Source organism: Streptomyces endocoffeicus (assembly GCF_016741935.1).
Lineage (GTDB): Bacteria > Actinomycetota > Actinomycetes > Streptomycetales > Streptomycetaceae > Streptomyces > Streptomyces endocoffeicus.
The window spans coordinates 281359-396701 of sequence record NZ_JAERRG010000005.1 but is presented as its reverse complement, the minus strand read 5'-3'; the positions used below and the strand labels follow the sequence as shown (position 1 = coordinate 396701).

Genomic DNA, 115343 nt, shown 5'->3' with positions numbered 1-115343 from the left:
GGCAAAGCAGAACACGCGGCCTGCGGACAGCAGGGACATGTACGCGGTTCACACCATGTTCCGGCGTGAGTTCGGTGCGCTGCCGGCGCTGATCCGTCGTGTTACGGCGCATGATGGGGCGCGGGCACGGATCGTCGCCGATCACGTCGCTCTGCTGGTCGATCTCCTGCATGTGCACCACCGCAGTGAGGACGACCACTGCTGGCCCAAGTTGGCAGGCAGGGGGCCACAGGACGTGGCGCCCATCGTCGAATTGATGCGGTCACAACACCAGGTCGTCGATGCGGCGCTCCAGGCCACGGAACGGCGGACCGCCGTGTGGCGGGCGTCGGCGACAGCGGAGGACCGCGACGCGCTCGCCGATACGATCGACGGAATGCTTCCACCGCTCGGCGAGCACCTCGAAGCCGAGGAGGAGCGGATGCTCCCACTCATCGACCGGTATCTGACCGCCGATGAATGGGCCGATGTCGGCAACAAGGGACTGGGCAACGTTCCCCGCGCGAAGATTCCCGTGTTGTTCGGAATGCTGCTGCGGGATGCCTCCGCCGAGCAGCGCGCCCTGTTCAAGGAAGCCGTCCCCACTCCGGTATTCACGGTGATGTCGAGGGTCGGCCCGATCGCCTTGAAGCGTTACCAGCGCAAGGTATTCGCCGCTCGGTGACAGGTGCGCACCGAAATCCGCGGCCACGTTTTCTGACGCGCAGTAAGGAGTCATGGATATGAAAATTGGTATTGGACTGCCCAATCAGGTGCCCGACATGCGCCCGTCGATCATCCCCGCGTGGGCATCACAGGCCGAGCGGGCGGGATTCTCGTCGCTCGGATCCATCGGCCGCGTCTCGTACCCGGGCCTCATGGACACCGTCGCACTCGCCGCCGCGGCCGGCGCCACCAGCACGATTGGGCTGATCAGCCATATCATGATCGCGCCGGCGTGGCCGGCGGTGCTCCTGGCGAAGGAAGTGGCCGGTATCGACGCGGTGTCCGGCGACCGTCTCACTCTTGGCATCAGCGTCGGCGGCCGTTCCGACGACTTCCTCGTGGACGGGCTGGGGCCACGCGACAGGGGCAAGCGACTCGACCGCGACCTCGAGGTCTACCGGAGCGTCTGGCGCGGAGAAGTCGTTGACGGCGCGTCGAATCCCCTGGTCCCCACCGGCACACGGGACGTGCCCCTGATGTTCGGCGGCTCGTCTCCCGCCTCCTTCGAGCGCATGGCGCGCTGGGGTGAGGGATACATCGGCCCGTCGGTGCCCGTGGGAATGGCCGCCCAGATGTTCGACGCGGCCGGATCCGCGTGGAAGAAGGCAGGCCGCGAGGGATCCCCGCGGCTTGTCGCCATCGCGTACTACGTGTTCGGCGATGCCGAGCGGGGACGGGCCAACGTACGGCACTACTACGGCGCCTCGGGTGAACAGGTCGTGGACATCGTCGACAGTGGCATCTGCGCCGGGCCCGACGCGGTGCGTGACGCGGTGCGGGCCTACGCGGAACTCGAAGTCGACGAGCTCATCTTCATCCCGGCGCTCGCCGACATCCATGAGGTGGGACGGCTCGCCGAAGTCGTCCGCTGAGCTTCGCCCGGGTCCTCGGTCCCTGTGCGTCACGCCGCGGACGAGTGCCGCAGCGCGGGCCTGTCGACGGCCTCGTCCTCGGCGCGCTCGGTGACGCCCATGGCCAGCCGCAGGGCACGTACCGCGTGGTGCGTTCGCGACTTGACGGTCCCCGGCGGGATGCCGAGCAACTGGCCCGCCTCGCGGGTCGATCGGCCCGAGTAGTACGTCTCGTACAGCACCTCCCGGTGCTTGGTGGACAGTTGCTGGAAAGCCTCCTTGAGAAGCAACGAGGAGAGCAGCCGGTCCACGTCGTCGGGCCCCGTCAGCGCGTCGTCCAGCCAGGTCCCGGCGCTGACCTCCTGAGGACGGGTCATGCGCGACCGGTAGTCGTCGATGACGAGGTTGCGGGCCACTCTGAACAGCCACGGCCGCAGCGACTGGCCGACGTCCAGGTCCTGCCTGCGCCAGCAGCGCAGCAGCGTCTCCTGCACCACGTCCTCGGCCCTGTGCCGGTCACCCCCCAAAAGACGCACCACGTACGCGTACAGAACACCTGCCTGCTCGTCGTAGAGCGTGCGCAGCGCACGTTCCCGGGTGCCCACCGCTCCTGAGGAACCCATCCTGGTCCAGCTCACGTTCGCACTTCCTTGTTCCGTGACCCTGCGGGGGTACAGGTCTCGGGGCCGATCTCGGTGCTCCCGATTCGGGGGAAGTGTTACGAGCGGGGTTCCACATCGCTTTGACGCTCGATTGACAGGTGGGTCCGCGGATTCCGCCGCCCGGGAAGGTCGCGCGGAGGTTTCGGCCTCACCCTGAGGTTATGCCGAAGAGTCCGGCCCACGTTCGTCCAGGCGGCGGAGCCTCTCCTGGATCTCCTCGGTGCGGGGATGGTCGAACTCCTGGAAGACCGCCAGGGCCTGTCGCCATCTGGTGCGGGCCGCTTCCGGGTCGCCCGCGGCCAGGAGGGTGCCGCCGAGGTGGTCGAGGGTTTCGCCCTCGTTCCAGCGGTTGCCGATGTCCCGGAGCGCTCCGAGGGCCTGACGGTAGTGCTGGATCGCGTCGTCGTGGCGGTGGAGCCGGTGGTGGACGGTGCCGAGGATGTCGAGTGTGACGCCTTCGCCCCAGCGGTTGCCGCCGGCGCGCAGGATGGTCAGCGACCGCTCCAGATGGTCGATGGCCTCGTCGAAGCGGCCGAGCCGCTGGTAGATGTCGCCCAGTTTGGCCAGGGCGAGGCCCTCTCCCCAGGGGCTGCCGTGCGCCCGGTCGAGGACGAGTGAGCGGCGGATGTATTCGGCCGCCTTGTCGAGTCGGCCGAGCTGGAGATACGTGTTGCCCAGGTTGCCCATGGCCTGGGACCTGCCGGGGGTGTCCCCGAGCTCCCGGCAGAGGGTCATCGCCTGTTTCAGGTGGTCGATGGCCTCGTCGAAGCGGCGGGTCACGGTCAGTGCGACGGCCAGGTCGTTGAGGCTCCATGCCTCGCCCACGCGGTCGTGGGTGTCACGGGCGGTGTCGAGTGCGCTCTGGACGGTGTCGAGCCAGTCGTGCAGATGGGCACGCAGATAGAAGAATCCCCACAGGGCGGCGGCGAGTTGCCAGGCGAGGCGGGGCCGGGAGGACGCGGCGGCCTGGTGCACCGCGGCGACGAGGTTGGGGCGTTCGGCCTCGCACCAGGTGAGGGCTTCGTCGTGGCTGGTGAAGGTCAGGGGCCGGCAGCCGGGAGGCGGTGGCTGGAGGGGGATCCGGCGGCGGTGGGGGGCGAGGTGGGAGTAGGCGGCGCCGGCGGTGTGCAGGTACCAGCACAGGAGCCGTTCGGTGGCCCGGTCCCGTTCTTGTGGTGTCTCTTCGGTGGCGATGCGTTCGGCGGCGTAGGCACGCAGCAGGTCGTGCAGGGTGTAGCGGCCCGGTGAGTGTTCGGTGAGCAGATGGGCGCGAGTGAGTTCCGCGAGGAGACCGCGGGTCTCACGGAGGGGAAGCCCGGCGAGGGCGGCGGCGGCGGGTGCGGAGATGTCCGGGCCGGGGTGGAGGTCCAGCAGGTGGAACAGCCGGGCGACCGGAGCGGACAGAGCCTCGTACGACGAGGAGAAGACGGCTCGTACGTCCGTGGTGGGCTCGCCCCCGGCGAACGCGTCAAGGCTGCCCCGGCTGTCGCGCAGCTCCCCGGCGATGGCTTCGAGCGGGAATCCGGGGCGGGCGGTGGCGCGGGCGGCGATGATGGCGAGGGCCAGGGGCAGCCGGGCGCAGCGTGTGATGATCTCGTCCGTCGCTTCGGGTTCCGCCGCCAGGCGTGCGGCGCCGACCCGGCGCACCAGGAATTCATGAGCCTCGGCCCACGTCAGCGGGTTCAGCGTCAGCGGACGCGCCCCCTCGTTGACGATCAGGCCGGTGAGCTGGTTGCGGCTGGTGACGATGGCCAGGCAGCCGGGTGAGGCCGGGAGCAGGTGGCGGACCTGTTCGGTGTCGCGGGCGTTGTCGAGGAGGAGGAGCATCCGCCGGTTGGCGAGCAGGCTGCGGTACAGCGCCGCCTGGACGTCGCGGTGGGCGGGTATCCGCTGCGAAGGCACGCCGAGCGCGTCGAGGAAGACGCGGATGGCCTCCCCGCTTGGCATGGCCGAGCCGGTCGGGTCGAAGCCGCGCAGATTGATGTACAGCTGTCCGTCGGGGTAGCGGTGGGCGAGCCGGTGGGCCAGGTGCACGGCCAGGGTGGTCTTGCCGACGCCCGCCATACCGCCGATCGCGCTGATCAGCACCGTGGCCGGAGGCGTCCCGCCGCCCGGTAACAGGGCCTGGATCTGCCTCAGTTCGGCTTGCCGGCCGGTGAAGGTGGCCAGTTCGGCGGGTAGCTGTGCGGGGCGGACCATATGCCCGGCGGCCAGCGGCACCCACGGCTCGGCCTCCGTCTCCGGTGGGGTGGGGTCCAGTGTGGGGTCGGCGGTCAGGATGCGGCCGTGGAGCTCCTGCAGTGACGCACTGGGGTTGATGCCCAGTTCGGCCACCAGGGTGCCGCGCGTCCTGCGGTAGACCGCCAGCGCCTCGGCCTGCCGCCCGGACCGGTACAACGCCAGCATGAGAAGGCGGCACAGCCGCTCCCGCAGCGGATGCTCACCGGTCAGCGCGGCCAACTCGGCGATCACCTCACTGTGCCGCCCCAGCCGGACCTCGGTATCCAGCCGGGTCTCCAGCGTGGCCAGCCGCTCCTCGGCCAGCCGGGAACGCTCGGCCTCGGCCAGCGGACCGGGAAGACCGGCCAGCGGTGTCCCCGCCCACCCGTCGAGCGCGGCCCGCAGCAGATCCGCGGCGGCCGACATCGCACCCATCGCCCGTAGCTTCTTCGCCTCGGCGACCCGCTGCTCGAACACATCCAGATCCACCGAACCTTCCGGTACCCGCGCCAGATACCCGTCCGCGGCCGAGACCAGCACCCGCGGGGGCTCACCGGCGTCACGCCCCGGCTCCAGTACCTTGCGCAGCCGCGACGCATAGGTGCGCAGCACGGACACAGCCGCCGGCGGCGGCTCATCGCCCCACACGGCGTCCACCAGTTCGGCGACCGTAACCGGCCGCCCGGGCCGCAGCAGCAACGCGGCCAGCACCACGCGTTGCTGCGGCGAACCCAGATCCAGCTCATGTGCCCCACGCCACGCCCTGACCGGCCCCAGCACCGCGAAACACAAGGAATCCTCACGGTCCGCTTTCACGGCATGGGTCCGCGCGGCGGCCGAGGTGGTCGTCGGTGATATCGGTGGCATCGGTGGCATCGGTGGCATCGGTGACATCGGTGACATCGGTGACATGGATGGACACGCTCATCCGTGAGGTGATTCGGCGCATGCTTCGGCCAGTACGGCGCCTATCTCCGGGACGAGCCCGGCGACAGGATCGTGGGTGAGCTCTGTCATCCGCAGCCGCCCGCCGACCGTGACGACACCGAGAATGTGCTCGCCTCGCAGCTGGGTGATCTGTGCGGGGCCCCACAGAGCGGAGAGCCCGCTCGGGCTCTGCCGACTCGGGTTCTGCCGACCCGGGCTCTGCCCGCTCGGGTATGCCACTCCGAGGTTGGTGATCTGGATGTCGGCCGCGGTGGCGGCGGACATCATGGCCTCGGCGTCACCGGGGCTCGATGGGGCATGCTGTGCGAGAGCCGCGGCACCGGCCTGCAGCGCGGCCGGTGTGCGCTGAAGGGCAAGCGATGCGCGGGTACGGCGGGAGAACCCCCAGAAGTCTTTCGCGTCGTGCGCGGCGCTTCCCGTCCGGACGCCCGTGAACCGGTTCACCACCTCGTCGGGCAGTCCGACCGCACGGCGCAGGTCCACCGGGGTCAGCACCCGCACGAACTCGCGTCCTCGCCGGTGGAATACCACCGTGGCGGCGGCGCAGAGCGCGGCGTGCACGGACGTGCCCTCCTGGCGGCAGCGGCGGACCAGCCGCGTGGTCAGTCCCCGGTCCAGGGCGAGAGTGTCGACGTGCGGTGTACGCCCGGAGAACGGCGTGAGCTCGCCGACGGCGCCCATGCGCTCGTCATCGTCCAAGGGCGGGCCGGCCGTGGCGTCGCCGGCGTCCGCCGTTCGGCCGAGGTGGGCCGCTCCGTCGAGGTGGGCCGCTCCATCGAGGTGGGCGAGGAGGTCCTCCTGTACGTGTGGAACGTCGCCCGGCGGCGTCAACTCCTCCCCGTCCAGGGCCGCCACCAGGTCCAGCAGGGCCCGCAGACCGCCGACACCGTCGGTGATCTGGTGCGCGAAGGTGAGCACTATGGCGCAGCCCGGCTCTTGTGGGACGAGCACGGCGCGCGCCAGGGGCCCCGGTGCCGGGGGGATCGGCCGCGTCTGCTCGACGGCGACGACGGATTGCCACGGAGTGCCATCGGCGGCCACTTCGAGGGGGATCGCGCCTTCGGACACCCGGTACACGGCCTCGGGCGCGGCGCGGTCGACCGCGACCCCGAGCAAGGGATGCCGATCCTGGAGCGTGGCCAGCGCCGAAGCCAGCACGCCCGCCGGCACCGGGCGGTCCATCTCGGCGACCAGGGAGAACTGGAGCGGATTGCGGTGCATGTAGAAGTCAATGGTCCGTTCGCAGGCACCCAGCGGTCGAACGACGCGGCCTTGGCTCATGGTCACCCTCGTGGCTCTTTCGTGCTGTGGATGTGAGACGGCTCGGGTCACGGTGTGGGAGGCGCCTTCCCGCTCCGGCGTGTGGTCGGTGCTCATGTGCCCCAGCCGCCTCCGACGGCCCTGCTCGACAGGTACGAGTCGCGCAGCGCCTTGCGCAGACCGGGCACGGCGTCGTCGAAATGTGCGGCGAGGCCCTTGAGCGCCTGCCCGTGCTCCCGGCGTTCCTTGCCGGAGAACACACTGGTCACCTCCACCTCGGCCGCGAACACGGCCATGGTCAGCTCCTCCATCGGGACCGCCGCCGGATCGGGCCCGCGGAGCACGGCGTCGCGTACCCGCTCCTGAAGGGCGAGTACCGGCCGTGGATCGTTGACGGTGACCCGGTCGACGGCGACCAGCCCCAGCCGCCTCTCGCGCCGGATCGTGACCACACCCGCCGCGGCGAGCTGCTCGCGGATGGGCTTCTCCGCGGTGTGGGCCTTGTTGTGGACGAGCGAAAGCCAGCCCTTGGGCTTCTCCGCGGGTACGTCGCGCCATACCTCGGCCAAGAAGGGATCGCTCGGCGGCTCGGCGGGCAGCCGGACGGCCTTCTTTCCCTCGGCGCCGAGCAGCCCGTCGAGGGTCAGCACGGTCAGTGCCGCGGCGCGCAGCAACTGGCCGCGGCCCTGGAGATTGGTGAGTTCGAACTTTTCCTTGTCCACGGTGTAGCAGAGCAGGAACAGGCTCTGGGGCAGGGACTGGCTCTGGGGCAGGGACTGGCTCTGGGGCAGGGACTGGCCCATTTCTCTCCTCAGGGCTCCGAAAGGGGTCGTCGATCAGGCCGGTCGCGCGGGCCGCGGTCCGGCCAGGGCCTTGAGTCGCGTGCCCGAGCGGCGGCCCGCCCACAGCACGACCAGGAAGGCCAGAGCGAGCAGGGGGTAGCCCATCGCGATCTTGGCGAAGGCGAGCCAGCCGGTGGCGTCCTTGTCGTAGAGCCACTGCTGTACGGCGACCCGGAGGGCGAAGACGCCCACCAGAGTGAGGGTGGCAATGTCGTAGTAGTGGCGCGAGGGCTTGTCCTTGAGCCAGTCGGTGCCGGTGCCGTTGAGCGAGCCCCAGACGATTCCGGCCAGCGGCCGGCGTACGAGGACCGAGAGCAGGAAGAGCACGCCGAGTGCGAGGTTGCTCCAGATGCCCGTCAGGAAGAAGCCCTTGGCCGATCCCGTCTTCCAGGCGACGAACGAGGCGACGGCGACGCCGAACAGGCCGGAGAGCGCGGGCTGGATCGACTCCTTGCGCACCAGGCGCAGCACGGAGATGGCCAGGGAGACACCGAAGGCGGTGCAGATGGCGGCGGTCAGCCCGTAGGAGGCGTTGGCGAGCACGAAGGCCACGACCGGCAGCATCATGTACACCAGACCCGTGGTGCCGCCCATCTGCTCCAGCGGTGTCTGCTTCGCCTTGCGCCCCGGGGGCCTGCCCGGTCCGTGCGGGTCGGGCGCCGGGTCGGCGGAGCGTAGGGGCTGAGGTTCAGTCATGCGAAATCACTCATCAGGTAGGCGTTGGTCTGTAGGGCTGCGTCCGCGCCTGCTTACGGGGATGGTGTTCTTGGGACACCGGTTGCTTTCGTGCTCCCCCGACCGCCCGACCGCCCGGACACCCGGACGACGGACGAGGAAACGGCCGGCCGCGAGGTGAACGTCAGGCGACGGGGTCGCCGACGACTCCGCCGGTGGCCGTGCGGATCGCATGGGCGAAACGCCGGGAGACGGCCACCACGTCGGTGAACTCCGTGACGTCCGCGCCGGCGAGGACGGCGGCGCCGATGTGCTCTTCGAGGACCCGCACGGCCGCGGCGGCGGCCGCCGCGTGCTGCCGCACCTCCAGATCACCGGCCGGGCGCTCAAGACGGTCGGCGATGATCGCGCACAGCTCCCGTTCCTTCTGGTCGCAGGCCATCAGCCACGCCGTGCGGAGCGCCGGTTCGGTGTCGGCGAGCCGGATCATCTTCATCGCGAGAATGTCGTCGGCAAGATCGACGGGGAGCTTCTCTTTATCGTCCCGTAAGCCGGCCAGTTCCGTGGCCAGATGGTCTTCGAGGGAGCTCTGCCGGGGCCAGCTGCGCAGCACGCTCATCAGGGTGACGATGCCCTGCATGACGATCGGCTCGGCACAGCTCTCCTTACTGCGGAAGTGCCGCCAGATGGTGCGCGTGGACAGGCCCACGGCCTCCGCGATCTGATCGCCGCTCGTGGCGGCCACTCCCTGCTCCCAGAACAGACGCGCCGCCTCCCGCGAGATCTCCAGCCGCAGTCGCGTACGCCGCCGCTCACTCATCCCTCCTCCGTCGCGCTTCTGCGTCGTGGCCATGGCACCTCGTCTCCTCCGAGCGTCTCTGAACGACAGAATGTCACTAAGTGACGCGGAGGGCAAGTTGCGAGGGCCCAACCCCCTCGGTTCGGCCGTCGACTTGAGCTACTCGGGACCGCCGAGCAGGCCCGAATCATCGTCGCGACTGCCCCGAACGCTACGGATCCCGCGCCCCGGAGTCGTCCCCACACGGCGGTCACCCGCGCGTGGCTCGCAGGAGGGACAGCCTCCGCAAGGTCCCCCTGGCCAGCGACCCCCACAAGGTCCCTCTGGCCGGCGACCTCCACAAGACCCCTCTGACCGGCGACGATCCGTCAGGACCCGGGGCGCCGACAGCGAACGACGCCGCCGGGACTCACACCCCGGGCTGGGTGCGGCGGGCGTAGGCGCGGGCGGCGCGGGCGCGGTCGCCGCAGCGGGTGGAGCACCAGTGACGACGGCCGTGGCGGAGCAGGTAGCGATTACAGGGGGTGGAGCCGCATGCGGTGAGACGTTCGGCGTCCGGGCCGGTGAGGAGGTCGGCGGCGTCGGCGGCGACGGTCGCCAGGGCGTGGTCGACGATCGCGGTGGTGGGGTGGGGGGTTGTGCGGTAGGGGCCGGTCCGGTCATCCCATCGCAGGAGCGGGGCCGTGGGGACGCGGGTCATCGCGTCGTTGATGGCCGAGACAGCGGCGGGCAGAGCGGGGAGCCCCGCGGCGCGGGAGGCGAACAGCGACCTGATCTGCTCGCGGAGCGAGCGCACCTGCGTCGCACACATTTCCATCATGCCGGCGTCGACCGGGGCGAGGCCGCGCTCCGTCAGCCAGCGATTGACCTGCGCGGGAGCCGCCAGGAGATCGACCGTATACCCGCCGGCCATGGCAATGGCGCTGTTGGCGAGGGCAAGGGAGAGGTGCTCTTCCTCGCCCGTCGCGGGCGGCAGGGCCGGTTCTTCCATCACGGGCTCCTTCATGATTCTCATGGTACGGCTTGCATGTATCCGTGAGAAGTGCCTACAGTCACCTCACGGTTCAATCGGATCTATCCGTGAGGTGTTGTTTCCCGTGACCGCTCTCCACGCAACCGACCAGTTCCCGGTCCGGACCCTCGGCGGCCCGACCGCCCTTTTCGAGTACGGCGGCCTGCGGTTCCTGACCGACCCGACGTTCGACGGCCCCGGCGACTACGGGCGGCCCGGCCGCACCTTGACCAAGACCGCCCCCGCCACCGCCACCCCCGCCGACCTCGGCCCCATCGACGTCGTCCTGCTCTCGCACGACGAACACCCCGACAACCTCGACACCTCCGGCCGGGCCCTGCTCGCCGACGTCCCGCTCACCCTCACCACCCCCGATGGCGGACAACGCCTCGGGGAGAAGGCCAAGGGTCTGGCCGACTGGGAGTCCATCGAGCTGAAGCGTCCCGACGGTGGCACCGTGCCGGTGACCGGCGTGCCCGCCATCCATGGGCCCGGAAGGCACGAGGAGGTCGAACCGGTCACCGGCCAAGTCGTCGGCTTCATCCTCACCGGGGAGGGGCTGCCCACGGTCTACGTCAGCGGCGACAACGCCTCGCTCGACGCGGTCGAGCAGATCGCCCAGCGTTTCGCCCCGGTGGACACCGCCATCCTCTTCGCCGGAGCCCCCCGCTTCCCCATGCTCTTCGACGGCGCGCTGATCGTCCTGGACAGCGCCCAGGCCGCCGAGGCCACCCAGATCCTCGGCGCCCGCCGCGTCGTTCCGGTCCACTACGACAGCTGGGCCCACTTCACCGAGGGCCGTGACCAACTGAAAGCCGCCTTCACCACCGCCGGCCTGGCCGACCGCCTGGACTGGGGCCGGCAAGCCTGAGCCGTCCGGCATCGCGGAGGGCCTTGCGAGGACCGGACCCGTTTGGCGGCACACCAGGTGAGGGCCCGATCACGTGTAGTTAGAAAGAGAACGTCATCTTGCCATCCCGGTCGACCAGCATGGCCGCTGACCAGCATGGCCGCTGGGTGCCGGTGATGCACCGCTTCACTCCAGTGCTGAGGAAGGCGTAACGATGAGGTTCATTTCGCGGTCCGGCGCCATGACCGTCGCGGTCGGTGCGGGACTCTCCCTCGCGGTCCTGCCGACCGGACCGGCCAGCGCCGCCGACGACATCCAAGTGCGGTGCAACGACATCCCCGGCCTGGTGAACGCCATCAACCAGGCCAACACCAACGGCGCCCACATCACCCTCGCACCCCGCTGCACCTACACACTGACCACACCCGACAACCCCGACGACGGACTCCCCGAGATCACCGGGGACGTGACCATCTCCGGCAACGGCTCCACCATCCGACGCGACCCGGACGCCACGGAAAACTTCCGCATCTTCCACGTCGTATCCGGTGGCACCCTCACCCTGAAGTCACTCACGGTCAGCGGCGGCGACATCGCATCCACCGGAGGGGGCGCCCTGGTCGAGCAGGGCACACTGAACCTGAACGACACCGTCTTCAAGGACAATTCCGCAGCCACCGGTGGTGGCGTCTCCAACGACGGTGGGCAGCTCAACCTGGACCGCAGCATCGTCGAACGCAACACCGCAACCGGCTTCGGCGGCGGAGTCGCCAACGACGGTGGCGGCACGATGACGATGAAGCGCGGGTCCCTGCTCAAGAACCGGTCGGCCATCAACAACGGTGGCGGTTTGGAGAACATCGGGGGGACCGCGACCCTGGAGTCCGTATCGGTCAGGGGCAACACCGCCATGAGTGGTGGCGGCATCCGCAACCTGAACGGCTCCACCCTGAATCTGAAGTCGACCACCCTCAAGGACAACATCGCCGTGAGAGGTGGGGGCCTTTCAAACCTCGCCAGTCCCGCCACATTGGTCGACAGCCTGGTCACCCGCAACACGGCGATCACCGCCGGCGGCGGCATCGACAACCAGTCGAACGGCCAGGTCACCCTCACCAACACCAAGGTCATCGACAACACCCCGGACAACTGCGCCCCCGAAGGCAGCGTCCCCGGCTGCACCAACCCCACCACCACCGCCATCGACCCGCCCACCACACAGGAACTCCTGCCCGACGACGACATCAAAGACCCTAAGTAAGCCGCCCACCACGAAGACCAAGAGGGGCGGGACCCACATACCGGGTCCCGCCCCTCTGCGCGCCCCTCGCCAGAACCTCATCAGCGTGCTCGGCCGTCAGGCCGGTGATTGCGGATCGTCTCGGCGTGAAGGGTCACCCGCGGCCTCCAGTCGTGAGTTCGCTGACGAGGCCCTCAATGCGGGCCCGGATCTCGTCACGGATCGGCCGTACCGCGGCGACGCCCTGCCCGGCCGGATCGTCGAGCTTCCAGTCCAGGTAGGTCTTGCCGGGGAAGTAGGGGCAGGCGTCGCCGCAGCCCATGGTGATGACCACGTCCGAGGCTTGCACGGCCTCGGCGGTCAGCACCTTGGGGATCTCCGCGTCGATGTCGATGCCGACTTCCGCCATGGCTTCCACCACGGCGGGGTTGACGTGCTCGGCCGGTGCCGAACCGGCGGAGCGGACTTCGACGCGGTCGCCGGCGAGGTGGGTGAGGAAGGCGGCGGCCATCTGGGAGCGGCCCGCGTTGTGGACGCAGACGAACAGCACGGACGGCTTCTCGGGCTTCTCGGGGTTCTCGGGGTTCTGGGGGTTCTGGGGGTTCTGGGGGTCAGACACGGGCGGCACCTTCCTGGGCGGGCGCGTGCTCGGCGGTCATGGCGGTGGGCTGAGGGAAGTAGCGGCGGGCGGCCAAGGCCACGTGGACGAGGCCGATCAGTACGGGAACCTCGATGAGCGGGCCGACGACCCCGGCCAGCGCCTGCCCGGAGGAGGCGCCGAAGGTGGCGATGGCGACGGCGATGGCGAGTTCGAAGTTGTTGCCCGCGGCGGTGAACGCCAGCGTCGTGGAGCGCGGATAGTCCAGGCCCACGGCCTTCCCCAGTGCCATGGACCCGGCCCACATCACGGCGAAGTAGACCAGCAGCGGCAGTGCGATCCGCGCCACGTCCATCGGCTGTGAGGTGATCGCGTCGCCCTGGAGGGCGAACAGGACGACGATCGTGAACAGCAGCCCGTACAGGGCGAACGGGCCGATGCGCGGGATGAGCTTCGTCTCGTACCAGGCACGGCCCTTGGCCCTCTCGCCGAGGCGCCGGGTGAGGAAGCCTGCCACCAGGGGGATGCCGAGGAAGATCAGCACGCTGCGGGCGATCTCCCACACGCTGATATCGAGACCGGTCTGTTCCAGGCCGAGCCAGCCGGGCAGCACGGTGAGGTAGAACCAGCCGAGCGCGGAGAAGGCGATCACTTGGAAGACGGAGTTCAGGGCGACGAGGACGGCGGCGGCTTCGCGGTCGCCGCAGGCCAGGTCGTTCCAGATGATGACCATGGCGATACAGCGGGCCAGGCCGACGATGATCAGGCCCGTCCGGTACTCCGGCAGGTCCGGCAGGAGCAGCCAGGCGAGGGCGAACATGACCGCCGGGCCCAGGATCCAGTTCAGTACGAGCGAGGGGACCAGCAGGCGCCGGTCCCGGGTGACCGTGTCGAGGCGGTCATAGCGGACCTTGGCCAGGACCGGGTACATCATCACCAGCAGGCCCAGCGCGATGGGCAGCGAGACGCCGGTGACGGTCACCTTCGCCAGGGCGTCGCCCAGGCCGGGAACGAGCCGTCCCAGGCCGAGGCCGACCGCCATCGCCAGCAGGATCCACACCGCGAGGAAGCGGTCCACGAACGACAGGCGCGGGGCGGCGGGAGCGGCCGAGGACGCCGTCACGTGGGCGGCCATCAGGCGTCCCCCGCCGTCCCGGCAGGCTCGGGCAGAGGCTGTCCGGCGGGGCGGGTGAGGATCCCGGCGAGCCGGTCGGTCATCTCCGGCAGCAGCCAGTAGTAGACCCAGGTCCCACGGCGCTCGCAGTCGATCAGCCCGGCCTGCCGCAGCAGCTTCAGGTGATGCGAGATCGTCGGCTGCGACAGATCGAAGGCTGGGGTCAGGTCACACACGCACACCTCACCCCCGGCGCGGGAGGCGATCATCGACAGCAGTCGCAGCCGGATCGGGTCGCCCAGCGCCTTGAACACCTTCGCCAGCTCAACGGACTGCGCCTCGCCCAGGGGAGCGGTCAGCAGTCCCGGGCAGCAGCCGTCGACGCCGTCCTGGCCGGGCACCGCAAGCTCTTGTTTCGACATTCTTCTATGTTGACATTTTTCGATCCAAGGCGCAATGTTGAATCGAAGAACATCGATACAACCCGATGGGAGACCCTGTCATGTCCCGCGTGCAGCTTGCCCTGAACGTGCCCGACCTCGACGCTTCCGTGACGTTCTACTCCAAGCTCTTCGGCGTCGAGCCCGCCAAGCGCCGCCCCGGATACGCCAACTTCGCGATCACCGAGCCGCCGCTCAAGCTCGTCCTGATCGAAGGCGAAGCCGGACAGGAGACCCGGCTGGACCACCTCGGCGTCGAGGTCACCTCCACCGACCGGGTCACCGCCGCCACCGACCGCCTCAAGGAGGCGGGGCTCGCCACTTTCGAGGAGAACGACACTTCCTGCTGCTACGCCCTCCAGGACAAGGTCTGGGTCCACGGCCCCGGCAAGGAGCCCTGGGAGGTCTACGTCGTCAAGGGTGACGCCGACCAGATGGGCAAGAGCGCGGCACTCGACACCGCCGACGCCTGCTGCGCCGGCGAGCCCGCCCCGACGGAGGCCTCTTCGACGGAGGTCTCTTCGACGGAGGCCTGAGGACGGGACCCGTTTGGCGGCACACCGAGTGAGGATGCGAACACTTGTAGTTAGAAATGGAACGTCATCTTGCCATCCCGGTCGACCAGCAAGGCCGCTGGGACCGGTGATGCGCCGCTTCACTCCAGTGCTGAGGAAGGCGTAACGATGAGGTTCATTTCGCGGTCCGGCGCCATGACCGTCGCGGTCGGTGCGGGACTCTCCCTCGCGGTCCTGCCGGCCGGACCGGCCAGCGCCGCCGACGACATCCAAGTGCGGTGCAACGACATCCCCGGCCTGGTGAACGCCATCAACCAGGCCAACACCAACGGCGCCCGCATCACCCTCGCACCCCGCTGCACCTACACCCTGGCCACACCGGACAACCCGGACGACGGGCTCCCGGAGATCACCGGGGACGTGACCATCTCCGGCAACAACAGCACCATCCGACGCGACCCGGACGCCACGGAAAACTTCCGCATCTTCCACGTCGTATCCGGTGGCACCCTCACCCTGAAGTCACTCACCGTCAGTGGTGGCCTCAGCGGCGACTCTGGCGGCGGCGCCCTCAACGAGCAGGGCACACTGAATCTGAACGACACCGTCTTCAAGGACAATTCCGCAGCCACCGGTGGTGGCGTCTCCAACGACGGTGGACAGCTCAACCTCGACCGCACCACCGTCGAGCGCAACCGCGCGGCCAGCTTCGGTGGCGGAGTCGTCAACAGCGGTGACGGCACAATGACGATGAAGCGCGGATCCCTGCTCAAGAACCGGGCGGTCACCGACAATGGTGGCGGTTTGGAGAACATCCTGGGGACCGCGACTCTGGAGTCCGTATCAGTCAGGGGCAACAGCGCCATCAACGGTGGTGGCATCCGCAATGTGAACGCCTCCACCCTGAACCTGAAGTCGACCACCCTCAAGGACAACATCGCCGTGCGAGGCGCGGGCCTCTCGAACCTCTCCACCCCCGCCGGCACCGCCACCGCCACATTGGTCGACAGCCTGGTCACCCGCAACACGGCGATCACCGCCGGTGGCGGCATCGACAACCAGGCGGGTCAGGTGACGCTCACCAACACCAAGGTCATCGACAACGAGCCGGACAACTGCGCCCCCGAAGGCAGCGTCCCCGGCTGCACCAACCCCACCGCCGCCATTGACCCGCCCCCCACCCAAGGGCTCCAGTCCGACGACGACATCAAAGACCCCAAGTAAGCCGCCCACCACGAAGACCAAGAAGGGCGGGACCCACACACCGGGTCCCGCCCCTCTGCGCGCCGCTCTCCCGCTGGCCCGCCGGTCCGGCTACGCCCCCCGCGCCGCGAACACCGCCGCGCCCAGCAGTGCCTGGTCCTCGCCGTCGGCGTGTACCGACAGGGTGAGGCGGGCGAGCCGTGGGTCGTGGTGGGTGAGGCCGGCGGTGAGGGGTGGGCCTATCAGGGGCCAGGCGGCGGTGATGGAGCCGCCGAAGACGACCGTGTCGGCCTCGAAGGCGGTCAGCCACGGGGCGAGGGCGGCGCCGAGGGCGCGCAGGGCCGAGGTGATGACGTCGCGGGCGGTGATGTCGTCGACGGCGGCGAGGGCCGTCAGTTCGCGCAGCCCGTCGACGGGACGGCCGGTGCGGTCCGTGTAGTGGGCGGTCATCGCCCGGGTGGAGACCGTGTCCTCCAGCGGACGGCCGTCGACGGTGAGCAGGTCGACGCGGCCCTCGGGCGGCACGCGCGGGTCGTTCTCGACAATCGCCCCGCGGTCCAGGAACGCGGAGCCGACCCCCGTACCGAGGGTGACCGCGACGAGGCGGCGGCTCTCCGCGTGGGCCGTGTGCCGGGCGCCGAGCGCGAAGGCGGAGGCGTCGTTGAGGAACCGCAGCCGGGCCGGGCGCGGGTTCAGACGGGGGGTCAGGAGGTCGCCGACGGCGAGGCCGTCCAGCGCGGCGAACTTGCCGACGCCGTGGTAGCGGGCGATGCCGCGCGCGTAGTCGAACGGCCCCGGGACCGCGATGCCCCAGGTGCCGCGGACCCCGTGCGCGCCGAGGGCCGTCGCCGAGGACGCAGGGGACACAGAGGACGCAGCAAGCCCGGAAAGCACGCCGTTGGCGGTCTCGGCGAGCGCGGTGAGGAAGTCCTCGGGGCCAAGGCCGGGCGCCAGTGGCAGGCGGCGCCTGGTGCCGTCGACGATCCGGGCCCGGTCGAGGTCGACGGCCGCCGCGGTGACATGGGAACCGCCCACTTCGAGGACGGGCACGACGGAGGGCTCGTCAGCGCGTCGGTGCGGCACAGCAGGGCCTCCGGTGTCCGTCATCGGCGCCTACCGCGGTGCCGGATGGTCGACGAGTGTGGTCGCGATGGTCACGCGGCGCGGCGGCTGCGGGGCGGTGCTCGCCTGGCGCTCGAACAGCAGCGTCGCGGCGGCCCGGCCGAGTTCGACCGGGTCGTAGGAGACGACGGTGAGCGGCAGGTGCAGCATGTCGGCGAGTTCGATGTCGTCGAAGCCCGCGAGGGCGACCGGCTCCTCGTCCTGCGCACGGTCCCGCAGGGCACGCAGCGCGCCCACCGTGTTCCGGTTGTTGGCGGTCAGCAGCGCGGTCGGCGGGTCCGGCAGGGCGAGCATGGCACGCGCCGCCTCCTCCGCGAGCGCGCTGTCGCCCCGGTGCCGGCTGATGTACCGCTCGTCGAGCGCGATGCCCGCCTCCTCCAGCGCCACCGCGTAGCCCCGGAAGCGCTCGGAGCCCGTCCACAGCGACGGCGGCAGGCCGAGGAAGCCGATGCGCCGGTGGCCGCGGGACACGAGGCGGCGGCACGCGTCCCGGGTGCCGCCGTAGTCGTCCACCAGGACGCAGTCCACGTCGATGCCCATCGGCGGGCTGGCCGCGAGCACCACCGGGAGATCGCGCAGCCGTTCGGCGCCGAGGTGGCTGTGGTCGTGCCCGGCGGGGGCGACGACCAGGCCGTCCACGCCGCGGTCCACCAGGTCGGCCACCACCTCCCGTTCGGTGGCCGGGTCCTCCCCGGTGCTGCCGAGCATGACCCGTGCGCCGTAGCCCACACAGATCTGCTCGAGGCCCACGGCGAGTTGGGAGTAGAACGGGTTCGCCAGGTTGGTCACGACCAGGCCGATGAGCTCGCTGGGGCCGCCCGAACGCAGCTCTCGGGCCCGCTTGTTGGGGCGGTAGCCGAGGGCCGCCACCTCGGCGAGCACCCGCTGGCGGGTGGCCTCGCCGATGCCGCGCTGACCGCGCAGCGCGCGGGAGACCGTCATCGGGCTGACGCCGAGCCGCGCGGCCACGTCCCGCATGGTCAGGGCCGGTTCGGACTCCGAATGTGCGCTCATACCACCTGTGCCTTCACCAGACGGACCGGCTCCGGCCCCTGACTGTGCACGTGGTAGGCGGTGACGGACGCCGGGACTGCGAGAGTTTCCGCATAGTGTACGGAGTGCCGGTGCCCGGCGGCGGTGGTGATGACCGCGCCCTGCCCGTCGACGACGGTCAGCACGTGGAAGCGGCCGTCGGTGCGCTGCTCGGCGGCCCGGCCCGGTTCGACGGCGATCCGGTGCACCTGGAAGAACATCGCCGGCAGCGCGCCCAGCACCTCCTCCCGCCAGCCGTCCCCCGCGCGCAGCGGCCGGGGCCGCTGGATCAGCTCGCGGGCGACCGCGGCACCGGACCGCGCCGGGTCGAGGTTGCGGAAGGCGTGCTCCACGTGCACGGCACGCTGCCGGTCCGCCGCGTCCCGCCGCAGCCAGTCGTAGAACCGCAGTGAGTACAGATAGGGGGTGGCGCTGACTTCGAGGACGACATTGCCCTCGCCGCTGCCGTGCGGCGTACCGGCCGGGACCAGGTAGAGCTGCCCGGCCTCGGCGGGGAACACCCGCACATACCGCTCGATGTCGAACGGTGTGCCGTGCGCGTCGGCGGCGTGCGCGCTGTGGTGGAACTCCTCGACGTCGGCGTCCTCGCGCAGTCCGAGGAAGACCTTGCCGTGCTCCTCGGCGTGCATCAGGTAGTAGGTCTCGTGCTGGGTGTACGACCAGCCGAAGACGTCGCGCATGTCGTCGGGCCTGGGATGGCAGTGGACCGACAGATTGCCGCCGCGGACGGTGTCGAGGTAGTCGAAGCGGACCGGGAACGACGTGCCGAACATCTCGTGCACGGCCGGGCCGAGCACCTCCACCGGGGAGAGCGCGACGACGAGCTGGAACGGCACCTCCACACACCTGGAGGCGTCGTCGCCGAGCAGGACGCCGCTCTCCGGCGCGATCAATTCGTAGCCGAGAGCCGTGTTCTCCGCGTCCGGGTTGTGACCGAGCGTCTCCTGTGCCCAGTGCCCGCCCCACGGCGTCGAGTTGAAGGTCGGCCGGGTGCGGAAGGGGCGGGCGGCGAGCGACCGGCAGGTCTCGCGCAGCGCGTGCCCGCCGATCGACGTCGGGGCGACGGTATCGGTAACGTCGATCCATCGGTCGATCCGCTCCGCCATGTGGTCGCGGTGGCGGTCGAGCAGCGGCCAGTCGATGTAGAGCAGTCGGCGCAGGGTCGGCGGCTCGCCCTCGGGCGCCGCGAGGTTGCGGCCCCGGCCGTGCTTGACCGCCGCCTCCGCGTACCGCTTCGGCAGGTCGGCCCACCACAGGACGTCGGCGTCCGCGAGCGCGGCGCCGGGCCCGAGCAGGACGCGCAGCGTGCCGTCCCCGGCCGGACCGGATGCGCCCACGGCGCCCTCGGCCGGGCCGGAGCCCCCCGCGCCGGACGCGTCCACGCCGCCCGTACCGGATCCGCCCAGGTCAGCGAGCGCCGCCAGGGCCCGTGGGTCCATCAGGTCGGAGAGGTCGCCGTCGGCCAGCCGCGCGAAATCGGGGTCGTCCCGCAGCTCGTCGGAGTCCGTGAGGCCGCGCACCGTCTCCCAGTCGCGCACCGCCGTCCGGACGTCCGCGAACTCCACCCGGATGCCGCCGTCGCCGAACGCCGCGCCCAGCCCGGCGGCGACGGCGGCCCAGTCCAGCACCGCGGGGCCGTCCACGGCGAGGACCCGGGTCCCCTTCGGGAGCGTCCCCGCCGCGTCGGCCCAGCCGACGGCGACCGCGTCGGCGAGGACCGGATAGCACGGTGTCGGATCGTACTGTGGCGCCTTCACCTTGACCTGCGGACTCTCGCCCATGTCACCAATCCCGTGAGATACGTTAACGCGACTTCTTTTCAAACCACCTGCACGCCTGTACGTTACCGATAACTTACCAGGTCGGTGATTCCGTGACGAGGGGGTCAGATGGGGTCGGTCGACAAACCAATCGATATGCCGCAGGGGATGAGTCGGCGCCGAATGCTGGCCGCCTCCTCCGCGGGCATCGCCACTCTTGCCCTCACCTCGTGCGCACGAGGTTCGATGAGCCGGCCCGCGCCCACCGATGTGGTCTCGGTGTTCAACGACAACCCCACCTGGTCGCCGGGTTTCCGGGCGGCGGGCGGGAAGTTGCGGCCGCTGTCCGGCTTCCGGCTCGCGCCGCGGGCGGTTCCCAACGTCAGCAACTATCAGCAGATCGTGCGGATGTCGGCGCGGACCGACTCCACGGCGGATCTCCTCAAGTGGTGGAACGGGTACCGGCTGCGCGACATCGCCCGCGCCGGGATCCTCGCCGATGTCACCGACGCCTGGGACGAGGCGGCCCGGCGCGGCTGGAGCGACGACACCGCGTTGCGCGAGACCTTCAGCCATGAGGGAAGGCAGTACGGCGTTCCGCTCTACAAGTCGTACTACGTGGTCTTCCACAGCCGGACCGTCTTCAAGCGGCTCGGGGTGGACGTGCCGACGACATGGCAGCAGTTCCTCGACGTGGTGGACACCGCCCACGCCAAGGGGGTCACGCCGATCTCCTCCGCCGGCGCGACCACCTGGGAGTCGTCGATCTGGTTCCAGCAGCTCGTCAACGGGCTCGACCACCGCTTCTACCTCGATCTCACGGCGGGCAGGGCCTCGTACACCGACGATGTGTGCCGACGCGCGATGGCGCTGTGGAGCGATCTGTACCGGCGGGGCGCGTTCTCCTCGCCCGACGCCTCGGTCACGGACGTGCCGGGCCAGTTCGCGCAGGGCCGTACCGCCATGTGTCTCTACGGCACCTGGAACACCGGGGCGTTCCTCGACGCCGGGGTCAAGGACGCCGACCTCGGCGCGTTCCTGCTGCCCACGCCGCCCGGCGGCAACCGCTCGGTGCTCGTGGAGAGCGGTGTGCTGGCGGTGTCGGCCAACGCCCACAAGCGCGACGCCGCCCGCGCCGTGGCCCGCGCCTGGCTCGACCCGGCGGTCCAGACGGCGTGGACGGGATTCCTCCGGGACACCTCCGCCGACCCGCGCGTGGTGCCGGACGTGGGCACCGTGCGCCAGGTCGCCGCCCAGGTGCGGCGGGAGCGGCCGACGCAGGCCATCCGCTACTGGGAGGCATCGCCGCCCGTACTGATTGAGGGGAACGTCCAGGACCTGAGCGCCTTCATGATCGACCCCACCCCCGCGACGGCGACGCGGACCCTGACGAACATGCAGCACCGAGCCGACAAGGAGTGGAAGGTGTGGACGTCCTGACCACTGCCGACGAGGCAGCCAGCCGAACGGGGCCACACCGGCCCGAACCCCCCGTGCCCGATCCGCGCTCCGCCCGCTTCCGCGCCACCGCCTGGGTGGGCGCGTTCCTGGCGCCCGCCGTGGCGCTGGTCCTGCTGCTTCTGGTCGTGCCCTTCCTGAGCACCGCATGGCGCAGCCTCTTCGACGACAACGGCATCACCGCGCGCTTCGTCGGCCTGTCCAACTACACCGCGCTGTTCGCCGACCCCGACTTCGGCCGGTCGCTGCTGAACACCGTGCTCTGGGTGGTGGGCACGCTGGTCCTCCCCGTGCTGCTGGGCCTGCTCCTCGCGGTGCTGACCCACTCGATGCGCTGGGGCGCGGTGGCCCGCACCGCCGTGGTCATCCCGTACGCGCTCTCCGGTTCGGCGACGGCGCTGCTGTGGACGTACCTGCTGAGGAGCGACGGGGCGGTCAACCAGACGCTCGCCGCGGTCGGGCTCGGCGGCTGGCAGCAGGAGTGGCTGCTGCACTGGCCGTTGAACACCCTCGTCATGATCGTGGCGACGACATGGCAGGCGACCGGGGCCTCGCTGATCCTGTTCCTGATCGGGCTCCAGACCATTCCCACGGACACCATCGAGGCCGCCCGGCTCGACGGCGCGCGGGGTCTCCAGCTGTTCCTGCGCGTGATCGTGCCGCAGCTGCGGCCGATGACCGTCGTGGTGGTGGGCATGTCCATCGTCAACAGCCTCAAGACCTTCGACATCGTGTGGCTGCTCAGCCAGGGCGGCCCCGGAACGGCCTCCGAGACGCTCGCGCTGACGATGTACCGGCAGACCTTCACCCTCAACCGGTACGGCTACGGCGCGGCGGTCTCCGTCGTACTGACGGTCGTCGTCATCGCCGCCTCCTGGCTCTACCTGCGGCAACAGGTGCGGCAGCGGTCGGGCGATGCCGTATGACGGGCCGAACGGCGCGCGGCGTCCTGGTCACCCTGGTCTCCGTGCTGTGGCTGGTGCCGACCTGGCTGGTCGTCGTCAACGCCTTCACCCCGGCGAAGCAGTACACCGGATCCCCGCGGTGGTGGTTCGCCTCCGCCGGGCTGTTCGCGAACATCCGCACCGCGTTCGAGAGCGCCGACGTCGGACGGGGACTGCTCAACACCCTGCTCTACGCGGTGATCGGCGCGGCGGTGGCGGTGGTGATCGCGGCACTCGCCTCGTTCGCCGTCACCGTGATGCCGGTGCGGCGGCCCGGACTCTGGTTCTGGTTCATCTTCATCGGCACCGTGCTGCCCCTCCAGACCTTCCTGTCCCCGCTGTTCAGCGGGTACGCCACCACCGACCTCTACGACACCCAGTACGGCATGCTGCTGATCTACGTGGCGCTGACGATCCCCTTCGCGTTCTTCGTCAACCGCAACTTCATGCTCACCGTGCCACGGGAGATCTCCGAGGCGGCCCAGCTCGACGGCGTGAACTGGCTGTCGATGTTCCTGCGGATCCACCTGCCGCTGGCCAGGAACGCGCTGCTGGCCGCGTTCATCTTCCAGTTCACCTGGATCTGGAACGACCTGCTGTTCGGCATCACCCTGTCGCTCAGCCCGAACGTGCGGCCGGTGACGGCCACCCTCGCCGACCTCAACGGCAACTACGCCACGGTGGGGCCGCCCGTCGTGCTCGCCGGCGCGCTCGTCGCCTCGGTGCCGACCGTGGTCCTCTTCTTCGTGTTCCAGCGCTTCTTCGTCAACAGCCTGCGGCTCACGGCCTGAACTCGCGGCTCACGGCCCGAACCCGCAGCCCACGGCCCGAACCCGCGGCCCACGGCCTGAACCCGCGGCCCACGGCCTGATACGAACCACTGAACCACCCTGGGAGAGAAGACACACATGACGACGCGCGCCCTCGTACGCGACCGCCGCTGGTCCACCGACAAGGCCCGGACGAGCATGATCGGCCTCGCCGTCGCCGCCACCGCGCGGGCCGGCACCACGGAACTGCGGGCCCTGCCGGAACACCTCGTACGCCGCGACGACGCCGGTGCCCGGCGCGGGGTGCGCATCCTCATCTCCGGCGACGCGCCTGGCCATGACGAGTGGACCTTCGAGGCGGAGATCGCCGGCCGTGGCCGGGTGCCCGTGGAGGTGCTGCCCGCGCCCGGCGGACCACGCCTCATGCTCCCCCTGGAGCGCGACCGCCGCGACGTGCGCATCGAGGCCCGCAACGGCGACGCCTCGGCGGTGCTCGCCTTCGCGCTGGAACCGCCGCGGGACTGGACGATCCACCTGGTCCACCACTCGCACCTGGACATCGGCTACACCGATCCGCAGGGCACCGTCCTCGGCGAACACGTCGCCTTCCTCGACTCCTGCCTCGACCTGACGCGTACCACCGACGGCTGGCCCGACGACGCCAGGTTCCGGTGGGCCGTGGAGTCGCTGTGGTCGTTCGAGCAGTGGGCCGCCGTCCGGCCGCCGGAGCGGGTCGCGGAGTTCATCGAGCGGGTCCGCGCCGGTCAGATCGAGCTGACGGCCATGCCGTACAACCTCCACAGCGACACCTGCTCCACCGACGAACTCCACGAACTGCTGCGGCCGGCCCGCCGGGTGCGGGACACCTACGGGATCGACTTCCGCTCGGCCATGCAGACCGACGTGCCCGGCTCCGTCGCCGGGCTGCCGGACGCGCTGTCCCCCCTGGGCGTGCGCTACCTGTCGGTGGCGCACAACTGGGCCGGGCGCTCGGTGCCCACCACCAACGGCGGGGCACGGCTGCCGCGCCTGTTCCGGTGGCGCGCCCCGTCGGGCAAGGAGGTGCTGGTGTGGATGACCGACAGCCCCCACGGCCTGGCCTACATGGAGGGGCCCGTGCTGGGCTTCGACACCTCCTACGCCATGGTGGACGACCTGCTGCCCGCCTATCTGACGTCGCTCGCGACCAACCCCTACCCGTTCCCGCCCGAGCTCCTCGGCTCACCGGCCCCCGCGCCGGGCGAGCGCGAGCCCTACCCGTGGGACGTGCTGCACCTGAGGGTGCAGGGCCACTTCGGGGACAACGCGCCGCCGCGGCTGATCCTCGCCGAGACCGTACGCCGCTGGAACGAGACCTGGGACAGCCCCAGGCTGCGGCTGTCCACCAACACCGACTTCTTCACCGACGCCGAGGCCCGCCTCGGCGACGCCATCCCCGCCTTCGAGGGCGACTGGGGCGACTGGTGGGTCGAGGGCGTCGGCTCGGGCGCCCGGCCCCAGGCCATGGTGCGCCGCGCCCAGTCCACCGTCACCGACGCCGCCACGCTGTACGGCATCGCCGCCCTGGCCTCCCCCGCGGGGCCCACCGCCGACCTGGCCACCGCCGCCCGCGGCGGCGCGGACCAGGTGTACCGGTCGGTGTCCCTGTTCAACGAGCACACCTGGGGCGCCGCCGACCCGTGGACCCACGGTGACGCGGGCGGCGAGTCGGGCGAGCAGCAGTGGCACTGGAAGTACGGGTACGCGCTGCACGGCGACAACGACGCCGACACCTTCCTCGACCACGCCTCGGCCGCGCTGGGCGCCGTACTGCCCACCGCGGCCGACGCCGATGTGACGTACTGGGCCGTCAACACGACGGCGGCCGCGCGCACCTCGGTCGTGACGGTGTTCCTGCGCGAGAGCCGTGTCCCCCTCACGAGGGCGGTGTCGGTGACCGACGGCCGCACCGGCGCGGAACTGCCGCTGGTCCAGGAGGCGCAGACCAACCCGGTCCACCGGGACGCCGGGCGGTGGCTGCACATCCAGGTGCCCGACGTGCCGCCGTTCGGCCTCGTACGGCTGGACGTGACGGTGACCGGCGAGGACGGCGGCAAGGTGGTGGCCTCCCCCGCTCCGCTCCGCCTCGACGGGGACGAGAACGGCGAGGCGGACGGGGACCGCGAAGCCCGCGCCGTACCCCTGCCCACCGCCGACGACCTGATCCTGGAGAACGACCACCTGCGCGTCCGTATCGACCTGACCAGGGCCTGTGTGGCGAGCCTCGTCGAGAAGGCCACCGGCCGCGAACTCGTCGACCAGGACGCCGTCGTCGGCTTCAACGGCTACGTCTACGACACGTACACCACCGCGGGCGGCTACAACCACCAGGCCAACAAGACCACCGTGAGCGAGGAGCTGGAACTCCTCGGCTCCCGGACCCTGGCCCGCCCCGCCGTGCTCCTCGAACGCGTCGACGACGCCCTCGGCCAGCGCCTCACCTACGAGTACGCGGCGGACGGCGTCCGCCGGGCCCGCACCACGGTCGGCCTCGGCCGCGACGACGCCCACCTGGTGATCGACAACCGCTTCGACAAACCCGCCACCATGACGAAGGAGAGCGCGTACCTCGCGTTCCCGTTCGCGCTGTCGCGGCCCACGGTCCAGTACGAGATCACCGGCGCCCTGACCGGCACCGGCCTCGCGCACGTACCCGGCGCGCCCCAGCACATGCGTGCCGTCAGGTCGTTCGTCTCCCTGACCGACGACGGCGGCCCCGTCGCCTGGATCACCAGGGACGCGCCGCTGGTCGAACCGGAGACCATCGCCCTGCCCTACGCGCCCTTCCCCGACTCGACGTCACCGCGACAGCCCGGCACGGTCTACTCCTGGGTGCACAACAACCTGTGGGACACCAACTTCCCGTCCCAGCAGGCCTTCCACACCACCTTCCGCTACGCGGTGGGCGTCCGCCGGAGCGGCGAGACCATCGACGCCGAAGCCCTGGCACTGCGCACCGCCTACGAGGTCGACCACCCGCTGATCGGCGTCCCGGCGCACGGCGCCCCCGCCCCGGACCGGCCGGCCGAACTCGCGCTGCTCTCCGTGGACGACGCCCGCATCGCGGTCCGCGACGCCGCCCCGGTCCCGGGTGAGGACGGCGTCGACCTGCTGGTAAGGCTCCAGTCCTTCGCCCCGGAGCCGCGCACGGTCCGCCTCCACTGCGGCTTCCCCATCACAGCCGCGGAACGCGCCACCTACCTCGGCGACCCCGACGGCCCCACCACCCTCGACGGCAACGACATCCTCGTGGACATCCCCCGCCTGGGCACCACAGCGGTACGGGTGCGCCTGGCACCGCAGAGGTAGCGGGAAAGCGCCTCGCCCGCCACCGGCCGGGGGCCGGTGGCGGGCGGCGTCGGTCAGCAGCTCTACCGTGGCCCAGGTCAGTTTTAGAGCGAAGGACAGCCGGGCTGAGTTACAACCTCTCTACTGGTTCAAGCACCCCTCGTCGCTCCGCTCCCCCGGGCGGGCGCGGGCGGCCGCCCAAGAGGCAGGCACACAGAGATGAGGTCAGAACGCATCGTGGCTGGGGCGGTCGGCTCCACGACTTTAGCCAGCCACTTTGGCGCGAGCCTCGAAGATCATGGCCCCACATCGGGCACTACCGGGCAGGTACACAAGCCTGCCCGATCCGCGGGCCGGCGTAAGGGACCATGATCACTCGCGCCAAAGCAGCTCCCGGCCAAAGTACGCCGGCCTCACGCCGTCCCGCCCGAACCGCTCACATTCACCCAGAGCTAACTGGCATTCTCGTGTCCAAAGTACTTTCCGACCACTCAGGATGGGCAATGCCCCCGCGCAAGAGACTTCGCAATACGAAAGCCACCGAACGCGCAGGAGTTAATGCACTGCGGGATTTTCTAGAAGCTCGCGAATGCGTGGTGCAGGAGGTAGATACCGCAAATGACTTCGGAAAAGATCTACTCGTTGACCTGACAGAGGACCGCGAAATCACCGGGCACACAATCGCGATTCAAGTGAAAAGCGGCAGGAGCTTCCTCCATAACGGAATATGGGGTATCCCCGCCAAGTCTGTCGACTTGAATACATGGCTTGAGTCATCCATTCCGATGTTCGGGGTAGTATTCGACCCGGACTCTCAGCAACTTCACTGGATGAACCTGAGCGCTTACGTCCACGAGGAGATGGACGCACTACACGAGCATAAGAACATCGGCAAGGGTCAACCCATAGACAATGACCGGTTCAGAGGGCACTTCGTCCCCTTCCCTAGTACACAGGTCCTCAAGGCTGAAACATGGGATCATTTCACCGCCGCGGTGAATGACTACGGCCGCAGGTTCGGCGGGCACTCCCTACTGGACCTCGTGGCTCAAGACGTAGTGGCGCAAGTGTCGGCCATTACCGACTGTTTCGCACTTGGTAGGGGTGACGTGCGCGCCCTGCTCCTAATGCGTCACACCATCACTAAACTTTCCGGATGGGCTCTGATGGCAGCAATCACCGCTCTCTCGCACTGCGCACCGCATCCAGATATGGCCTGGAGCAAAAAAATTGGATTCCTCAGCGGATTCGGAATCAAGTAGTAGAAACTTTCGACTGGACGCCAGACGAGCTGCTTCACATGATTCAAGGCCTTGAGGAAGCCAGCAATGAAGGATACTCCGTCTGGGAACGCGGGGGTTGCGGTCAGAGCTTCGCAGTCATCCTCTGGGATGCGCCGAACCTATGTCATACATTGAGTGTGGCACTGTCTACAGCCTGTCGTAACTTCAATTCCGACACGGCTTTCCGCGCTTTAATCCTTTACCAGTACTTCTTGGGCATCAAGGAGAATGACGCGGATCTCGCATCTGTAGTCGGCAAATTGATGTCGAAATGGCCGAAGCTGGCCGCACACCCACTCTCGAAGGAATTGGTCGATATTCTTGAGGAATATGGTTGGGCAGACATCTTCTAACCGACTACACGCATGCACCGGGTCCAGCTAACAGCGAGCTTGTGGCAGAGGCCCACCAGGCCGTCTCGGGGCCGTCTGAGAGCGCTCAGCGGTGACCAACGCTCTGACAAACATCGACAGCTAACTCGCAGGTCGCAGCGTTGATCCACGGCAATCAGCCGTAAACCGAAACGAAATCAGCCCCAGACCACATTTGCTGGTCAGGGGCTGATTCCCACTACCGACAGAACTCAAGCCTCTCGCGAGAGCGAAGCTAGAACCGTCCGCGGATCTGCTTACCCGTGTCGCTCTCCGGGTGGTTCAGCGCGTCGTAGACCTTGTGGCCGGAGTCACGGGCGCCGCCAGCCCAAGAGACGGCACCCCGGTCGGTCAGCTTGGCCGCGATACCGCTCCAGTACTTCGCCTCGCGCTCCCACTGGATACCCTCCAACAGGCGCTCCAGAGTGAAGCCCTCGGGCAAGGGGTCCGCGCTCCAGGACATGGTGCGGTTCATGGTCGCGCCGAGGCCAGCCACGACGGCAGGGGCGGTGATGGCAGTCTTGGCATGGAAGAGCGCGGCGTTCTCCTGGAAAAACGCGCCCACCGTCTCCATGACCTCGCGCTGGACGACGACCTTGTCCGGACGGTCGCCGCTCTTGTTGGCGGGGATGTCCTCGTGCTCGATGCCGGTCGACGCGGCGTGGATACCGGCCTTGCCGAGCATGGCCGTGGCGACGAGGGTCCGCAGGACCGACATCGTCATCCACTCCGCGGCCTTGTCCGACACCTGGCGCTTGCCGGTGAGAATCAGGCTGGACAGCGGAACCGTGGTCTCGTCGAGCGGCACCTTCAGCGACTCCATCAGCTTGCGCGTCACGGTGGTGCCGAAGTCGCGGCCATCCATGGACATGGCCAAGGACTTATCGACCGGAACGCCCTTCAGATTGCGGTCGTGGAAGATCTGGCGGGCGGCCATAACGCTGATGCCGTGGAAGATCTCGAACGACAGCGGGATCGCGCCGAAGTCGAAGTCCGCCTCCAGGTCGTACGCTGCCGGATTCCTCTTGACCCGGTGCCAGGCGGTGACTTGAGTTTCGCTGTCGAGAGCGTAGAGGCCATCCTTGATCGGCAGGGCCGAGGAGCCATCCTCAGAGATGACCAACGGGCGCGGCGACCACAGGGTGATCTGCGGCAGCGACCAAGCGTTGTCGAAGTCCCCTCGCAGACCGGCCGCAATGTAGTCGGCGTACTCGCCGACGTTCTTGGCCTTCTTGCTGCTCGCAGTGCCGAGGAGCCGCTGGATCTCGGCGCGCGTGCGGGCGTAGTCGCTGATCGACTGTCCGGCCTTCTGGGCACGCTTGGCGGCGTCCTCAACCTCCTGAGGGTCGTTGACGATCGCCAGCAGGTTCTCGCAGTCGATGACGCCGTTCGCCATGACCCCCTTGCGGATCTCCCGGAGATCGACCGGCAGGCCAGTGGTCACCGGCTTCAAGGACGTGGTGATGCTCAAGATCCCTCCCCTTCACGGGCGTCTACCCTGACGCACCGTCACGTCCAGGACACTATCGGGCACTCCGTCAGAGCGTCAACTGAGGTGATCAGAATCTTTCATAGTCCATGCCGCAGTCGGTCATTTTTCAACTGCGGCAGAGTTGATAACCCTGAACGAGCGACTGCGGTGGGCCAACTTCAGTCAGCCCAGCTGTCCGCGGAAACTACGGAGGCCCCGTAGGAGCGAGCCTTGATCGGCTGAGGCCATAACGGTCGCGCTTGCGCGCCTAGCTGCGTGACAGCCGCACCGGGCGACGCCGGACCACCAGGGCTTTCCCGGTCTATTCGCCCAGTTCAGGCCAGCAGTAACCCCACGTACAGCAGCCGCCCGATTTGCGTCGGGACGAAGGGGCCGCCGTGCCACAGCCGTGCCAGAAGCAGGGGTCAGCAGCTGTCAACAAGGGTGGCTAGCGGGTGCATCCGTGCCCGCTAGCTCGACCAGTGAAGCCGCAGGTCACTTGCCGTACGGCCCAGCCTCTCTCCTAAAGCGGTGCTTGCTCGCTCGGCCTCCGTACGCCCGCGTAGGCCACCAGTGTGCCGCCGTCTTCGGTGAAGAAGAGCATGAAGGTCCATGTCCCATCAGCAACTGTGACCTGTCCAAGGCGGACCGGCTGGTCATGTCGGCGGAGGAGCCGCGCCGCTCGCTACAGCCCAAGCGTCTCGATGCCCTTCCACTGTGTGTGCGGAAGTGGGCGTGCATAGGTCTGGGCATGCCACTGGGCCGGAGAAGTCCCGTCCCACACAACGTAGGTAGCGCCGCTGAAGACGGCAGCCAGGGCAGCCACGGATGCCTCGTCGTCACGGCCCAGCAGCCGCACCAACAAGTGCCGTTCCATAGTCACCCCTGCCGGAATCCTGCTGTACGGGTATGGAAGCACCGCAACCGCGGATCTGACATCCACGACTGACATCAACAACGCCTGACGAGGAGGTCCACCAGTGACTCTCAACGGCCGTCGCACCAGTCGATGACAGCAGCCACAGGGGGCCTGGATCGAACTCCTAAAGCGGCTGTCGCAGATTCGAATCCTGCCGGGAGACCTCCTGCGCAACAGGTTGCAGAGTCGCAAGGCTTCTCGTTTAAAGGATCACGGCGTGCAGGCGTGTAACCCCGCTCAGGCCGTGGTGCGGACCAGCAGGGTGCCGATCTTGCGGGGGCCCGGCGGCGCGGGCAGCACTCGTGCCGTTGCTTCGGTGAACCCGTACTCGCGCAGGATCTGCGTCCAGCGCGGTGGTTCGTAGTCCCACCGCTTCACCACCAGCGGGTCCTCCTCCTCAGACCTCGTGATGTACGACGCCTGGCAGCCGTAGCAGCCCCCGACAGGTGGGCGCTGGGAGAAGGCGAGCACGCCGCCCGGACGCAGGCGCTCATGGATTGCCGGCAGTAGTCGGGCAGGGTCGGTGAACCACACAGCGCCGAAGACGGAGAACACCGCGTCGAAGGTGTCCGTGCAGCGGGTCAGGAAGTCGAGGGCGTCCGCCTGGTGCAGCTCCAACTCGACGGTGTCAGCCCATCGGGCGTCGGCGGCCCTGAGCTGGGCCGGGGAGAGGTCCACGCCTACGGCGCGCGCGCCGAGTGTTGCGATGTGCGCGAGGTTGCCGCCCTTCCCGCAACCGAGCTCCAGCACCGACGAGCCGTGGCCTGTACCGAGGATCTCGGCACCGGGGCCGTGATCGGGGTACTGCGTCCAGTTGAACCACGTCAGCTCCCCAGCGGCGTTCACGGGCCGCCGCTGGGGCTTCTGCTGGGCGTAGGTGTCCCAGGCGGTCTCCGTCATGCGCCCTCCGTTCCTGTGGGCCGACCGCCCGGCGGCGGTACCGGGCGGTCGGCAGGGTGCTTACGTCAACTCTTGCCGCTGTTGGGGCTGTCGGAGCAGCCTGCGTGGCACTGGCTGCAGTCGGCCGCTTCGGGCCAGAGGTCGACGTCCACCGCGTACCCGGCGGCCGCGATGGCGTCGAGGGTGCGCTGCCGCGCCGCCGCCGCTGTGCCGTGCTCGCCTTCCGCTGGATCCGTGGGGACGTGGTGGATGAAGTGTCCCGCAACGCGCTGGCAGAAGTCGGCGTAGTCGCGGGTGTGGAGGAGGAAGGTGTGCCAGCCGATGTCGATGGCCTTGCTGGGCGTTAACGGTCGGCCGGTGTTGTTGGCGCAGGCAGCGAGAAAGGCCGCGGTCTGGGCGGCGATCCGCTCGGCGAGTGGCGGCGCGACGTCGTGGTCCTTCACGATGCGTGTCGCCAGCAGGTCGAGGAGAGCGGCGCTGAGGAGTGCCTTGGGGTCGGTGGTGGTGCCGAGCGGCCATTCTGCGGTGACGGTCATATTGCCTCCTATGGCGGATGCTTGGTCTGGTCTTGCTGGAGTGGGGACCGGTCCGGTGGTCCGGGCTGCCGGGCCCCACTGCCCCTGCCTTCTCGGTGTCCGCGTCTCGGCATATCGACCGGCAGGGGGCTTGGGGGTGGGCCGCCAGCCGCGAAGTCCAGCCCGGGGCGGGGCCCCCGGGCCACCGACGGCCCGCCCGGTCTATGGGGTTGGGGTGCGTGCGAGGAAGGGGTGGACAGCGAGCGCCCGCAGCACGACGTTCGCGCTGAGCGGCGGGCCCGGGCAGGCGGCGCGGAAGACGATCAGCACTGCCCGTTCGGCGGGGGCCTGGCGTCGGTGCCTCATTCGCCCTCCTCTGACCGGGCCTGCCGCGCAGCCCGCTCGTAAGCGCCGAGCAGCCGCTCCCCGATCTCGCACCCGGCGCCGGGTGTCCGGCAGGCCGGGCAGCCCGCGGCGTGCTCCAGGGCTGCGCGCCACTCGTTCGCGGCGGCCGGGCCCAGCAGACTCGCGGTCACGCCGTCAGCTCTTCCAGGAGCGGATCCGACTCCGGGTCTTTGGCCAGCTGCTCAAAGCGTCGGCGCGCTATATCCAGCAGCACGGCGCTCGCCTCGGGATCCTCGGCGGCGGCGAGCCCGGCGGCCAGACGGTCGCGTGCCGGTTGGCTGTCCGGTCCGGTGGTGTAGAGCGCGCTCCAGGTCTCCTCGGCTAAGACCTCGTGCCCGTGGAGTTGGAAGCGGTGCAAGTTGCCCGGCGGCGGGATGACCCCGGCTTGGAAGGGCACCACCAAGATTCGGGGGCCGAATGGGGAGGTTCCCAGGCGCTGCAGGTGGGCCATCTGGGCCGCCATAGCCTGTGGGTTTCCGAAGGTGCGCAGGAGCGTCGCCCCGTCGAGGATGACGGTGGCGTCCTGCGGCTGGGTGGACGATGGCAGCAGGGGCAGTTGGGCCACGGGGTATTCGGTGGTCTGCACGATGCGCGGGATGGTGGCCGAGGCGTAGACGCAGATCGCGGATGCGTGTTGCTCGCAGGCAGGCATCCGGTCCGTCCAGCCTTCGGTGTTGTCGTGGATCGTGCCCGTCCTGCGCTTGGGATCTCTCGGCTGCTGGCCTGCCAACCGCAGTGCGCCGACGATGGTGGACCAGTCGGTCACCCCGTAGAACCTGGCCAGTGCGCACACGTCCTGCCATGGCTGTGCCACCTGGCCGGTCTCCATCCCGCTCAGCTTGGCCGCCGAGCTGCGGATGAACTCGGCCGCGTCACAGAGCTTGAGGCCCTTGGCCTGCCGAAGCGCTCGTAGGTACGCGCCCAGAACGAGCGGCGCGGGGCCCCGGTCGTAGGTGGTGGTCACCGGCCGACCTCCCGGTCAGGGCCAAGCTCGGCGGCGACCGCCTGGGCCAGGGCCCCACGTAACAGGGGGCTGTCCGTGAGGTAGCGGTCGGGCCCGGGCGGGACGCGCCAGTGCAGTACCGGCCCGGCGGTGTGGCCGATGGGGGGAACGCCGATATAGGAAGTCGGGGCCGCACCGAGTGTCTGCACCTGCGGGATGCGACGCCAGTACTGCGCGCTCCCCGCCACGATCAGCCAGTACATCTGCGCGTAGTCGGCGATGACGGCGCCGGTCGTCCCGCCGAGTAACTCCAGGGCCCGCTCACCGATCGCCACGGGAGCGCGCACGGCATCCCAATGGGAGCCGACCCGGACCATCTCTATGTCGGCGCCTTGCGGTGGCGTCCACGGCTCTGCTGTACGGCTGCTGGTTTGCACGGGGCCCCTCGGCGTCATCGGTGATCAGGTGCTGACCGACCGTAAGAGCGCCGAGGACGGAGGAGGGGCAGAGATTCTGCCCCTCGAACGCCGGTTCAGGCAGCCAATACCCCGATCTTCACCGCCAGTTCGGCAGCGCGGCGGCGATGCACCGGAGACTTCGACTCGGTCTCCTCCAAGATGATCCGGCGTGCGTAGCCGTTGTAGCGGATCGTCTCCGGCGCGGCCTCGTACGCCTTGTCCAGCGTCGCCAGGGCGGTCTCCGGCTGCCCATCCAGGTGGTAGCCGCGCGCCTCCTCGATCCGGTGCCGGGCTCGCCTCGGCCGTGACGGGATCGTCTTGGCGTCCGCCTTCGCGGCCTGCCGTACGGACTCCCCGCCCGCGTGCAGCTCGACCGCGACCGTGACCGCGTGCGCGCCCATGATGCCTCGGGAGAACGACGTCATGGGGTGGTAGTAGTCGGCAGGCAGCCGCTCGGCCATCTCGCGGGCGGTGTCCCAGTAGCCCCAGGCGGCGCCGGTGTCACCGCGGCGGGCCGCGGTGTATCCGGCCTCGAACCGCAGGGCGCCGGCGATCGCGCGTACGTTGTCCGGCGCGTCCGGCAGGAGTGGGGTGAGGTAACGCAGCGTCTCCTTGGTGACCGCGTCGGCCGCGTCGTAGTGGGCGGGGCCGCTGTCCCGGTGGGCCTGGGCGGTGAGCCATGCTGCCATGCCTATGGCGTGCGGGTCCTCGCTCTCCTGGGCCGCTACCATGCCGCGTTCGGCAACGCGCCAAAGAAGCGCGGAGTCGGGCTGGTAGGCGATGAAGAACTGACTGAGGCTGTAGACCTCGGCGAGGACCGCTTGAGCCGCCCGCCGTTCGGGGGCGCGGTCGGCCTGGCGTACGGCGAGTTGCGCATCCCGGATGAGGACCGGCAGGAGTCCGCCGATCACCTCGCGGTGGTTGGGTGCGGAGTGGCGGGCGGACCAGGCGCTTTGGAGACGTGCGCTCAGGTGCGCGGGCGAGGGCGCTTCGCGGTCGGCGGTGAAGGGGAACGCTTCGATCGCGGCTCGCACCGCGGGCAGCTTGGCGTGACCGGGGCCGATGAAGAGGTCGACGGGCATGGTCTGGTCGCCGGTGAGCTCGGAGAGGTCGCGGACGCGCAGCACCTCGGCGATGCGCAGGATCATGGGGAGTGCGGGGGTGTGGAGGGTGCCGTTCTCGACCTGCTTCACCCAACTCGGTGACTTGCCGAGGAGACCGGCGAGGACGGTACGGCTCATGCCCCGGCGGGTACGGAGGACTTGCATCCGCTGACCGAAGACCAGCGGATGGTCAAGCGGGTCCGGGGTAGCGTCAGATGACATGGCCTTGCCCCTCTCTGTCCAGCTTGTCACTGCCAGGGTATGGGCAGGGCCGTTGTCGTGTGCGGCGGTTCACTCCCAGGCAGTCGCTGCCGCGCGTAACTGGGCTGCCCCGGAACCAAGATCCGCCTGGAGGGGCCCATGCACATCAGCGAGCTGGTCGGCACGGACGAGTGGCACACGGTCGACGGGCGGCCGTACGTCGGCTACAAGTACGCGACCACACTGGACGGCCGGATCGCCGCGGCGGACAGCACCAGCCAGGCGGCCCTCGAGCGGTTCGGGCCCCGACACCGGCCGCCGCGACCGCTCTTGACCTGGAGCGCGCTCCAGATCCGAGCATGGGCGGCATGTACCCCACGGATCCCCAAATCGTCCTCGGGACGATGGACTTCGGTACCCGCGTCGACCCCGACCGGGCCTATCCTCGACTCCTTCGTCGCCGGCGGCGGTGTCTGGCTCGACACCGCGAACTGCTACTCCTTCTGGGCCGACCCCAGTGGGGTCGGCGGTGCCAGCGAGCGCGTCATCGGCGCGTGGCTCCGGGCCCGCCCCGGCGCGCGCGGCGCGGTGCGGATCGCGACGAAGGTCCGGCAGAACCCGCTCGTCCCGCACTCCTGGCCGCAAAGCGCCGAAGGACTCTCCGCCCGCGCCATCCACGCCGGTGTGGAGGAGAGCCTGGAGCGGCTGGGAGTCGATCACGTCGATCTGCTCTGGGCCCACGCCGAGGACCGCACCGTGCCGCTGGAGGAGACGGTCGGCGCCTTCGGTGAGCTGGTCGCGAAGGGAGTGGCCCTACGGGTCGGGGCGGCCAACCATGCCGCCTGGCGCGTCGAGCGCGCCCGGTCGCTCGCGCGGGAGCGGCGCGTCGAACCGTGGACGGCCCTGCAACTGCGCCACTCGCTCATCCAGCCGCGCCCGCTCACGCCCGTCGCGGAGGCCGGCCACCGCATGCTCACCGCCGATGACCTGGACCTCGCGCGGTCGGAGGGGCTCGCCGTGTGGGCGTACACCTCGCTGATGTGGGGTTCCTACGTACGCGCGGACAAGCCGCTGCCACCAACCTATGATCACCCCGGGACCACCCGGGTGCTCGCGGTCCTGGACGACGTCGCCGACGGACTCCCGGCCACGCGGAACCAGGTCGTCCTCGCATGGCTGATGCGGCAGGGGATCGATCCCATCGTCGGCGTGAGCCGGGTGGAACAGATCGAGGAGGCACTGGCCGCACGCCATGTGCGGCTCAGCGACGAGCACTTGGCCCGCTTCGCCGAAGCGCGCTAGCGACGGTCACAAGCGGTCACCAGCGGTCAAAAAGGGAGCTCCATGACCACCCTCACCCCGGCAGCGGCCGCCGGCCGCACCGGCGTCTCCATCGACACGCTGCGCTACTACGAACGCGAGGGGCTCATCGGCCCGATCCGGCGCTCCGCCGGCGGGCGCAGGGAGTACACCGAGAACGACGTCTTCTGGGTCGGCCTGGTCACCTGCTTCCGCGAGGCCGGCCTCGGCATCGCGGACCTGAAGGGGTTCGTCGCCATCCTGCGCGCCGAGCACTCTCCGCAGGAACGGGTCGCCTTCCTCCGCGAGCGCCGTGGAGCCCTGGAACAGCGGGTGGCGGCGCTGCACCGGGCCATGGAGGTCCTCGACGAGAAGATCGCCTACTACAGCTGAGCTCGATCCGGGTCCGACATCAGCGAGGTGTCGCCGTTCAGGTAGCGCCCCGGGGAGGTGCCGACGGTTCGCCGGAACGCCGCGAGGAACGCGCTCGGCGTGGCGTAGCCCACGGTGTGCGCGACCCGGGAGACGGGCCGGCCCTCCGCGAGGAGGGACAGAGCCGCGCGCAGTCGCGCATGGGTGCGCCAGCGGTCGAAGGTCATGCCGGTGTCGCGTATGAACAGCCGGGTGAGGGTGCGTCGGCTCACTCCCACGGCCCGTGCGTGCGCCTCCAGGCCGCGGGGGTCCGCGGGGTCGGCGAGCAGCGCGTCGGTGACGGCGCGCACACGGTCGTCGGCCGGGGTCGGCACATGGATGGGCGTGCTCGGCAACGGGCGCAGCAGATCCAGTACGACCCCCTCGGCCCGGAGCCGAGCGTCGTCGGGGAGGTCGGTCCGGCCGAGGTGGGCGATCAGGTGGGCCAGCAGCCCGTCGACGCCGACCGGTGTGGGGCCGGACCAGTCCAGAGGGCACCGGTCGGGTTCGAAGTAGAGGCTGCACAGCACCGCGTCGCGGGTCGCGCCGGTCCGGTGAACGATCCCCGCGGGCAGCCACAGCGCCCGTGTGGGGGGCAGAACCCAGTAGGCGTCGTCGACGGCGACGCCGAGTACACCGCGCCGCGTCCAGGCCAACTGGTGTTGCGGGTGGGAATGCCGGGCGAACCACTGCCCGGACGCCAGCGAAAAGTGTCCGACGACGATGGCGCCGACCCCGGGCGGGACGGGGCCCACGATGGCCTCGGTCATACAGATCCCACGATGGCCTCGGTCATGCCGCCCAGCGTATGTCCTCAAGTCCCCATGTCCCTGTGTTCCCGTGTCTCCAAGGCGATATGACGTGGCCTCGTAGCGCATCGCGGCCAGAACGGCCGGTGCATAGCGTCGCCGTATGCCGATCCCTCATTCGCGCCATGGGCGCCGCCGCGTTATGAACGGGTCGCCGGTTTCGGCGGCGGCCACCGCCACCGGCCGCCGTGGACCGGCCCTGGTGGTGCTGTGCCTGGTGCAGTTCATGCTCGTCCTGGACGACAACGTGGTGAGCGTGGCGCTCCCCAGCATCCGCGACGACCTCGGCTTCACCGCCGCCGGTCTGGCCTGGGTCGTCAACGCCTATTTCCTCGCCTTCGGCGGGCTGTTGTTGCTCTTCGGCCGCATGGCCGACCTGTGGGGCCGCAGACGCGTCTTCCTGACCGGGGTGGCGCTGTTCGGCGCGGCGAGCCTGCTCTGCGGGCTGGCGCGGGAACCGTGGCAGCTTGTGGGCGGGCGGTTCGTCCAGGGGGCGGGAGCGGCCATGGCCAGTCCGGCCTCGCTGGCCCTGATCACCCTCCTGTTCCCCGGTGACAAGGAGCGTGCCAGGGCGCTCAGTGTCTGGGGCGCCGTCGCGGCGTTGGGCGGCACCTCTGGCCTGGTGATATCCGGCGCGCTGACCGGTCTCGCATCCTGGCGCTGGATCTTCCTGATCAACCTGCCGGTGGCCCTGGTGGCCCTTGCCCTGCTCCCGCGCCTGGTCCCCGAGAGCCGGACCAGCCGCCCGGTACGCCTCGACGTACCCGGTGCGGTACTGGGCACCGGCGCCCTGGTGTCCCTGGTCTACGGTCTGCTCCGGACCGATTCGGGCTGGGGACGCCCGGCCGCCGCCGGACCCCTGGTGCTCGCCGCCGCCCTGGCCCTCGCGTTCGTCGCGGTCGAGGCACGCACCGTCGAGCCGCTGGTACCGCCGTCGTTCCTGTCCTTCCGCGTCCGCGCCGTAGCCAACGGGGCGACCCTGCTGTTCTCCGCCGCGTTCTACGCGATGGCCTTCCTGCTGATGGTGCACCTGCAGACCGTGCTGGGCTACCGCCCCCTCGCGGCCGGCGTCGCCTATCTGCCCTACGGTGCCGGGATCCTCGCGGGCATGTGGCTCTCCTCCCGGGCGGTGGCCGGGCTCGGGATGCGCTGGACGCTCATCATGTCGTTCCTGATCAGCGCGGCCGGGCTGGTGCTGCTGTCCGGAGTGGCACCGAGCGACGGGTACGCCTCCGGAGTGCTGCCCGGCATGCTCGTCACGAGCCTCGGATGCGGACTGAGCCTGCCCGCCCTGACCGTCGCCGCGCTCACGGGCACGACCGAGGAGAACGCCGGCCTCGGCTCGGCCTTCCTGAGCTCGGTCCAACAGGTCGGTGGCGCGGTGGGCGTGGCGGTCCTGGTCGCTCTGGCCACCCGCCGCGGCAACGCCCTGGCCGCGACGGACGGCCCACGGCGTGCCGCGGCGGAAGGCTTCTCCCACGCGCTCTCCGTCGCCGCCGCCCTCCTCGCGCTCGGCGCCGTCCTCATAGCCGCCCTGCTCGGGAAGGACCGCCACCCAGGACACCCAGGACACCCACTCGACACCGGAGAGGCTCCGGCCCGGCACGGAACCCGTACGTAGCCGCCGCTTCGGCCGCTCCCCATCCGGACCGCCGTTCAGGCCCGAGCGGTCCCGGGAGCGGCGGTAAACTGACGGCCGATGCCGGAAACCCGCCAGCCCTCCCCACCGCCCCCGGCGACGCCACGGAAGACGTCACCTGGTAGCGGAGGAGGCTGGCTTCCGCACGGCTACCGCCTCGGCCCCCACTCCCACCCCCAGGGTCAGCTGGTGTACGCGGCCGCCGGCGCCCTGGCCACCACGACCGAGCGCGGGACCTGGGTCGCCCCGGCCAACCGGGTGACGTGGACGCCGCCCGGGTTCGACCACTCCCATCGCTTCTACGGCAGGACCGACGCCCGCCTGGTCGTCATCCCGGCCGAGCTGTGCGACGCGCTCGTGGCACACCCCAGCGTGTTCGCGGTGAGCCCCCTGCTGCGAGAGGCGCTCCTGGCGCTGACCGATCGGCGGGAGGTCCGGCCCGGCGCCTACGAACGGCTGCGCGCGGTGGTGATCGACGAGCTCACCGCGGCCCCCGAGCAGTCCCTGCACCTGCCCGAACCGCGCGACGACCGGCTGCGTACGGTTACCGACCTCCTGCACGCCGACCCCGGCCGGACCATGACCCTGACCGAGCTGGGACGGGCCGTGGCGGCGAGCGACCGCACGCTGAGCCGTCTGTTCCACACCGAGCTGGGCATGAGCTTCCACCGCTGGCGCACCATCCTGCGCATCCACCACGCCTTGGTCCATCTCACCAACGGCCGGTCCGTCACCGACACCGCGACGGAGTGCGGATGGTCCAACCCCTCGAGCTTCATCGAGGCGTTCACCGAGGTCGTCGGACAGACCCCGGGCCGCTATCAGGCGGATCTGCGCGACGACGCACAGTAGTTGGCGGCTTTTCGGTATTCGGTGTCCATTCACCGGTGGGCGGCGGGCGCTGCCAGGTCCACAGTGGTGATCGGCACGCCGCGTCACCGCGTCACCGCATCACCGCATCATCCGGGCGACACAGCCATTCATGCCCCGGGTCATGCTCCGGCGTGTTCGACCGCCACTTTCTTCACGCTTCATGGAGGCTCGGAAACACATGTCCGAAACAGTCGAGGACACCGCCGTAGTCATCGTGGGGGCCGGAGTCGCCGGACTCACGCTCGGCAATTTCCTCTTGCGCAACGGAATCGGCTGCGTCGTTCTCGAAAAGCGCAGCCGAGAATATGTCGAGCGGCGACAGCGGGCCGGGACCATCGACAGCCGCGGGGTGCGCATGTTCCGCGCGTGGGGGCTCGAAGAGGTCGTGGAGAGCTTCGGCGCCCCGGAAGAGACGATAAGCTTCCGGATGGACGGAGAAGCGTTCACGAACGACCTCTTCGAGGACGAGGACGGCGACTTCGACGATATGGTGTTCTGCCCTCAGCAGATCCTCGTCCGGAACCTCACGGACGCTTTCCTGCGGGACGGCGGAGACCTTCGTTACGAATCCGTCGACATCTCCCTCGAAGACCTCGAAGACCTCGACGGCGCGTGTCCGCGAGTCCGCTACCGGGACACCACCGGCGCGACACGGGTCATCAACTGCGACTACATCGCCGGCTGCGACGGCTACCACGGGGTCAGCAGGGAATCCATCCCCGCCGACGCCCTTACTCGTTACTCCTACGACTACGGGTACGCCTGGCTGAGCGTCCTGGCCGACGTGACGCCGGACCCCGCCGCCATGGCGATCCATTCCCGCGGCCTGGCGGGAATCATCCCCCGGGGCACGACGGCCAGTCGTCTCTATCTCCAGTGCGCGCCCGACGACACCCTTGAGCAATGGCCGGACGAGCGCGTCTGGAGCGAACTGGAAGCTCGTTTCGGTGTCCCCGTGGCGACCGGCCCGGTCGTCCACAAGCAAATCCTGCCGCTCCGGAGTGTGGTGTACAGCCCCATGCACTACGGCGGGCTGTATCTGCTCGGAGACGCGGCGCACATTGTCCCCCCGATGAGCGCGAAGGGAATCAACCTCGCTCTCCACGACGCCGAAGTGTTCGCCCGCGCCCTCATCGCCCGGATCCAGAAGGACGATCCGGCCCCGCTCACCGACTACTCGGAGACCTGTCTGCGCCATGTCTGGAACTACCAGGCATACGCGACATGGATCACTGAGCTCATGCACAACGCCGGTGACGCCTCCCACGAAGGGGAGTTCCGCAAGCAGATCGCCCGAGCGGAGCTGGAACGCCAATTCAACTCGCCCACGGCGAACCGCCTTTTCGGTGAACTCGCCGCCGGGGTGAATTAGTGCACGGGATGAATGAGGGCACGGGATGAATGAGGGTTCCGGGCGCCGAAGCTCACCACCGGCTCCGTGGTCCGTGTGCGGTGACAGTGGCCGTCGCGAAACCGGGCCGCGGATGGGTCTGGAGCGGACGTTCCGGCTTCTGTTTGAATGCCTCCTGTACTGAGCCGGTCCAGGAGGGACGGACAAATGGTGTCCACGGAGAGCATTCTCGCGTTCGCGGCGATGTCGCTACTGGTGATCGTGATTCCGGGGCCGAGCGTGCTGTTCGTGGTCGGCCGGGCCCTCGCGTACGGCCGTCGCACGGCCCTGGAGACGGTCCTCGGGAATGTGGTCGGCTGCTACCTGCTCGTGATCGCCGTGGCATGGGGTCTCGGCGCGCTGGTGCAGAGTTCGGCGGCGGTGTTCACGGGCGTGAAGCTGGCGGGGGCGGCGTACCTCGTCTATCTGGGCGTGCAGGCGTTCCGGCGCCGCGGGGACATGCGCGTGACGGACATGGCGGCTCCGGCCCGTGCGCAGCGCGGTGATCTGCGCACCGTCCTGGACGGCATTTTCGTCGGCGTCACGAACCCGAAGGGCATCGTCTTCTTCGCGGCGGTGCTACCGCAGTTCGTCAACCACTCGGCGGGCCACCTGCCCCTGCAGATGATGGTGCTGGGCCTGGTCCCGGTCACCATCGGAATGATCACGGACACCCTCTGGGGCCTGGGCGCCTCGGCGGCCCGTTCCTGGTTCGCCCGCTCGGAGCGGCGGCTGTCGATGGTCGGCGGGGCGGGTGGCCTCGCGATGATCGGCCTGGGCGTGACCGTGGCGGCCACCGGCCGCGCCGACTGACCCGGTGCCGGCCGTCCGGGTCCGGCGTCAGTGGCGGATCAGGCTCCTGGGCGGGGAGCCCGTAGGTGCCGGCGCTGGGCCAGTTCCTCGTCGTCGACCAGGGTGAGCATGGGCCGGCCCGGGGCGCAGAACATGGTGACGACGAAGCGGCTCCAGGCATCCGTCCGGTTGTTTCCGTCCTGGTAGTGGATGACATCGCCGCCCGGCTCCCAGAACGTCTCCCCCGCCCTGACCACTCGCTCCGGCTCGCCTTCCAGCTCGAAGAGAATCTCGCCCTCCAGTACGTAGCCGAAGGCGGGGCCGGAGTGCCGGTGCGGGGGGAGGCCGGGGTTGCCGGGCGGGTAGTCGACGCGGATCGTCATCCCCTCCGCCCCCTCCGGCACAAAGGGCGGTTTCGCCGACTGCAGCACGGTGATCGCCGAGCTCAGCGCCGCCAAGCGCGCTTGGCTCTCGGCGCTGCCTGCCATCGGCTCTTCGCTCGACATGGCGAGACCTCCAGGGGTGTCATGCGTCTCATGCGTCCAGATTGCGGCGGCGCCGGGCGGGGCGCACGCGGACAGGGGACATGGGGGTCATCACGGTCAGTGACGGAAGGCCGACTTCTCCGCCTTTGACCTCAAGTTCCCTGCTCTGTAAGGGAGTTAGGCCGCTCCTGGCGTTGATTACGACCCTGTCTCGTTTTCCTTGGGTTGTGCAACCGTTCAGCTTTCCGACAGCTCTCCTTCCATGACTCTTCCGTTCCGGCCGCCGGGGGAGACAGATGGCGGTCGGGGCTCAAGGGCGACCGATGCGTTACTCATGGAGGATTTGTGCGCAATAGAACCCGAGGTGTGGTGGGCGTGGCGGTGGGTGCCGTCGTGACCGCCGCTGTGGCCGCCGGGGCCGGCGCCGTGGTGTCGAACGGCGACGGGACCGACCAGAAGCAGCCCTCCCCCACGGCTGTCGCGGCAGGGAAGATCACACCGGGCGATATCGACGGCGACGGCTATGCCGACCTCGGCGTGGGCGCGCCCGACGGGACCGTTTCGGGGAAGTCCAAGGCGGGCTACGTGGGTGTGACCTATGGGGCCGAGGCCGGGGTCGACACCGGGCGGCACAGCACGTTGTCGCAGGCCAGTCCGGGGATCCCCGGCACCCCCGAGGCCGGGGACCACTTCGGCTCGGCCGTGTTGCGCGGCGATGTGGACGGGGACGGGTACGGCGATCTGATCGTCGCCGCGAACTACGAGGCCATCGGCAGCGCCAAGCGGGCCGGTTCGGTCACGGTCGTCTTCGGTGCGAAGGACGGCCTCTCCAGCGACGCCATCGCCTTCCACGCGCCCAAGGCCACCGCCTACGCGCTGTTCGGCGACAGTATGGCCGTGGGCGACTACAACCACGACGGCCGCGACGACATCGCCATCTCCGACGGCACCGAGGTCCAGGTCGTGAACGGCGCGGCGAACCTGCGCGACACGGCCACCCCGAAGATGTCCAGCGTCACCCCGCCCGGTGGCGGCGCGGGCACCGAGCATCTGTCCTCCGGCGACATCAACGGGGACGGCTTCGCCGACCTGGTCACCGTCGCCTACCAGGACGACCCCGCCGACGAGGGCACGCTCGGCGTGCTGCCCGGTTCGTCCGGCGGGCTGAAGAGCACGTCGCTGGGGAAGGACGTACCGCTGCCGTTCGCCTCGTACCGGGCCGTGGTGGGTGACATCAATGGCGACGGTAAGGACGACGTCGTCACGGACACCGGCTTCACGGACGGCCCGGACGACGCGCGTCTGCGGACGTACCCGGGCACGGCCGGGGGGCTCGACACCGCCAATCCGGTGAACTGGACGGGCAAGGCCCAGAACGGCATCGCCTCCCGGCTCACCGACATCAACGGCGACGGCCACGACGACCTCGTCGTCAGCGACACCGACGCCGAGGACCCCGGGGGCTACGGCGACGCCGGTGCCATCACGGTGCTCAAGGGCACCAAGGACTGGCTGACCGACGCGGGTGCGCAGACCTTCTCCCTCGACACCGAGGGCGTCCCCGGCGAGATGACGGGCGGCGACTGGTTCGGCGACGCCATCTCGCCGGCCGACTACAACGGCGACGGCAAGCCCGACCTGGCCGTCGGGGTCCCGAACCGGACCGAGGGCGCGGGCGCGGTGGCCCTGCTGTACGCGGGCGCCGACGGGCTCACCGCCGAGGGCTCCGCCCTCATCGGGCCGGGCGATCTCGGCTCCCCGGCGAACGACGCCGCCTTCGGCAAGGAGCTGTCCGGCCCCGCCACGAAGTAGCACCACCTGTAGCACCACCTGGTTGTTGGTCCGGTGGACCCGGCCCGGCCCGGCGTCTCCGGGCCGGGCCGGGCCACCGGCCGAACACGGCGATGAATTCATTGGTGAATCGCGGCCGACGGGACATTGTCCTGTCGCCGCCGATCGGCCAAACCTCACTGGTCAGGAGAGAGTGGGCCGGCTGTCCATGGGCCTGCCCCGCCTACGCCGTCGCACAACCAACCGCAAACCCCGTAAGTCACACGCGATTGTCACCACCCCCTACGCCTCATGGAGGTTGGCAATGCGTTCCCCCCTGGTCAGCCGCCGGGTTCTAGGTGCCGCGTCGGCGCTGACCCTGGCTCTCGGTACGGGGCTGGCCGCTCCCCTCGTCCTCGCCGGTACGGCCCGCGCCGCGGACCGGCAGAACCTGTCCGGCGACGACGGCAACGACTCGGTCTACGGCGGGACCGGAAACGACTTCCTCTACGGCGGGAAGGGCAACGACGTCCTGTACGGCAACAGCGGGAACGACACGATCTACGGGAACAGCGGGGACGACAAGCTGTACGGCGGCCCCGGCACGGACACCCTGTCCGGGGGGCCGGGTACGAACGTCGTCCACCAGGACTGACACGCGGTCGCACCGCGGCACGGCGCCGGTCCAGGAGGGCTCCCCTCCTGGACCGGTCCCCGTCCGCGCACCGGGTGCGCACCTCTTGTGCGCACCGCCTCAGCCGGCGACCTTGGCGATGACGCGGGCCATATCCTCCTGCCCGAAGGCCCGCAGGGTCGTGGTGCGGACATTGCCCAACGCGCTGAGCTGCAGCGACGCCGCGGTCGCGGTCTCGTCGTCCGGGGCCTCGACGATGCACACGAGGTCGTACGGCCCGTCCGTCCAGTAGATGTCCACGAGCCGCGCCCCGAGCTTGTCCAGCGCCGCGACGAAGTCCTGGGTGCGTTTGGTGGTGTCCTTGTAGGCACGGACCCCCTGCTCGGTCCAGTTCAGCAGCGTGATGTACGTCGCCACGGCTCTCACCTCCACGAGAAGACTCACCGTGTAATCAATTCTGGAAGTAACGTCGCGAACCCGCACATCTGGCGCGCCGGCGACCGGCGGGAGTGGTTTGCCGAACTGGCAACGGGTGTGATCCGAGCCGCGGACGGCACGGCAAACTCGGACCCGTCGGCCGCCACACAGAATGTTCGGCGCGACATGTTCAGCGCGACCCGGGAGGGAACCATGCCGCAGACGCCGCCCACCACCGACCTCATCCACCGTCTGGTGCCCTCACCCGCCGGGCGGATCCACCTTGTGGAGCAGGGCGGCACCGGCCCGCTGGTGCTGCTCGTCCACGGCTTTCCGGAGTCCTGGTACTCATGGCGCCACCAGCTGCCCGCGCTGGCCGCGGCCGGGTACCGGGTGGCCGCCGTCGACGTCCGTGGGTACGGGCGCTCCTCCCGGCCCGCGGCGGTGGACGCGTACCGGATGCGGGAGCTGGTGGCGGACAACGTCGCCGTGGTGGAGGCGCTCGGCGAGGAGTCCGCCGTGGTGATCGGGCACGACTGGGGCTCGCCCATCGCCGCCCATTCCGCCCTGCTGCGCCCGGATGTGTTCCGGGCGGTCGGGCTGCTGAGCGTGGGCTACGCCCCGCGCGGCGGCCCCAGGCCCTCCGAGGTCTTCGCCGGGATGGGCGGGGACGAGGAGTTCTACATCTCCTACTTCCAGGAGCCTGGCCGGGCCGAGGCGGAGATCGAGCCGGATGTGCGCGGCTGGCTCGCGGGGATCTACGCGGCGCTGTCCGGCGACACCATGCCCGGACCCGATCTGCCCGACCCGCACTTCGTCACGCGCGGCCGGACGATGCGCGAGCGGTTCCCGGCCGGGCGGCTGCCCGCCTGGCTGAGCGAGGGGGACCTCGATGTCTACGCCGGTGAGTTCGAGCGGACCGGGCTGAGCGGAGGGCTGAACCGCTACCGGAACATGGACCGGGACTGGGCGGACCTGGCCGAGTACGACGGCGCGCCCATCACCCAGCCGTCGCTGTTCATCGGCGGCGCCCTGGACGCCTCGACCACCTGGATGGGCGACGCGATCAAGGCGTACCCGAGCACGCTGCCCGCGCTCGCCGGCTCGCACATCCTCGAGGGCTGCGGCCACTGGATCCAGCAGGAGCGCCCGGAGGAAATCAACCGGCTGCTGATCGACTGGCTGAATTCGCTTCCCGCGTGACGCATATGGCCCACCTGAATGGCGGTGGGGCTATGAACTCCCTGTGCATGGCTTAGGTGTTCACGATGAAACCAACATAATTGTTGACGATTTTGCGGCCATCGCTTTACGTTCTCGTCGACCCAGCAGGCAGCAGAACCGCGCCATGTGAGGAGATGTCCGTGAAGCGCAGGACCATGGTCATGGGGCTTACCGCGGCCGCCGCCGCGCCGGCGGCCGGCGGAGGATTCAGCGCGTCGGCGGCGGGTGCGACGGGTTCGACCGGCTCGACCGGTTCGACCGGCTCGGACCCGCTGGCCTTCGACAAGGACGGCTACACGACCGAGACGAAGACCGTGTCCACGGGCGACGGCGACAGGAAGGTGACGTACCGCCTTTACAAGGGCGTCGTCTATGTCGCCAGGCCCGTGGACACGAAGTACCAGAGCCTCAACGTCAGCGTTCCCGTCGAGATCGACGGCAGGGCCGTCGACGCCACCGGCGCCCCGATCCTCCTCGCCAACCGGATAGGCGGCTATCTGTCGTCATCGGTGACGAGCGACAGCGGCCCCGGAGGGCCCGGAGGCCCTGGCGGCCCCGGAACCCCCGGCGGCATGGTCAGCAACGCCGACTGGGGGCTCGCCTCCGGGTACGTGGTCGTGGAGCCGGGCGCGCGGGGCCGTGACCTCGTCGCGCCGGACGGTACGTACGACGGCGTGGCGCCCGCCGCCATCGTCGACCTCAAGGCCGCCGTACGGTATCTGCGCCACAACCAGGGCCGCGTCCCGGGGGACACGGACCGGATCGTCTCCTCCGGCACCAGCGCCGGAGGCGCCCTGTCCGCCCTGCTCGGCGCGTCCGGCGACAGCCCGTTGTACGAGCCGTATCTGAGGGAGCTGGGCGCGGCCGACGCGAGCGACGCCATCTTCGCCGGCGGCGGCTGGTGCCCCATCGCCGATCTCGAGCACGCCGACATGGCGTACGAGTGGATGTTCGGCGGCAGCGCGCTGAGCTCCGGCGAGGTCGTCGACCAGACCGTCTCGAAGCGGCTGAGCACCGCGTTCGCCGACTACCAGGCGTCCCTGCGGCTGCGGGGGAAGCGGGGCTTCGGCCCGCTCACCGCGCGCACCTACGCCGACTACCTCCTGAAGACCTACCTCCAGCCCGCCGCCACCCGCCATCTCACGGCGCTGCCGGACGCGGATCGCACCGCCTACCTCGGCAAGAACGCGTGGATCACCTGGTCCGGCGGCGTGGCGGCCTTCGCGTGGGAGGACTTCCTGGCGCATGTGGGGCGGAAGAAGAACGTACCGGCCTTCGACTCCTTCGACCTCTCCGCGCCCGAGAACAACCTCTTCGGCTTCGGCACCACCAAGGCCCGGCACTTCACGCCGTACAGCCTCCGCCACACGACCGGCGACGACGGCGCACGGCTCGACCGCGATCTGCCCCGGACGCTGGCCCTGATGAACCCGATGCACTTCATCCGGCACCCCGGCCCCGGCCGGGCCCGCCACTGGTGGCTCCGCGTCGGCACCAGCGACACCGACACCTCCCTCACGGTCCTCGGCAACCTCGCCGCCGGTCTGGAGAACCTCGGCGACGACGTCAACGCCCTGATGTACTGGGACGCCGGGCACGGGGCCAACCAGGACCCGGACGCCTTCATGCGATGGATCGGCGAGGTGACGGGCTACCGGAGGTAGGGCCTCCCAGAGCGCTGCCGAGTCAGGGCCCCTCAGAGCTCCCATGCCCCCTTCGCCAGCGTGGACAGCCCGCCTGCCAGCGCCAGCAGCAGGACGAGCAGGCGGGCTCCGTGGTCGGAGACGCGGGTGGTGAGGGACTTGCCGATGAAGGCGCCCGCCGTCATTCCCGCCGCTGCCAAGGTCCACAGCGGCGGGTTGAGTTGGGGGACGCCGTTGGTGGCGATGGAGAACGCGTTCACCACGATTCCGTAGAACTGCGCGTTGGGCACGAACTCGCGGACCGTCCAGCCCGCGTTCACCGCGTACAGGGATATCGGCGGGCCGCCCACGCCGGCCGACGCGTTCATGAAGCCCCCGGCGGCCCCGGCGGTCAGGGCGCCTTTGACGCCGTTCAGGGCGGGGACGCGCAGGCCGGCCATCACCAGCAGGACGGCCAGGCTCACCAGGGTGCCCGTACCGGCCAGGAGGACGGGTTCGGGGAGCCGGGCGGCCACCCAGGTGCCGGCCGGGACGGTGCAGGCGGAGGCGGCGACCAGGGGGACCATCGCGGTGAGCCGCACCCGCCGCCAGCCGCCGTCGACGAGTCCCAGCGCGCAGATGGCACCGGACCCGCAGTTGGCGAGGGCGACGCCGTCTCCCGGGCCGAGCAGCAGCACGAGAGCGGGCACCGCGATCAGCGCGAACCCCATGCCCGTCAGCCACTGCACGGACGCCCCCGCCATGACGATTCCGCCGAGTACCAGCTCCGCGCCACAACAACCGCTCATCGCGGGAGTCTCTCGCATCCGGGGCGGAGGAGACCCGGGGGGAGATCAGTTCTGGGGGCGCTGGAGGGCTCGGAAGTCGTCGAAGAAGCCGTAGTTGTGGGCCGGTGAGCCGTCGTCGGCCCGCTCCACGGTGCGGTTGGCGTAGAGGCTGTTCAGCAGCCAGGGTGTCTTGTCCGGGCCGAAGTCCTGGGTCATGGCGGCGCCTTGGGTGACTCCGTACGTGGCCACGGCGAGGCGTCCGGTGTCGCGGAAGTGGCCCACCTGGTCGCGCAGGAAGTGCTTGTTGTTCTCGAACCAGGGGCTCATGGCGAGGAAGTCGCGCCACTTCTCCTCGGGGAAGGGGTGGTCGATGGCTTCCTTGATCACCTTCCACACCGGGGTGTCCGACGGAAGGCGGTAGCGGCGGGCGAAGCGCGCGGGGATCGTGTCGTTCAGGTGCAGCTTCCACAGCTGGACCAGGGAGAACTCGGTGACCAGGAACTTCTGGCCGTCGCGGAGGCGGGGCAGGATGTAGTCGAGGTAGGGCTTCACCTTCCCCGGCGCGGACACATGGGGGTGGATGTCCACGCCCTCGATCTCCGGGGTCCGGCGGGTGAAGGACAGCCAGCGGTCCGTGGCCGGCGTCCGCTGGTCCGGCTTGTCGAGGTGGTTGAGCGCGCCCATGTAGAGGCGGGTCCGGCAGCGCGAGCCGAAGCGCTTCTTCCGGTACGCGATGATGTGCTCCGCGACCGCCTCGTAGAAGGCGTTCAGCGCGCCCGAGCGGCGGTCCTGGGGAAGGCTCTCGATGAACGGCTCGTTGCCGATGGCCAGGATGTCGACGGTGTCGAGGACGGTGTGCAGGACCTTGTCGACCCGGGCGAGTTCCGCGTCCATGGCGGAGCCGTCCGGTCGGGGTATCGGCCGGTGGTTGTACGGGAACTTCAGCGAGAGCAGCGTGCGGTGGCCGAGGCGATGGGCGTCCAGGAGCTTCGCGATGGCGCGCTGGTGGGAGGCGTCGTCCTCGACCTCGCGCATCGGCACGAAACCCCGGAGCCAGCTCGCGGAGAGCTCGCGCAGCTCGCCGAAGGTCACGCTGTCGGGGTCCTCGTTGAAATTCGCTCCCAGTGCGCCGTCCGGCGCCTCGGCGGAGGTCTTCGCCCCGGGGTCTTGACCGGTCTTGTCGGCGGACCGTCGTTCGCCCTGTGTGCACCCCGCGGCGACGAGGGATCCGGCCGTCAGGGCCAGAACACGTCGCCGTGCGAGCGGCTTCTTCCTCTTCTCCGGATCCACGTTCTCCGAATCCACGTGACGCTCCCTTGTCGTGCCGGTGACCCAGGCGCTGCTGCCCGGACCGCCCGGAAGGATGCGTCGACGAAGCCCGCACGTTGCCCGCGGTGCCCACGTTTTTCCGCGAACCCGCTTGGGCGGGCGGGGCGCTGCCGCCCGGTCAGTGGGTGATCTGCACAGTGAGGGTGAGGGCTCCCTTGTTGTCGTCGAGGCAGCCCTCGCGGTCGTTGGGGCGGAGTTGCAGGGTGCCCGAGCGGGTGGCCTGGAAGCTCCAGGCGCGGCGTACGGCATGGGGGTTGCCGGGGTTTCCGGGGTAGCGGCCCAGGAGGGCGCCGAAGGTGACGTCGGGCTTCACCTTGCAGTCCTCCCAGGCGAAGCGGAGGGATTGGTCGTCGGCGGCGGTGTGGCCGAGCGGGCCGACCAGGGGGAGGTTGGTGGAGTCCACGGTCCAGGTGCCGCTGGTGTAGCGGACCGACACCCTGTCACCCTTCTGGATCGGGGAGCTCGTCGCGGACTGCCAGCCGCGGCCCGCGTCCACGGTCACCTTGCTGGTGCTGGTGCCGGAGGGCTGCGCCGCGTCGTCGCCGCCGTCGCCGTTGGACGGGGGCCCGAAGGCGAAGAAGAGCCCGGCGGCGAGGGCCGCCACCGCGAGGGTCGCGCCCGCCGTCCACCACCAGGTCCGGGCCCGGCTCCGGCCGCGGGGTCGAGGGGGTGAAGACGCTGCCGCCTTGTCTATGACGGTCGGTTCCCGGTCCAGGGAGGGGGGCCCGGCGAGGGTGGGGGATCCGGCGAGGGTGTGGGGGGCGGTCGGCGTCGGGGGTCCGCTGAGGCTGTGGGGTGTGGTCACCGTGGGGGGCGCGGTGAGCGTCGGGGTTCCCGCCGCGTCCGTGGGAGTGGCCGCCGCGTCCATAGCGGTGGCCGGGAAGTCGCCCGCCGTGTCGGCCGGAGGCAGTGGGCCCGGGTCTTCCGCGCCGTCCGCCACGCGGCGCAGCGCGGCCCCGATCGTGGCCGCGGACGGGCGCCGGCCCGGGGACTTGTTCAGCAGGGCCTCGATGATCGGCCGCAGCGGGCCGACGCGTTCCGGGATCTCCGGATCCGCGAAGGTGACCGCGTGCAGCGCGGCGGCCCCGGTGGCGCGCTGGAAGGGCGGTACGCCGGAGGCGACCGCGGACAGGGTCGCGCCCAGCGACCACAGGTCCGACGGCGGGCCGACCTCCTCCGCGGTCAGCCGCTCGGGCGCCATGTAGCCGATGGAGCCGAGGAGTTCACCGGTGGTGGTGAGCGACTCGTCGTCCTCCAGGGCGGCGATGCCGAAGTCGGTGAGGACGGCGCTGCCGTCCCGGCGCAGCAGGACGTTGGCGGGCTTGACGTCGCGGTGCAGCGCCCCGGCGGCGTGCACGGCCTCCAGCGCGCCGAGCAGCTGCAGCCCGAGGGCGGCGGTGTGGCGGGGCGTGAGGGGGCCGTCGTCCGCGATCCGGCGGGCCAGGTTGGGGCCGTCGATCAGCTCCATCACGATCCACAGCCGGTCGTCGTGTTCGACCAGGTCATGGACGCCCACCACATGCGGATGGTGCACCCGGGCGACGGTACGCGCCTCTCTCTGTGCCCGGCGCAGCCGTCGCTGGTACTCGCGGTCGTCGCTCGCGACGTTCAGCTCCTTGGCAGCGACCTCGCGCGCCAGCATCTGGTCGTACGCGCGCCAGACCGTGCCCATGCCGCCTCGCCCCAGCCGGTTGCCCAGCTGGTAGCGGCCGGCGACAAGCCGTACGTCGTCCCCACCCGATGTCACCCGATCTCTCCTGTTCTCACGCCCGGTGAGCATAGTCGGAAGCGTTCGAACATCATCGACCAAAACTGATGCATCAGTCAGCTCGCATCGCAATCTCCGGGTGAAATTCCCATGAATACCGGGAGGAAGCAGGCATTCCACTGTCACATTCATTGCGCTTATCTCAACGCGTCCGTACCGTGTCGGCCATGCGGCAACAGTTCGACGTGGCGGAACGCGTACGTCAGGTGATCGGCGAAGCCGGGTGTACCCAGCGCGAATTCGCTCGGCGGGTGGTGATGGACCCGTCCAAGCTCTCGCGTTCGCTCAGCGGGAGCCGGCGCTTCACCGTGGCCGAGCTGGCGCGGATCGCCGACGCCGGGAACGTGGACGCCGGATGGCTGCTGGGCACCACGACCGGCGACGGAGCGGACGGCGGAGCCGAGGGAGCGGCCGGCGGGGCGGCCGGGGCGCCGCGGCCGTCCGCCCCCACCGCGCCCCCCGGCAGCGGACGGCCGCTGCAGATCGTGCGGGAGACGGTCCGGCTCATCGCCGAGCGCGGCTTCCACGCCGTACGCGTCGCCGACATCGCCGCGGCCTGCGACACCAGCACCGCCACCATCCACTACCACTTCCCGGGCCGCGCCGAGCTGCTCGAGGCCGCCGTGCGCTGGTGTATGGACGAGGACACCGCGCGCCGCGCCGCCCGGATCGCGGAGGCCGACGACGCCCGCGAGGAGCTGCGGCAGCTGATCGCGCTCCAGGCGCCGTACACCGAGCGGCAGCGGCAGCAGTGGCTGGTGTGGATGGACCTGTGGGCCGAGGCCGCGCGGTCCACGGCCATCGGGCGGCTGCACGCCGACTTCTACCAGCAGTGGCGGCGGACCGTGGCCGAGGTGATCCGGCGCGGCATCGAGCAGGGGGTCTTCCGCACCGTCGACCCCGAGTTCAGCGCGCTGCGCCTGACGGCCCTGATCGACGGACTCGCCATTCAGGTGCTGGCCACCGGGCCCGGTGCGGGCGGTACGAGCGCCGAGGCCATGGACATCGCCTGCAACGCGTACGTGGACACCGAATTGACCGCACGGCGCTCCGGCGCCGACGCGGCCGGACCGGCCGACCGGTCCGGGCCGTAGCTCCGCACCAGAGTGCGGTGCACCGCGAGAGAGGGAGAGAAGCCCATGCCCATGAACGACAGCGTCATCATCACCTGTGCCCTGACCGGCGCCGGTGACACCGTGGGCCGCAGCCCCCATGTCCCCGTCACCCCCGAGCAGATAGCCCGCTCCGCCGTCGAGGCCGCGGAGGCCGGGGCGGCCGTGGTCCACATCCACGTACGCGACCCCGAGACCGGCGCCCCCGCCCGCGATCCGCGGCTCTACCGCGAGGTCGTGGAGCGGGTCAAGGAGACCGGCACCGACGTCGTCATCAACCTCACCGCGGGCATGGGCGGCGACCTGGTGATCGACCCCGAGAACCCGCTCACCCACCTCCCCGGCACCGACCTGGTCAGCGGCCTGGACCGGCTCCCCCACGTCGAGGACCTGCTCCCCGACATCTGCACCCTGGACTGCGGCTCGCTCAACTTCGGCGACGGCAGCAACCTCTATGTCTCCACCCCCGACATGCTGCGCACCGGCGCCAAGCGCATCCAGGAGCTGGGCGTACGCCCCGAGCTGGAGATCTTCGACACCGGGCAGCTGTGGTTCGCCAAGCAGCTGCTGGCCGAGGGGCTGCTGGACGACCCGACCGTCTTCCAGCTGTGCATGGGCATCCCGTGGGGCGCCCCGGCCGAGCCGGGCGTACTCGCGTCGATGGTCAACATGCTGCCCGAGGGCGCCCAGTGGGCCAGCTTCGCGCTGGGCCGGATGCAGATGCCGTGGGTGGCGCAGTCCATCCTGCTCGGCGGGAACGTACGGGTCGGTCTTGAGGACAACCTCTACCTCAGCCGGGGCGTCAAGGCCACCAACGGCCAGCTCGTCGAGCGCGCGGTCCAGATCACGGAGCTGCTGGGCGCGAAGGTCGCCACGCCGGACGAGGCGCGGCAGCGGCTGGGCCTCAAGCCCCGCGCGTAATCCCCCACCGGCTCCCCTCCCTTCCCCTCTCTTCCCCTTCTCTCCCTCACATCCTTAGGACCGCCATGCCCTCATCCCCCTGCGCCCCCGAAGAGGTACGCCGCGTCGCCTGCGTCGGCGCCGGAGTCATCGGCGGCGGCTGGGTCGCCCACTTCCTGGCGCGCGGCTACGACGTCACCGCCTGGGACCCGGCCCCCGACGCCGAGGAGAAGCTGCGCCGTCTCGTGGCGGCCGCCTGGCCCGCCCTGGAGCAGATCGGCCTCGCCGACGGCGCCTCCCCCGACCGGCTGACCGTCACCGCGACCCTGGCGGAGGCCGTGGCCGACGCGCAGTTCGTCCAGGAGAGCGCCCCGGAGAAGCTGGAGCTCAAGCGGTCGCTGCTGGCCCAGCTGGACGCGGCGGCCCCGCCCGGGGTCGTCATCGCCTCCTCCACCTCCGGCTATCCGATGACCGATATGCAGACCGAGGCCGCCGACCCCGGCCGCCTCGTCGTCGGCCACCCCTTCAATCCGCCGTATCTCATTCCGCTGGTCGAGGTCGTGGGCGGGAAGCGGACCGACGCCGAGGCGGTCGAGTGGGCCTCGCGCTTCTACAAGGTGGCGGGCAAGTCCGTGATCACCATGGAGCGCGAGCTGCCCGGTTTCATCGCCAACCGGCTCCAGGAGGCGCTGTGGCGGGAGGCGCTGCACATGGTGGCCAACGGTGAGGCCACGGTGAAGGAGATCGACGACTCCATCACCGAGGGGCCCGGACTGCGGTGGGCGTTCATGGGTCCGTGCCTCACGTTCGCCCTGGCGGGCGGCGACGGAGGCATGGGACATATGCTCGACCACTTCGGACCCTCGTTGAAGTCTCCGTGGACCCGTCTCGAGGCGCCTGAGCTGGACGACACGCTGCGTGCGGCCATGGTCGACGGCTGTGACGAGGCGGCGGGCAGCCGTACCATCGCGCAGCTCGTCGCGGAGCGGGACCAGGGCGTCATAGACGTCCTGCGGGCGACTGGCCGTCTGCCGCGGCAGCGCACCGAGGGGACGGACGGCATCGCACCTACCCCCAGCACCATGGGAGACGAGAAGTGAGCAGCACGCTCCCCGACTACCGGCAGACCGTACGTCCCGAGTGGATCGACTACAACGGCCATATGAGCGAGGCGTTCTACGTCCTCGTCTTCGGCCACAGCACCGACGAGATGATGGTGGAGACCGGGCTCGACTCCGCCTACCGCGCCAAGACCGGCTGCTCCCTCTACACCGTGGAGTCGCACATCCGGTATCTGAGCGAGGTCGAGGAGGGCGCCGAACTCACCATCCGTACGCGCGTCATCGGCGTGGACGGTAAGAAGGTCCGGTTCACCCACGAGATGCATGTGGGTGAGCCGGACGGCGCCCCCGCGGCCACGACCGAGCTGCTCGCGCTCCATATCGATCAGAAGGAGAGCCGCTCGGCTCCGTTCCCCGATGAGGTGCGGGAGCGGCTGACGGATCTGCTCGAGAAGGCCCCCGAGTGGGCGGGCCGGGCGATCGGCCCGGTTCCGGCCGAGGCGGGTTGAAGGACCGCCGTACCGCCTGAACGCCCCGGCCCCGGATTCGTCCGGGGGCCGGGGCGTTCGCCGTTCCGGATGAGGGATCGGGTGAGGTTGAATGGCGGTGGAGGCGATGGAAGCGGTGGGGGAAACGCCGGGGGACGCGCGTGCGAGGAGTGACGACGCCATGGCGGACGCCGGACCGGACGGGACCGGGAACAGGGACGGGGCCGGGAACAGGGACGGGGCCGGGAACAGGGACTCGACCGGGAACAGGGGCGGGGACGGCACGAGGGGCGGGGACGGCACGATGGGCGGCGAGGGCGGTCGGCGCGTCGAGCTGAGCGAGGTGCCCGAGACCCTGCTGTGGAACCTCTATATGCGGGCCGCCGAGGCCCGCCGGGCGCGGACCGTGCTGGACGACCCCAAGGCCGTGGAGCTGGTCGACCGCGTCGACTACCCCTTCGAGGAGACCTTCGGGGCGCCCAGCCCGCTGCTGGCGCAGGGCCAGGCGCTACGGGTCCGCACCTTCGACACCGTCGTACGGGCCTTCCTCGACGAGCATCCGGACGGCACGGTCGTCACGCTCGCCGAGGGTCTGGAGACGCAGTTCTGGCGGGTGGACAACGGGCGGGCGCGCTGGGTGTGCGTGGAGCTGCCGGAGACCGCCGAGGTGCGGCGGGCGCTGCTGCCCGACGACGAGCGGCGGCGCACCCTCGCCCGCTCGGCGCTCGACCTGTCCTGGCGGGACGAGGTCGATCCGGCGCGCGGGGTGCTGATCACCGCGCAGGGGCTGCTGATGTATCTGCGGCCGGCCGAGGTGAAGGACCTGATCGCGGGGTGCGCCGAGCGGTTCCGGGGCGGGGCGCTGGTCTTCGACGCGGTGCCGCGGTGGTTCAGCGCCCGGACGATGCGCGGCGAGATGCGCACCGCGGGGGGCTATCAAGCGCCGCCCATGCCGTGGGGCATGGACGCGGGTGAGCTGCCCAAGGTGCGGACGGCCCATCCGGCGATCACGGACGTGCGCGAGGTGCCACTGCCGCGCGGCCGGGGGTTCTACTACGGGGCGCTGGCGCCGCTGATGCGGTGGCTGCCCGCGGTACGGAACCTGCGGCCGACGATGACGGCGATAGCCCGCTTCTCGTAAGGTTCCCGGCCGGTCGCTCAGCTCGCCGGTGTTCCCGGCCGGGCGCTCAGCTCTGTCGCTCAGCTCGCCGGTTCGGCGAGCACCCTGGCGAGGTTCTCGAGCACCGAGGGCCAGCCGCGGCCCATGCCGTCGAGCGCCTTCCTGCCGAGCGGGGAGTCGAGGTCGAACCCGGTGTGCGCGAGGAAGAGCCGGGTGCCGGCGCCCTCCGGTTCGAGGCGCCAGGTGATGGTGGTGTCGAGGGTGGTCCCGGCGAACCGGTAGCTCAGCAGCCGCTCCGGCTCGACGGCGATCACCTCGCAGGGCTGCTCTCCCCAGGGCCCCATGTCGAGCGTGAAGCGGTGGCCGACCTCCGCCCGCACATCGCCCGCGGCCCACCACCGCGCGTGCGGCCGCGGATCGGTGAGGGCCTTCCACACGACGGCCGGGGGGTGGGGCAGGAACTGGTCGCAGTGGATGGCATCGGGCTCGGTCATGGGTTCTCCTCGTCGAGGACGTCGCGCAGCGCGCGGAGCCGCTCGCGCCAGTAGTGCTCGAAGGGATGCAGCCACTGCTGCACCTCGGCGAGCGGATCCGGCTCCAGGTGGTAGTACCGCTGCCGCCCCCGCGGCTCCTCCCGTACGAGCCGGGCCAGCCGGAGCACCTGGAGATGTTCCGAGATCGCCGGTCTGCTCAGCTCGAACTCGCCCGCGAGGTCGTTGACGGCGCGGGGGCCGTCCCGGAGGCAGTCGAGCAGCTTGCGGCGCACGGGGTTGGCGAGCGCGCTGAAGACGTCTGTGGGCACGCCTCGGAGATTACGTCGGAGATTCCCGACGCGTCAACTTTCTCCGACGCGTCGACACTCCGCTGTGCGTCGTTGCGGGCGGCGCCCCGCGGCCCGGGGCACCCCGTGGCGTACATGTCCCGGTGGAGCGCGAACGCACGACGCTGGAGGTCGGCCTCGGTGCGGCCGGGGGTGCGGCACGTCAGCGGGGGTGCGGCACGTCAGATGGGGCGCGGCGGGGACGTCACACAGCAGGGTGACGGGCGGACGAACCCGGGGGCGCGGCCGGTCGATCCGGGCGGACGACCGGAGACCACCTGGTGACCCGACAGCCCTCCCGCGCAGTGTACGCCCGCCCCGTGGGGGCTCAACTCGGTTACAACGAAATCCTGTTGCCCGGTATGTCCCGACCGTAATCTGTTCGCGTGACCGACGATGCGAACCCTGTCCCACCGGACCCGCCGGGAGATGCGGCCGCAGCTGGCACCAGCCTGCGGCTTCCGGCGTGGCTGTCGGGCCGGGCGGTCCGGTTCCGCGACGCCCTCACTGACGATCGGTTGCTCGCCCTGCTGATCCTCGTCGATCTCGTCACCCTTCTCACGTCGGCCTCGATCTGGCTCGCGCTCGGCGGGGACGCCGGGGTGGTCGGTGTGACCGCCGGGGCACTTCTGGCTTTCGTCGCCGCCATGCTGCCGCTCATCAGGCGCCGGGACGCGGAGGGTGAGCGCCCCCTGTGGCCGCCGCTCATCCTGGTCGTGATCCCTCTGGCGGTATTGATCGTCGGACTGCCCGCCTGGGGCGTATGGGTGTACCTGGACAGCCGCCCCGTGGACATGTCCCACCGCTTCACGCTCTCCCCGGCGCGCCCTGTGGAGAACGGGGACACCGTTGTCGCCTCAGCCCACACCGACGATCCGCACCCGCGGCTCACGATCAGGTTCGCCCTGACCCAGCACAACCTCTCCGATCCAACGTGCACACCGGGCAGCAAACTCACCGTGACCCTTCCGACCGGCGCCGGGCAGGACCTCCCGCAGACTCGGGCGGCCGGCGAGACGTTCGTGCTCGACCTGGGAGAGGACATGAAGGACATCCGGCTCACGGTCCGGCTGATCGCGGAACAGAACTGCGCGCTGGATCTCTCGGTCACCTCGGCTCACCTGGATGAATAGGAACCCTCATTGATACACACGACGCACGCCCCGGGCCCCAGCCGGCCCGGCGTTCGACGACTCGTGCGGACGGTGGCCGCCTTACTTCTGATCACCATGACGGCATGCGCCTCGGACGACAAGGATGAGGAGTCCCGCCTGCGCAACACGGTCTTCATCGGCGGCAAGACCGACCAGCCGGGGTTCAACCTTCACGCCGCCCACACCGACCGCGGCCTTGAGGTGGACCTGGCCAACTATCTCGGTGGGGAGATCGGTTTCCATCCCAAGTTCCATGACGTCATATCCGCCAACCGAGAGCAGGAACTCAAGGAAGGGTCCTCGGCACTGGTCATCGCGACCTACTCCATCGCCCCGGACCGAGAGCAGAACGTCGACTTCGTCGGGCCCTACCTGGTCACCGGACAAGGCTTCCTGATCCGCGAGGACTATCAGGGTCTCAAGACCGAGAAGGACGTCGCGGGCAAGGAAATCTGCACGGTCGACGGATCGACCTCGGCCGAGGCGGAGCTGCCCCGCGGTACGACCCGCCAAAAAGTAGCCGACTACTCGACCTGTGTACGAAAGCTCCAGCGCGGCGCGATCGACGCGGTGTTCACCGACGAGGCGCTGCTCTACGGCTTTGTGGAACAGCAGAAGAACAGCAAGGTCCCACTCAAGGTTGCCCCGGGCGTCACCGCAGGCCAGATCAACCGTTACGGCATCGGACTGCCGAAGGGCCACACGGCCGACTGCAAGAGCCTCTTGCGTGCCCTGCGCACGTACCTCACCGAGGAATGGGCCGCCGACGTCCAAGCCCAACTGCCGGCGCTGGTGCATGCCTACCCCGGTGACTGGGAGAACCGATTTCGACCCGACCCCGAGGATCTGAACCACTACTCCTCATGCAAGGCCTGAACGACGGGCGCGACTCGCGGAAGGCACGAGAGAAGACCGCCACCGCACCGCCGGCCATCAGCTTCGTACGCGGACCGGTCACTTTCGTACGCGGACCGGTCACTCCGGCGGGACGCTGTACCGCTCCAGAGTCGCTTTGGAGACCGAGGTGTCCATGAGGCGCAGCTCCCATGGGCCGGTGTTGACGTCGAAGTCCTTGCCGAAACCGACCCACTTGCCAGCCATGCGGCGGCTGGTCGGCTCCACGAGCATCTGAACCGCGCCTTGGTAGCACGCCCCCTGGTAGTAGCCGCCGGTGGCCGTCTGCTCGGTCCAGGTGCCCGTGACCACGCTCCGGTCAACGGTGAGGTCCAGGGAGAGCGGGGAGTCCGGGTTCAAGGACGCTCCGTTGAGTGACCGTCCCGTCAGACGATTGCCGTGCTGCACAAGCACCACGTAATGCCTGCCCTCGAAGACGTCCTCGCGCCCTGACGAGTAGTACTCGTACCGGGAAAGCCAAACGCCGCTGTAGTTCTCTGCCGCTGTCTGCCGGCCCGCCCGGGTGTCGGCGGAGGCGGGAGCCACACCCTCCGCGCTCGGTGTCATGTCATGCCCTCCTGCTCCATCACCATGGACTCTCGCCATGGGCACCTGCGGGGCGAATCCCAACGACTCGATCGGTACGCCTGTGACCCTCTCCAGAGCGCGGATGTAGACCGGCCTCGGCGATCTGCTGATACCGGATTCCCAGCGTTGGACCAGCCGCTTGCTGGCCTCGTTCGGCTCGCCTAATTCGACACCTGCCCGGCGGAGCGCCTTTGCCAAGTCGTCCTGGCTCATCCGCAGGCCGATCCGCACAGCCCGCAGCGCGTCATTCGGTGCGTGTACCTCGGTCGTCATGACGTCCACGCTAGCCCTGAACACCCATGAATGACACCGAAATGACGCCCTTTGAGGGACACCTGAGTAGCGCCTTTTCTGTCGTCGCAGTGTCCTGGGCAATGGCGGGACCATCACGACCCAAAGCGGCAGAAGAGGCAGATCGTGATGGACAAGGCAGAAAAGGGACAGCGGCTCATGAGCCTGCGGGTGTCCCATGACAGTGGCCAGACCTGGAGCGCCGAGGTGGTGGTCATCAGCAGTGACCCTCTGGCTCCCCTCCTCACCTCGACATGGCCACCTTGCCGGTGCTTACGCTGTGTGACCGGCTCGGGCCCCGCGTCCGTACGGCCCGCAGGCGGCACGGCTCACTGAAGGAGGGCCAGCGGTCAGAATGGACAGGTGAGACACCCGCCGGACACCACCAGCCCGATACGGCCCCGGCTGCCGTCCCCCGTACGGGACGTGGCCGACCCGTGGCTCGCCGACCGGGGCGTGGCGCTGCGGCTGAAGCGGGACGATCTCATCCACCCGCTGATGCCGGGCAACAAGTGGCGCAAGCTCACCCCGAATCTGCGCGCGGCCGTCGAGCGCGGCCACACCCGGCTGCTCACCTTCGGCGGGGCGTACTCCAACCACATCCGCGCGGTGGCCGCGGCGGGGGCCGCGTACGGGCTGTCGACGGTCGGGGTCGTCCGGGGCGACGAGCTGGCCGCCGCGCCGCGCAACTGGTCGCTGGCGCGGGCCGAGGCACACGGCATGGAGCTGGCCTTCGTCACCCGCTCCGCCTACCGCGAGACGCTGCGCGGCCTGAGCGAGGACGACTCGGGCACCCTGCGGGCGCTGGAGGAGCGATGGGGACGCGCCTACGTGCTCCCGGAGGGCGGTACGAACGTCCTGGCGGCGCGCGGGGCGGCGGAGCTCGTCGCGGAGCTGCCCGACCTGGGGCCGGGCGATGTGGTGTGCTGCGCGGTGGGCACGGGCGGCACGCTGGCCGGGATCGCGGCGGCGCTCCCGGCTGGTGCGCGAGCGGTGGGGTTCGCCGTGCTGAAGGGGGCGGAGGGCTACCTGGAGGGCGAGGTGGCCGCGCTGCACGAGCGAGGGTGGGGGCGGGTGTTCGACAGCTGGCGGATCGAGCACGGCTACCACGGCGGCGGCTACGGACGGGTCCCGGCGGAGCTGGAGGCGTTCGCGGCGGAGTTCGAGGAACGGCACGGGGTCCGGCTGGAGCGGCGGTACGTGGCGAAGCTGCTGTGGGGTGTGTACGGGCTGGTGGAGCGGGGCGAACTGCCCCCGGGCAGCCGGGTGACGGCAGTGATCACCGGGCCGCCGGATCCGGAGGACCCGGCAGGTTCGACGGGTTCGGCGGGTGGTGCCCGGCCCGGGGCGTGACCCGCCGCGCGGATCGCCTCCCGGATCGGTCCGGGTCACGGATCGGCGCGGGGCACGGATCGGCCCAGGTCACAGCTCGGCCCGGGTCACGGCTCGGCCCGGGTCACGGCTCGGCCCGGGTCACGGATCGGCGCGTAGAGCGACATGGCGCCGATCGCCGGTGCCAGGCGGGGCGGCCACGGTCGGATCACGGGCGCGGCGCCGGGGGCCGCGGCGCACGGGTCAGTCGGGGATGCGCAGGCGCATCACCCTCGTCGCCGCGTGGCGGACCGTGCCCTCCTGGCGGACCTCGACGGTCAGGTCCGGGGCGATGGGGCGGTAGGCGATCTCGGCGCCGACCCGGTCCAGGGCGGTGGGGAGTTCGGCGGGCGGGGGCTGGGGGTCGGGCAGATCGCGCAGGGCCATGCTGAGCTGGGCGCGGACGGCCGTGGAGAGCGGGGCGGAGATCAAGGGCGCGTCGTCGCCGGGGAGCACCAGCGCGAGGGCGCGCGGGCGGAGGCGGGGGCCGACGACGCCGACGACGACGGCGTCCCGGGTCTCCGAGTGGCGCACCTTCCGCCAGTGGCGGCCCGGCCGGTAGGGCTGGTCCAGCTCCTTGATGACCAGGCCCTCGATACCGATCTCCAGGAGCGACGCGTACCAGGTGGCGGCGAGCTCCGGATCGGTCGTCATCGGCACGGCCTGGAGCGGTGGGCCGAGCGGTTCGAGGAGCGCCATCAGCCGGGCGCGGCGCTGTTCGTACGGAAGCGGCCGCAGATCCTCCGCGCCGATCGCGAGCAGGTCGAAGGCGGCGTAGGAGGCGGGCAGTTCCCGGGCGAGCCTTCCCGCGCGGGACTCGGACGCGGCGAAGGCGCGCTTCTGGACGGCCGCGAAGTCCGTACGCCCGCCCGCCCACACCACCACCTCGCCGTCGAGGACCGTGCCGGGCGGCAGCGGCCGTGCCGCGGCCGCCAGGTCGGGGAAGGCGCGGGTCACGATGCGGCCGGAGCGGGCCTGCATCCTTACGGTGTCCACCAGCCGGAAGATCAGCAGCCGATGGCCGTCGAACTTGGGCTCGTACGCCAGCCGCCGTCCGGGCGGGGCGGTGGGCAGGATCGGGACGACACGGGCCAGCGCCACGTCCACGGGTGGCTGAAGGGGCGGCTCGTGGGAGGGGGACGTCATCGGTCGGCCGCGCCTTCGCCGTCGCCTTGGCCGTTGCCCTCGCCCTCCTCGACACGGGCCTCGCCCTCCTCGACACGGGCCCCGTCCTCCTCGGCACCGGCCTCGCCCGTCGGCAGCGGGCGCCCCTCCGCCGGGTCGAGCAGTGGGGCGAGCAGATCCCCGTGGCGGTCGAGCCGCGCGGGGATGTCGTCGATCAGGAAGGTCAGCGCCGCGGGGTCGCCGCACGCCTCGACCTCCTCCCAGGTGACGGGCGCGGAGACGGCCGGTTCGGGGACGGCGCGGGGGGTGTACGGGGCGGCGGTGGTCTTCGCGGCGGCGTTCTGGCTGAAGTCCACGTACACCTTCCCCGGCCGCAGCGAGCGGGTCATCTTGCGGATGACCAGGTCCGGCATGGCGTTCGCGGCCTCCAGGGCCAGCCGTCTGGCGTAGCCGGTGGTCTGCCGGGAGGGGGTCGGCGCCACCGGCACCAGCAGATGCAGCCCCTTGGAGCCACTGGTCTTCGCGTACGCCGTAAGGCCGTCGGCGGCCAGCCGTTCGCGCAGCCATACGGCGACGACGCGGCAGTCCACGATCGTGGCGGGCGGCCCGGGGTCGAGGTCGAAGACGAGCCGGTCGGCGATGCCCACGCCCTGGTCGATCCGCCACATCGGGGTGTGGAGCTCCACGACGAGGTTCGCCGACCACATCAGCGAGGGCAGGTCCTGGATCACCACCTGCCGTGCGGTCTCCCCCTTATGGCGGGTGACCTCGGCCGTCGTCACCCAGGAAGGCGTGCCCGGAGGCGGGTTCTTGGTGAAGAACTTCTGGCCGTCGGGGCCGTCCGGGTAGCGCAGGAACGCCAGCGGCCGCCCGCGCAGATGGCCGAGGAGCGCGTCCGCGGTCGACGCCAGATAGTGCAGCAGCTCGCCCTTGGTGGTGCCGGTGGCCGGATGGATGACCTTGTCGAGGTTCCTGAGCGTGATCCGCCGCCCCTCCACCTCCGCGATCGGGGACATACGATAAGAATCTCACGAAAGGGATCAAGCATGCGATCTATCTGGAATGGGAACATTTCCTTTGGCCTGGTGAGCATTCCGATCAAGATCTATCCGGCCACCGAGGACCACTCGATCTCGTTCCGGCAGATCCACACCCGCGACAACGGCCGCATCCGCTACCGCAAGGTCTGCGAGCTCGAGGACAAGCCGGTCGAGTCGAGCGAGATCGGGCGAGCGTACGAGGACGCGGACGGCGCGCTGGTCCCGATCACCGAAGAGGACCTCGCGGCGCTTCCGCTGCCCACCACCCACACCCTGGAGATCGAGGCGTTCATCTCCGCCTCCGAGATCGATCCGCTCCAGATGGGCGACGCCTACTACCTGGGCACCAGCGGCGCCGCCGCGGCCAAGCCGTACACCCTGCTGCGCGAGGCGCTCAAGCGCAGCGAGAAGGTCGCCATCGCCAAATACGCCCACCGCGGCCGCGAGCGGCTGGGGATGCTCCGCGTCGTGGGCGACACCATCGCGCTGCACCGGCTGCTCTGGCCGGACGAGGTGCGCGAGCCCGCGGGGGTGGCCCCCAAGGAGAAGGTGACCGTGAAGCCGGCCGAACTGGACCTCGCCGACACCCTGATGGAGACGCTCGGAGAGGTGGATCTGAGCGATCTGCGCGACGAGTACCACGAGGCGCTGGAGGAACTGGTGGCGGCGAAGGTGTCCGGCGCCACGCCCACCGCCGAGCCCGGCGAGCGGCCCGCGGGCGCGCAGGTGGTCGACCTCATGGCGGCACTGAAGGAGAGCGTCCGCAGCGCCAAGGAGGCCCGGGGCGAGGGGGCCGGGGAGGCCGCGGAGGCTCCGGGGGCCCTGGAGGGCGAAGCCGAGGAGGAGGGGGAGGCGGAGGCGACGGTCCACGAGCTGCGCGGCCGCAAGAAGGCACCGGCGAAGAAGGCCGCGTCGGCGAAGAGCACCGCCAAGAAGACCACCGCGGCCGGGAAGAAGACGGCGGCGAAGGCCGCCAAGGCCGCGGAGGAGCCCGCGGAGGAGCCTGCGGGGAAGGCCGCCGGGAAGAAGCAGACGGGCACGAAGAAGGCCGCGGCCAAGAAGACCACCGCGAAGAAGCAGACGGGCAGGCGCGGCACGCGGACCGCCTCCTGAGGCGGCCCTGGCGCCGGCGAGCGCGCACCGTCCAGGTAGCGCCTGCGGCGGGCTATTCCCCTACCCGCCCCTTCCCGAACCATGGGGCTCCGCCCCCTGGACCCCGGACGGGCTGATTTCAGCCCCTCCAGGGGGCACCTCCCAGCGGTAGCTGGGGGAGCTTGAGGAGCGGGGCCCGGGGCGGAGCCCCGGTTGTGGGAAGGGGCGGGTAGGGGAAGGCCCGCCGCAGGCGCAACCGCGGTCACCCAACACGCCTCAGCGGAACGCGGCCACGCGATCCTCCACCCACTGGGCGAACGTCCGCCCGGGGCGCCCCGTGATGCGCTCGACCTCCGGCGAGACCGCCTGCGGCCGGTCCACCAACTCCGCGAAGACGCGCAGCAAGGAGTCCGCCATGTCCGGCGTGAGGAACCCGCCGACCATCCGCTCCCGCGCCGCCTCGTGCGGGATCTCCTCGTACCGCAGCGGCCGCCCGATGACCTCACCAATGGTGCGCACCTGGTCGGCGAAGCTCAGCGACTCGGGACCGGTCAGCTCGGGAGTCTGGCCGACCAGGTCGTCGGCGAGCAGGGCGCGGGCGGCGACCGCGCCCATGTCGGCCTCGTGGATGAGCGCCATCTGCGCACCGGCGTACGGCCCGTACACCACGTCCCCGGCCTTGATCTGGTCCACCCACTGCAGCGCGTTCGCGGCGAAGCCGCCCGGTCGGACGAACGTCCACTCCAGCCCCGTGGCCTCGACCTCGTCCTCCAGCGCGCGGTGGCGGGCGCCGATCGGGTTCCGCTGCGGATCGACATCGTCCAGGACGGAGGACGAGGAGAGCATCACGATCCGCCGCACCCCGCTCGCCTTGGCCCGCTCCAGGATCTTCTCGGACCCGGTCTGCCAGGCCACCGCGGGGTTGAGGAACAGCGCCGTGGCACCGTCCAGGGGCAGCTCGTCGGTGCGGGCCGCCCGCACGCCCTCCGGCAGCCGGGCCGCCTCGGGGTCGCGGGTGAGAGCGAGCACCTCGGCGCCCGCGTCGGCCAGCTGCTTGACCACATGGCTGCCGACGTTTCCGGTGGCTCCGGTCACCACGAACATGATCAATCTCCTTGCCTGTCATGCGATCCGTACCTCACGGCAGCAGGTTCATCCAAACGGATGACATTGTCAAACAATTAGATGAGAGCATGTCCGGAACCCCCCGGCTAGCCTGTCCGGGCCGAGGAAGAGGAGATGACGACGATGCAGGGGACGCCCAAGAGGCCCCGCCGCGCCCCCACCCCCGAGGAGCGCAAGCAGTGCCCGGAGCGCTCCCGGCGGCTGCTGCTGGAGGCGGCCATGGACGAGTTCTCCGAGAAGGGGTTCGCGGGCGCGCGCGTCCAGGACATCGCGGACCGTGCGGGCCTCAACAAGCAGCTGATCACCTACTACTTCGGCGGTAAGGAGGGCCTCTACCGGGAGCTGGGCCGCGAGTGGCTGCGGCGCGAGGCGACCTTCAACGACCCCGCGGTCCCCTTCGAGGAGCTGGTCGTCCGCTACCTCCGGGAGGCGTTCGACGACCCCCGCGGCATCCGGCTGGCCAGCTGGCAGGCGCTGACCGGCGAGGTGGGGGACGAGCCGCGCGAGGACCTGTCCGACATGCGGCGCCGGCAGGCGGCGGGCGAGCTGGCGGACGACCTCGACCCGGCCGCCGTGCTGCTGATGTGCTACGCCATGGTCTCCGCACCGGCCACCATGCCGCACGCCGTCCGCCAGATCTTCGGCATCGAGCCGGACTCGCCGGAGTTCCGCGAGCGGTGGGAGGAGCAGCTGCGCCGCGTCGTCCGCCACCTCGCCGCGTAACCGCACGCCCCACGCACCGCGCCCCACGCCCCACGCACCGCGCCCCACGCCCTGCGCCCTGCGCCCTACCGTCGGCTCACTCGATCACCCCGTCGATCTGGAACGTCTGCACCGACTTCTCGGCGAACGGAACGCTCAGCCGCTTGCCGTTCAGCGCCATGTCCTGGTGCGCGGTGTACAGATCGCCGGTGCCCGAGGTCTGGGTGGACCAGCGCGGCACCAGCCCGCCCGCACCCCCGGTGACCTGGCCGAAGCGGGACAGATCGAAGGTCAGGGTCTGCGCGGCGCCGGGGTTGACGGCGACGAGTACGAGCCGCCGCGCCCCCGGGTCGTACGCGGCGACCGCGTGGTCCGAGCCGGTCTCCAGGATCCGCATCCCGGGGCGGATGTGGCGGGTGAACTGCGCGAGCACGTAGTACTTGGTCTGCACGGCGCCGGGCTGGGCGGTGTCCGGGTCGTAGTGGATCAGCGCCCAGCCCGCGCTGGGATCCATGACCTGCCAGTAGGACCACGCGGTGGGGTGCAGCCAGTGGAAGTCCAGGCAGAGGTTGGTGGCCAGGGTGAGCCCCGTGCCGTCCTTGTCGCCGGTCTCGGAGTTCCACAGCTTCTTGCCCGCCGCGCGCACGTCCAGGTACAGCAGGTCACGGCGGCCGCCCGAGCCCTGGTAGCCGTGGACGTTGACCTGGTCGACCAGGGCGCGGCTGGCGGAGTCGAACGAACTCCAGGTGGTGCGGGCCAGGTCGTAACTGGTCTCGTCCGACGCCGAGATCCGGGTGCCGGTCAGGCCGCGCGCGTCGAGCTCGGTGCGGAGGTGGCCGAGGACGGTCCGCTGGACCGCCGCGTCGATGTGGCAGCCCTCCTGGGTGCCGTCCGCCTTCCACCACGCCGACGACGGCTCGTTGAACGCCTCGACGGTGGCGAAGCGGACGCCCCAGTGGTCCTGGGCGTAGCGGGCGGTGGTGGCGAGGTAGAGCGCGAACTGGCGGTAGTTCCAGGACTGGAGGTTGTTGCCGCCGTCCGCCGCGCCGGACGGGTTGTGGTTGAGACACATCCACCACATGGGCGAGTTGGAGAACAGCTCGCTGACGGCGCCCCGCTGGACGGCCTTGGCCAGCGCCGCCCGCTGGACCGCGTCGGCGTTCCAGTGCCAGGCCGCGGAGGCGGGGTCCTCGCTGTTCCAGTCGTGCCAGTAGCCCTCGATCTGCTTGAACCGGGGGATGTTGGGCGAGGCCACCATGGACTCGCCGCCCACGCTGGTCCAGGCGCAGCCGCCGAGGTTGTAGCGGGCGATGTTCAGCCCGAGACCGGGCAGCGTTCGGCCGCCGTAGCCCACCGCCTTGGTGGTGAAGAAGAGATCGGCGAAGTCGTCCCGCTGCCCGAAGAGATTGGCCCACCAGGCGAGCGAGGTCCCCCAGCCCTCCCAGGCCCCGTGGTCGGTGCCGGGGTCGACGCCGATGGTCTCGTCGGCCCAGGCGGTACCGGTCGTGAGGGCGGTCCCGAGCACAGTGGTGCCCGCCGCCGCCAGAAGCGTTCTGCGCCGCATCGTCAGTCCCCTCCGCCGCACCGGCCCCCGTCGCTTACGAAGAGTCGGGGCAGCGGCGGGTGTTGTCGAGAGGCGTGACAGCGCTTTCTACGGGGACGGGCCGCGCTTCCCACCGGGCGGGCCGAGGGTTACGCGATGACGGGCCGCCCGTAATTCGGTTGCCTCCGCCCGCCCCCGTGCCCAGGATGTCCGCGACCTCACATCTACGAGGCAGCTACGAGACACCTACGAGCAGGAGCAACCGATGCGCCGATTCCTCGGAACGACTCAGTGCCCCCACCGGACGACCGTCTTCGAGGAACTCAGCATCCATGCCCAGCTCTCCACGGGTCTCACGGACCCTCAACATCGGTGTGCTCGCCCATGTCGACGCCGGTAAGACCAGCCTGACCGAGCGGCTGCTCTACGACGCCGGGGTGATCGACCGGCTCGGCAGCGTCGACACCGGGGACACCCAGACCGACACCGGCGAGATCGAGCGGCAGCGCGGTATCACCGTGCGGACCGCGGTCGCCGCCCTCACCTCCGGGGACACCCAGATCAACCTGATCGACACCCCCGGCCACTCCGACTTCATCGCCGAGGTCGAGCGCGCCCTCGGGGTGCTCGACGGCGCGGTGCTCGTGCTGTCCGCCGTCGAGGGCGTCCAGGCGCAGACCAGGGTGCTGATGAAGACCCTGCGGCGGCTGCGGCTCCCGGTGCTGCTCTTCATCAACAAGATCGACCGTGCGGGCGCCCGCGACGAGGGGCTGCTCGCCGACATCCGGCGCGCCCTGGCGCCACATCTCGTCCCGCTGACGTCGGTAAGGGACCTGGGCACGCGGAACGCCCGCGTCCGGCCGCGCTCCCTGGACGATCCGGGGGTGCGCGCCGAGGCGGCCGAGGTGCTGGCCGAGACCGATGACGCGATGCTCGCGCGGGTCGTGGACGGTCCGCTGCCCTCGGCCGAGGAGGTGGGGGCGGCGCTCGCGGCCCGTACGGCGGAGGGGCTGGCGCATCCGGTCTTCTTCGGCTCGGCGCTCAGCGGCCAGGGCGTCGGGGCGCTGGTCGAGGGGGTGGCCCGGCTGGTGCCGCCCGCGTCGGGCGGCGCGGAGCCGCGCGGCACGGTCTTCGCCGTGGAGCGCGGCGGAGGCGGCACAGGCGGCGGAAGCGGCACAGGCGCAGGCGCAGGCGGAGGCGGAGGCGGAGGCGGCAGAAGCGGCGCCCGTGGTGGCCGTACGGCCTATCTGCGGCTGTTCTCCGGCGAGGTGACGCTGCGACAGCGGGTGACCCTGCACCGCCGCGAGCCCGGCGGCGCCCTTACCGAGCACACCGGGCAGATCACCGCACTCGAGGTCCTCGGGGACGCGGGGGCCGCGCGCGGGCCGCTGACCGCCGGGAACATCGCGAGGATCAAGGGGCTGCCCGGGGTCCGGGTCGGCGACCGGCTCGGGCCCGTCCACGACGTCCCGTCGGACCGGCGGCACTTCGCCGCGCCCAGCCTCCAGACCCTCGTCCGCGCCCGCGAGCCCGGCGCCGTCGCCGCGTCCCGGCTGCACACCGCGCTGCTCGACCTGGCCGACCAGGATCCGCTGATCCACGCGCGGGCGATGCCGGGCGGGGCCACCTCGGTGCTGCTGTACGGGGAGGTTCAGAAGGAGATCATCGCGGCCACGCTGGTCCAGGACTACGGCATCGAGGCGGACTTCGAACCGAGCCGTCCGGTGCTGGTCGAGCGCCCCTCGGGGGTCGGCGAGGCCGCCCGCGAGATCGCCCGGGTCGGCCACACCGGGCCCTGGGCGACCGTCGGGCTGAGCGTGGAGCCCACCGAGCGGGGCGCCGGGGTGGTCTTCGGCTACGAGACCGAACTGGGCGCGCTGCCCCGGGCGTTCCACAACGCGATCGAGGAGACCGTGTACGAGACGCTCTTCCACGGGCCCCGGGGGCGCTCGGTGACGGACTGCCGGGTCGTTCTCGTCCGCTCCGGGTTCATCGGGCCGTTGAGCACCGCGGCCGACTTCCGCGACCTCACCCCGGTGGTGCTCGGGGAGGCCCTGGAGCGGGCGGGGTGGCGGATCTACGAGCCGTACCACGCCTTCGAGCTGGAGCTTCCGGCCGAGACGCTCGCCGCGGTCACCGCCCACCTCGCCGCCGCCGAGGCGGACATCGGCGAGAGCGTGGACGGTGCCACGGGGTGGCTGCTGCGGGGCGAGCTCCCGGCCCGCCGGGTGCACGGTTTCGAACGGGTCCTGCCCCGGCTGACGCACGGCGAGGGGGTGTGGTGGTCAAGGCCGTGCGCCGACCGGCCGCTGCGCGCCGGGGCGACGGCCCCGGGCCTCGGCTCCTAGCTCCTCCTAGCTCCTCCTGGCCTCTCCTGGCTCCTCCTGGCTCCTCCTGGCTTCTAGATCCCGGGCGGCCCCACCCGGGTGTAGACGATGCTGTTGCTGCTGCCGCCGGGCGTGGTGACCTGTACGTTCACCGGCCCGGCGGACCCGGCCGGCGCGATGGCGGCGACCCAGGTGTCGGAGACGACCGTGAAGGAGGCGGGCGTGGCGCCGAAGAGCACCGAGCTGGTGGTGGTGAGCCCGCTGCCGAAGAGCGTGACCGTGGTCCCGGCGTCGAGCGGCCCCTGGTTCGGCGACAGGCTGGTGAGGACGGGGGCGGGCACATACGTGTACGCGACGCCGTTGCTCGTGCCGCCCGGCGTCACCACCGTGATCTGCACGGTGCCGCTGCCCGGCGGGGACGACGCCACGATCTGCGTGTCCGACACCACCGTGAAGGTGATCGCGTTGACGGCCCCGAACCTGACCGCTGTCGCACCGAGCAGATTGGTGCCGGTCAGGGTGACGGTCGTGCCCCCGGAGGTGGGGCCCTGGGCGGGTGAGGCGCCGGTGAGGGCGGGGATGCCGACGTAGAAGTACGTGACCCCATTGCTGGTGCCGCCCGGCCCGGCCACGGTGATCTGCACCGGCCCGGCGGCCCCCGGCGGGGCGACCGCGGTGATCTGCGTGGCCGAGACCACGGTGAACGACGAGGCGGGCGTCGACCCGAAACTGACCGCCGTGACGCCCGTAAGGCCGCTACCGGTGAGCGTCACCGTGTTCCCGCCGCCGATCGGGCCCTGCGTCGGGGAGACGGAGGTGAGCACCGGCGCCGCCACCGCCACATAGCTGTACGACAACCCATTGCTCGTCCCACCCGGCGTCGTCACGGTGACCTGCACCGTGCCGCTGCCCGGCGGCGCCACCGCCGTGATCTGCGTCGCCGACACCACCGTGAACGACGAGGCGTTGACGGCCCCGAACCTGACCGCCGTCGCACCGAGCAGATTGGTACCGGTCAGGGTGACCGTCGTACCGCCGGTGGCGGGACCCGTGGCGGGCGAGATGCCGGTGAGGGTGGGGGCGGCGGCATAGCCGAACGCCACCCCGTTGCTCGTCCCACCCGGCGTGGTCACCGTGATCTGCACGGTGCCGCTGCCGGGCGGGGCCACCGCCGTGATCTGCGTGGCGGAGACCACGGTGAACGACAAGGCGAAGTTCGGGCCGAAGCGGACCACCGTGGCCTGGGTGAAGTTGCTCCCGGTCAGGGTGACCGGGGTCCCGCCGCCGGGCGAACCGGCGGCGGGGCTCACGGAACTGATCACAGGAGGGGACGCCATGGCCGTCGAGGGACCGGTGCCTGTACCTGTGGCTTGAGGGGTACTCAAGGTGGTTCTCCTTCTGGCGGGTCGTCCCACGGGGTGATCAGATGCCCGGACCTGCGGCGTAGCTGAAGGCGTCGTCGGCGGTGGCGCTGCCGCCGCTGGTGGTGACGGTGACGTCCACCGGACCGGCGGTGCCCGGAGGCGTCACGGCCGAGAGGCTGGTGTCGTCGATGACGGAGAACGGCGCCGCCACGCCCCCGAAGGTGACCGACTGGGTGCTGGTCAGGCCGGAGCCCGTGATGGTCACCGACGTACCGCCGGAGGTGGGCCCGGAGGTGGGGCTGACGGTGGTGATGGCGGGTGCGTTGACGTAGGTGTACGACAGGCCGTTGCTGCTGCCGCCCGCCGTGGTCACGGTGATGCCCACCGGCCCGGCGGCCGCGCCCGCCGGGACGGTGACGTTGATCTGGCCGTCGTTGACGACGGTCGGGGTCGCGGAGTTGCCGCCGAAGGCCACGGCGCTGGCGGTCGAAAGACCGGTGCCGGTGATGGTGACGGTGTTGCCGCCCGCGAGCGGTCCCGAGCTGACGCTCAGCCCGGTCTTGAAGGGCGGGCCGATGTAGAAGAAGTTCAGCGGATTGCTGGTGCCGCCGGGCGTGGTCACGGTCACCCCCACCACCCCGTTGCCGGAGGGCGAGACGACCGTCACGGAGGTGGGGGTGTTGGCGGTGATGGTGGCCAGTTTGCTGCCGAAGCGCACGGCCGTGGCACCACCGAGGTTGGTACCGGTGATGGTGACGGTCGTACCGCCTGCGGTGGATCCTTGGTTGGGTGAGATGGGCATGGCGCGTTGCCTCCTGGATGAGGGCGGGGCGTGGACGGGACCGGGCGGGCCGGACCCGCACGCGCTCACGGGAAGTCCGGTGCGCGACCGCGGGCTTTGGGGCACCCGCCCGGTCCTCCTCGCGGTACGCCTGGCGCCCGGCTCCGGCGAGGACGCGGCGCCCCCAGCGCCGAAAGAATCGACGGGAGGTTCCACCGCACACTTTCAGTAATCCATCCGACGTAGCCCGCCACAAGAAGAGGTGACGCCACGTCACCCGAATGGCCGGGCGCGCGCGACCGGCGGCGCCGCCCACCGGACGCGCCGGGCCTGCCATCCCGCCCCGTACGGCCCTGGTACGCCCCTTTCCGGCCCCGGGCCCGTCCCTCTCCGGCCCCGGGCCCGTCCCTCATCAGCCCCGGGCCCGTCCCTCACCGCCCCTCACCCGTTCCCGTGACCCATCGGACGGACGGGTCACTTCCGTACCTCCCGGGCGTATGCTCTTGCCACATGGGGGCGGAAATGGGCATTACCGCCGATGCGACCTCCAGCGGGGGCACATGGCGGGTGAGGATCCGTAGTTCGGCCGGTGACGTCCTGGGCGCCGGAATCCTCCTGGGCAGTGAGACGGTGCTGACGTGCGCCCATGTGATCCCCGACGACGGGCTCCCGGTGCCCGCCACCGAGGTGCTGGTCGAGCTGGTCGAGGTGCACGAGGCCCGGCCCGTCCCCGCGCGCGTCGCCGACGGCTGCTGGGTGCCCCAGCGCTCCGACGGCTGCGGCGATGTGGCGCTGCTGCGGCTGGGCCGGCCGCAGCCCGCCGAACACGCCGCGCCGCTCTACCGGCTGCCGCCGGTGCTCGGCCGGCCGGTGTGGATGGGCGGCTTCCCCGAGGGGCTCGACAACGGCCACTATCTGCGCGCGAAGACCGCCGGGCGGGTCGGCCCCCGGGCGGAGTGGGTGGGCCTCGACCCCAAGTCGCCCCGGGATGTGGTCCGTAAGGGCTTCAGCGGCGCCGGGGTGGAGGACGAGGCGACCCGGCATGTCATCGGCATGGTCGTCAGCCGGTACGACGACCCCGTCGACGTGCCATCCGCCGAGCGCCTCAGCGTCTCCTACATGATCCCGGTCGAGACGATCGTGCGCCATCTGCCGGTGGTCCACCGCTGGCTGCGCGGGGACCCCGGGGTGGACCGGCCGCTGGTCTCCCCGCTGACCACCGTCGTCCAGGACATCGGCTTCGCCCAGCGGCTCGCCGTATGGCTGCGCCGGGAGCCCCTGACCGGGCGCGCGGGCATCGCCGACGTGGAGACCGTGGTCATCGAGGACGACGACCACGCGCGGTACGAGGCGCTCAGCCGCGCCATCACGCTCGCCGACCGCGAGCTGTCGGGCGGCGGCCCCGACGAGGCGGTCTCGGCCGCGCCGCACGGCACCGTACCGCCGCTGGGCAGCGTGGACCTGGCCATCGACGTCACCAAGCGCACCGACACCGAGGTCGCGCTGCGGGTCGCGGACCGGATGGATCTGCGCTCGCCCGGCGACACCTCCCCGCTCAGCCGGGTCCGGGCCAACGCGGTGCCGCTCACCATCGTGGCCGTCGGCGTGGACCGCGCCCGCGACCCCGAGGCGCTGGTCGGCTTCATGAAGCTGCTCGCCGACCGGGGCAGCCGGCTGCTGCTGGTCTTCCGCGACCCCCACTCGAGCGGACTGCTCCTGGCCGAGCGGGTGTTCCGCCCCGAGGCGGCCCGGATCGACGCCTGGCTGGACGAGCTCGCCGGGCGGGTGGCGCTCGCCGCCGACCGCGAGCACGAGACGGCCGGGCGCGGGGCGCGCCGCTCGTCCTTATCGGACACCGAGGACGCCACGGCCCTGCGGATCAATCTGACCCGGCTGCGCTCCGACCCCGAGCTGCGCTCCCACCGCATCGTCGCCAAGCTGGCCGCGTTCGAGCACTCGGTGCGGGCGGTCGCCGAGCGGGCCGAGGAGACGCTGCGGGTGATCGACGCCCAGCAGCCGGCGGTCCAGGAGCTGAAGTGGCAGCTGGTGTCGTACACGGCGATGCTCGGGACCAAGGCCGAATCCGAGCGGGCCGAGCTGATCCCGCTGCACCGCGCGGCGGTGCGGCTGCTGGCCGAGGTGCCCTGTGATCTGCCGGAGGCCCGCCGCGCCGTCGACCGGTTCGTGGCCGCCGTGCACACACCGCCGGAGGGGGAGACGCCATGACGGACCCGACGGAGGGGACGGTCTGCGACCGCCCGGACTGCCGCGGCGAGGGCCTGGGCCGGATCAACGCCCGGGGGTTCTGCTCGGAGTGCGGCCGCAGGCCCCTGCCCGCCGCCCCCTCTCCCGCCACCTCTCCCGCTCCCCCGCCCGCCGAGCCCGCCGCCCCCTTGGCGTCCGAGTCCACCGCGACCACGGCCCGTGCCCGCCGCCGCGATGTGGCGCGGAAGTTCACGGTGCGGCCGGCGGGTGATGGCCTGCTGGACCTGCCCCGCGTCGAACTCCCCTCGCTGCGCGACCTGGTGATGGACGATCCGCATCCCCCCTCGCGCGGCCAGACCTGCGGCTGGGAGGGGTGCGACGCGGTCGTGGGCGCGCCCTACGCCGGACAGTCCGCGCTCTCCCGGGGCTACTGCCCGCGCTGCCGCCATCCGTTCGACTTCACCCCGCGGCTGAGCCCCGGCGATCTGCTGGGCGATCAGTACCGGGTGATCGGCTGCGTCGGGTACGGCGGGCTCGGCTGGGTCTATCTCGCCGAGGACACCCAGCTGGACGACCAGCCCGTGGCCATCAAGGGCCTGATCAACAACGAGGACGAGGCGGCCCTGCGGGTGGCGGTCGAGGAGCGCCGCTATCTGACCGTGCTCGACCACCCCGGCATCGTCCGGATCATCAACTACGTCACCCAGCCCGACCCCCGCGGCGACGGGGCGCTCACGGGCTACATCGTGATGGAGTTCGTCGGCGGGATGACCCTCGCCCAGATCAAGGACCACATCGCGGACGCGGTGAAGCCGTACGACGGGCCGCGGCTGTACGAGCACATCCTGGCCTACGGCTGTCTGGTGCTGCGCGCGGTGGGCTATCTGCACGGCGAGAAGCTGCTGTACTGCGATCTCAAGCCGAGCAATGTGATGCACCACGAGGACCGGGTCAAGGTGATCGACCTCGGCGCGGTGCGGCGGCTGGGCCAGCGGGACGGCGGGCCGCCGGTGATCACCGAGGCGTTCGCCGCCCCCGAGGTGCTGGCCCGGGGCGCCTCCGCCCTCACCGAGCGCCATGATCTCTTCGGGGTCGGCAGGACGCTCGAGGAGCTCTCGGACAAGGCCGCCCGGCAGACCCAGCGGCCGCCCGGCCTGGGCTCCGAGTCCTACCGCCGGGTGCTGGCCCGCGCCACCGCGGCCGACCCGGAGCGGCGGTTCGGATCGGCCGCGGAGATGTCCGAGCAGCTGTGGGGCGTGCTGCGGGAGGTCCACTCGCTGCGGCTGAGCCGGGAGCAGCCGGAGCCGTCCACGCTCTTCGCCCCGACCTCGGCGCTGCTGGACTCCTCACTGGGCCGGATCCCGGACCTGGAGCGCTGGCTGGACGGGGAGCCGCGCCCGCTGCTGGCGTCCGGGCTGCCCCAGCCGGAGCGGGTGCCGCTCGGGCTGCCGGTGCCGTTCCCGGACGCGGCGGATCCCGGCGCGGCGCTGCTGGGCGTCCCGACCGACAGCGGGCCGCGGCGGCTGATCGAGCAGCTGCACGCCTTCCCCCGCCCCTCCGCCGAGATCCGGCTGCGCGTCTGCCGCGCCTATCTGGAGCTGGGCGAACGGGACTCGGCGGCCGAGGAGTTGGCGATCGCCGTCGAACTGATCGGTTCCGCCGCCCCGTACGACTGGCGGCTGTCCTGGCACCGCGCCCTGCTGCGGCTCGCGGACGGCGCGGTGGCCGACGCCCGGCGGGAGTTCGACGAGGTCTACAGCGCCCTGCCCGGGGAGTACGCGCCCAAGCTGGCGCTCGGCTACTGCGCCGAGCACCTGGGCGACCATGAGGCCGCCAAGCGGTTCTACGAGGCGGTGTGGCAGCGCAACCGCTCGCAGGGCAGCGCCGCCTTCGGGCTGGCCCGGCTCCGGCTCACGGCGGGCGACCGGGGCGGCGCGGTGGAGATCCTGGGCGGAGTGCCGAAGGTCTCCCGCCACTACGACGCCGCGCGGATCGCCATAGTGCGGGTGCTGTCGGGGCGGCTGGGCCACCCCGACGCCCTGCCGGCGGCCGAGGATCTGGCGGAGGTGCGCACGAGGCTGCCGCGGCTGTATCTGGACGAGGGGCGCGAGTCCGGCCCGGCCCGGGACCGGCTGGCGGCGGAGTCGCTGGAGGTGACGCTGGACTGGGCGGAGCGGCAGCCGGGGTCCGGGGAGCGGATGGGTGAGCCCGCTGGGCACGCCCGGTCAAGGCGCTGGGTACGGAAGGGGCGCGCCGATCCGGCGGCTGAAGCACCCCGGAGGGGAACCGAACCCCGGTCACTGGTGTATGGGGAGTGGGAGGACGAAAGCGCGCTGCGCGGGGAATTGGAGCTGACCCTGCGCCGACTGGCCCGACAGGCGGACAGCCCCGAGGCGCTCGGGGTGCTGATCGACCGCGCGAATGCCATCAGGCCCATGACCCGCGTCTGACAGGGGGATCAGATGAGTGAGGACCACAGAAGGCAGTACGGCCCAGCGGGCGCGGACGGGGGCCCGGCCCTCACCCTGCGGGTGCACCAGAACAAGTACCTGCCCGCCTCCGCGGGCCGCACCGAGATGCACGCCATCGTCAGCGTGCGGGCCCGCGGTCTGGGCCCGGCGGCGGCTCGTACCGCCACGTCGGAGGTCATCGTCATCGACTGCTCGATGTCGATGAGCTGGCCGCCGACGAAGATCGCGGCGGCGCGGCGGGCCACCGCCACCGCGGTCGGCATACTGCGCGACGGCACCCGCTTCGCGATCATCGAGGGCACCGAACAGGCCCAGGTGGTCTATCCGTTCACCGGTGGCATGGCGGTGGCGGGGCCGGACACCAAGGCCGCCGCCGCCCGGGTTGCCGCCCGGCTGCCCACGATCGGCGGCACCGCGATCGGCTCCTGGCTGGACCTCGCCCGGCGGCTCCATCTGCGGCAGCCCGCCGCGATCCGGCACACCCTGCTGCTCACCGACGGCCGCAACGAACACGACCCGCCCGGCTATCTGGACCAGGTGCTGGACGCCTGCTCCCCGCATTTCACCTGTGACGCCCGCGGGATCGGCGACGGCTGGGACGCCACCGAGCTGAAGCGGATCGCCCACCGGCTGCACGGCAGGGCCGACGCGGTCCTGAAGGACTCCGCGCTGGCCACCGAGTTCGAGGAGATGGTCTCCGCCTCGATGGCCAAGGCGCTGGCCGGGGTGCGGATCCGGATCCGCACCCGGGCGGGCAGCCGGGTCGGCTTCGTCAAGCAGGTGCATCCCACCCGGGCGGACCTCACCGACGAGGGCGTCCGCCCCGATGAGCGCACCTGGGAGTGGACCACCAGCGCGTGGGGCGACGAGACCCGCGAGTACCAGGTGTCCGTGCTCGCCGATCCGCGGCGCGATCCGATGGGCGAGGACGTGGAGCTGGCCGCCGTGGAGCTGACGGTGGAGGGCGACACCGCGCTGCCGCCGCCCGAGCCGGAGTCGGTGCTGGTCCAGTGGACGGACGATGTGCTGCTGTCGTCCCGTATCGACCCCCGGCTGGCCCACTACGACGCCGACTCCGAGCTGGGTCACGCGATCACCGCGGGCTGCGACGCGTACGAGGCGGGTGACCGGGAGCGGGCCCGCCGCCAGTGGGGGCGCGCGGTCCAGCTGGCCCATCAGCTGGGCAGCGAGAAGATGCTGGCCCGGCTGAGCGGGCTGGTCCACGTCGTGGACGCGGCCACCGGCGAGGTGCGGATCCGCGAGCCCATCCGGCCGCTGGACCTCAACTCGGTGATCGTCGTGTCGGAGGAGAGCGCCCCCTTCATGGGGGTGGAGCGCCCGGAGCCCGCCGCGCCGCCCGCCGACGATGTCCTCTGCCCGGCCTGCGGGCGCCGGTCGCCCGCCACCGCCGGGTTCTGCCAGCAGTGCAACGCCCCCCTGAACGGTGAACCGGGCGAATCGGGTCGAGCGGGCGGCGCGAAATGAGCGCCACCCGGGCCTTGCTGGTGCGCCGGCTGACCGCCCTGCTCGTGGTCACCGCGGTGGCCGTGGCCACGCTGCTGGCCGCGTACTACGGCGTCAGCCGCAACTCCAAGGCGGTGACCGACCGGTCCACCCCGGCGATACTGCAGGTGGCCGCCGCGATCGACGCGCTCAACGCCTCGTACGACGAGGCGCGGCGCAGCATCTCGAGCCCCACGGCGGAGTTCGAGGGGCTCAGCGAGGAGTACCGCGACAAGCTGTCGACGGCCAAGCAGAGCCTGACCCAGGTGTCCAAGAGCACCATCGGGGGCGAGTCGGCGCGCGGGGCCCTGCGCACCTCGGCGGCACTGGTGACGTCCTATGACGGCACCGTCGAGCAGGCATACGCGAACCGCGAGAACCCGACGCTCAGGGATGCCTACCTGCGGTACGCCGATTCCATCCTGCGGCACGACCACAGCGGTCTCCTCGACCGTCTGAGAGCGGTGCAGCAGCGGCAGTTCGGTGTGCTCGACGACCAGACCTCGTTCGGCTGGCTGCTGACGTTCGCCTGGTGGCTGCTGGTGCCGGGGCTGTTCCTCACGCTGGCGGCGCTGCTGGTCCACACCCAGCGCTTTCTGCGGCACCGCTTCCGGCGGCTGGTCAATCCCTGGCTGGCGGCGGCCACCGCACTGCTCGTCGCCCTGCTGCCGCTGGCGGTGTTCACGTACCAGACCCAGGACCGGCTGGAGTCGGCCCGGGCCAGCCTGACCCAATCGGACATCGGCCGCACCGGCGGCCCCACCGCCAGGGAGGTCGCGAGGACGATGCGGAACGCGCATTGGCAGGCCGGTGCGGTCGGCTGGATACCCGTGGGCGGCGCCGTGCTGGCCGCCCTGATCCTGGTGGGTCTCCAGCCGCGTATCGACGAGTACCGGTTCCAGCCCCGATGAGCGCGGCGAAGCGGTCCGGACACGCCACGGCCACGGTCCTCGGGCTGTGGATGGTGCTGCTGTGTGTCGTGGGCGCGGGGGATACGAGCGGCTGGCAGTCGCGCGGCAGTGTCACCGTGCTCGCGTCATGGACCCGCGACGAGGGCGAGGCGTTCCGGGCCCTGCTGGACACGTTCACCCGGCGCACCGGCATCCATGTGGACTATCAGGGCACCACCGCGCTGCGCGAGGTGCTGTCCTCGGAGGTGGCCTCCGGGACTCCGCCCGATATCGCCGTGCTGCCCAGCACGGGCGAGCTGGCCGCGTACGCCCGCCAGCGCCAGCTGACCCCGCTGGACGGAGTGATCCCGAGCCGGGAGCGCACGGCCTACGGAAAGCTCTGGAAGCCCCGGCTGAGCGCCAAGGGGCCGGTGTACGGGATCGCGGTCAAGGCCGATCTGAAGAGCATCGTGTGGTACGACCGCGACCGCCGCCCGAGCACCCTGCCCGCCCTCGCCGCCGACGGCCGCCAGTGGTGCGTCGGCATGGGGGACGACGCGGCCTCCGGCTGGCCCGGCACCGACTGGATCGAGGATCTGCTCCTCCAGCAGCAGGGCCGATCCGTCTACCAGGACTGGGCCACCGGCGGGCTGCCGTGGACGGACCCCCGGGTGGAGCGGGCCTGGCAGAGCTGGGGCTCGCTCTTCGGCAAGGACACCGCGCGCACCGCGCTGATCACGGACTTCCGCGAGGCGGGCACGAAGCTGTTCGGCACGGACCCGCCGTGCGCGCTCGAGCACCAGGGGTCGTTCATCCGCGGCGGCTATCCCGACCCCGCCAAGGTGACCTTCGCCTTCTCCCCCGGGCTCCTCCCCGACACCGACCAGCGGTCCACCGCCCGGGAGGTGTCCGGCGACTTCGCCGCGATGTTCCGCGACACCCCGCAGGCCCAGGAGCTGATGCGCTATCTGATCTCGGCCGACGCCCAGCGGGCGTGGGGCGAGAAGACCGCAGACAGCAGCACCCACCCGTTCTTCGCCAACCGCGACGTCCAGCTGGACGCCCAGGGCCACGACGCCGTGGGCCGGAGCATCGCGAAGACGCTCCGGGACTCGACCTCGCTGTGCCTGGACGCCTCCGACGCCATGCCCACGCGGATGCGGGTGGCCTTCCAGCGCGCCGCGCTGGCCTACCTCAGCGACACCAGCAAGCCGCCGGACGGGCTGCTGCGCAGCCTGGAGAGGATCCGCCAGAGCCTGCGCGACACCCCCGACCAGCCCTGGCTGTCGACGGTCTGCGGCTGACCCGGCTCGGGAAGCCGGGCCGCGGCTGACCGGAAACCGGGCCGCGGCTGACAGAAAACCGGGCCGCGGCTGACCGGGCCGGGAATCCGGTCAGCCACCGGCCGGGTTCAGGGCGCCATCTCGTCCGGGCAGGGCGTGCCGCGCGGCAGCTGGTACTTGCCCGTTATGCGGTAGATGCCGGGCCGGGGGGCGTGCAGCACCGTCCACTCGTCCTCCGGCTGGCCCTCTTCCCCGCCCTCGGTCTGCTTGGTGAGGCAGCCCTCGCGGTTGATCGGCAGCCGGTCGTCCTCCCCCTTCGGGGCCCGGACGCTGTGCCCGTCCTTGTCCACCAGGCCCAGCCACGGCGAGTACGGGATGCGGATGAGCACCGGGCCCTTGGCCTGGACCGACAGCACCAGCTGGTCGGCGCCCGCGCGCCGCACGGTGGCGGGCGGGTCGGCGATCTGCGTCGGGTCCTTGACCTCGTACAGCTTCCAGTTCTCGTCCGACCAGACCTGGCGCAGATACGGCGGCTCGGTGTCCAGCAGCTCGGACTCCTTCTCCGCCGCGGTGTCCGGGTCGTCCGCGGGCAGCACCACAAAGTGCACCGCCCAGCGCTTGAGCCATTCGTGGTACGTGACCGGGGTGAGGGTGTCCTCGCCGTAGAAGATCGGGTTCCGGTCCAGATCGCGCTGGCGGTTCCAGCCGCGCGCCAGATTGACGTACGGGGCGAGCGCGGAGGACTCGCGGTGGCTGCGCACCGGAACCACCTCAACCCGGCCCCGGTCGGCCTGCTCCCGCTTGAGCCGGTCGACCAGCGGCGCCAGCTCACGGGCCCAGGACGCCGAGGGAGCGGTGTGGATCACATCGTCGGCGGTCTTGACCCCCTGCCACACCGTGACGGTCGCGAGCGCCAGCACCAGAACGGTCCAGCGGCGGCCCGCGCGCGTCGTGCGCAGCTCGGCGCGCGGTGGCCTGCGCACCGCGGGCAGCGCGGCGATCAGCACCACACCGCCGAAGATCATGCCGAGCCGGGAGATATTGGTGCCGATCTGGGAGGGAATCGCCCAGGTGAGCACCACTCCCAGACAGTAGAGCCCGGCCCCGACCCGCACCGTCGACCAGGTGCGCGGCACACACATCAGCGTGGCGGCACCGGCGATGAACGGCAGGATCACCGACCCGATGCCCATCGGCTGCTCACCGGAGAAGGGGAACAGCCACGCCGACAGGCCGACCACCACGGCCGGGGTGATCCCGAGCGCGTACGCGGCGGGGCGCCGCTTGGTCAGCCACAGCCCGGCGGCCACGACGCCCACGAACAGACCGGCCACCGGACTGGACATGGTCGCCAGCGCCGACAGCACGGCGGCCAGGACGAACCGTCCGGTCTTGTGGTGCCAGCGCCGGGAGCGCCACCGCCGGGGCCAGGCGAAGATCACAGCGACGGCCGCGAGCCCGAACATCGCGCCGAGCCCGAAGGTCACCCGACCCGAGATGGCGTTGCAGGTCAGCGCGAACGCGCCGTACATGGCGGGCCACATCGGCCGCCGTACGGCACGGCTGCGCACCAGCAGCAACGCGAGCAGCCCGGCGGACAGCGTCCCCGCGATCATCATCGTCGAGCGGACCCCGAGGACCGCCATCAGATATGGCGAGATAACGCTGTACGAGACCGGGTGCATCCCGCCGTACCAGGCCAGGTTGTACGCCAGGTCCGGGTGCTGGAGGGCGAACTCCGCCCAGGCGTCCTGCGCGGCGAGGTCACCGCCGCTGTTCGCGATCAGCGCCACCCACACCAGATGCAGCAGCGCGGCGGCGGCCAGGGCGGTCAGAACCGGATGGCGCAGGGCCGCCGTTCTGGCACGCTGGAGCAGCCCGCCCGAAGCGGCCCGGCCGCTCTCGCGCTCCGCCTCCGCCTCTGCCGGGCCGGTCGGCTCGGCGGGCCAGCGCTGTGTGGGTACGCGTATTCGTGCGGCGGTGCTCTCCTCCGAGCTCCCGCTTTCATCGGCCCGTGTCGGATCCACGGTGGTCACTGCGGCTCTCCCCGTCTTCCCCCGAGGTCTGCCCCATCGTCCTCAACCCCGCACCGGATCACTCCGGTTCCGCGGTGGGTCCAGGCCGGGGACCCATCGACGCTAGCACGCTCGGGCGGCCCCGATCCGGCTCGGGCCCCGGCGCGTTTCGCGCCGGGGCCGCTTCCTCTCGTCCCCTCTATGCCACTTCCCTCTCGGGTCAGCCGATACGGGTCAGTTTCGCGCCGAACGACGGCTCGGACAGATCACTCTGAAGAGCCACCGGCGCCTTGAGCTGTCCGGGGCCCGTGCCCACGGTCACCTCGCCGACGACCGTGCCCGCCTTGGCCGAGTGCGGCACCGTCTTACCGCCGTCGCCGATCTTGATGTCGACCGTCAGACCGGACCAGCCGACCGCCTTCAGATCCTTGGTGGCGACGACCGGCGTGGTGCCGCCGAGACCGTCGTCCACCTGGCCGACGACATCGCCCTTCTTGATGACGGTGGCCGCGGTGAGGGCGTCCTGCGCGGCGGTGATCAGCTTGTAGCTGTTGGTCTGCGCGAGCTGGAGGCTGGCGTCCAGCGTGGTGGTCGCGCGCTGCTCGAGGACCACACCGAGGATCCGCTGCTTCTTGCCGTCGATCGTCCGCACGGCGCCCCACATCAGCGCACCGCCGGCCGGGGTGGAAGAACCGGTCTTGATACCGATCACACCCGGCTTCACCAGCAGATTGTTGTTGTTGTAGATACGGTCGCCGAGCCCCGGGATATCCGTGTTGGGCGTGGCCACGACCGCCCGGAAGGCGTCGGACTGCATCGCCGCCTTGGCCAGCTTCAGCTGGTCGGCCGCGGTGGACTTGGTGGACTCCTTCAGACCGCTGGGGTCGGTGTAGGTGGTGTGCTTCATCCCCAGGCTCTCGGCCGCGTCGTTCATCTTCTTCACGAACGCGTCGAGCGATCCGGCGTCCCAGCGGGCGAGCAGCCGGGCGATGTTGTTGCTGGAGTTGATCAGCAGCAGCTGGAGCAGCTGATGCTGGGTGAAGCTCTGCCCCTCCTTGACCTCCGCCCGCGACTCGTCGGCGGACTTCGCCTCCTCGGCCGCCTGCGCGTCGATCTTGATCTTCGGACCCTCCGCGTCGCCCTTCAGCGGATGGTCCTTGAGCACCACATAGGCCGTCATGACCTTGGTGACACTGGCGATCGGCACGGGCTTCTGCTCACCGGAGGTGCCCAGGCTGCCCACGCCCTCGACCTCGGCGGCCGACTGGCCCTGGTCGGGCCACGGCATGGAGAGCGCGCCGCCGCCGAAGCGGTAGGCGGCGTCCGAGGTGAGCTTCAGCGACGGATCCGGCAGCGGCCGCATCGCCTGGGCAACCCCCAGGATGATCACCAGCAGCACGGCCAGCGGTGTCCAGATCTTGACCCGGCGGACCGCCGTCCGCAGCGGCGTCTCGGGCTTGGGCGGCGTATTGGTCAGCTGCGCCAGCAGGTCGAGCGGCGCGGGCTGCTTGCCGTCCGGGGCCAGCGGCGGCAGCGGCTGCTGCTTGGTCCGCTCGGCCTCGGGGACCGCCGCGGGCGGGGCCGCGGGGGCCTTCGGCGCGGCGGGCGGGGCCGGGGGCTTCGGCGGGGCCGGGTCGTCGGGGGACCGCAGCGGGATGAACTTGCTGGTCCGCTCGTTGTCCGACTCGCCGACGGGCTTCTTGCCGGACGTCTTGGCGTCGGACGCCTTCGCGTCAGACGCCTTGTCGGCCGTCTTGCTGTCGGCGGTCTTGCTGTCGGCGGTCTTGCTGTCGGCGGTCTTGCCGTCGGCGGTCTTGCCGTCGGCGGTCTTGCCGTCGGCGGTCTTGCCGTCGGCCGTCTCGCCCTCGGCCGTCTCGCTGTCAGCCGGGGGGCCGACCGCCTTGAAAGCGGTGGTCGGCTGGTCAACGCCCTTCTTGCCGCCCTTGCCGCCCTTATCGCCCTTCCCCGGCTTCTCCGGGAGCACGCCGAAGGCGGCCGTCGGGCGGTCGATCGGCTTGTCGGAGTTGTCGTCGCCCGCGTCGGACGCGGCGGCCTTACCGGACTCGCCCTTGGGCTCGTCCGCCTCGGCCTCTTCCTTCTTCTTGGACTCGCCCTTCTCGGACTCGTCCTTCTTGTCCTTGCCCTCGGCGTCCGCCTTGGGCGTCACCGTACGGAAGACGGCCGTCCGCTGATCCACCGACGACTTCGAGGACTCGTCACCGTCCTCGTCCGACTCGGCTTCGGACGCACCCTCAACCTTCGCGTCCGCGTCCCCCTTCGGCGTCACCGTACGGAAGACAGCCGTCCGCCGATCCACCGACGACTTCGACGACTCATCGCCGCCCTCATCCGACTCCGCCTCGGACGCACCCTCAACCTTCGCGTCGGCGTCCGCGTCATCAGAGTCGTCAGCGTCATTGGAATCATCGGCGTCATTGGAGTCATCGGCGCCGTCCGCACCGCCCTCGTCCGCTTCCGCCTCCGCCTCCGCGTCGGGCTCGGCCGCATCCCCCTTGGGTGATTCGTCCGATGCACCGGCATCCGCCTCCGGCTCCGCCTTCGCCTCCGACGACCCGGAACCTTCGCCCTGTTCACTATCGCGAACACCAGAAACCTTCGCTTCACCCCGGTCGACCGCCGGCGCCTCTGGTTCCGCTTCCGCCTCCGCTTCGGCCTTCGCCTGGGAGGTCACCTCGGGCTCGTCAGAAGCCGATTCCGGCTCCTCGGAACCCGACCGGAGGTCGTCGGACACGACGGCGACCGCCGTCGAGCCCTGGCCCGCCTCCGCTTCGCGCGAGATCGCGAGCCTCGGATCGCTCTCTCCCCTAGCCGTCTCCCCCGACGACTTCTGCTGATCCGACCTGCCGGGGGACTCGCCCGCCACCGATGCCTCCTCGATATGTGTCGCGGGACGCCGTACGCCCCATGGCGTCACGTCCCGCAGCCCAACCTCTACCAGTGTCCTGTGTGTCCGGCACGCGATCGCGCATCGCCACAGCCGGAGAGCGTCTTCAGGTGCCCGCCCACCTGCTAGACGAGAACGACATACCTACTGGTTCCCACCCAAACCCCCCAGGCACTCTCGACAGACCAATGTGAGAGGGGTCACCCTGTCATTCATCCACGCGGGGAGGCATGGATGGGCAGGAGCCGCAGAACAATTCCTGAGGAGCTTCTGCTGCTCGCTTTGGACCCGACCACGGGTACCACGGCGCAGCCGCAGTCGCTTGACCTCGGTCTTGCCGGGGCACAGCTAGTAGAGCTGGCCCTGGCCGGACGGATAGCCCCTGACGGGGATCGTATCGCCGTGGTGCTGCCACGGCCGACCGGAGATCCGACTCTGGACTCCGCGCTGGAGCTGCTGCGCCGACGCGGCAGCCCGGTGCGCGCGGTCCACTGGATCGGCGGGCCCCGGCTGGGGCTGCGCCAGACGTACCTCACGCACCTGGAGCGCTGCGGCATGGTGCATGCCGTCGCGGGCCAGATGTGTGGCGTACTGCCGACGACGCGCTACCAGGCGACGGACACGGCGATCAGCCGGGAGATCAGGGCCCGGCTGGACAGCGCGATCCGCACCGGCGTACCGCCGGACCCGCGGACCGCGGCGCTCGCCGCCCTGGCCCACGCGGTCGGGCTCGGCAAGCACCTGTATCCCGGGAACGAGGGGCGTTCCTCGCGCTCCAGGCTCCGGGATCTGATCCGGCACGACCCGATGGGCGGTCTCGTGGCGCACGCCGTGATGGACGTGCAGAACGGTGCCGCGGCGCAGCCACGGCGCGCACCGGCCGCAGGCCCGGGCCGACAGCCGGGCACGCGCGCCGCGGCGGAGCCCGCGGCCGGCGTTCCGGCCCAGCCGTCCCGTCGCGGGAGCATGGCCCGCGTCGGAGCGCGCTGAGGCCCCTTCGGGGCACCATCGCACCAGCACGCACCACCCAGCCCGTCGAACGCACCAGCAGCCCGTCAGCGGGGCGGCGGACACCGCTCCCGGCACCGTCCGGGGCCGAGCGCCACCGTCCGGCTCCGAGCAGCACCGAGCACCACTGACGCTCCACCGACCGCACCGCAGTCCCCACTGACCCGGTTCGGGAGCCGCTGAAGCGCGCGGGGTGGTGGGACGGCCGATTTGGACGACCGGCCGTCCCGCCGCCCCGCGCGCGCGTTCGCCCACCGTTGTGCGGCCGCCCTTGTGCGGCCATTTCCCAGCGCGGCCCCGTCCGGTAGTGGCAGGCTGCTGAACAGCATAAATCAGCAGTACGAAGCCGGAGGTGCACGTCCCGTGACATCGAACGTCGGCCCCACTGTCCGGCGACGCCGGTTGGGCCAGGAACTGCGCAGGCTCCGCCAGGAGAAGGGCATGACGGCGGAGGAGGTGGCGGAGGAGCTGATGGTCTCCCAGTCGAAGATCAGCCGACTGGAGAACGGACGCCGCAGCATCAGCCAGCGCGATGTGCGCGACCTGTGCCGCACCTACAAGGTGGAGGACAAGGCGCTGGTCGATTCCCTTATGCAAATGGCGAAGGAGTCCCGCCAGCAGGGCTGGTGGAACGCCTTCGGCGATGTGCCGTACAGCGTCTATATCGGCTTCGAGACGGACGCGGCGTCGCTGCGGGTCTACGAACCCCAGGTGCTGCCCGGCCTCTTGCAGACCCCGGAGTACGCGGAGGCGGTGATCAGCGGCGCCCTGCCGGAGGCCCCTCAGGACCAGATCGCCCAGCGGGTCCAGGTCCGGCTCAGGCGCCAGGAGCGGATCACCGATCCACTGGCGCCGCTGCGGCTGTGGGCGGTCGTGGACGAGGCGGCGATGCGGCGGGTGGTCGGCAACTCCAAGATCATGAGCGATCAGCTGGACTATCTGGTCCGAATGAGCCACGAGCCCCATGTGACGGTGCAGGCGCTGCCCTTCGACATGGGATCGCATCCGGGGATGAGCGGGCAGTTCACCATCCTGGAGTTCTCGGACGAGTCGGACACCAGCGTCGTCTATCTCGAGGGCGTGACCAGCGACCTGTATCTGGAGAAGCTCAGCGATGTGCAGAGCTACAGCATGATGTACGAGCATCTGCGGGCCCAGGCGCTGAACGCGGATCAGAGCCGCCAGTTCATCACCGAGATGGCCCAGGAGCACGCCCGCAGGCACCAGGAGGAGAGCGAGGCGGCCCCGGCGGACTGAGGAGGGACGGAAACGCTCCGGCGCGAACGGCGAAGGGCGGAGATTACACCTCCGCGCCTCGCCGGGGAAGGGGCCACGGGAATATGCCATCCGGTCGAGTGAATGGCCCGCTTTCCAGACGATGTTGCCGAGTAACGTCGGTGACGCCTCCAATCGGGGGTGCGTCTCATCTACACAATGCATCGGAGCAATCGTGTCCATTCAGCAGGGAAAGACGAGCATGTGGGTGAAATCCTCGTACTCGGCCGGAAACGGCGCTTGCGTGGAAATCTCCTCCCCGGTCATCAGCGAGATCGCCGTGCGCGACTCCAAGGACCCCCAGGGACCGACGCTCAACTTCGCCCCCGCATCGTGGTCGGCCTTTGTGTCCGACGTCAGCCGAGGCGCCTTCGACCTCGGCTGATCTCCGCACCATCCGGCCGCGGTAGCGCGGTCGGCGGCGCGGAGCGCCAAGTCCGCAGCCGAGCCCTCTCGACCGGTCGCCGTCCCTGCCGAGAGGGCTCTTGCCGTTTCCGGCGCTTTCCCGCGTCGCCGCTTCAGCGGAGTTCCGCCACGTATTGGTCCGTACCGGGAATCGTCGGAATGAACGGCGCCATGAATTCCACCCGGCCGAGACCGGCATCGGCCACTTCACCGTCCAGACCGGTGAAACAGGGGTCCCAGCATTCGCGGGGATCGGACTCCAGGAACCAGAGCAGGGTCAGCCGGGTGTCGACCCCCTCGACCTGCTTCACATACGACATCCGGTCCGAGGGCAGCGGGGTCGGCCGGAAGACCGTCACCATCGCGGCGGGTGAGCCCGCGAGCCGGCGCGGCAGATGTCTGGATCGGAGCCATGCGAGCAGTTCCTCCCGCTGCTCCGGGCCCTCGGTCTCGATCACCTCCAGCGCCAGCCCGGCGTAGGGGTGGTCCAGTGCGTGGTGGTCACGCGGCCCGGCCGCCCCGTCCCGGTAGATGGTGGCCTCGTGGTCCTGGAAGGCCGTGAAGATGTGCGTACGGTCCTGGTAGACCCGCCCGTCCCGCAGCAGCCGCTTGTTGATGCCGACCGTCCACCGCATGTGGTCCGCGTAGCGCCCCTCGGTGAGCCAGTAGACGGAGAGGTAGCAGCCGGCGGTCACCGGCTGGGCGATCGCCGACTTCTCGGGGTAGCGCAGCAGTTGCAGCTCACGGGTGGCGACCCAGCGGCGGCCCGCGTAGATCCAGGGCATGGCCATCGCGCCCGCGATGAAGTGGTCGTCCTCGTACCAGCGGTTGTAGGCGTACTCATGGCCCGGGTGCGGCTCGACCAGGGTGATCAGGGCATGGCCAGGGCGCACCCCGTACGGGCCGACGGAGGCCAGTTCCGCGTACGCGTCGCTTGTCATGTCCCTCAGGTGTAGCTGACGTGACGTCAGTTGGGGAGGGGTGCGTACGAATCAAGTGCGCGGAATCGGACGGCGAAAACGGGCCGGTGGCGCTCTGGTCATCTCGCGGCCGCGCCCCTAATCTGACGCGACGCCAGCCACGGGAGGGACCGCCATGCCGCTGCAGGGCAAGACCGTCGTCGTCTCCGGGGTCGGACCCGGGCTGGGAGCCCGGGTGGTGGCCGCGTGCGTCCGGGACGGGGCCCGGGTGGTGATGGGGGCGCGGACCGAGGAACGGCTGCCGAAGGTGGCGGAGGAGGTCGATCCGGGCGGTGAGCACACCGCCTGGCGGCCCACCGACATCGCGGACGAGGCGCAGTGCGAGGCCCTCGCCGCGCTCGCCCTCGACCGCTTCGGCCGGATCGACGCCGTGGTCCATGTGGCCGCGCTGGACAGCCACTTCGGCGGGCTGGAGGACGCCGACTTCGCCTCCTGGGCCCGGGTGGTGGACATCAATCTGCTCGGGACGCTCCGGATGACCCGCGCCTGTCTGCCCGCGCTGAAGCGGAACGGCGGCTCGGTCGTGCTGATCGGCACCCAGTCGTCGTCCGCCGCCCCCACCGAACTGCGCCAGACCGCCTACGCCGCCTCCAAGGGCGCGCTGACCTCCGCCATGTACGCGCTCGCGCGTGAGCTGGGTCCGCACCGGATACGGGTCAACACCGTGCAGCCCGGCTGGATGTGGGGGCCGCCGGTGCAGGCGTATGTGACCTTCACCGCGCAGACCGAGGGCGTGGGCGAGGCCGAGGTGCTGAGCCGGCTCACCGACCGGATGGCCCTGCCGGAGCTGGCGACGGACGGCGATGTGGCGGAGGCCGCGGCGTTCCTGGCCTCCGACCGGGCCCGGGCGATCACCGGGCAGTCGCTGCTGGTGAACGCCGGTGAACTGATGCGTTAGCGCGACTCCTGTCCGGCCTTTCGGGATCCCGCTCCCGTACGACCCAGCGATCGGTGGGCGTGCGTCTGACGAAGTGCCCGCTCATCGTGGGCGTACAGACATGCGAACGACAACGCCCCGTCAGGTCAAGAAACCGTAAATTCGTTCTTCTTTCTGACCTGCGTTCACACTCGTGACCTATAGAACCCTTGACCGGTCACCCGAACGAGCGGTTCAATCCCGGAAGTACCCCGCTCCCGCTCGGGGGAACCGCCCATGACGAACGTCGCGGCGAAGTGCGCTCCCGTTCATATGGCGGACCCCTGGGAGGGGACATGAACAGTCTCGACTGGGTTGTACTGATCGGCTACTTCGGTGTCATGGTCGGCATCGGCCTCTGGTCCCACAAGCGTGTGGACAACGTCAGCGACTTCTTCACCGCGGGCGGCAAGATGCCCTGGTGGCTGTCCGGGATCTCGCACCACATGTCCGGCTACAGCGCGGTGATGTTCACGGGATACGCGGCCATCGCCTACCAATACGGCATCACCTCCTATGTCACCTGGTCCTTCCCCATCGCCATCGGCATCGCGATCGGCGCCAACCTCTTCGCGCCGCGCCTGAACCGAGTGCGCAGCAAACTCAAGGTGGCCTCGCCGCTCGAATATCTGAAGAACCGCTACAACCTGCCCACACAGCAGGCGCTGGCCTGGTCCGGGGTGCTGCTGAAGATCGTCGACGTGGGTGCCAAGTGGGCGGCCATCGCCACCCTGCTCTCCATCTTCACCGGTGTCTCACTCAACCAGGGCATCCTGATCACGGGCGTGGTCACCGCCATCTACTGCACCGTCGGCGGACTGTGGGCCGACGCGCTCACCGAACTCGGCCAGTTCGTCATCCAGTTCATCGCGGGCATCGCGATGCTGATCGCGGTGCTCAATGAGCTGGACGGCTTCTCCACCTTCTGGACCGTCTGGGACGACCTCCCCGACAGCCACCACCAGCCGACCGTCGGCCCGTACACCCTGGTCTTCCTGCTCGCGTACCTCTTCATCAAGACCTTCGAGTACAACGGCGGCATGTGGAACCAGGCGCAGCGCTACATGGCGACGGACAGCGCCCACTCCGCCAAGCGCTCGGCCCGGCTGTCGGCCGTCCTGTGGTTCGTCTGGCCGCTGGTGCTGTTCTTCCCCATGTGGGTCGCGCCGCTGATCATCAAGACGGACAAGCCCGCCGACTCGTACGCCGAGATGGCCGAACACCTGCTGCCGCACGGTCTGCTGGGCCTGGTGATCGTCGGCTTCTTCTCACACACCATGGCGATGTGCTCCTCGGACGCCAACGCGATCGCGGCCGTGGTGACCCGGGACATCATGCCCGCGATCTTCAAGTCCGTACGCGAGTGGAGCAGCCGCACCGGGCTGCTCGCGGCCCGCTACACCACCCTGCTCTTCCTCGCCCTGTCGATGGCCATCGCCACCCAGGTCAACTCGGACTTCTTCGGGGACATCATCACCGTCGTGATCAAGTGGGTCGCCGGGCTCATGGGACCGATCGCGATCCCGCTGATGCTGGGCATGCTGCGCGCCTTCCGCAAGTCGGGTCCGACGGCGGCGCTGGTCAGCTGGGCCATGGGCCTGATCGCCTTCTACCTGGTCAACTACCCGATCAACGACGCGATCGACGGAGGCGTGAACCTGGAGTACCAGATCTCCATCCCGCTCGCGGTCTCGCTCGTGCTCTTCATCGCCATCGGCTACCTCAAGCCGGAGGACACCCCGGAGCGCGATGCCATCCTCGCTTCGCTCAACTCGGATGACGACGGGCCGGGTTCAGCGAGTGCCGCGCTGTCGGTGCCGGAGCAGGGCGACGCGGACGGCCGCAAGTCGGTCGCGGGCGCCACGGACTGACGCCTTCCGCGCGGCGGCCATGACCCGGGCCGCCGGTCACCGCCCTGTGCGGGGTGACCGGCGGCCCGGTTCTGTCTGTTCGTCGGTGCGCGCCGGCTATTGGGGCGCACGGGCTATGGGGACGCGCCGTCTGTTGAGGCGCACCGGCTATTGATACGCACCGGCTATTGATACGCACCGGCTATTGATGCGCGCGGGCCGTCAGGTCGCACTGCATGAGGTGGGTGTCGATCCAGCGTCCGTGCTTGTGGCCGACCCCGGCCAGCAGGCCCGCCGGGCGGAAGCCGAAGCGCCGGTGCAGGGCGGCCGAGGCATCGCTGCCGGAGTCTGCGATGACCGCGACGACCTGCCGTACGCCCGCCTCGGCACAGCGGGTGAGCAGGGCGTCGAGCAGCGCGGCCCCGAGCCCCCCGCCGGTCCGCCCGGGGGCGAGGTAGATGGTGTTCTCGGCGGTGTGGCGGTACGCGGGCTTGGGGCGCCAGGGCCCGGCGTAGGCGTAACCGACGACCGTAAGGGCATCGTCTTCGGAGGCCGTACGCCCGTCGTCGACCTCGGCGACCAGGAACGGCAGCCCCCGGTCGGTCAGCTCGGCCAGCCGCCGCGCCCAGTCCTCGACGGTGGGCGGGGTCTCCTCGAAGGTGACGATGGTCTCAGTGACGTAGTGGCCGAAGATCGCGGCGATGGCGTCGAGGTCGGCGTGGGTGGCATCACGTATGACGGCGGTGGAGGCAGGCACCCGGCCACCTTACGGCCCGCCGTTCCCGGCGGGGCAGAAGTGGAACGCGGGGCCGGGGTGGCGATGGGGAGATTCCACCTGTCCAGGCAACCTTTTGCTCATCTGCGGTTCTCATCCGGAACGTACTGTGGTCGGCCGTCCGAGTCCGCCGGCCACCGACCCCACCACCCGCACCGACCGCACCACCCGGACCCGACTCGCCCCGCCCCCACCGAGCCGCCGTCCTCAGGGACCTCTGGAGCCCCACGTGACCGCCACCCAGACGATCACCGACTCCCGGATCCACCGGGCCCGCGCCCTCGTACTGCGCCGACCGGTCCTGTGCGCGGCGGTCTTCTGTCTGCTCTCCTTCACCGGGTTCTGGATCGCTCAGCGGGCCGCCCAGGTGTCGATGGTCGACCTGCTGGTCTACCGGGCCGAGGGATGGACCGTACGCAATGCGATGGATCTGTATGACATGCGGGCGACTGAGCACAGTCTCCCCAATACCTATCCGCCGTTCGCGGCGCTGCTCTTCACCCCGCTGACCGTGATGAGCACGGGCGTCCTGCGGACCTTCGGGACGGCCGTCAATCTCGTCCTGATGGTCGCCGTGGCCCATCTGTCGCTGCGGCTGATCCGACTGCCCGCGCGGGTGCCGCGACCGGCCGCCGTCCTGGCCCTGGCCGCCGTCGGGGTGTGGTGTGAGCCGGTGTGGACGACCCTGCGCTACGGGCAGATCAATCTGCTGGTCACGGCGCTGGTGCTGTGGGATCTGACCCGCCGGGCGGGCCACCGCTGGGCGGGGGTCGGGACGGGCATCGCCACCGGGATCAAGCTCACCCCGGGGCTCTTCGTGGTCTTGCTCGGGCTGGCCGGACTCTTCCTCAGCCTCCGGCGGCTGCGGTCGGCCGGGGCGGCCCGCGGGCGCACCGGGTCCGGAAGCGGTCCGCCGCCACGGCGCTTCCTGAACGACCATCTGCGGCGTGCGGCCGTCGCGACCGCCGCCTTCGTCCTTACGGTCGCGTTCTCGGCCCTGGCGCTGCCGCATGACTCCCGGCGCTTCTGGACCGAGGTCGTCTTCGCCACCGACCGCCCCGGCGATGTCGAGGGCGCGGGCAACCAGAACCTCAAGGGCGCCCTCGCCCGTGTGCTGCACACCCCCGACCCGGGCATGTGGTGGCTCGCGGCGGCCGCGCTGATCGGCTGTGTGGGCCTGGCCACGGCGGTGGCCGCCCAGCTGACCGACGACCGCCGGCTGCCGAACGCCCGCGCCTGGGCCGCCCTCACCTGCGCGGTGACCGCCCTCATGGTCAGCCCGGTCTCCTGGTCGCACCACTGGGTGTGGGCCGTCCCGATGGTCCTGCTGCTCGCGGTGGAGGCGGTGCGGCGGCGCACGGCGGGGTGGACGGCCTGGACGGTGGGGACCGGGCTGCTGTTCTGCTCCTTCATGGTCTGGTACGCGCCCCACAGCCGACCGGCCCGGGTGGAGCTCCACCAGAACCCGGCCCAGATGCTGCTCACCGCCGTCTATCCGCTGATCGGCGTCGCCTTCCTGGGCGTGGCCGCGTATCTGACCGTGCGCGCCGTAAGGAGTCCATGGCGTCCCTGGGAGGGGATCGGGACCCTGGGGCGGCAGCGGACGGGGGCGGCGCGGCGGCGGCCGGAGCGGACCTACGCGCGCGGGTAGCGGGTGAGCCAGGCCGGGGAGGAACTGCCGGGGCCGTGCAGGGCCGGGCCCTGGGTCATCTCCATGGCGAAGTCGTCGGCCAGTTCCAGGATCGTGCCGCGCCCCTCGACCTCCGCCAGCCAGGCGGGCGGCAGCGCCGTCTCGCCGTGCAGCGCGCCCAGCAGATTGCCGCAGATGGCCGCCGTGGAGTCGCTGTCCCCGCCGTGGTTGACAGCGAGCAGCAGCCCATGGCGGACGTCCTCGGCGACCAGCGCGCAGTACAGGCCCATCGCCAGGGCCTCCTCACCGGTCCAGCCCTCGCCGAGCGAGGCGACGCGGTCCGGGGTCGGCAGGCCCTGCCGCACGGCGCCGAGGGCGTGCCGCAGCGCGTTCGTGGTCTCCTCGTGGCCGGGGCGGGTGGCCAGATGGGCGAGGGCGCGCTGGACGGCTCCGTCCAGCGCCTCGCCGCGCGCCAGGCCGTGCACGATCAGGGCGAAGGCACCGGCCGAGAGATAGCCGGTGGGGTGGCCGTGGGTCTGGGCCGCGCACTCGATGGCCAGCTGGAAGACCAGCTGCGGCTCCCAGCCCACCAGCAGCCCGAAGGGCGCGGAGCGCATCACGGCGCCGCATCCCTTGGAGTCGGGGTTCTTGGGCCGCTCCAGGGTGCCCATGGTCTCGTCGGCGAGCCCGGTGATACAGGCCCGGCCCGGGGACCGCTGGGCGTACAGCCACTCCTCCCGGGCCAGCCAGCCGGCGTCCTTACGGCGCTCATCGGGGCCCCAGTCGCGCTGGGTGGAGTACCAGCGGCGGTGGGCGGAGTGGATGTCGGTGGGCGGGTGCCAGGCCCCGGTGTCGCGGCGCACCTGCGCCCGTATCAGTCCGTCCACGGTGAACAGCGTCATCTGGGTGTCGTCGGTGACCCGTCCGCGGCCGCCATAGGCGGGCAGGAAGTCCGTCACGCCCTCGGGTCCGTGTGCCGCCCTGATCTCGTCCAGGGAGGCGAACTCCACGGCCGCCCCCAGCGCGTCCCCGATGGCCCCGCCGAGCAGACAGCCGCGCACCCGGCTGCGGAAGTCCTGCTGTTCGGCGCGGCCCCATACGCCGGTCGCTGCGCTGGCGGTTGCGGTCACGACCTATGCCTCTTTTCTTCGCTGCGTGAATGGCCCTGAACTGCCTTCGAACTGTAATGGACACCTAATGATCGCCTCCCGGCCGCCGCGGATTGTGAAGGCGTCATCACGGAGAAGACGACGGACCGTCGCATTCCGAGAATGCGAATTCCCTCACCGAATGTCGGCCGCGTACCGAAAGCCCTTATCCGAGCGCCGTCCGGCCGTGTTCCAGGCTCGCCCGGAGCCCGACGAGCGGCGTGCGGAGGGCGGCGAGCAGAGTGGGGTCGGCCCCGGGGCACTCGGCGAGGTCGTCCAGGGCGCGTACGACGTCGTCGACGATCTCCCAGTACGGCCGGGTGGCGGTCAGCTCCGCCATGAAGCGCTCCGCCCCGGCCCCGTCCCCGAGGGCGGCCCTGCTGATGATCGGAGCGGCCACTCCGGCCTGGGGGTCCCACTGGTCGCCATGCTCCTCCAGGAGCGTCTCGCCCCGAAGTATCCGCGTGGCGCGCCCGCAACTATCCGCGCGGCGCGCCCGCGAACCGTGCGCCGGGGTTGTGAACTGCTGGCGATTGCCTGCGCACAGGCGTGTTCTGGCGCACATGAGTGAGTGTTCGGGCTGCGGCACGTGCGACCCTCTGAGCGAGAACGAAGTTTCCTTGGTCGAATGTGTGACCTTTGTCAGTGATGGTCGTTGAGCGTGGTGAGGGGATTGTCGGCCAGCGCGGGGGCGGGGTGAGGGGATGGGCGGGCTACGGGAGGTGGCGGCACCGTTCGTCGCCCTTGGCCCGTCCGGGGTCGCGGTCCGAGACCGGCTCAAGCACCTGAGTGTGGAGGATGAGAAGGTTCTTCGTCTGATCGGTGACCATCTGGGCACGCTCGCCTCCCGGGATCTGAAAGCCCGGTGCGCGGCCGGGCCGGACCATGACAGCGAACGGTGGGCCGAGCGCAAACGTGCCCTGACGACAGAGTCCTCCTCCCGCTGGGCGGGGTCGATCACGAAGGCCACCCATGATCAGTGGGCGCTGGCCAGGCGCGGGCAGCTCGCGCACATCCAGAGTCTGGAAGCGGGTGTGCGCACGATCGCGCACCGGCTGTCCCTGCCGATCGGGGAGAAGGGCGGCAAGCGGGGCCCGGGCGGCTACCGCAGCAGGCAGGAGTGGCATGCGAAGGCCCGCCGCCTGCACGTGCTCGAAGACCGGCTTCAGGCGGCGCGGGCCGATCGTGAGGCCGGAGTCGTCCGTGTGGTGCGGGGCGGGAAGGGGCTGCTGAACACCCGCCACCACCTGCGGGCCGCCGGGCTCACCGAGGAGCAGTGGCGCACGCGGTGGCAGGCCGTGCGCCGGTTCCTTGAGGCCGATGGCGAGTCCGGGAAGCGGTTCGGCAACGAGACCATCCGCGTCACCCCCGACGGCGAGGTCTCGATCAAACTGCCCGCCCCGCTGGCGCATCTGGCCAACGCCCCGCGCGGCCGGTACGTGCTCGCCGCGCGGGTGGCGTTCGCGCACCGGGGTGAGCAGTGGCGCGACCGGGTCACCGCCAACCGGGCCATCGCCTACCGCATCCACGAAGACACCTCCCGCGGGCGCTGGTACCTCACCGCGTCGTGGACGAATGCTGCGGTGACGACCGTGCCCCTGGCCGCGGCCCGCACGAATGGCCTGATCGGCGTCGACACCAACGCCGACCACCTCGCAGCCTGGCGCCTGGACACACACGGCAACCCCGTCGGAGAACCGCTCCGGTTCGGCTTCGACCTGTCCGGCCCCGCCCCACACCGTGACGCCCAGGTCCGGCACGCCCTGATCCGCCTGCTGCACTGGGCCAAACGCCACGGCCTCGCAAGCGCGATCGAAGACCTCGACTTCACCGCGGACAAGACCCGCGAGAAGCACGGCAGGCGCAAGAAGTTCCGCAACCTCATCTCCGGCATGCCCGTCAGCAGACTGCGGGCCCGGCTCGTGAGCATGGCGGCCGAACTCGGCATCACCGTCATCGCCGTCGACCCGGCCTACACCAGCCGCTGGGGCGCCCAGCACTGGCAGAAACCCCTCACCAGCACCAACCGCACCACCACCCGCCACGACGCAGCCGCCGTGGCGATCGGCAGGCGCGCCCTGGGACACCCGATCCGGCGACGGACAGCACCGCCCCCACACGACCAGAGCGATCGTGTGGGGCATCGGACCGTCCAGGCCCGACCGGGCGCCCCAAGGCGTGAGGAACCCCGCCCCCGCATCCCCGGACCACGGACACGATCCATGCGCGCCGGACGCGGAGCGAACGCGGGAGACCAGGGGGTACCTCCCAGCGGTAGCTGGGGGAGTGCCCAGCACCGTTCGGGGCACGCGACTGAGCATGAATCCTGGCAACAGGACTCACTACCGCTCAGTCTTTAGGAACGGTCAGTCCCCCAGCACCGGGAGCAGCTCCGGCAGATGGCCGTCCGAGGCGAGGGCGGCGGCCTGGCGGTCCTCGGCGACGGGGCCGTAGGTGGTGGTGCGGGCGCGGGCCGGGCGGCCGGCCAGCTCGGCGATGCCCACCAGGTCCTGGATGGAGCGGTAGGAGCCGTAGGAGGAGCCCGCCATACGGGAGATGGTCTCCTCCATAAGGGTGCCGCCCAGGTCGTTGGCGCCGGAGCGGAGCATCTCGGCGGCGCCCTCCGTGCCCAGCTTCACCCAGCTGGTCTGGATGTTGGGGATGTGGGGGTGGAGCAGGATCCGCGCCATGGCCGTGACGGCGCGGTTGTCGCGGGCGGTGGGGCCGGGGCGGGCGATACCGGCGAGGTAGACGGGGGCGTTGGTGTGGATGAAGGGGAGGGTGACGAATTCGGTGAAGCCGCCCGTCTCCTGCTGGATCTCGGCGAGCAGCCGCAGATGGGCCAGCCAGTGGCGGGGCTGGTCCACATGGCCGTACATCATCGTGGACGAGGACCGGATGCCCAGCTCATGTGCCGTTTTGACGACCTCGACCCAGGTGGCCGTCGGCAGCTTGCCCTTGGTGAGGACCCAGCGCACCTCGTCGTCGAGGATCTCGGCGGCCGTGCCGGGGATGGTGTCCAGGCCCGCCTCGCGCGCCGCTGTCAGCCATTCGCGGATGGACATGCCCGTACGGGTCGCGCCGTTGACGACCTCCATCGGGGAGAAGGCGTGGACATGCATCCCGGGCACGCGCTCCTTGACGGCGCGTGCGATGTCGAAGTACGCGGTGCCGGGCAGATCCGGGTGGATGCCGCCCTGCATGCAGACCTCCACCGCGCCCACGTCCCACGCCTGCTGGGCGCGGTCGGCGACCTGGTTCAGGGAGAGGGTGTAGGCGTCGGCGTCGGTGCGGCGCTGGGCGAAGGCGCAGAAGCGGCAGCCGGTGTAGCAGACATTGGTGAAGTTGATGTTCCGGGTGACGATGTAGGTGACGTCGTCGCCCACGGTCGCCCGGCGCAGATCGTCGGCGATGCGGCACAGGGCGTCCAGCGCCGGGCCCTCGGCGTGGAGCAGGGCCAGCGCCTCGGGGTCGGTCAGCCGGGTCGGGTCGTCGGCTGCCTGGGCCAGCGCGGCCTTGACGTCGGCGTCGACGCGGGAGGGGACCATACCGGGGGCGGCGGCCTCGCGCAGCGCCTCCCAGTCGCCGTAGACCTCGTCGAAGTCCTTACGGCGGTCACCGGTGCGGCCCTCGGTGTCGATGGCGCGGTGCAGATCGGTACGGCCGGAGGCGCTGAACGCCTCGTCGGGCTCCTGCCAGGGCAGCCCGGTGGGGATCGCGTCCTCGCGGGCCAGGCCGGTCCCGGGGTCGGCGAGGGCGGTGACGTGCGGCAGCAGCCGGGGGTCCAGCCAGGGCTCGCCGCGCTGGACGTACTCGGGGTAGACCGCGAGCCGTTCGCGCAGCCGGAAGCCGGCGGCCGCGGAGCGCTCGGCCAGCTCGTCCACCTGGGGCCAGGGGCGCTCGGGGTTGACGTGGTCCGGGGTGAGCGGGGAGACGCCGCCCCAGTCGTCGACACCGGCCCCGATGAGCCGCTCGTACTCCGCGTCCACCAGGTTGGGCGGCGCCTGGATGCACGCGGACGGGCCCAGGATGTGGCGGGCGACGGCGACGGTGGCCACCAGGTCGTCCAGCTCCGCGTCCGGCATCCCGCGCATGGCGGTGTCCGGCTTGGCGCGGAAGTTCTGGACGATGACTTCTTGGATGCCGTGGTACGAGCGGGAGACGCGGCGCAGCGCGAACAGCGAATCCGCCCGCTCCTCAGGCGTCTCGCCGATCCCGATCAGCAGCCCGCTGGTGAACGGGACGGAGCTGCGCCCGGCGTCCTCCAGCACCCGCAGCCGTACCGCCGGCTCCTTGTCGGGCGAGCCGTAGTGGGGGCCGCCGGGCTCGCTCCACAGCCGCTCGGCGGTGGTCTCCAGCATCATCCCCATGGAGGGGGCGACCGGCTTGAGCCGCTGGAAGTCGGTCCAGGTCAGCACGCCGGGGTTGAGGTGGGGCAGCAGGCCCGTCTCCTCCAGGATGCGGATGGCCATGGCCCGTACGTACGCGATGGTGTCGTCGTACCCCTCGGCCTCCAGCCATTCGCGCGCCTCGGGCCAGCGGTCCTCGGGGCGGTCGCCGAGCGTGATCAGCGCTTCCTTGCAGCCCATTTCGGCGCCCCGGCGGGCGATGGCCAGGACCTCGTCGGGCGACATGAACATCCCGTGACCCGCGCGGCGCAGCTTGCCGGGGACGGTCGCGAAGGTGCAGTAGTGACACTTGTCCCGGCACAGCCGGGTGAGCGGGATGAAGACGCTGCGGGAGTAGGTGATGACCCCGGGCCGGCCCGCCGCCTCCAGGCCCGCGTCGCGGACCCGGGCGGCGGAGGCCGTCAGCTCCCGCAGGTCGTCACCGCGCGCCTGGAGCAGCACCGCCGCCTCGGCGGTGTCCAGGGCCACGCCGTCGCGGGCGCGCTTGAGCGCACGGCGCATCGCGTTGGCTGTGGGGGCGGCGGAGCCAGTCGGGGCACCCGGTTCGTTTCCCTGCGCGCTCGTGGTCATCCTCCGAGCATACGAGCGGTGTGGGAGACCGCCAGACGGCCCGGGCCTGCGGTTTTGTGGGTCTGATCACGGCGGCCGCGGGCCGTGGGCGGGAATACGGCGCGGTGGAACGTGCGGGCTACACCCACTGGGCGCCGACGGCCCTCGCCCGGACGCGACTTGGCGGGGGCGCGGATCGCCGGGCCGGGGGCGGCGGGGCCGGGGCGGGGCCGCCCGTTCCCTCTCCGCCATGGAGTTATCCACAGGGCTTTCCGCGCGTGTCACCCACGCGTACAACGGTGTCACGCGGGTGTCGGACGGCACTCTCGACTCTGGGGGGCACCTCATGCAGCGACGCGATGTACTCAGACTCTCCGCGCTTGCGGGCGCGGCGGGTGTACTGACACTCGATCCCATGACCTTCACCCAGGCCGACGCCGCGGGCACGGCCGACGGTCCTGAGCAGACCAAGACCCTCAGCGGCCATCTGCCCACCGGCGCGCCCGACTTCGTCTACGTACCGGTCGAGGTGCCGCGCGGAGTGCGCGAGATCGCCGTGTCGTACTCGTACGACAAGCCGACCGTCCCGGCCGGCACGCAGGGCAACGCCTGCGATATCGGCATCTTCGACGAGCGCGGCACGGAGCTGGGCGGCCGGGGCTTCCGCGGCTGGTCCGGCGGGGCCCGTACGGAGTTCGCCATCAGCGCCGAGGAGGCCACCCCCGGCTATCTGGCGGGGCCGGTCCAGGCGGGCACCTGGCATGTGGTGCTGGGGCCGTACACGGTCGCCCCGCAGGGCCTGGACTACAAGGTCACCGTCACACTGCGGTACGGCGCGCCCGGCACCACCCCGAAGCCGGTGTACCCGCCGCAGCGCGCGAAGGGCCGGGGCCGCGCCTGGTACCGGGGCGACTCGCATCTGCACACCGTGCACTCCGACGGCAAGCGCACCCCGGCCGAGCTGGTCGCCGCCGCCCGCGCCGCGGGGCTGGACTTCATCACCACCACCGAGCACAACACCACCTCCGCGCATGCCGCGTTCGAGGGCCTGTGGGGCGATGACCTGCTGATCCTCACCGGCGAGGAGATCACCACGCGCAACGGTCATGTGGTCGCCCTCGGCACCGACCCCGGCGTCTTCATCGACTGGCGCTACCGCGCCCGGGACAACCGCTTCGGCCAGTTCGCCCGCAAGGTCCGGCAGGCCGGCGGCCTGGTGATCCCGGCCCATCCGCACGGCACCTGTGTCGGCTGCAACTGGAAGTTCGGCTTCAACGAGGCCGACGCGGTCGAGGTGTGGAACGCGGACTTCACCCCCGACGACGAGGTCACGATCTCCGAGTGGGACAACACGCTGGTGGCCGCCTCCCGTGGCGACGGCGGCTGGCTGCCCGCCGTCGGCCACAGCGACGCCCACCGCGAGCCCCAGGTCGTGGGCCTGCCCCAGACGGTGGTGCTCGCCGACGACCTCTCCCGCACCGCCATCCAGGACGGCATCCGGGCCGGCCGCAGCTGGATCGCGGAGTCCTCGAAGATCGACCTCACCTTCGAGGCGGTCGGCGGACGCGGCAAGCACGCCGGAATCGGCGAGCGCCTGAAGGTCGGCGGCGCGGAGGAGATCACGGTCCGGCTGAAGGTCTCCGGCGTGGGCCCGGGCTGCTCGGTGCGGTTCATCACCGACCAGGGCCAGCTCTACGGAACGCCGGTCCCCGCCTCCGGCGAGCTCACCTCCGAATGGCGTACGACGGCGTCCTACGCGGCGTACGTCCGCGCCGAGGTCCGCCACGCCCCGGCGGACGGCGGGGCATCGGGCATACCGGGCCCGATGGCGGCGATGACGAACCCGATCTGGCTGGGCGAGCGGTAAGGAGGGTCCGGGTACGGGGTCGCCCCCGTACCCGGGGAGCGGTCAGTAGCGGACCTTGCCGTAGTCGACCGGCTGTTCGGGATAGGTGGCGGCACGGCGGGCGAGGGCTCGCATCCGTGCCCGCATCTCATCGGCGGGGAGGTGGTGGAAGCTGCCATGGCCGGGGAGCACCCATGCGAAGGTCAGTTCCTCGGCGCCACGGGCCACGGATGCGGCCAGGGTCTTGATCGAGTCGTAGACGACGCTGTCGGCCACCTCCAGATCCTGTTCGGAGCGCGACCAGAAGAAGGCGTCGCCGCTGAAGCAGAACGTGTCGTCCGCGACGAAGACCGTGCTGCCCGCCGTGTGGCCGGGGAACGGATGGGCGATCACGCCCGGACCGATCTCCACCGGGTCCTGGCCACGGATGACGGAGTCGGCGTCGGGGCGGGAGTGGAGGTCGCCCTCGTGGATCCACAGCCGGGCGCCGAACGCGTCGGCGTATTTGCGGCCGTGGGCCACATGGTCGAGGTGGGTGAGCAGCACATCGGTGATCTTCCCGGCCCGCTCCTCGTAGCGGCGGGCGAGGGCGGGGCTCCAGCGCGGGGTGTCGATCATCATCGCGGTGGAGCCGGGGCGGCGCAGCAGATAGGAGTTGGCGCCATAGGTCTTCGCCGAGGCGTGGCCGCACAGGAGGACGGTTCCGGCCTCGTCCAGGGGCATGGGGTACGGGTCCGAGTCGGGCTCCCACTGGTCGGCGGGCGGGTGCACGGACCGGGTCGGACAGGCGTGGGCGGCCAGGTAGAGGCGGCGGACCTCGTCCTCGTTCTCGGGCTGGCGCAGAACGGTGGAGAGGCCGCCGTAGTCGCCGCCGGGCACGTAGCCGATGAGGCCGGGGGCGAACTGTCGGGCGATGTCGCAGTTCAGGCAACGGCTGTCGACGTACCAGCCATGCCCGGTGCCGGTCTGGGCCATGCTCATGAGTCCACTTCTCGAGGCGGGTGCCGCCGATGCCCTCGACGCGCCGCCATACGGGCTCCGCTGAGGTTTTCAACAGCGACACCCACGTCGTCCGGTGGTCCGAGGCACAGGTATGACGCTGAATCACATCAGGTCATGGAGCGCGCGACGGAAGGCGAGGCAACGGACGACGTTTCCGCTGCGAACCTTATTGCACCGAGCCCCGTGGTTCATCGGACTGTCGCTCAGAGGCGGCAGCTGATCTCCATGCCGTCCTCGATGGGGAAACTGACGTTCTGGTAGCCGTTCGCCGGGTCGCGCACGTAGTCGAGGTACGGCCGCATGAGGCCCTCGAACTGGTCGATGTCGTCGGCCACCACGAGGGCGCCGGGCCGCAGGCTCGGTTCGAGCATCCGCAGCACGGGCAGGCAGAGGTCCTTCCAGCCGTCGAGCAGGACCAGCTCCAGGGGGCCCTCGAGGTCGGCGAGGGTCTCCCGGGCGTCCCCCTCCAGCACGGTGATCAGGTCGTCAAGACCGGTCTCGGTGAAGGTGCGGCGGGCCGCGGCGATCTTCTCCTCGCTCATTTCCGTGGTGACGACGCGCCCGGTGCCGTTGTCCCGCACGGCGGCGGCCAGATGGAGCGTGGAGATGCCGTAGGACATGCCGAACTCGACCACCGTGGCCGGGCGGATGGCGCGCACCAGGTTGTAGAGCAGCTTCCCGCCATCGGCGGAGATCGGCATATAGATCCCGGCCGCGGCGTCGGCGAGTTCCTGCGGGGCCATCGTCTCCAGCGCGCCCGGCGGCAGCCGCGTCTGGGCGGTCTCGTCCTGCTCGGCCAGCTCGAACATGCGGCTGATGGCGGTCTCGACCCGGGGGTCGGCAAGGGTGTGAGTGAGTGTCATGGACGCTAGAGTAGACGCTACGTTGCGTCTCGTCTAGCGGATACAGAGCCGCCCCCCGGTCGAGGAGCAGGGGGCTGTGTGTCGTGTCCTGTCAGCCGGTGCGGCGTGCCGCGCGGACGCGGCGGCCGCCGTCGACCACCAGGTCCGTGCCGGTGATCCAGGACGCCTCGTCCGAGACCAGCCAGCGGACCGCGCGCGCCACGTCCTCCGGTTCGCCGATGCGGGCCAGCGGGAGCGTCGCGGCGATCTCCTGTTCGCCGGGCTCCCAGACGAAGCGGGCCATCTCGGTGCGGACCAGGCCCGGCGAGACGGCGTTGACGCGGACGGAGGGGGCCAGTTCGGCGGCGAGCTGGCGGGTGAGGCGGAGGAGGGCGGTCTTGGTGGTGCCGTAGGCGCCGACGTCCGGGCCGACGCCGTGGGTGCCCTCGGTGCAGATATTGACGACCGCCCCGCCGTGGTCGCGCATCCAGCCCCGCCAGGCCGCCTGGGCCAGCCGCAGCGGGGCCTCCACGTTGACCGTGAAGGCCGTGCGCCAGGCGAGCGGGTCCACGGCCATCAGCGGGCCGAGCGGGGCGTTGGTGGCGGCGTTGTTGACCAGGATGTCGAGGCGGCCGAACTCGGCCAGGGCGCGGGCCACCGCCGCCTCCGGATGGGCCGGGTCGGCCACGTCCCCCGGGCAGCCGATGGCGCGCGGGCCGAGGCGGCGTACGGCGTCGGCCAGCCCCCTCGGATCCCGCGCCGTGACGCACACCGCCGCACCGTCCGCCGCCAGCGCCTCCCCCACGGCGAGCCCGATGCCCCGTGAGCCACCCGTGACCAGGGCGGCCCGGCCCGTGAGGGGGCCGCCTTCGTCGTTGCGCTCGCCGCCTCCGCCGGGCCCGGCCCCCGCGCGCGTCACCGTCTCAGCCCCTCGTGTTCACCGTCTCCGTGTCACGGCCCGACCGGAGCACCTTTCCCGGCACCGCGCCGGTGATCTCGTCGTCCCGGATGGTCTCGGTGCCGCCCACCCGGACGCTCACGATCCCTATGGCGCGCGAGTCCAGCCGGGGGCTCTCGCCGGGCAGGTCGTGGACCAGCCGCGCCTGGCCCGCGTCGATCCGGTCGGGGTCGAAGAGGACCAGGTCGGCGTGGTAGCCCTCGGCGATCCGGCCGCGCTCGCGCAGCCCGAGCAGCCGGGCCGGATCGTCCGTCAGCATCCGTACCGCCCGCTCCAGGCCGACCAGCTTCCGTCCGCGCAGACAGTCGCCGATGAAGCGGGTGGTGTACGGGGCGCCGCACATCCGGTCCAGATGGGCCCCGGCGTCGGAGCCGCCGAGCATGACGTCCTCGTGCTCCCAGGTCTGCCGCCGCAGTTCCCAGCTGGCCGGGTCGTTGTCGGTCGGCATGGGCCACAGCACCGTACGCATCTCGTCCGCCGCGCAGATCTCCACCAGGCAGTGGAAGGCCTCCTGTCCGCGCTCGGCGGCGATGTCGCGGACGACGCGCCCGGTCAGCCCGGCGTTGGCCGCGCTGTAGGTGTCGCCGACAACGTACCGGCCGAAGTGGGTGAGCCGCCGGAAGACCCCGGCCTCGGGGCTGCCGGCGCGGCGCAGCATCTCCTCCCGTACGGCCGGGTCGCGGAGGGTCGCGATCCGTTCCGGGATGGGCAGCCCCAGGATGTCGCCCCAGCCCGGGATGAGGTTGAGCGCGCAGAAGGTGCCGAGCGACATGTTCATGGGGGTGAGGATCGGCATCGTGAGGGCGACGATCCTGCCGCCCGCCTTACGGGCGCGTTCGCTGGCCTGGAGCTGGCGCGGCACCCGCTCGGGGACGGCCGCGTCGATGGTCAGCACGTTCCAGTTGAGCGGGCGGCCGGCAGCCGCGCTCATGTCCACCAGCAGTTCGATCTCCTCGTCGGCGAACTGGTCGAGACAGCCCGCCACGATCGCCTCGATCTGCGTCCCCTCGTGGTCGCCGACGGCCCGGGAGAGCGCCAGGAGTTCCCCGGGCCGGGCGTGACGGGAGGCGACCGGCTGTCCGTCCCCGTCCGAGTGGGTGGAGGACTGGGTGGTGGACAGTCCCCACGCCCCCGCGTCCATCGCCTCGTGGAAGAGCCGCAGCATCTCCTCCAGCTGCGCGGGGCTGGGCTGTCCGCCGATCGCGTCCTCGCCCATCACATGGCGGCGCAGTGCGCAGTGCCCCACCATGAAGCCCGCGTTGACGGCGATCCGGCCCTCCAGCGCGTCCAGGTACTCGCCGAAGCCGTGCCAGTTCCAGGGCGCGCCCTGCTCCAGCGCCACCAGCGACATGCCCTCGACCCGGCTCATCATCCGCCGGGTGTAGTCGGCGTCGCCGGGCCGGTCGGGGTTGAGCGGGGCGAGGGTGAAACCGCAGTTGCCGCCGGCCACGGTGGTCACGCCGTGGTTCATGGAGGGGGTGGCGTACGGATCCCAGAACAGCTGGGCGTCGTAGTGGGTGTGCGGGTCGACGAATCCGGGCGCGAGGACGAGCCCGGTGGCGTCCTCGGTGGACCGGGCCGGTTCGGCGACGGCCCCGGGCTCGGCGATGGCCACGATCCGGCCGTCCCGGATGCCGACGTCGGCGACGTACGAGGGCGCGCCGGTGCCGTCCGCCACGGTGGCGCCCTTGATCAGGTGGTCGAGCACGGGTTCAGGTCCCTTCTGGCGGCTGCGGCCGGCATCCGTGGCCGCCGCGTGACGGCCTGTGCGGCTACTGGGTGACGGCTTGACGGAAGCGGGTCGTGCGGTGCACCGGATCGGTGTCGATCTTCGGGATGACGTGCTCGCCGATGAGCTTGATCGTGTTCATCGTGTCCTCGTAGCCGATCCCGATCGGCAGCCCGAACGACAGCTGGTCGGCCCCGGCCTGCTCCCACCGCTTGCACTGGCGGAAGACCTCGTCCGGGTCGCCGCAGATCATCAGCTCCTCGGCGATGAGGAGTTCGATGATCTCCTCGGTGTACTCCGGCAGCAGTTCGGGCCACTGCGGGATGCCGTCCGGGCGGGGGAAGGTGTCGTGGTAGCGGAAGAGCAGCGACTGCAGGTAGTTGAGCCCGCCGCCGACCGCGACCTCGACGGCCTTGGCGTGGGTCTCGGCGCAGATCGCGGTCGAGGTGACCATCACGTTGTCGTTGACGAAGCCGCCGACCGGCTCGGCCTCCTTGACCGCGTTCTTGTAGGAGTCGAGGGCCCACTCCATGTCGGAGACCTTCTGGATGGAGAAGCCGAGCACGCCGAGGCCCTTCTTGCCCGCCATCGCGTACGAGGGCGGCGATCCGGCCGCGTACCACATCGCCGGGTGGCCGGCCCCGTACGGCTTGGGCAGCACCTTGCGCGGCGGCAGCGTCCAGTGCTTGCCGGTGAAGCCCTGGTACTCGTCCTGCAGCCACATCTTGGGGAACTCGGCGATCGTCTCTTCCCAGATCTCCTTGGTGGCGTTCATGTCGGTCACGCCCGGCAGGAAGCCGAGGATCTCGTGGCTGCCCGCGCCCCGGCCGGAGCCGAACTCGAACCGGCCGCCGGAGAGGTGGTCGAGCATCGCGACCTTCTCGGCCACCTTGACCGGGTGGTTGACCTGCGGCAACGGGTTGAAGATGCCGGAGCCGAGGTGGATGCGCTCGGTGGCGTGGGCGAGATAGCCGAGGAAGACGTCGTTCGCGGAGAGGTGGGAGTACTCGTCCAGGAAGTGGTGCTCGGAGGCCCATACGTACTTGAAGCCCGACCGGTCGGCCTGGATGACGTACTCGGTCTCCTCGACGAGCGCGTGATGCTCGGCCTCGGGGTCGGTTCGGCGTCGGCTTTCGGGGACGTAGCCCTGCACAAAGAGTCCGAATTCCATGGAGGTTCACCGCCTCAGACGAACGTCTATCTGACGGACCGTCAGATTTTGATTGACTCTGGCACCGCGGGCACGGACCGTCAAGGGCCGGAGCCGTGCCGGACCCGGCGGCCGCACTAGAAGACCGAGACGCCGGTCAGCCAGCCGCCGTCGACGACGAACGGCTGGCCGGTGACGTACGAGGAGTCCTCCGAGGACAGGAAGAGCGCCAGCCGCGCCACCTCCTCCGGGCGGCCGATCCGGCCCAACGGCACCAGCTTTCGATAGAGCTCGTCGACCGCCGCCGTCGCCTCCGCGGAGTCGGCGGCCGGGTCGAGGTGGGCCGGGTTGGTCATCGGGGTGTCGACCGCTCCCGGGCACATCGCGTTGACCCGGATGCCCTTGTCCGCGAGCTCCATCGCGGCCACCCGCGTCATCCCCACCACCGCCGCCTTCGTCGCGGCGTACGCGGTGAGCAGCGGCATCCCGGACAGGGCGACGTACGAGGCGGTGTTCACGATCGTTCCGCCGCCCGCCGCCGCCAGCTCCGGCGCGACCGTCCGCATCCCCAGGAACGTACCGACCTGGTTGACCTGGACCACCTCCAGGTACTCCGCCAGCGGGGTACCCACCAGCTCGTTGAAGCGGAGGATCCCGGCGTTGTTGACCAGGCCGTCCACCGAGCCGAAGGCGTCCTTCGCGGCGGCGACGGCGGCGGTCCAGTCGTCCTCGCGGCCCACGTCCAGATGGACGAAGCGGGCGCCCTCCCCCAGCTCCTTGGCCAGCGCCTCGCCCGGCTCGTCCAGTACGTCGCCGAGGACCACGCGCGCGCCCTCGGCCGCGAACAGCCGCGCCTCCTGCTCACCCTGTCCGCGCGCCGCCCCGGTGATGATGACGACCCGCCCGTCCAGCTTGCCCATTCCGATCTCCCTAGTCATCCCTGGTCATCGAGGTGCGGAGCGACATCGGCGGCGAAGGCCGCCATCTGGTCGGTCAGTTCGGTGTGGTCCCGGCAGCGGAACCGCACCTGGATCTGGTCCACCCCCATCGCGGCGTACGCGCGCAGGCTCTCGGCCAGCCGCTCCGGCGCGCCGGTCAGGGTCCGGCGCCCCACGTCCCAGCCGGGCTCGCCCACGTACAGCGGCTCGGTGATCGCGCCGATCTCGGCGGGCTCGTCGATCCCTGCCTCCTTCCGCAGCTCGCGCAGCCGGGCGATCTGGCCCGGCAGCCGGTCCCGTGGATCGCCCTGCGGCAGCCAGCCGTCGCCCCGGACCGCCGCCCGGCGCACCGCGGCGGGCGAGGAGCCGCCGACCCACAGCGGGGGCCGCGGCGTCTGGACGGGGCGCGGGGCCTGCCCGAGGCCGCCGAACGCGAACCGCTCACCGCGGAAGTCGGGGAACTCCTCCGGCCCCAGCGCCGCCTTCAGCGCGTCGACCGTCTCGTCCAGCAGCGCCCCGCGCCGGGCGAAGTCCACCCCGAGCGCCTCGAACTCCTCCCGGACGTGCCCGGCCCCGACCCCGAGGATCAGCCGGCCGCCGGAGAGGTGGTCGAGCGTGGCGTACTGCTTGGCGGTCAGCAGCGGATGGCGCAGCGCGGCGACCGCCACATGGCTGAGCAGCCGCACCCGCTCGGTGGCCGCGGCGAGCCAGCCGAGGGTGGCCACCGGGTCGTACCAGACGGTGCCCATCGCCGCGGCCAGCCGCCGCGGGATCGCGACGTGGTCGCAGACGGCGAGGTACGCGAAGCCGAGCCGGTCGGCGGCGCGGGCGACCTCGAGCAGTTCGGCCGGGCCCGCCCCGGCCTCCCACGGTTCGGCGTAGAGGGTGGACTGCGACTGGATCGGCAGCTGCATGCCGTAGCTCAACCGGCCCCGGGGCAGGACGCGCATGCCGGGCCTCCTTGTCGGTGGACCGTCATCGTCGTATCTGACGTCGGACATGGTCGTATCTGACGTCGGACATGGTCGTATCTGACGGTCCATCAGACAAGGGGTACGGCAGTCTCGTCCCGCCGCGCGACGCTTTGCTAGCGTACGGACGTTCGGGACCTCGGGGCCCACGCCCGCCTCCCCGCCCAGAGGCCACCACAGGACACCGGCAAGGAGGCACGGCAAGGGGGCACGGCGAGGGGCACACAGAGGGGCACGTGATGATCGAGACGGTCTTCCGCTGCGAGGATCTGCCCAGAGCGGATCGGTTCGACTTCTGGCGCGAGCAGATGGCACAGCTCATGGCGCCGATGGAGATGACCAGCGACCACACCCGGGACTTCCGGGGCGAGGTGCGCATCCTCCAGTTCGGCGCCGCCTCCGTATGGCCCACGAAGTTCCGTGAGATGGACTTCCGGCGGACGCCCAAGCTCATCCGGCAGTCCGACCCCGAGCTGTACCACTTCTCGTTCATCCAGGAGGGAAACCTCCAGGTCTCCCAGTCCCGCCAGGAGACCGCGCACAGGGCGCAGGGCCTCTATGTCGTCGACACCTCACGGCCCTTCGACTGCCTGGCCTTCGGCGGCCCTCCGGCGGGCGTGGGCCTGGAGATCCCCAAGGCCCTGATCCCGGTCCCCCACGACCGGATCGACCGGCTGCTCGCCCACCCCATCCCGGCGCGCGAAGGGGTCGGCGCCCTGCTCACGGGGTTCCTCGCCCGGCTCGCGGCGGACCGCTCCTTACGCCCCTCCGACGGGCCGCGGCTGGGCACCGTGCTGATCGACCTGGCGGCGGCGCTGCTCGCCCAGGCCGTCGAGGCCGACGACGCGCTGCCGCCCGAGACCCACCGGCACACCCTGGCCCTCCGGGTGCAGAGCTTCATCCTGCGGAACCTGTCCGACCCGGAGCTGTCACCGGCCACCATCGCCGCCGCGCACCACATCTCCGTCGGCTATCTGCACCGCATCTTCCGGGCCCGCGACACCACGGTCTCCGCGTGGATCCGGCAACAGCGGCTGGACCGCGTCCGGCGCGACCTCACCGACCCCGGCCTGCTCACGGTCCGCATCCATGAACTCGCCGCCCGCTGGGGCTTCGCCCACCCCGCGGTCTTCAGCCGCGCCTTCCGCGCCGCGTACGGGATGCCGCCCAGCGACTACCGCCATCTGGCCCTTGTGTCCCGCGCGCCGGGCGCTACCCCGCGACGCCCGGTGCGCAGGGACACCCGGCCCTCCGCGCCGCCCATGACCCCTGTCACGTCGTAAGGGTTGGGTGACGGCGTGGGGAGGCGGGGAGGGCCGATATGCCCCACAGCCTGCCGGAGGGTCCACTGGTTGTCATTGACCGGCAGTGACCGCTTTCTTGCTCCTCCGTGACCGGGGCGGCACAGGGACGGATGCCCCTCCGTGACCGGGGCGGCGCCGGGACCGACGCCCCTCCGTGACCGGGGCGGCGCCGGACCGACGCCCCTCCCCGGCCAACCCGCTAAGCCCCGGGCGCCCCCGCCCAGAGCCCGTCCGCCGTGAGCCCCAGCAGCTCGATCGCGTTGCCGCGCACGATCCGCTCCACGACGTCCGGCGCCAGATGCCCCATCTGCGCCTCGCCGACCTCCCGCGACTTGGGCCAGGTGGAGTCCGAGTGCGGATAGTCGGTCTCGTACAGCACATTGCCGACCCCGATGGCGTCGAGGTTGCGCAGTCCGAAGGCGTCGTCGAAGAAGCAGCCGTAGACGTGCTCGGTGAACAGCTCGGACGGCGGGCGCAGCACCTTGTCGGCCACTCCGCCCCAGCCCCGGTTCTCCTCCCACACCACATCGGCGCGCTCGAGGATGTAGGGAATCCAGCCGATCTGGCCCTCCGCGTACATCACCTTCAGGTTCGGGAAGCGCTCGAACTTCCCGCTCATCAGCCAGTCGACCATCGAGAAGCAGCAGTTGGCGAAGGTGATCGTGGAGCCGACCGCGGGAGGCGCGTCCGCGGAGGTCGAGGGCATCCTCGAGGAGGAGCCGATGTGCATCGCGATGACCGTGCCGGTCTCGTCGCAGGCGGCGAGGAAGGGGTCCCAGTCGTCGGTGTGGATCGACGGGAGCCCCAGGTTCGGCGGGATCTCCGAGAAGCAGACGGCCCGCACCCCGCGCGCCGCGTTCCGCCGCACCTCGGCGGCGGCCAGTTCGGCATCCCACAGCGGGATGATGATCAGCGGGATCAGCCGGCCCCGGGCCTCGGGGCCGCACCACTCCTCCACCATCCAGTCGTTATACGCCCGGACCCCGAGCAGCCCCAGCTCGCGGTCGGGGGCCTCGGTGAAGGTCTGCCCGCAGAAGCGGGGGAAGGTCGGGAAGCAGAGCGCGGACTGGACGTGGTTGACGTCCATGTCCGCGAGCCGGTCCGGCACCGAGAAGGAGCCCGGCCGCATCTGCTCGTAGGTGATGGCCTCCAGTTTGACCTCGTCCCGGTCGTAGCCGACGGCGGTGTCCAGCCGGGTCAGCGGCCGGTGCAGCTCCTCGTACACCCACCAGTCCGCGAGCGGCCCGTCGTCCCCGGGCGCGCCCATCTTCGGGGCGAACTTGCCGCCGATGAAGGTCATCTCCTTCAGCGGCGCCCGGACGATGCGCGGCCCGCTGTCGCGGTACTTCGACGGGAGCCGGTCCCGCCAGACGTGAGGGGGCTCAACCGTGTGGTCGTCCACCGAGATTATCTTCGGGAAGCTCTCCATGACTGCACGGTAGCGCTGATCTGACGGATCGTCAGCTATCGCGGCACGCCGCACCGCTGTCCGGCGCGCGGTCGCCGGTTGTCCGGCACACGGCCACCATCCGTCCGGGGCGCGGCCGCCGGTCACCCGGCACATGGCCGCCGGTCACCCGGCGCGCGGCTTTCCGTCACCCGGCGCGCGGCCTGGACAGACGCGCTCTTTACTGACGAATAACCGGTCGAGCGGGCAGACTGGCGGTGCAGGGAAACGTAAGCGCGGGGGGCACCATGGTCGGCGACAAGCGGCTTGGGGAACGGGACTGGCTCATCGCGGCCGAGTTCGCCGAGCGCACAGCACTGCACGGGCCCACGGCGCCCCATGAGGCCACGGCGCTCCACGACCCCACGGCACTCCACGACCCCCCATCGGCGAACGCCCCCGTCGTGCGCCCCGCCCAACTGCCCGCCGCCGCACCGGACTTCACCGGCCGTGCCGACGCCGTACGGGAGCTGAGCGGCCTGCTGGCCGCCCAGGGCGGCGCTCCCGCCCAGGGCGGCGCTCCCCCGGTGCTCGCCGTCTCCGGCATCGGGGGCATCGGTAAGACCGCGCTGGCCGTCCATGTGGCCCACGCGGCCCGCCGTCACTTCCCCGACGGGCAGCTCTACGTGGACCTCCGGGGCGCGGGCCCCTCCCCCGCCGAGCCCGACGCCGTACTGGCCGCCTTCCTGCGCTCCCTCGGCATCCCGGACGCCGCCATCCCGGACGGCACCGAGGAACGCACCGCCCTCTACCGCTCGGCGCTCGCGGGCCGCCGGATCCTCGTCCTCCTGGACAACGCCCGGGACGCCGACCAGATCCGGCCGCTTCTGCCCGGCGACCCCGGCGACCCCGGCGACCCCGGCGACCCCGGCGACGGCCCGCACGGCCGCACGGCCCCGGACGGCCGCACGGCCCCGCAAGGCCGCGCCGCCCCGCACGGCTGCGCGACCCTGATCACCGGCCGGGCCACCATGGCCGGTCTGGACGGCGCCCATCTGGTCGATCTGGACGTGATGAGCCCGGAGGAGGCGTTCTCCCTCTTCGCGCTCATCGTGGGCGAGGAGCGGGCGGCCGTCGAGCGCGAGGAGGTGATGGACGTCCTGGCGTCCTGCGGCTTCCTGCCGCTCGCGATCCGCATAGCGGCCTCCCGGCTCGCCTCCCGCCGCACCTGGACGGTGTCCGTGCTGGCCCGCAAGCTGGCCGACGAGCGGCGCAGACTGGACGAGCTGCGGGCCGGCGATCTGGCGGTCAAGGCCAGCTTCGAGCTCGGCTACGGCCAGCTGGAGCCGGCGCAGGCGCGGGCGTTCCGGCTGCTCGGGCTGGCCGGGGGGCCGGATATCTCGCTGTCCGCCGCGGCGGCCGTGCTCGGCCTGGACGACGCCGCCTCCCGGACGCTCATGGAATCGCTGGTCGGCACCTCGCTCCTGGAGCCCACCGTGCCGGGGCGCTATCGCCTCCACGACCTGCTGCGGCTGTACGCGCGGACGTGCGCGGAGCGGGACGACCTCCCCGAGGCGGAGCGGGAGGCGGCCCTCTCCCGCCTGCTGGACTTCTATCTGGCCACCGCGGCACGGGTGTACGCCGCCGAGCGGCCGGGCGACCGCACCGTCGAGCACCTCGCGCCCACGACCCGTCCGGGCCTCACCTTCGAGTCGTCCGGGGCCGCGCTGGAGTGGCTGTTCACCGAGGCGGACTGTCTGATCGCCTGCGCCCGGCAGTGCGTCGCCGACGGCCGGCGCCGCCGGGTGGCGGACCTGCTGACCGCCGCCCTGGACCTCGCCGAGTCGGGGGCCAGGTCCTACCAGTACGAAGGGGTGGCCGAGGCGATCATCGAATCGGCCCAGTCGGCGGGGG

General features: G+C 70.9%; 98 protein-coding genes and 2 pseudogenes (2 of these 100 only partly in view). 48 read left to right on the top strand and 52 right to left on the bottom strand.

Annotated features, from left to right (window positions below):
• Both JK364_RS16640 and JK364_RS16635 read left to right on the top strand, forming a co-directional pair.
• Positions 1 to 664: the 3' portion of a hemerythrin domain-containing protein gene (locus JK364_RS16640; protein WP_201851842.1), read on the top strand. 2 nt of this gene lie to the left of the window's left edge; only the last 664 of its 666 coding nucleotides appear in the window; the start codon is cut by the window's left edge — 1 of its three bases falls inside, at position 1; it ends in the stop codon at positions 662 to 664.
• A 58-nt stretch (positions 665 to 722) separates the two neighbouring features.
• Positions 723 to 1577, top strand: coding sequence for an LLM class flavin-dependent oxidoreductase (locus JK364_RS16635; protein ID WP_201851841.1), 855 nt, complete (start codon positions 723 to 725; stop codon positions 1575 to 1577).
• A 29-nt stretch (positions 1578 to 1606) separates the two neighbouring features.
• Here JK364_RS16635 and JK364_RS16630 read toward each other — a convergent pair whose 3' ends face one another.
• The 8 genes from JK364_RS16630 to JK364_RS16600 all read right to left on the bottom strand — a co-directional run bounded on the left by JK364_RS16630 (position 1607) and on the right by JK364_RS16600 (position 9968).
• A complete protein-coding gene (locus JK364_RS16630) occupies positions 1607 to 2194 on the bottom strand; it encodes a sigma-70 family RNA polymerase sigma factor (RefSeq protein WP_307841302.1) in 588 nt (195 codons plus the stop codon).
• A 183-nt stretch (positions 2195 to 2377) separates the two neighbouring features.
• Positions 2378 to 5254 (bottom strand): AfsR/SARP family transcriptional regulator, encoded by a 2877-nt coding sequence (locus JK364_RS16625; RefSeq protein WP_307841301.1) that lies wholly within the window; start codon positions 5252 to 5254, stop codon positions 2378 to 2380.
• Positions 5238 to 5366 (bottom strand): hypothetical protein, encoded by a 129-nt coding sequence (locus JK364_RS57010; RefSeq protein ID WP_269146252.1) that lies wholly within the window; start codon positions 5364 to 5366, stop codon positions 5238 to 5240. Before JK364_RS57010 ends, JK364_RS16625 begins: the two co-directional genes overlap by 17 nt.
• The gene (locus JK364_RS16620) at positions 5363 to 6667 is read right to left on the bottom strand and encodes a phthiocerol/phthiodiolone dimycocerosyl transferase family protein (RefSeq protein WP_201851909.1); all 1305 of its coding nucleotides are present in this window, start codon (positions 6665 to 6667) and stop codon (positions 5363 to 5365) included. The genes JK364_RS57010 and JK364_RS16620 overlap by 4 nt, the downstream gene beginning before the upstream one ends.
• 92 nt (positions 6668 to 6759) lie before the next feature.
• Complete coding sequence (locus tag JK364_RS16615; RefSeq protein WP_201851839.1) at positions 6760 to 7449, bottom strand: GOLPH3/VPS74 family protein; 690 nt, start codon at positions 7447 to 7449, stop codon at positions 6760 to 6762.
• A gap of 33 nt (positions 7450 to 7482) precedes the next feature.
• Positions 7483 to 8184: a DUF3159 domain-containing protein gene (locus JK364_RS16610; protein ID WP_201851838.1), complete on the bottom strand. Its 702-nt coding sequence runs from the start codon at positions 8182 to 8184 to the stop codon at positions 7483 to 7485.
• A 163-nt stretch (positions 8185 to 8347) separates the two neighbouring features.
• Complete coding sequence (locus JK364_RS16605) at positions 8348 to 9016, bottom strand: TetR/AcrR family transcriptional regulator (protein ID WP_230992009.1); 669 nt, start codon at positions 9014 to 9016, stop codon at positions 8348 to 8350.
• A 355-nt stretch (positions 9017 to 9371) separates the two neighbouring features.
• On the bottom strand, positions 9372 to 9968 hold the full coding sequence (locus JK364_RS16600) for a CGNR zinc finger domain-containing protein (protein ID WP_201851837.1): 597 nt from the start codon (positions 9966 to 9968) through the stop codon (positions 9372 to 9374).
• Between the two features lie 91 nt (positions 9969 to 10059).
• On the opposite strand from JK364_RS16600, the gene JK364_RS16595 reads away from it, so the two are divergent.
• Both JK364_RS16595 and JK364_RS16590 read left to right on the top strand, forming a co-directional pair.
• Positions 10060 to 10845: an MBL fold metallo-hydrolase gene (locus JK364_RS16595; protein WP_307841300.1), complete on the top strand. Its 786-nt coding sequence runs from the start codon at positions 10060 to 10062 to the stop codon at positions 10843 to 10845.
• A gap of 193 nt (positions 10846 to 11038) precedes the next feature.
• A complete protein-coding gene (locus JK364_RS16590; protein WP_201851835.1) occupies positions 11039 to 12085 on the top strand; it encodes a hypothetical protein in 1047 nt (348 codons plus the stop codon).
• A 133-nt stretch (positions 12086 to 12218) separates the two neighbouring features.
• On the opposite strand, the gene JK364_RS16585 is transcribed toward JK364_RS16590, so the two are convergent.
• The 3 genes from JK364_RS16585 to JK364_RS16575 all read right to left on the bottom strand — a co-directional run bounded on the left by JK364_RS16585 (position 12219) and on the right by JK364_RS16575 (position 14198).
• Positions 12219 to 12614 carry an arsenate reductase ArsC gene (locus JK364_RS16585; protein WP_201851907.1) on the bottom strand — a complete coding sequence of 132 codons (396 nt, stop codon included), beginning with the start codon at positions 12612 to 12614 and terminating at the stop codon, positions 12219 to 12221.
• A gap of 61 nt (positions 12615 to 12675) precedes the next feature.
• The gene (gene arsB / locus JK364_RS16580; RefSeq protein WP_201851834.1) at positions 12676 to 13797 is read right to left on the bottom strand and encodes an ACR3 family arsenite efflux transporter; all 1122 of its coding nucleotides are present in this window, start codon (positions 13795 to 13797) and stop codon (positions 12676 to 12678) included.
• Positions 13797 to 14198, bottom strand: coding sequence for an ArsR/SmtB family transcription factor (locus JK364_RS16575; protein WP_201851833.1), 402 nt, complete (start codon positions 14196 to 14198; stop codon positions 13797 to 13799). Before JK364_RS16575 ends, arsB begins: the two co-directional genes overlap by 1 nt.
• An 80-nt stretch (positions 14199 to 14278) precedes the next feature.
• Between JK364_RS16575 and JK364_RS16570 the strand changes: the two genes are divergently transcribed.
• Both JK364_RS16570 and JK364_RS16565 read left to right on the top strand, forming a co-directional pair.
• A complete protein-coding gene (locus JK364_RS16570) occupies positions 14279 to 14752 on the top strand; it encodes an ArsI/CadI family heavy metal resistance metalloenzyme (RefSeq protein WP_201851832.1) in 474 nt (157 codons plus the stop codon).
• A gap of 147 nt (positions 14753 to 14899) precedes the next feature.
• The gene (locus JK364_RS16565) at positions 14900 to 15955 is read left to right on the top strand and encodes a hypothetical protein (RefSeq protein ID WP_201851831.1); all 1056 of its coding nucleotides are present in this window, start codon (positions 14900 to 14902) and stop codon (positions 15953 to 15955) included.
• Between the two features lie 90 nt (positions 15956 to 16045).
• On the opposite strand, the gene JK364_RS57005 is transcribed toward JK364_RS16565, so the two are convergent.
• The 3 genes from JK364_RS57005 to JK364_RS16550 are packed head-to-tail and all read right to left on the bottom strand — an operon-like array spanning position 16046 to position 19890.
• A complete protein-coding gene (locus JK364_RS57005; RefSeq protein ID WP_201851830.1) occupies positions 16046 to 17017 on the bottom strand; it encodes an ROK family protein in 972 nt (323 codons plus the stop codon).
• Positions 17018 to 17047: 30 nt separating this feature from the next.
• Complete coding sequence (locus JK364_RS16555) at positions 17048 to 18070, bottom strand: LacI family DNA-binding transcriptional regulator (protein ID WP_201851829.1); 1023 nt, start codon at positions 18068 to 18070, stop codon at positions 17048 to 17050.
• A complete protein-coding gene (locus JK364_RS16550) occupies positions 18067 to 19890 on the bottom strand; it encodes a class I mannose-6-phosphate isomerase (protein WP_201851828.1) in 1824 nt (607 codons plus the stop codon). Before JK364_RS16550 ends, JK364_RS16555 begins: the two co-directional genes overlap by 4 nt.
• 147 nt (positions 19891 to 20037) lie before the next feature.
• Here JK364_RS16550 and JK364_RS16545 point away from each other — a divergent pair, with 147 nt between their 5' ends.
• The 6 genes from JK364_RS16545 to JK364_RS16520 all read left to right on the top strand — a co-directional run bounded on the left by JK364_RS16545 (position 20038) and on the right by JK364_RS16520 (position 28004).
• Complete coding sequence (locus JK364_RS16545; protein ID WP_201851827.1) at positions 20038 to 21309, top strand: ABC transporter substrate-binding protein; 1272 nt, start codon at positions 20038 to 20040, stop codon at positions 21307 to 21309.
• A complete protein-coding gene (locus JK364_RS16540) occupies positions 21297 to 22253 on the top strand; it encodes a carbohydrate ABC transporter permease (RefSeq protein WP_201851826.1) in 957 nt (318 codons plus the stop codon). The genes JK364_RS16545 and JK364_RS16540 overlap by 13 nt, the downstream gene beginning before the upstream one ends.
• A complete protein-coding gene (locus tag JK364_RS16535; protein ID WP_201851825.1) occupies positions 22250 to 23062 on the top strand; it encodes a carbohydrate ABC transporter permease in 813 nt (270 codons plus the stop codon). The genes JK364_RS16540 and JK364_RS16535 overlap by 4 nt, the downstream gene beginning before the upstream one ends.
• A 117-nt stretch (positions 23063 to 23179) precedes the next feature.
• The gene (locus JK364_RS16530) at positions 23180 to 26389 is read left to right on the top strand and encodes a glycoside hydrolase family 38 N-terminal domain-containing protein (protein ID WP_201851824.1); all 3210 of its coding nucleotides are present in this window, start codon (positions 23180 to 23182) and stop codon (positions 26387 to 26389) included.
• 482 nt (positions 26390 to 26871) lie between these two features.
• Entirely contained in the window at positions 26872 to 27630 is a 759-nt protein-coding gene (locus tag JK364_RS16525) for a DUF4365 domain-containing protein (protein ID WP_201851823.1), read from the top strand.
• On the top strand, positions 27525 to 28004 hold the full coding sequence (locus JK364_RS16520; protein ID WP_201851916.1) for a hypothetical protein: 480 nt from the start codon (positions 27525 to 27527) through the stop codon (positions 28002 to 28004). The genes JK364_RS16525 and JK364_RS16520 overlap by 106 nt, the downstream gene beginning before the upstream one ends.
• A gap of 253 nt (positions 28005 to 28257) precedes the next feature.
• On the opposite strand, the gene JK364_RS16515 is transcribed toward JK364_RS16520, so the two are convergent.
• From JK364_RS16515 to JK364_RS16480, 8 genes are all read right to left on the bottom strand, one after another.
• Positions 28258 to 29493, bottom strand: coding sequence for a DNA sulfur modification protein DndB (locus JK364_RS16515; RefSeq protein ID WP_230992008.1), 1236 nt, complete (start codon positions 29491 to 29493; stop codon positions 28258 to 28260).
• 1156 nt (positions 29494 to 30649) lie between these two features.
• Positions 30650 to 31312 carry a class I SAM-dependent methyltransferase gene (locus JK364_RS16510; protein WP_201851822.1) on the bottom strand — a complete coding sequence of 221 codons (663 nt, stop codon included), beginning with the start codon at positions 31310 to 31312 and terminating at the stop codon, positions 30650 to 30652.
• A 65-nt stretch (positions 31313 to 31377) separates the two neighbouring features.
• A complete protein-coding gene (locus tag JK364_RS16505; protein ID WP_201851821.1) occupies positions 31378 to 31848 on the bottom strand; it encodes a glycine-rich domain-containing protein in 471 nt (156 codons plus the stop codon).
• Between the two features lie 201 nt (positions 31849 to 32049).
• Complete coding sequence (locus tag JK364_RS16500) at positions 32050 to 32193, bottom strand: hypothetical protein (protein WP_201851820.1); 144 nt, start codon at positions 32191 to 32193, stop codon at positions 32050 to 32052.
• Positions 32190 to 32363: a hypothetical protein gene (locus JK364_RS16495; RefSeq protein ID WP_201851819.1), complete on the bottom strand. Its 174-nt coding sequence runs from the start codon at positions 32361 to 32363 to the stop codon at positions 32190 to 32192. Before JK364_RS16495 ends, JK364_RS16500 begins: the two co-directional genes overlap by 4 nt.
• Positions 32360 to 33196, bottom strand: coding sequence for a Scr1 family TA system antitoxin-like transcriptional regulator (locus JK364_RS16490; protein WP_201851818.1), 837 nt, complete (start codon positions 33194 to 33196; stop codon positions 32360 to 32362). The genes JK364_RS16495 and JK364_RS16490 overlap by 4 nt, the downstream gene beginning before the upstream one ends.
• Complete coding sequence (locus tag JK364_RS16485; protein ID WP_307841299.1) at positions 33193 to 33522, bottom strand: hypothetical protein; 330 nt, start codon at positions 33520 to 33522, stop codon at positions 33193 to 33195. Before JK364_RS16485 ends, JK364_RS16490 begins: the two co-directional genes overlap by 4 nt.
• Positions 33523 to 33707: 185 nt before the next feature.
• Positions 33708 to 34958 carry a helix-turn-helix domain-containing protein gene (locus JK364_RS16480; RefSeq protein WP_201851816.1) on the bottom strand — a complete coding sequence of 417 codons (1251 nt, stop codon included), beginning with the start codon at positions 34956 to 34958 and terminating at the stop codon, positions 33708 to 33710.
• A 347-nt stretch (positions 34959 to 35305) separates the two neighbouring features.
• Here JK364_RS16480 and JK364_RS16475 point away from each other — a divergent pair.
• Positions 35306 to 36239: pseudogene (locus tag JK364_RS16475) on the top strand (aldo/keto reductase).
• Between the two features lie 42 nt (positions 36240 to 36281).
• Positions 36282 to 36629: a MerR family transcriptional regulator gene (locus tag JK364_RS16470; protein ID WP_201851815.1), complete on the top strand. Its 348-nt coding sequence runs from the start codon at positions 36282 to 36284 to the stop codon at positions 36627 to 36629.
• Here the strand turns inward: JK364_RS16470 and JK364_RS16465 are convergent.
• Positions 36620 to 37417 (bottom strand): AraC family transcriptional regulator, encoded by a 798-nt coding sequence (locus tag JK364_RS16465; protein WP_201851814.1) that lies wholly within the window; start codon positions 37415 to 37417, stop codon positions 36620 to 36622. The two genes, JK364_RS16470 and JK364_RS16465, sit on opposite strands and share 10 nt — an antisense overlap.
• A 181-nt stretch (positions 37418 to 37598) precedes the next feature.
• Between JK364_RS16465 and JK364_RS16460 the strand changes: the two genes are divergently transcribed.
• From JK364_RS16460 to JK364_RS16445, 4 genes are all read left to right on the top strand, one after another.
• Positions 37599 to 39077: an MFS transporter gene (locus JK364_RS16460; protein ID WP_201851905.1), complete on the top strand. Its 1479-nt coding sequence runs from the start codon at positions 37599 to 37601 to the stop codon at positions 39075 to 39077.
• A gap of 78 nt (positions 39078 to 39155) precedes the next feature.
• Entirely contained in the window at positions 39156 to 39947 is a 792-nt protein-coding gene (locus JK364_RS16455) for an AraC family transcriptional regulator (RefSeq protein WP_201851813.1), read from the top strand.
• A gap of 199 nt (positions 39948 to 40146) precedes the next feature.
• Positions 40147 to 41340 carry a 4-hydroxybenzoate 3-monooxygenase gene (locus JK364_RS16450; protein WP_201851812.1) on the top strand — a complete coding sequence of 398 codons (1194 nt, stop codon included), beginning with the start codon at positions 40147 to 40149 and terminating at the stop codon, positions 41338 to 41340.
• Between the two features lie 186 nt (positions 41341 to 41526).
• Positions 41527 to 42171: a LysE family translocator gene (locus JK364_RS16445; protein ID WP_201851811.1), complete on the top strand. Its 645-nt coding sequence runs from the start codon at positions 41527 to 41529 to the stop codon at positions 42169 to 42171.
• 38 nt (positions 42172 to 42209) lie between these two features.
• Here JK364_RS16445 and JK364_RS16440 read toward each other — a convergent pair whose 3' ends face one another.
• Entirely contained in the window at positions 42210 to 42638 is a 429-nt protein-coding gene (locus tag JK364_RS16440; protein ID WP_230992071.1) for a cupin domain-containing protein, read from the bottom strand.
• A gap of 342 nt (positions 42639 to 42980) precedes the next feature.
• On the opposite strand from JK364_RS16440, the gene JK364_RS16435 reads away from it, so the two are divergent.
• Together JK364_RS16435 and JK364_RS16430 are read left to right on the top strand one after the other, a co-directional pair.
• A complete protein-coding gene (locus tag JK364_RS16435; protein ID WP_201851809.1) occupies positions 42981 to 44447 on the top strand; it encodes an FG-GAP and VCBS repeat-containing protein in 1467 nt (488 codons plus the stop codon).
• 394 nt (positions 44448 to 44841) lie between these two features.
• Positions 44842 to 45060, top strand: a pseudogene (locus JK364_RS16430) (calcium-binding protein); the annotation flags it as partial.
• 99 nt (positions 45061 to 45159) lie between these two features.
• On the opposite strand, the gene JK364_RS16425 reads toward JK364_RS16430, so the two are convergent.
• Complete coding sequence (locus JK364_RS16425) at positions 45160 to 45456, bottom strand: GYD domain-containing protein (RefSeq protein WP_201851808.1); 297 nt, start codon at positions 45454 to 45456, stop codon at positions 45160 to 45162.
• A gap of 213 nt (positions 45457 to 45669) precedes the next feature.
• Between JK364_RS16425 and JK364_RS16420 the strand changes: the two genes are divergently transcribed.
• Together JK364_RS16420 and JK364_RS16415 are read left to right on the top strand one after the other, a co-directional pair.
• On the top strand, positions 45670 to 46659 hold the full coding sequence (locus JK364_RS16420) for an alpha/beta fold hydrolase (RefSeq protein WP_201851807.1): 990 nt from the start codon (positions 45670 to 45672) through the stop codon (positions 46657 to 46659).
• Positions 46660 to 46814: 155 nt separating this feature from the next.
• Positions 46815 to 48344 (top strand): subtype B tannase, encoded by a 1530-nt coding sequence (locus tag JK364_RS16415; RefSeq protein WP_230992007.1) that lies wholly within the window; start codon positions 46815 to 46817, stop codon positions 48342 to 48344.
• Positions 48345 to 48376: 32 nt separating this feature from the next.
• Here the strand turns inward: JK364_RS16415 and JK364_RS16410 are convergent, their stop codons facing one another.
• The 3 genes from JK364_RS16410 to JK364_RS16400 form a co-directional block, all read right to left on the bottom strand.
• On the bottom strand, positions 48377 to 49129 hold the full coding sequence (locus tag JK364_RS16410; RefSeq protein WP_230992006.1) for a sulfite exporter TauE/SafE family protein: 753 nt from the start codon (positions 49127 to 49129) through the stop codon (positions 48377 to 48379).
• Positions 49130 to 49156: 27 nt separating this feature from the next.
• Complete coding sequence (locus JK364_RS16405) at positions 49157 to 50395, bottom strand: hypothetical protein (protein ID WP_201851806.1); 1239 nt, start codon at positions 50393 to 50395, stop codon at positions 49157 to 49159.
• Between the two features lie 142 nt (positions 50396 to 50537).
• Positions 50538 to 52166: a serine/threonine-protein kinase gene (locus tag JK364_RS16400; protein ID WP_201851805.1), complete on the bottom strand. Its 1629-nt coding sequence runs from the start codon at positions 52164 to 52166 to the stop codon at positions 50538 to 50540.
• A 188-nt stretch (positions 52167 to 52354) separates the two neighbouring features.
• Between JK364_RS16400 and JK364_RS16395 the strand changes: the two genes are divergently transcribed.
• The 5 genes from JK364_RS16395 to JK364_RS16375 all read left to right on the top strand — a co-directional run bounded on the left by JK364_RS16395 (position 52355) and on the right by JK364_RS16375 (position 56889).
• Entirely contained in the window at positions 52355 to 53281 is a 927-nt protein-coding gene (locus JK364_RS16395) for a TetR/AcrR family transcriptional regulator (protein WP_201851804.1), read from the top strand.
• A 45-nt stretch (positions 53282 to 53326) separates the two neighbouring features.
• Positions 53327 to 54220 carry a beta-keto acid cleavage family enzyme gene (locus tag JK364_RS16390; RefSeq protein WP_201851803.1) on the top strand — a complete coding sequence of 298 codons (894 nt, stop codon included), beginning with the start codon at positions 53327 to 53329 and terminating at the stop codon, positions 54218 to 54220.
• A gap of 65 nt (positions 54221 to 54285) precedes the next feature.
• Positions 54286 to 55299 carry a 3-hydroxyacyl-CoA dehydrogenase NAD-binding domain-containing protein gene (locus JK364_RS16385; RefSeq protein ID WP_201851802.1) on the top strand — a complete coding sequence of 338 codons (1014 nt, stop codon included), beginning with the start codon at positions 54286 to 54288 and terminating at the stop codon, positions 55297 to 55299.
• Positions 55296 to 55769 (top strand): thioesterase family protein, encoded by a 474-nt coding sequence (locus tag JK364_RS16380; protein ID WP_201851801.1) that lies wholly within the window; start codon positions 55296 to 55298, stop codon positions 55767 to 55769. The genes JK364_RS16385 and JK364_RS16380 overlap by 4 nt, the downstream gene beginning before the upstream one ends.
• A 160-nt stretch (positions 55770 to 55929) precedes the next feature.
• Positions 55930 to 56889, top strand: coding sequence for a class I SAM-dependent methyltransferase (locus JK364_RS16375; RefSeq protein ID WP_230992005.1), 960 nt, complete (start codon positions 55930 to 55932; stop codon positions 56887 to 56889).
• Between the two features lie 59 nt (positions 56890 to 56948).
• Here JK364_RS16375 and JK364_RS16370 read toward each other — a convergent pair whose 3' ends face one another.
• The gene (locus JK364_RS16370; RefSeq protein WP_201851800.1) at positions 56949 to 57362 is read right to left on the bottom strand and encodes an SRPBCC family protein; all 414 of its coding nucleotides are present in this window, start codon (positions 57360 to 57362) and stop codon (positions 56949 to 56951) included.
• Positions 57359 to 57670, bottom strand: coding sequence for an ArsR/SmtB family transcription factor (locus JK364_RS16365; RefSeq protein ID WP_201851799.1), 312 nt, complete (start codon positions 57668 to 57670; stop codon positions 57359 to 57361). The genes JK364_RS16370 and JK364_RS16365 overlap by 4 nt, the downstream gene beginning before the upstream one ends.
• A 404-nt stretch (positions 57671 to 58074) precedes the next feature.
• Between JK364_RS16365 and JK364_RS16360 the strand changes: the two genes are divergently transcribed.
• Together JK364_RS16360 and JK364_RS16355 are read left to right on the top strand one after the other, a co-directional pair.
• Positions 58075 to 58821: a hypothetical protein gene (locus JK364_RS16360; RefSeq protein ID WP_201851798.1), complete on the top strand. Its 747-nt coding sequence runs from the start codon at positions 58075 to 58077 to the stop codon at positions 58819 to 58821.
• Between the two features lie 72 nt (positions 58822 to 58893).
• The gene (locus tag JK364_RS16355; RefSeq protein ID WP_201851797.1) at positions 58894 to 59718 is read left to right on the top strand and encodes a transporter substrate-binding domain-containing protein; all 825 of its coding nucleotides are present in this window, start codon (positions 58894 to 58896) and stop codon (positions 59716 to 59718) included.
• A 99-nt stretch (positions 59719 to 59817) separates the two neighbouring features.
• On the opposite strand, the gene JK364_RS16350 is transcribed toward JK364_RS16355, so the two are convergent.
• Positions 59818 to 60597: a helix-turn-helix transcriptional regulator gene (locus JK364_RS16350; protein ID WP_201851796.1), complete on the bottom strand. Its 780-nt coding sequence runs from the start codon at positions 60595 to 60597 to the stop codon at positions 59818 to 59820.
• Between the two features lie 381 nt (positions 60598 to 60978).
• Here JK364_RS16350 and JK364_RS16345 point away from each other — a divergent pair, with 381 nt between their 5' ends.
• Positions 60979 to 61968 carry a 1-aminocyclopropane-1-carboxylate deaminase/D-cysteine desulfhydrase gene (locus JK364_RS16345; RefSeq protein ID WP_307841298.1) on the top strand — a complete coding sequence of 330 codons (990 nt, stop codon included), beginning with the start codon at positions 60979 to 60981 and terminating at the stop codon, positions 61966 to 61968.
• Positions 61969 to 62190: 222 nt separating this feature from the next.
• Here JK364_RS16345 and JK364_RS16340 read toward each other — a convergent pair whose 3' ends face one another.
• Both JK364_RS16340 and ligD read right to left on the bottom strand, forming a co-directional pair.
• Positions 62191 to 63132 (bottom strand): ATP-dependent DNA ligase, encoded by a 942-nt coding sequence (locus JK364_RS16340; protein ID WP_201851795.1) that lies wholly within the window; start codon positions 63130 to 63132, stop codon positions 62191 to 62193.
• The gene (gene ligD / locus JK364_RS16335) at positions 63129 to 64127 is read right to left on the bottom strand and encodes a non-homologous end-joining DNA ligase (protein ID WP_230992004.1); all 999 of its coding nucleotides are present in this window, start codon (positions 64125 to 64127) and stop codon (positions 63129 to 63131) included. The genes JK364_RS16340 and ligD overlap by 4 nt, the downstream gene beginning before the upstream one ends.
• 30 nt (positions 64128 to 64157) lie before the next feature.
• On the opposite strand from ligD, the gene ku reads away from it, so the two are divergent.
• Positions 64158 to 65264 (top strand): non-homologous end joining protein Ku, encoded by a 1107-nt coding sequence (ku, locus tag JK364_RS16330; protein ID WP_201851794.1) that lies wholly within the window; start codon positions 64158 to 64160, stop codon positions 65262 to 65264.
• Between the two features lie 255 nt (positions 65265 to 65519).
• Here the strand turns inward: ku and JK364_RS16325 are convergent, their stop codons facing one another.
• On the bottom strand, positions 65520 to 66347 hold the full coding sequence (locus JK364_RS16325; RefSeq protein ID WP_201851793.1) for an NAD(P)H-binding protein: 828 nt from the start codon (positions 66345 to 66347) through the stop codon (positions 65520 to 65522).
• A 135-nt stretch (positions 66348 to 66482) separates the two neighbouring features.
• Here JK364_RS16325 and JK364_RS16320 point away from each other — a divergent pair, with 135 nt between their 5' ends.
• Positions 66483 to 67091 (top strand): TetR/AcrR family transcriptional regulator, encoded by a 609-nt coding sequence (locus JK364_RS16320; RefSeq protein WP_230992003.1) that lies wholly within the window; start codon positions 66483 to 66485, stop codon positions 67089 to 67091.
• A 76-nt stretch (positions 67092 to 67167) separates the two neighbouring features.
• Here JK364_RS16320 and JK364_RS16315 read toward each other — a convergent pair whose 3' ends face one another.
• Positions 67168 to 68634: a glycoside hydrolase gene (locus JK364_RS16315; protein WP_201851792.1), complete on the bottom strand. Its 1467-nt coding sequence runs from the start codon at positions 68632 to 68634 to the stop codon at positions 67168 to 67170.
• Positions 68635 to 68945: 311 nt separating this feature from the next.
• Here JK364_RS16315 and JK364_RS16310 point away from each other — a divergent pair, with 311 nt between their 5' ends.
• The gene (locus JK364_RS16310; RefSeq protein WP_201851791.1) at positions 68946 to 70961 is read left to right on the top strand and encodes a GTP-binding protein; all 2016 of its coding nucleotides are present in this window, start codon (positions 68946 to 68948) and stop codon (positions 70959 to 70961) included.
• Between the two features lie 53 nt (positions 70962 to 71014).
• Here JK364_RS16310 and JK364_RS16305 read toward each other — a convergent pair whose 3' ends face one another.
• Both JK364_RS16305 and JK364_RS16300 read right to left on the bottom strand, forming a co-directional pair.
• The gene (locus JK364_RS16305; RefSeq protein WP_307841297.1) at positions 71015 to 72250 is read right to left on the bottom strand and encodes an IPT/TIG domain-containing protein; all 1236 of its coding nucleotides are present in this window, start codon (positions 72248 to 72250) and stop codon (positions 71015 to 71017) included.
• Positions 72251 to 72362: 112 nt separating this feature from the next.
• Complete coding sequence (locus JK364_RS16300) at positions 72363 to 73106, bottom strand: IPT/TIG domain-containing protein (protein WP_201851789.1); 744 nt, start codon at positions 73104 to 73106, stop codon at positions 72363 to 72365.
• Positions 73107 to 73595: 489 nt separating this feature from the next.
• On the opposite strand from JK364_RS16300, the gene JK364_RS16295 reads away from it, so the two are divergent.
• From JK364_RS16295 to JK364_RS16275, 5 genes are read left to right on the top strand one after another with little or no spacing between them, the layout of a single operon-like run.
• Positions 73596 to 75311: a S1 family peptidase gene (locus tag JK364_RS16295; protein WP_230992002.1), complete on the top strand. Its 1716-nt coding sequence runs from the start codon at positions 73596 to 73598 to the stop codon at positions 75309 to 75311.
• Entirely contained in the window at positions 75308 to 77740 is a 2433-nt protein-coding gene (locus JK364_RS16290) for a serine/threonine-protein kinase (protein WP_201851788.1), read from the top strand. Before JK364_RS16295 ends, JK364_RS16290 begins: the two co-directional genes overlap by 4 nt.
• A 12-nt stretch (positions 77741 to 77752) precedes the next feature.
• Entirely contained in the window at positions 77753 to 79246 is a 1494-nt protein-coding gene (locus tag JK364_RS16285; protein ID WP_201851787.1) for a vWA domain-containing protein, read from the top strand.
• The gene (locus JK364_RS16280) at positions 79243 to 80175 is read left to right on the top strand and encodes a GlnX family signal transduction membrane protein (protein WP_201851786.1); all 933 of its coding nucleotides are present in this window, start codon (positions 79243 to 79245) and stop codon (positions 80173 to 80175) included. Before JK364_RS16285 ends, JK364_RS16280 begins: the two co-directional genes overlap by 4 nt.
• On the top strand, positions 80172 to 81458 hold the full coding sequence (locus tag JK364_RS16275; RefSeq protein ID WP_201851785.1) for an ABC transporter substrate-binding protein: 1287 nt from the start codon (positions 80172 to 80174) through the stop codon (positions 81456 to 81458). Before JK364_RS16280 ends, JK364_RS16275 begins: the two co-directional genes overlap by 4 nt.
• 107 nt (positions 81459 to 81565) lie before the next feature.
• Here JK364_RS16275 and JK364_RS16270 read toward each other — a convergent pair whose 3' ends face one another.
• Positions 81566 to 83473, bottom strand: a complete 1908-nt coding sequence (locus JK364_RS16270; RefSeq protein ID WP_201851784.1) for a DUF8823 domain-containing protein — start codon at positions 83471 to 83473, stop codon at positions 81566 to 81568.
• A 199-nt stretch (positions 83474 to 83672) separates the two neighbouring features.
• The gene (locus tag JK364_RS16265) at positions 83673 to 86336 is read right to left on the bottom strand and encodes a D-alanyl-D-alanine carboxypeptidase family protein (RefSeq protein WP_201851783.1); all 2664 of its coding nucleotides are present in this window, start codon (positions 86334 to 86336) and stop codon (positions 83673 to 83675) included.
• A gap of 255 nt (positions 86337 to 86591) precedes the next feature.
• On the opposite strand from JK364_RS16265, the gene JK364_RS16260 reads away from it, so the two are divergent.
• The 3 genes from JK364_RS16260 to JK364_RS16250 all read left to right on the top strand — a co-directional run bounded on the left by JK364_RS16260 (position 86592) and on the right by JK364_RS16250 (position 89025).
• On the top strand, positions 86592 to 87347 hold the full coding sequence (locus JK364_RS16260) for a GOLPH3/VPS74 family protein (protein WP_201851782.1): 756 nt from the start codon (positions 86592 to 86594) through the stop codon (positions 87345 to 87347).
• A gap of 381 nt (positions 87348 to 87728) precedes the next feature.
• Positions 87729 to 88622, top strand: coding sequence for a helix-turn-helix domain-containing protein (locus tag JK364_RS16255; protein WP_044571409.1), 894 nt, complete (start codon positions 87729 to 87731; stop codon positions 88620 to 88622).
• Between the two features lie 193 nt (positions 88623 to 88815).
• On the top strand, positions 88816 to 89025 hold the full coding sequence (locus JK364_RS16250) for a DUF397 domain-containing protein (RefSeq protein WP_201851781.1): 210 nt from the start codon (positions 88816 to 88818) through the stop codon (positions 89023 to 89025).
• Positions 89026 to 89158: 133 nt separating this feature from the next.
• Here the strand turns inward: JK364_RS16250 and JK364_RS16245 are convergent, their stop codons facing one another.
• Entirely contained in the window at positions 89159 to 89986 is an 828-nt protein-coding gene (locus JK364_RS16245; protein WP_201851780.1) for a hypothetical protein, read from the bottom strand.
• A gap of 154 nt (positions 89987 to 90140) precedes the next feature.
• On the opposite strand from JK364_RS16245, the gene JK364_RS16240 reads away from it, so the two are divergent.
• On the top strand, positions 90141 to 90923 hold the full coding sequence (locus JK364_RS16240) for an SDR family oxidoreductase (protein ID WP_201851779.1): 783 nt from the start codon (positions 90141 to 90143) through the stop codon (positions 90921 to 90923).
• A gap of 314 nt (positions 90924 to 91237) precedes the next feature.
• Positions 91238 to 92812 (top strand): sodium:solute symporter family protein, encoded by a 1575-nt coding sequence (locus tag JK364_RS16235; protein WP_201851778.1) that lies wholly within the window; start codon positions 91238 to 91240, stop codon positions 92810 to 92812.
• A gap of 181 nt (positions 92813 to 92993) precedes the next feature.
• On the opposite strand, the gene JK364_RS16230 is transcribed toward JK364_RS16235, so the two are convergent.
• Entirely contained in the window at positions 92994 to 93548 is a 555-nt protein-coding gene (locus JK364_RS16230) for a GNAT family N-acetyltransferase (protein ID WP_201851777.1), read from the bottom strand.
• Between the two features lie 247 nt (positions 93549 to 93795).
• Between JK364_RS16230 and JK364_RS16225 the strand changes: the two genes are divergently transcribed.
• Complete coding sequence (locus JK364_RS16225; RefSeq protein WP_201851776.1) at positions 93796 to 95217, top strand: glycosyltransferase 87 family protein; 1422 nt, start codon at positions 93796 to 93798, stop codon at positions 95215 to 95217.
• Here JK364_RS16225 and JK364_RS16220 read toward each other — a convergent pair.
• Together JK364_RS16220 and JK364_RS16215 are read right to left on the bottom strand one after the other, a co-directional pair.
• Positions 95202 to 96326 (bottom strand): ADP-ribosylglycohydrolase family protein, encoded by a 1125-nt coding sequence (locus tag JK364_RS16220; protein WP_201851775.1) that lies wholly within the window; start codon positions 96324 to 96326, stop codon positions 95202 to 95204. The two genes, JK364_RS16225 and JK364_RS16220, sit on opposite strands and share 16 nt — an antisense overlap.
• 184 nt (positions 96327 to 96510) lie before the next feature.
• Positions 96511 to 96744, bottom strand: a complete 234-nt coding sequence (locus JK364_RS16215) for a hypothetical protein (protein WP_201851774.1) — start codon at positions 96742 to 96744, stop codon at positions 96511 to 96513.
• A gap of 304 nt (positions 96745 to 97048) precedes the next feature.
• Between JK364_RS16215 and JK364_RS16210 the strand changes: the two genes are divergently transcribed.
• Positions 97049 to 98704 carry a transposase gene (locus tag JK364_RS16210; protein WP_201851773.1) on the top strand — a complete coding sequence of 552 codons (1656 nt, stop codon included), beginning with the start codon at positions 97049 to 97051 and terminating at the stop codon, positions 98702 to 98704.
• A 6-nt stretch (positions 98705 to 98710) separates the two neighbouring features.
• On the opposite strand, the gene JK364_RS16205 is transcribed toward JK364_RS16210, so the two are convergent.
• Complete coding sequence (locus JK364_RS16205; RefSeq protein WP_201851772.1) at positions 98711 to 101323, bottom strand: bifunctional FO biosynthesis protein CofGH; 2613 nt, start codon at positions 101321 to 101323, stop codon at positions 98711 to 98713.
• A gap of 325 nt (positions 101324 to 101648) precedes the next feature.
• Here JK364_RS16205 and JK364_RS16200 point away from each other — a divergent pair, with 325 nt between their 5' ends.
• Entirely contained in the window at positions 101649 to 103169 is a 1521-nt protein-coding gene (locus JK364_RS16200) for a CehA/McbA family metallohydrolase (protein ID WP_201851771.1), read from the top strand.
• A 42-nt stretch (positions 103170 to 103211) separates the two neighbouring features.
• On the opposite strand, the gene JK364_RS16195 is transcribed toward JK364_RS16200, so the two are convergent.
• The 7 genes from JK364_RS16195 to JK364_RS16165 form a co-directional block, all read right to left on the bottom strand.
• A complete protein-coding gene (locus JK364_RS16195) occupies positions 103212 to 104123 on the bottom strand; it encodes an MBL fold metallo-hydrolase (protein ID WP_201851898.1) in 912 nt (303 codons plus the stop codon).
• Positions 104124 to 104353: 230 nt separating this feature from the next.
• Positions 104354 to 105013: an O-methyltransferase gene (locus JK364_RS16190; RefSeq protein ID WP_201851770.1), complete on the bottom strand. Its 660-nt coding sequence runs from the start codon at positions 105011 to 105013 to the stop codon at positions 104354 to 104356.
• 91 nt (positions 105014 to 105104) lie between these two features.
• On the bottom strand, positions 105105 to 105911 hold the full coding sequence (locus JK364_RS16185; RefSeq protein ID WP_201851769.1) for an SDR family oxidoreductase: 807 nt from the start codon (positions 105909 to 105911) through the stop codon (positions 105105 to 105107).
• Positions 105912 to 105915: 4 nt separating this feature from the next.
• Positions 105916 to 107658 (bottom strand): N-acyl-D-amino-acid deacylase family protein, encoded by a 1743-nt coding sequence (locus tag JK364_RS16180; protein WP_201851768.1) that lies wholly within the window; start codon positions 107656 to 107658, stop codon positions 105916 to 105918.
• 64 nt (positions 107659 to 107722) lie between these two features.
• Positions 107723 to 108850 (bottom strand): LLM class flavin-dependent oxidoreductase, encoded by a 1128-nt coding sequence (locus tag JK364_RS16175; protein ID WP_201851767.1) that lies wholly within the window; start codon positions 108848 to 108850, stop codon positions 107723 to 107725.
• A 116-nt stretch (positions 108851 to 108966) separates the two neighbouring features.
• Positions 108967 to 109749: an SDR family NAD(P)-dependent oxidoreductase gene (locus JK364_RS16170; protein WP_201851766.1), complete on the bottom strand. Its 783-nt coding sequence runs from the start codon at positions 109747 to 109749 to the stop codon at positions 108967 to 108969.
• A gap of 14 nt (positions 109750 to 109763) precedes the next feature.
• Entirely contained in the window at positions 109764 to 110717 is a 954-nt protein-coding gene (locus JK364_RS16165; protein ID WP_201851765.1) for an LLM class F420-dependent oxidoreductase, read from the bottom strand.
• Between the two features lie 260 nt (positions 110718 to 110977).
• Between JK364_RS16165 and JK364_RS16160 the strand changes: the two genes are divergently transcribed.
• Entirely contained in the window at positions 110978 to 112021 is a 1044-nt protein-coding gene (locus JK364_RS16160; protein ID WP_201851764.1) for an AraC family transcriptional regulator, read from the top strand.
• 220 nt (positions 112022 to 112241) lie between these two features.
• On the opposite strand, the gene JK364_RS16155 is transcribed toward JK364_RS16160, so the two are convergent.
• Positions 112242 to 113471, bottom strand: a complete 1230-nt coding sequence (locus JK364_RS16155) for an amidohydrolase family protein (protein ID WP_201851763.1) — start codon at positions 113469 to 113471, stop codon at positions 112242 to 112244.
• A 266-nt stretch (positions 113472 to 113737) separates the two neighbouring features.
• Here JK364_RS16155 and JK364_RS16150 point away from each other — a divergent pair, with 266 nt between their 5' ends.
• Positions 113738 to 115343, top strand: the 5' portion of a protein-coding gene (locus JK364_RS16150; RefSeq protein ID WP_201851762.1) for a tetratricopeptide repeat protein. It continues 830 nt past the right edge of the window; the window shows 1606 of its 2436 coding nt (coding positions 1–1606); the start codon lies at positions 113738 to 113740; its stop codon lies beyond the right edge, outside the window.

Excerpts from the sequence above, each read along its gene's own strand:
- JK364_RS16440 (WP_230992071.1), bottom strand. The coding sequence starts at position 42,638 with ATGGCAGGCAGCGCCGAGAGCCAAGCGCGCTTGGCGGCGCTGAGCTCG.
- JK364_RS16550 (WP_201851828.1), bottom strand. The coding sequence starts at position 19,890 with ATGGGCGAGAGTCCGCAGGTCAAGGTGAAGGCGCCACAGTACGATCCG.
- JK364_RS16350 (WP_201851796.1), bottom strand. The coding sequence starts at position 60,597 with ATGACGACCGAGGTACACGCACCGAATGACGCGCTGCGGGCTGTGCGG.
- JK364_RS16510 (WP_201851822.1), bottom strand. The coding sequence starts at position 31,312 with ATGACGGAGACCGCCTGGGACACCTACGCCCAGCAGAAGCCCCAGCGG.
- JK364_RS16445 (WP_201851811.1), top strand. The coding sequence starts at position 41,527 with ATGGTGTCCACGGAGAGCATTCTCGCGTTCGCGGCGATGTCGCTACTG.
- JK364_RS16370 (WP_201851800.1), bottom strand. The coding sequence starts at position 57,362 with ATGACCGAGCCCGATGCCATCCACTGCGACCAGTTCCTGCCCCACCCC.
- JK364_RS16175 (WP_201851767.1), bottom strand. The coding sequence starts at position 108,850 with ATGGAATTCGGACTCTTTGTGCAGGGCTACGTCCCCGAAAGCCGACGC.
- JK364_RS16615 (WP_201851839.1), bottom strand. The coding sequence starts at position 7,449 with ATGGGCCAGTCCCTGCCCCAGAGCCAGTCCCTGCCCCAGAGCCAGTCC.
- JK364_RS16280 (WP_201851786.1), top strand. The coding sequence starts at position 79,243 with ATGAGCGCCACCCGGGCCTTGCTGGTGCGCCGGCTGACCGCCCTGCTC.
- JK364_RS16235 (WP_201851778.1), top strand. The coding sequence starts at position 91,238 with ATGAACAGTCTCGACTGGGTTGTACTGATCGGCTACTTCGGTGTCATG.
- JK364_RS16395 (WP_201851804.1), top strand. The coding sequence starts at position 52,355 with ATGCGGCAACAGTTCGACGTGGCGGAACGCGTACGTCAGGTGATCGGC.
- JK364_RS16275 (WP_201851785.1), top strand. The coding sequence starts at position 80,172 with ATGAGCGCGGCGAAGCGGTCCGGACACGCCACGGCCACGGTCCTCGGG.
- JK364_RS16205 (WP_201851772.1), bottom strand. The coding sequence starts at position 101,323 with ATGACCACGAGCGCGCAGGGAAACGAACCGGGTGCCCCGACTGGCTCC.
- JK364_RS16170 (WP_201851766.1), bottom strand. The coding sequence starts at position 109,749 with ATGGGCAAGCTGGACGGGCGGGTCGTCATCATCACCGGGGCGGCGCGC.
- JK364_RS16295 (WP_230992002.1), top strand. The coding sequence starts at position 73,596 with ATGGGGGCGGAAATGGGCATTACCGCCGATGCGACCTCCAGCGGGGGC.
- JK364_RS16310 (WP_201851791.1), top strand. The coding sequence starts at position 68,946 with ATGCCCAGCTCTCCACGGGTCTCACGGACCCTCAACATCGGTGTGCTC.
- JK364_RS16470 (WP_201851815.1), top strand. The coding sequence starts at position 36,282 with ATGACCACCCTCACCCCGGCAGCGGCCGCCGGCCGCACCGGCGTCTCC.
- JK364_RS16545 (WP_201851827.1), top strand. The coding sequence starts at position 20,038 with ATGAGTCGGCGCCGAATGCTGGCCGCCTCCTCCGCGGGCATCGCCACT.
- JK364_RS16390 (WP_201851803.1), top strand. The coding sequence starts at position 53,327 with ATGCCCATGAACGACAGCGTCATCATCACCTGTGCCCTGACCGGCGCC.
- JK364_RS16375 (WP_230992005.1), top strand. The coding sequence starts at position 55,930 with ATGGCGGACGCCGGACCGGACGGGACCGGGAACAGGGACGGGGCCGGG.
- JK364_RS16245 (WP_201851780.1), bottom strand. The coding sequence starts at position 89,986 with ATGACAAGCGACGCGTACGCGGAACTGGCCTCCGTCGGCCCGTACGGG.
- JK364_RS16450 (WP_201851812.1), top strand. The coding sequence starts at position 40,147 with ATGTCCGAAACAGTCGAGGACACCGCCGTAGTCATCGTGGGGGCCGGA.
- JK364_RS16480 (WP_201851816.1), bottom strand. The coding sequence starts at position 34,958 with ATGTCATCTGACGCTACCCCGGACCCGCTTGACCATCCGCTGGTCTTC.
- JK364_RS16465 (WP_201851814.1), bottom strand. The coding sequence starts at position 37,417 with ATGACCGAGGCCATCGTGGGCCCCGTCCCGCCCGGGGTCGGCGCCATC.
- JK364_RS16575 (WP_201851833.1), bottom strand. The coding sequence starts at position 14,198 with ATGTCGAAACAAGAGCTTGCGGTGCCCGGCCAGGACGGCGTCGACGGC.
- JK364_RS16565 (WP_201851831.1), top strand. The coding sequence starts at position 14,900 with ATGAGGTTCATTTCGCGGTCCGGCGCCATGACCGTCGCGGTCGGTGCG.
- JK364_RS16285 (WP_201851787.1), top strand. The coding sequence starts at position 77,753 with ATGAGTGAGGACCACAGAAGGCAGTACGGCCCAGCGGGCGCGGACGGG.
- JK364_RS16160 (WP_201851764.1), top strand. The coding sequence starts at position 110,978 with ATGATCGAGACGGTCTTCCGCTGCGAGGATCTGCCCAGAGCGGATCGG.
- JK364_RS16530 (WP_201851824.1), top strand. The coding sequence starts at position 23,180 with ATGACGACGCGCGCCCTCGTACGCGACCGCCGCTGGTCCACCGACAAG.
- arsB (WP_201851834.1), bottom strand. The coding sequence starts at position 13,797 with ATGGCCGCCCACGTGACGGCGTCCTCGGCCGCTCCCGCCGCCCCGCGC.
- JK364_RS16635 (WP_201851841.1), top strand. The coding sequence starts at position 723 with ATGAAAATTGGTATTGGACTGCCCAATCAGGTGCCCGACATGCGCCCG.
- JK364_RS16315 (WP_201851792.1), bottom strand. The coding sequence starts at position 68,634 with ATGCGGCGCAGAACGCTTCTGGCGGCGGCGGGCACCACTGTGCTCGGG.
- JK364_RS16290 (WP_201851788.1), top strand. The coding sequence starts at position 75,308 with ATGACGGACCCGACGGAGGGGACGGTCTGCGACCGCCCGGACTGCCGC.
- JK364_RS16385 (WP_201851802.1), top strand. The coding sequence starts at position 54,286 with ATGCCCTCATCCCCCTGCGCCCCCGAAGAGGTACGCCGCGTCGCCTGC.
- JK364_RS16320 (WP_230992003.1), top strand. The coding sequence starts at position 66,483 with ATGACGACGATGCAGGGGACGCCCAAGAGGCCCCGCCGCGCCCCCACC.
- JK364_RS16240 (WP_201851779.1), top strand. The coding sequence starts at position 90,141 with ATGCCGCTGCAGGGCAAGACCGTCGTCGTCTCCGGGGTCGGACCCGGG.
- JK364_RS16460 (WP_201851905.1), top strand. The coding sequence starts at position 37,599 with ATGAACGGGTCGCCGGTTTCGGCGGCGGCCACCGCCACCGGCCGCCGT.
- JK364_RS16620 (WP_201851909.1), bottom strand. The coding sequence starts at position 6,667 with ATGAGCCAAGGCCGCGTCGTTCGACCGCTGGGTGCCTGCGAACGGACC.
- JK364_RS16520 (WP_201851916.1), top strand. The coding sequence starts at position 27,525 with ATGGGCTCTGATGGCAGCAATCACCGCTCTCTCGCACTGCGCACCGCA.
- JK364_RS16190 (WP_201851770.1), bottom strand. The coding sequence starts at position 105,013 with ATGACACTCACTCACACCCTTGCCGACCCCCGGGTCGAGACCGCCATC.
- JK364_RS16605 (WP_230992009.1), bottom strand. The coding sequence starts at position 9,016 with ATGGCCACGACGCAGAAGCGCGACGGAGGAGGGATGAGTGAGCGGCGG.
- JK364_RS16420 (WP_201851807.1), top strand. The coding sequence starts at position 45,670 with ATGCCGCAGACGCCGCCCACCACCGACCTCATCCACCGTCTGGTGCCC.
- JK364_RS16570 (WP_201851832.1), top strand. The coding sequence starts at position 14,279 with ATGTCCCGCGTGCAGCTTGCCCTGAACGTGCCCGACCTCGACGCTTCC.
- JK364_RS16555 (WP_201851829.1), bottom strand. The coding sequence starts at position 18,070 with ATGAGCGCACATTCGGAGTCCGAACCGGCCCTGACCATGCGGGACGTG.
- JK364_RS16590 (WP_201851835.1), top strand. The coding sequence starts at position 11,039 with ATGAGGTTCATTTCGCGGTCCGGCGCCATGACCGTCGCGGTCGGTGCG.
- JK364_RS16300 (WP_201851789.1), bottom strand. The coding sequence starts at position 73,106 with ATGCCCATCTCACCCAACCAAGGATCCACCGCAGGCGGTACGACCGTC.
- ligD (WP_230992004.1), bottom strand. The coding sequence starts at position 64,127 with ATGTCCCCGATCGCGGAGGTGGAGGGGCGGCGGATCACGCTCAGGAAC.
- JK364_RS16195 (WP_201851898.1), bottom strand. The coding sequence starts at position 104,123 with ATGGCCCAGACCGGCACCGGGCATGGCTGGTACGTCGACAGCCGTTGC.
- JK364_RS16455 (WP_201851813.1), top strand. The coding sequence starts at position 39,156 with ATGCCGGAAACCCGCCAGCCCTCCCCACCGCCCCCGGCGACGCCACGG.
- ku (WP_201851794.1), top strand. The coding sequence starts at position 64,158 with ATGCGATCTATCTGGAATGGGAACATTTCCTTTGGCCTGGTGAGCATT.
- JK364_RS57010 (WP_269146252.1), bottom strand. The coding sequence starts at position 5,366 with ATGAGCGTGTCCATCCATGTCACCGATGTCACCGATGTCACCGATGCC.
- JK364_RS16500 (WP_201851820.1), bottom strand. The coding sequence starts at position 32,193 with ATGAGGCACCGACGCCAGGCCCCCGCCGAACGGGCAGTGCTGATCGTC.
- JK364_RS16210 (WP_201851773.1), top strand. The coding sequence starts at position 97,049 with ATGGGCGGGCTACGGGAGGTGGCGGCACCGTTCGTCGCCCTTGGCCCG.
- JK364_RS16155 (WP_201851763.1), bottom strand. The coding sequence starts at position 113,471 with ATGGAGAGCTTCCCGAAGATAATCTCGGTGGACGACCACACGGTTGAG.
- JK364_RS16260 (WP_201851782.1), top strand. The coding sequence starts at position 86,592 with ATGGGCAGGAGCCGCAGAACAATTCCTGAGGAGCTTCTGCTGCTCGCT.
- JK364_RS16200 (WP_201851771.1), top strand. The coding sequence starts at position 101,649 with ATGCAGCGACGCGATGTACTCAGACTCTCCGCGCTTGCGGGCGCGGCG.
- JK364_RS16325 (WP_201851793.1), bottom strand. The coding sequence starts at position 66,347 with ATGTTCGTGGTGACCGGAGCCACCGGAAACGTCGGCAGCCATGTGGTC.
- JK364_RS16415 (WP_230992007.1), top strand. The coding sequence starts at position 46,815 with ATGTCCGTGAAGCGCAGGACCATGGTCATGGGGCTTACCGCGGCCGCC.
- JK364_RS16165 (WP_201851765.1), bottom strand. The coding sequence starts at position 110,717 with ATGCGCGTCCTGCCCCGGGGCCGGTTGAGCTACGGCATGCAGCTGCCG.
- JK364_RS16610 (WP_201851838.1), bottom strand. The coding sequence starts at position 8,184 with ATGACTGAACCTCAGCCCCTACGCTCCGCCGACCCGGCGCCCGACCCG.
- JK364_RS16525 (WP_201851823.1), top strand. The coding sequence starts at position 26,872 with ATGCCCCCGCGCAAGAGACTTCGCAATACGAAAGCCACCGAACGCGCA.
- JK364_RS16410 (WP_230992006.1), bottom strand. The coding sequence starts at position 49,129 with ATGCGAGAGACTCCCGCGATGAGCGGTTGTTGTGGCGCGGAGCTGGTA.
- JK364_RS16600 (WP_201851837.1), bottom strand. The coding sequence starts at position 9,968 with ATGAAGGAGCCCGTGATGGAAGAACCGGCCCTGCCGCCCGCGACGGGC.
- JK364_RS16535 (WP_201851825.1), top strand. The coding sequence starts at position 22,250 with ATGACGGGCCGAACGGCGCGCGGCGTCCTGGTCACCCTGGTCTCCGTG.
- JK364_RS16340 (WP_201851795.1), bottom strand. The coding sequence starts at position 63,132 with ATGACGTCCCCCTCCCACGAGCCGCCCCTTCAGCCACCCGTGGACGTG.
- JK364_RS16505 (WP_201851821.1), bottom strand. The coding sequence starts at position 31,848 with ATGACCGTCACCGCAGAATGGCCGCTCGGCACCACCACCGACCCCAAG.